The following is a 115,343-nucleotide window of genomic DNA, read 5'->3' on the forward strand; positions in this document are numbered from 1 at the left end:
GGCATGCAAATAATTAAATTCAATAATAAATTTCCCAAGAGTAAAATACGAATAAATTTTTTTATCTTTTACTGCGTTAGGTTGGAAAATTCTTTGCATACCTTGGCTATAGCCTACCACACCTATAACCCAATCATTTAATACTGTTTTTACATCCATAACCTACTATCTCCATCATCATTAAATAATGATGATATTCTATCAATTCTTGCTATTTTGCAACAATTTCGTGGGGGTACATCAGATTGCGAGGAGCTACTTTAGTAGCGACGAAGCAATCCAAGAAAGTTGGTAGAAATGGATTGCTTCGTCGGCTCACGCCTCCTTGCAATGACGGTGTAATGTTAATCGGGTTAGCTATATATTTACCTTTATTGCCGCTTGCTTATATTTTTTTTTAAATCTTTACCAATTTCTCTCCAACATTCGGCAACTTCTGGATTGTTGTTAAGTAGCCTTTTGTCTGTCAGCAGCATACCATAAAGAACTTCAACATTTTCTGGATGTAAGTAATCCAGTCCTGCCTTTATTATTAAACCTCCTAGCATGATCTTTTTTCTGGTATCTTGTTTACGTTTTAAATAATTAGCATTTTGGTTGCTATTTTGGCTGTTAATTTGGTTGTTACTCGGCTCTGTACAAATAAGTGTGTAAATTTTTCAAAGGTTATATAAAAATATAATATAACAAAAGGAGAAATTATAATGCGTCACAAACAAAATGAAGCAATGAATCAAGCAATAGATTTATTAATAAATAATGATACAGTATAATGGTTCCAATATTTTGGACAGAAAAATAAGAAAAATGAGATAGAATTCTTTAGCAAACAAGGAGAGCTAGAGATGAAAAAACAAGTAAGGCAATATAGTGCTGAGGAGAAAGCCAAAATTGTCATAGAAGCAATTAAGGGAGAGCTAACAATAGCCCAGATAACCAGTAAGTATGGTGTTCATGCAACACAGATAAGTAACTGGAAAAAACAAGGTCTTGAGTTGTTAGTACAAGGTTTTAAGAATAAAACACAGAGTGCTGATCCAAATCAGCAGGGGTTAATCAAGAATCTATATGAGCAAATTGGTCAGTTAAGCGTTGAGTGTGACTGGCTCAAAAAAAAATCTGCATTGTTTGGAATTAAAGGTTAGGTGTAATATGATAGAGCCTAATCATAATAAGTTAACAATTGTACAACAGTGTAAGTTATTGGATATTAGCAGGTCAACCTATTACTATCAACCTACTGGTATTAGTGAACAAGATATCAAGATTATGGCAATAATTGATGAGACCTATACTATGCATCCATATTATGGTATGCGGCGGATGGCTAAATATTTACAAGCCCAAGGTTTTTCGGTAGGTCGTAAAGCTGTTAGACGTTACTACAAGATAATGGGTCTTGAAGCTGTTTATCCTAAAATAAATTTAAGCAAGAGGAATCAAGTGCATAAAATATATCCTTATTTACTAAAAGGATTAGAAATAGTATTGCCAAACCAGGTTTGGAGTGCAGATATAACGTATATAAGACTGAGCCAAGGGTTCGTATATTTAGTAGCTATTATTGACTGGTATAGTCGTTATATTCTAAGTTGGCGAATCTCCATTAGTTTGGAAAGTGAATTTTGTGTAACAGCCCTTGAAGACGCTATAGAAAAATATGGTATGCCAAAAATATTTAATACTGATCAAGGAGTACAATTTACCTCGGAGAATTTTATTAGTATGCTAAAGCTACATAATATCTTGATTAGTATGGATGGTAAGGGACGAGCCTTAGATAATATTTTTATTGAACGTTTTTGGCGATCATTAAAACAGGAAAAAATTTATCGGATTATTTTAACAACAGTAAAGGAGGCAAGGCTCTGTACAAATAAGTGTGTAAATTTTTCAAAGGTTATATAAAAATATAATATAACAAAAGGAGAAATTATAATGCGTCACAAACAAAATGAAGCAATGAATCAAGCAATAGATTTATTAATAAATAATGATACAGATATATCAACTTTATTTAAAGAGGATGGTTTATTAAAACAATTAACCAAAAGGCTTGTAGAGAAGGCATTGCAGTCAGAGATGAATAATCACTTAGGATATGATAAATATTGTCATACTGATAGCAATAATGTTCGTAATGGTAGTAAAGTAAAGAATCTAGTAACAAATAATGGAGTTGTAGAGATTGAGGTTCCAAGGGATAGAAGTAGTACATTTGAACCTGCATTAATTCCGAAGCGTCAAAGACGTATTGAAGGATTTGATGATAAAATAATATCGTTATACGCTAAAGGAATGAGCTTATCTGATATTAAGATTCAAATGCAAGAATTGTATGGAGCTGACGTTAGCGAAAGTTTGATAAGTCAAATTACTGATGATGTAATTGAGGATGTCAAGATATGGCAAAGCCGACCATTGGATCGAGTATATGCTATAGTATTTTTTGACTGTTTAGTAGTAAAAGTACGTCAAGATAAACGAATTATCAATAAGTCTGTATATGTAGCATTAGGTATTGATTTATCTGGAAGGAAGGATATTTTAGGATTGTGGAACAGTGAAAATGAAGGAGCTAAATTTTGGCTTGGTAATTTTACTGAGATGAAGAACAGAGGTATGCAAGACATGCTTATTGCTTGCAGTGATAATTTAACCGGTATGTCTGAGGCAATAGAAGCAGTTTTTCCGAAAACCGAACATCAATTATGTATTGTACATCAGATTAGAAATAGTTTAAAATATGTATCATATAAAGACCGAAAAGAATTAGCGGCTGATTTAAAGCCTATATATACTGCTAGCACAGAGGAAGAAGCACATCTTGCTTTAGAATCTTTTGAAGCTAAATGGAGTAAACAGTATCCACAAATTGCTAAATCTTGGTATGTTCATTGGGAAAATTTAATGGTTTTTCTAGAATACCCTGAGGCGATAAGGAAAGTAATATACACAACTAATAGTATAGAATCTGTCAATAGCCAATTACGTAAGGTTACTAAGAATAAAAGGGTTTTTCCAAATGATAATGCCGTTTTTAAGACCTTATATTTGGCAATTGATTATATGACCAAGAAATGGGTTATGCCGATTCCGAACTGGAACGCAGCTATGGCTCACTTTTTGATAAAATTTGAAGGTAGAATTTAAGCCCTATGAAAAATTTACACACTTAATTAGAAAGGCTCCAATTGTTTTCAATTTTATTGAAAAATTTCTGTTTTAGTAAAATTTTTACATGAGCTTATTGTTAACGATTTTTTTTAATCGTTTAGCAAGTTTTTTAATGATAATTTTTTTATGTAGAGTTAGGCATGATGTGTAAATGATTGGCAATACATCGTAAATTCAAACCTATAGCAGAGATTATTGGATTGATCACATCTCCTATCATACCCTTCAAGAAGTTTCTGCCCATCCTGCCATATTGTTTCAAATGCCCTATTATTGGTTCTATAGCACTGCGTCTCCTGATCATACACTTGTCTTCTTTCAATAACTTTTTCCGAGTTTTTGGGGTATATACCTTACTCTTCTCTTTAACTTGGACTTTGGACAAAATAATTTAGCCTATATTTAGCAACTTATAATTTATCTATTATATAAAATAATTACCTAAAATTGCAAAAATATTAACTATAGATTAATAATAATCTTAAAAAGTTAACTTATAATACTAGTTTTTTATAAAACTTTCTATTTTGTGAAAAAACAGGGGTTTTTGTCCAAAGTCCAATTTAACATTGCTGCCAGTATAACCAAGATCAACAAACGATTTTTTTATCTTTATTCCAGTTACATTTTCTACCGCTTCAAAACTCTGCTGCAATGTATGACCATCATAAGGATTATTATGAAACGATTTTGCTGACAGTACAAAATTTCTAAGACCACTGACTACTACCGCAACTTTATTGCCAAACTCATATGGCTTGTTTCGTTTTCCCTTCACTATACACTCTACCTCAGGGGCATGAAAACTATACAATATTTTATTCTGTTCTTTGTATTGCTTTTTCTCTTCTCTTTTTAAAACAGATTGGCTATGTATTTGTTTTACTTTTTTCAATACTTCTTGATCTCTGATAGATAAGTTTAATTTCTGATTTTTTATCTCACGCTCACATATTCTAACCAAACGACCAAGTAACGTTTTTAAATGCTTCATTATTTTCCAACGCTTCTTGGCTTTGCTATGCTCTTTATACTTCCAGAGCTTTATTATATCTCGCTTATAGGTTCTAGCGTAGGTTTCGTTTAAACTTATACCCAAACTTTGGCAAAGCTTCACAATACTAAGCCTAGCTTTATCCATTAAATAAACATCATGTGGGTGCTTGATATTCTTAATTTGTACCGTTGTATCAGCAATTATCAATTCCAAATCTTTTTTTTTAATTGTGTTAGTTCTTATTCCAACTCTTATCAACTCTGCTAATATCTCGTTATATCCAGATTCACCTAATAAATTACGAAATCTTCTTATGCTAGTTTCAGACATCGCTATATCTGTTTCTATATATTCCCACCCACAGAAATATTGCTAATATATGTTTTCTTTTAGTTCTTCCTCTGCTAATGAATCTGAAAAATTATACATTGCTTGTAGCATCGTTACACCAAGCATCACTCTATGACATTTTCTATTTCTACCAAATCTCTTAATAGAAACATTTTTTGATAACCATTCTTCTAGACCAGACCAATTTATTAATTCTCTTAATTTATATAGCTTATTATTTGAGTTTAATTCTTCTTTTAATTTATAACCAAAAAGTTTTCCTTGTTTTTGTGATTTGATAATATTTTCTATTGGCATATTGACTGAAATCCATAAGGTTTATTAGCATATTTTAACATTTTCTTATGGATTTCTTTATTATTTTCTGCCATTAAAACCTATTATACCAATTGCAATAATTAACGCAGTGGTGTAAAATGGGTTTTTAACTGATAAAGGTACTCAAATGGCTAGGTTAATATTACCACAAGGTTTTCATGGTCATGATTTTATAAAAATGATGAAACATGAGCCGCATGGTCGAAATCGTATACGTTTATTGGCGATGTATCACCTTCAATTAGGCAAATCTTTAAAAGCCATATCTGAAATAGTGAAGTCACACTGGAAAACTGTGCAATCATGGCTCAGAAGATTTAGGAATCATGGTTTTGAAGGATTATTTGAATCACAAAGAAGCGGCGCCCCTAGGAAGATTAACACTATACAAGAGTCTGCTCTTTTTGATAAAATCAATACGCTCAGTGAAAGTAAAACTGGTGGGTATATAACTGGAAAGGAGCTACATATCATGTTACTTGAGGAATATGGTGCTAAATGCGCTTTAAAAACAGTCTACAATACTATGCACCGCCTTGGTTTTAGCTGGATTACTTCTCGTTCAATGCATCCAAAGTCAAATCAAGAGACTCAAAATACATATAAAAAAACTTCCCAGACATGTTAACAAAATTATTACCAAAAAATATCGATAGATGTAAAGTTGATATATGGTCTCAGGATGAAACTCGAGTTGGGCAACAAGGTAGCTTAACTCGTATATGGGCTAAGCGTGGCACTAGACCCCGTAAAGTTCGGCAACAGCAATTCATTTCAACATATATTTATGGAGCTGCTTGCCATGATACAGGAGAAGCTTTTGCATTAATTTTACCATATGCAAACACACAGGCAATGAATAAATTCTTAGAAGAGCTTTCTCGCAGTATTCAAGGCAACCGACATATAGCTTTACTAACGGATAATGCAGGTTGGCACACAGCCAAAAAACTAACTGTGCCAAGCAATATCACTTTGATACCGCTTCCGCCCTATGCACCGGAACTTAATGCAATGGAACAAGTTTGGGAATGGATCAAAAATCATTTCTTGTCTAACCAATGTTATGGTGTATATGAAGATATCGTCACTATGGCTTGTTACGCTTGGAATCAATTTGCTCATAATGTAGATTTAGTAAAATCAATTATGTATAGAGACTGGATAAACACACCGTGTTAATTATTGCAATTGGTATGAAATAGTGAAGTCACACTGGAAAACTGTGCAATCATGGCTCAGAAGATTTAGGAATCATGGTTTTGAAGGATTATTTGAATCACAAAGAAGCGGCGCCCCTAGGAAGATTAACACTATACAAGAGTCTGCTCTTTTTGATAAAATCAATACGCTCAGTGAAAGTAAAACTGGTGGGTATATAACTGGAAAGGAGCTACATATCATGTTACTTGAGGAATATGGTGCTAAATGCGCTTTAAAAACAGTCTACAATACTATGCACCGCCTTGGTTTTAGCTGGATTACTTCTCGTTCAATGCATCCAAAGTCAAATCAAGAGACTCAAAATACATATAAAAAAACTTCCCAGACATGTTAACAAAATTATTACCAAAAAATATCGATAGATGTAAAGTTGATATATGGTCTCAGGATGAAACTCGAGTTGGGCAACAAGGTAGCTTAACTCGTATATGGGCTAAGCGTGGCACTAGACCCCGTAAAGTTCGGCAACAGCAATTCATTTCAACATATATTTATGGAGCTGCTTGCCATGATACAGGAGAAGCTTTTGCATTAATTTTACCATATGCAAATACACAGGCAATGAATAAATTCTTAGAAGACCTTTCTCGCAGTATTCAAGGCAACCGACATATAGCTTTACTAACGGATAATGCAGGTTGGCACACAGCCAAAAAACTAACTGTGCCAAGCAATATCACTTTGATACCGCTTCCGCCCTATGCACCGGAACTTAATGCAATGGAACAAGTTTGGGAATGGATCAAAAATCATTTCTTGTCTAACCAATGTTATGGTGTATATGAAGATATCGTCACTATGGCTTGTTACGCTTGGAATCAATTTGCTCATAATGTAGATTTAGTAAAATCAATTATGTATAGAGACTGGATAAACACACCGTGTTAATTATTGCAATTGGTATAACAGTTGCGGAGAGATTATGAGTTTTTCTTTAACTCCAGGAAATGTTGATGATAGAGCAGTGGTGGAAAATTTAGTAGATAAATTACAAGGCTGGCTTTTTGGTGATCGTGGGTATATCAGTAAAAAACTCACTCAATCCCTTGCTAATCAAGGTTTAGAACTAATAACAAAAATTAAAAGTAATATGAAAGAAAGAATAATAGATCCTATTAAAAAGCGGTTTTTAAATAAAAGGTATATTATTGAAACCATTAACGATCAACTAAAAAACCTTTGTCATATAGACCATACAAGGCACAGATCTGTTATGAATTTTCAAACTAACGTATTAGCTGGACTGCTTGCCTATGTTTTTAAGCCTAATAAAATTTCTGTAGCTTTTGGAAAATTAAACAATCTCAACCTTCCTCTTACATCAAACTGAGGTTATAATAGTAATAATCTCTGAGAGTCCTATACTGCAAACTACTTTACGCTTACGGTTAGGATTTGGTAATATATATTTATTTTGCTCCGTATCAAAATGCTTGCAAAAATCATCAATTAAGCAGAAAATCTCCGTAAGAGGGATCATAATATATTCTCCAATTTTGTTGTTATTATTCGAGAACTTTATAATCCCTCCCTCCCTTCTTACTTTTCAAATATTCTTTCTAACAAACTGGTTTGAAAGAAGGTTTTATTTTTACCATAGCTCACCACCAACAGTTTGTTTATGTTATTACATAATGCTTAGCATTTTGTTTGGTGCTTACGTCAAACTCAGGTTAAATATAAAGCTGATAGCTGGAGTCGTCATCGTAAGATAGTTGGTAAAGCAGAAGTAACTAGCCTTGGTGAGAATCCAAGATATATAGTAACTAATTTAGCAGGTAAGCCAGAAGATTTATATGATAAAAATTACTGTGCACGTGGAGATATGGAAAATCGTATAAAAGAGCAACAGTTAGAGCTATTTGCCGATCGCACTTCATGCCATAAATGGTGGGCTAATCAACTCAGACTAATTTTGTCAAGCCTTGCCTATACATTAGTAGAATATATACATGATAAGTTTTTACAAGGTACTGAATTAGCTAAAGCCTTGGTAGGAACGGTGCGTTTAAAATTGTTCAAAATTGGAGCAGTAATTATTAGAAATACTAGGAGCATTAAATTCTTGTTGTCTTCATCTTATCCTTACCAACATATATGGGATAGTGTTATGAAAAAATTAGCTATAGAATAAGCTAATATGGTACTGTCCCCGGTACAATAAAAAATGGGGGTAAGGAGGGATTCTATCTTAAATCAGGAAGAATTGCATATCTAGACATAATTTAAGTGAAAATTAACATATCCATGACCACTTATAAGCGATATTGCCATTTTATTGTCCCAAAATTTGGTTAAAACCTCCGGCTTCAGCCGGAAAAGACTTCAGTCCTTGTTCTAAAATATTTCAATTTACTAATGTTATCATATATATTATTCTCTGAATAGAGAATAATATATATGACTGATTATAGTAAGTCTAGCCACACCGTATTTTACCACCGCTTCCATATCGTTTGGATTACTAAGTATCGATACAAAGTACTCACAGGTAACCTCAGGATTAGAATTAGAGAAATTATTGCTCAGGTAGCAGAATATCTTGGTATCAAAATCATCAATGGAATATTATCTGCCGATCATGTCCATATTATGGCTGAAATTCCACCTCATATATCCATTAGTCAGTTTGTTAAAGCAGCTAAAGGACGTTCATCATATAAAATTCAGCAAGAATTTCCTGAAATTAGAAAAACTTACTGGGGACGCCACTTTTGGGCTAGGGGCTTCTTTAGCTCAACCAGTGGTAATGTCACTGATGATATAATCAATAACTACATTAACAATCATTCAGATGCACATCAGCCTAATAATGTAATGAATATCTCTTTAGAGTAAATCCGTGACTTCTAGTCGCAACTTCAACCTACCAGCTTCAGCTGGTTAGTTATTGAGTTTTATAAATACCACCTTCATGCAATATCCAGGTTAGTTAGAGATAATTTAAAGTATAGTGGGCAAGAAATCAAGACAAAAGAAAATAATTTTTTCTAAAATTTCTTTAGTATAAGTTCAATGAATTAGTTGCCATAGATACCCTTAAATTATATTTATTAGGTAATAAAACTCCTAGGCTCTGTGAACAAAATTTAAATTACTAGATTTCGACTCTTTTTAGCTGCAAATTATAGGATTTTTTTGAAATAGAACTAACTATTCCGGCAAAAATCTTATTAATTTTCGCTTAAAAATACTCAAAATCTAAACAATTAAAATTTTGTTCACAGAGCCTAGGAGTCTGGCTGCAATAACTAAAGTAATTTTATATTTGGCTCTTTTTGACTGCAAATAAACATGATTTTTTTGAAATAGGTACACTATTTCTGCAAAAATCATATATATTCTCACCGAAAAATAGCTCAAAATATAATTAATTAGTTATCGTAGGCAGACTTCTAACACAAAATTCTCCTGAATTGACTATATATTCTTAATTTTTTTAGCTTTTGTCCAAAGTCCGAAAGTTATTCAATAACTTTATTCAATTGTACATCATGCAAATTACGACAAACATTCTCAATTGCCTGCTCATAATCAATAAGTTCTGCTATAGTCCAATTAAACTGGTCGAAAATATTATATGCATTATTGATCTGACTATTAATACCAACTGTATTAAGTCCTGCATTAGATAATAACTTTCTTATTAATTCTGTTTCCTGTGTTTTTTTATATTCATCATGGTTTGCTGTACCAAATTCTGCGATATTATGCATCTCTCTGGTTCGTATTTGTATTTCTATGTTACGTTCATAAATATCAACTACAGCTATAACATGCAAAGAACGATAGCCATTATTCTTAGGATTATCAATATAGTTTTTAGACTTCTTGATATTAACAGAATAGAGATTGTAAATAATAGCCAATACTTTATAACAATCTTCTTTTTTATCAACTATAATTCTAAAAGCAATTATATCAGTTAATTCTTTCAAAGTAATAGTTTTTCTTAATATCTTTTTTAAAACAGAACAAGGATCTTTTAATCTGTAATGTATTTCAGCTACTATATCATTTTTATACAGTTTAGTACTAATATCACCTATGATATTACGTAAGTTGTTAGTATTTGTATCTTGCATAATTATACTTTACTATAAATGGCAGTGAACTTGTTTAAAATACTTTTGTTTTACAATAGACTTCCTACATAAGTTAATTTAGTCTGTGATTTTGTTGTCAAAATTCACCTCTGCTCCTTACATACGTTTGTGTACGTGCAGGTAGCAGGTTTCATTTTTCTTAAAAATCCTGATGACTTCTTTGACTTATGCAGGAAGTCTAATAATTTAAGTTGTAGCTTAACTAATATTTAACCTGAAAGAATATATTAAAACTTATATTAAAATTATTTTAATATATTAAGTATTGTAAAATATTTCAATTGTTAAAAAGTATTAAGTATTATATGTAAGTAAAAAATACATGGATATAATTCACGTCAGTTCGGGATAAGATATAGATGAAATAGTAATAGATAAAAGGATTGTCAAAAAGGAGTGCCTGCAGTATTTATATTTTTAAACAAAAAAACAAACTACAGGCATGAAAAAAGATATCACAGAATTATATAGTTTTATAGATGATTTTTGTAAAATTTATTTGGAGTATGAACAGAGAAAGTTATTACCATCAAATAAGCAAAGAAATCGCTGTTGTAGCATGAGTCTAAGTGAAATGTTAACAATAATAATTATGTTTCATACATCCTATGCTAAGAATTTTAAATTTTTCTATAAAAGTTATATAGAGTGCATGCATAAGGATGATTTTCCCAAAGCCTTGAGTTATAATAGATTTGTTGAATTAATGGCACGATTATTCATACCGCTAAATATGTTGATTCATTTGTTGTTTGGTGAGGAAACAGGTATTTATTTTATTGACTCTACAACGATTAAAGCTTGTCACAATAAAAGGCGTTATAGCAATAAAGTTTTTAAAGGATTAGCCAAACATAGTAAATCCTCTATGGGGTATTTTTATGGTTTTAAATTACATGTAATAATCAATAATAAAGGGGAGTTTATGGCATTAAAAGTGACCAAAGGCAATGTAGATGATAGGGTTCCAGTACCGGAGTTAACAAAAAGATTAACTGGAATTATAGCAGCTGATAAAGGTTATATTAAGCAAAATTTGTTCTTAAATTTATATGAAAGAGGCTTAAAAATGATTCATGGAATTAAGAAGAATATGGAAAATAAATTAATGGATTTGAAAGAAAAAATCTTACTTCGAAAGCGTAACTTAATTGAAACAGTTTTTGATTATCTAAAAAATAAAATGAACCTTGAACATACTAGACATAGATCACCAATAAATGCCTTTGTCCATATATTATCTACTCTTGTTGCTTACTCATTAAAGAAAAATAAACCTTCAACAAAATTTGATTTTAATCTACATGTTCACAATATCCTTATCCCGAATTGACGTAATTCAGAAAATTAGCGATTATGTTTTGTATTTAAAATACAATTCTCTAATCTTTAGTAAATGATCTTTTAAGATTTATAGGATGATAGTAGTTTAAATAAATTATATATATTATGGAAAATAAAAATATCTTGTACCCACAAGAGATTTATGAGAAACATTTGTTAATAATTAACAATATCAGATTTACATCAAGAGAAATAGATGTAATAGCATGCATTGTACATGGGAAAAATGCAAAAGGAATAGCTAGTTTTTTATCAAATGAGGATAAACAGATCGAGACGAGAAATATTAAGGTGGTCCCCTTTGTCTAGACAAAAATTTAGATAAATAGAGATATAATTCACAAAAATTAAATTGTTGTTTTTATACAATATTTTTTTCAAAATATACACATTCTGGAGTTTTATAATCCAAAGCTTGATGCATCCTTTGTCTATTATAAAAGTCCATATATTCGTTAATTGCTGTCTTTGCCTCCTTTACTGTTGTTAAAATAATCCGATAAATTTTTTCCTGTTTTAATGATCGCCAAAAACGTTCAATAAAAATATTATCTAAGGCTCGTCCCTTACCATCCATACTAATCAAGATATTATGTAGCTTTAGCATACTAATAAAATTCTCCGAGGTAAATTGTACTCCTTGATCAGTATTAAATATTTTTGGCATACCATATTTTTCTATAGCGTCTTCAAGGGCTGTTACACAAAATTCACTTTCCAAACTAATGGAGATTCGCCAACTTAGAATATAACGACTATACCAGTCAATAATAGCTACTAAATATACGAACCCTTGGCTCAGTCTTATATACGTTATATCTGCACTCCAAACCTGGTTTGGCAATACTATTTCTAATCCTTTTAGTAAATAAGGATATATTTTATGCACTTGATTCCTCTTGCTTAAATTTATTTTAGGATAAACAGCTTCAAGACCCATTATCTTGTAGTAACGTCTAACAGCTTTACGACCTACCGAAAAACCTTGGGCTTGTAAATATTTAGCCATCCGCCGCATACCATAATATGGATGCATAGTATAGGTCTCATCAATTATTGCCATAATCTTGATATCTTGTTCACTAATACCAGTAGGTTGATAGTAATAGGTTGACCTGCTAATATCCAATAACTTACACTGTTGTACAATTGTTAACTTATTATGATTAGGCTCTATCATATTACACCTAACCTTTAATTCCAAACAATGCAGATTTTTTTTTGAGCCAGTCACACTCAACGCTTAACTAAGGTGGTCCCCTTTGTCTAGACAAAAATTTAGATAAATAGAGATATAATTCACAAAAATTAAATTGTTGTTTTTATACAATATTTTTTTCAAAATATACACATTCTGGAGTTTTATAATCCAAAGCTTGATGCATCCTTTGTCTATTATAAAAGTCCATATATTCGTTAATTGCTGTCTTTGCCTCCTTTACTGTTGTTAAAATAATCCGATAAATTTTTTCCTGTTTTAATGATCGCCAAAAACGTTCAATAAAAATATTATCTAAGGCTCGTCCCTTACCATCCATACTAATCAAGATATTATGTAGCTTTAGCATACTAATAAAATTCTCCGAGGTAAATTGTACTCCTTGATCAGTATTAAATATTTTTGGCATACCATATTTTTCTATAGCGTCTTCAAGGGCTGTTACACAAAATTCACTTTCCAAACTAATGGAGATTCGCCAACTTAGAATATAACGACTATACCAGTCAATAATAGCTACTAAATATACGAACCCTTGGCTCAGTCTTATATACGTTATATCTGCACTCCAAACCTGGTTTGGCAATACTATTTCTAATCCTTTTAGTAAATAAGGATATATTTTATGCGCTTGATTCCTCTTGCTTAAATTTATTTTAGGATAAACAGCTTCAAGACCCATTATCTTGTAGTAACGTCTAACAGCTTTACGACCTACCGAAAAACCTTGGGCTTGTAAATATTTAGCCATCCGCCGCATACCATAATATGGATGCATAGTATAGGTCTCATCAATTATTGCCATAATCTTGATATCTTGTTCACTAATACCAGTAGGTTGATAGTAATAGGTTGACCTGCTAATATCCAATAACTTACACTGTTGTACAATTGTTAACTTATTATGATTAGGCTCTATCATATTACACCTAACCTTTAATTCCAAACAATGCAGATTTTTTTTTGAGCCAGTCACACTCAACGCTTAACTGACCAATTTGCTCATATAGATTCTTGATTAACCCCTGCTGATTTGGATCAGCACTCTGTGTTTTATTCTTAAAACCTTGTACTAACAACTCAAGACCTTGTTTTTTCCAGTTACTTATCTGTGTTGCATGAACACCATACTTACTGGTTATCTGGGCTATTGTTAGCTCTCCCTTAATTGCTTCTATGACAATTTTGGCTTTCTCCTCAGCACTATATTGCCTTACTTGTTTTTTCATCTCTAGCTCTCCTTGTTTGCTAAAGAATTCTATCTCATTTTTCTTATTTTTCTGTCCAAAATATTGGAACCATTATACCATATTTTTAAGATATAAGATTAAGAAAATAAAGTAGAAAAGTCGTCTATTAGCGAGCCACCGTAGGTGGCGTGGCAATCCATTTCTAATCACTTTTGTGGATTGCTTCGTCGACCTTACGGTCTCCTCGCAATGACGGTTTCTCAATTATTGTTTTCTTAAACTAACGCTTATGAGTTACGACGTCACCAACTTCTCATCAATTGACTATATAAGTGATGTTCTTGTGGTGATCAAACTTTAACTGGCATAATCACGAAAATGTCTTTAGGATTCTGAAGCGTTTTCAATAACATTGGCGATGATGCATCCAAAAAATATAGGTCAACTTGGTTTGCTTTAGTAGCATTTAACACAGAATTGAGGGCTTCGGTAAGATATTTAGGATTAAAACCTATAGACAAAGATTCTTCATGATCAAAAACACATAAATTATTTTCATCTAGTGAATGTGGTATAGTCTCTTTGGCTGCTCCCCTTGCTTCCCCAGAAGCCGTAATTTCAAGTAAATCTTTTGATAAAGTTAATTTTATTGCTTGAAATTTATCTATAGTTATTGTTGCTACTCTATCTATAACATCAGCTAGCAATTTGGTATTAATAGTAAGCTTATAGTTGTTTTCTACTGGAATAAAGCCTTGGTAATCTGGAAAGGTTCCATCAATTAGTTTTGATACCATCATAATATCATTGCAAACAAATTTAACCCTATTCACACTTAGAAAAATTTCTACCTCTAACTGAATATTTTTAGGATCTTTTAATATTTTGACAATTTCTTCGAGAGTTTTTTTAGATAAAATAACGCCAAATTCGCTAACCTCATCGGTCATTTCCACTACTGACACTGATAATCTATGACCATCAGTGCTAGCCATACAACATTCTTCATCTTTTACGTAAAAATAAACACCATTAAGATTATAGCGAGTTTCATCAAGAGATACCGAAAACAAAGTACCCTCAATCATCTTAACAAAATCACGACAAGGTATTTTAAAAGTAGCTTCAACATTAATATTATCTAATGTGGGGAATTGGTCAGCAGGTAAAGTTAGAAGATTAAAAGCACAATTCTTTCCTACAATTTCAAGCTGCTCTGTTTCATTTGACACATTGAGTACTATATCTTTATCAGGTATCTTTTTTACTATATCATTTAATGTTTTAGTAGATACTGTTATTGCCCCCTCACTTATTACTTGAGCAGCTATTTTCTGGCTTAAATATATTTCCATATTAGTAGCCATTAACTCTAGTTTACCATCCTTCGATGATAATTTAATATGACTAAGTTCGGTAACTACATTACGTTTCTCTACTACATAATTAGCAAAAGTCAGAGCATGAGTTAGAGTTTTGGTCTCAACTATAATCTTTAATTCGTTGTTGTCCATATCTTTAATTGCCTCTTAACAAATCATTTATAGATACTTTACTCCTAGTTCCAGCATCTACCTGCTTAACGATTACGGCACAATATAAACTTGGTTTTCCTGAATCAGCAGGCAAGCTACCAGGTACTACAACTGAATAAGCTGGAACTTTACCATAAATTATTTTGCCACTTTCTCTATCTACTATCTTCGTAGAAGCACCAATAAATACTCCCATACTAATTACGCTTCCCTCTTCTACTAAAACTCCTTCTGCTATTTCTGATCTTGCACCTATAAAACAATTATCTTCGATTATTACCGGATTATTTTGGATTGGTTCTAACACACCACCAATACCTGTTCCACCGGAAATATGACAATTCTTGCCTATTTGGGCACATGAGCCTATAGTAGCCCAGGTATCAACCATTGTTCCCTCTCCTATATATGCCCCTATATTAATAAAAGAAGGCATAACAACAACCTTTTTAGCTAAATATACCCCCGTTCGGATAATTGCTCCGGGAACTATACGACAGCCATCTGTTTGAAATAATTCTGTACTATAATCTGTAGAAAATTTGGGGGCAATTTTATCATACCACCTCATGCAATCTCCAGAGTAAATTTGTGGATCAGTTACCATCATATGTAATAAAATAGCTTTTTTTACCCAATGATTAACTTGCCAATCAGTCCCTTCTTTCTTACAAACCCTGATTACTCCTTGATTCAAACCATCAATAATATCCTGCAATATTTGTTTGGCATAATTAGTTTTTTCTGAATTTTGGGTTAATTTGTCGCGTATTTGCCAAAATTCTTCTATAGTATTAATATGTTTTTGCATAACATCCTTGCTAAATTATAAAAAAAATCATAATTTACTTTATCTTTAAGTCAATCTAATATACTAAAATAATTTGAGTATCTAAATTAGAGTACGTAAATGAGTATTTCTTGCCCAAGTTGTAACACTAACTTTATAGTTTCGAAAGAACAAATAGGTATGACCGGTAGGAAGGTCAAATGTTCACAATGTAACCATATCTGGTATCAACAAGCAGCGCTTGATGAACAACAACCATCAATTATATCAAATCATCATACAGCAAAAAATGCTAGCACTAATGAAAATAATAAAATATTTTTGACCAAAGGTGCCAATTTACCAGCTTTATTACCACCAAAAACTCCCCAACATTCAAATATTTTACCTATATTATTGTTTAGCGTAATTATTCTTTTATTATTATTGTTATTTCAAGAAAAACTTAACATACCAGCTCTGTATAAAGAAAATGATAATATCCTAACTATAGGAAACATCCATGTTGAACAAAATAAAGAAATAGGACAAATTAAAGTTTCCTACCAGATAACCAATAACTCCGACCATGATGTGACCATACCATTAATTAGAGTTAGACTGTTAGATAAAAAATATGTAACGGTAAAATCTTATATAATGCATCACAAAAATATCAAACTCCTACCTAAACAACATATTGATATCGCTACGAATCTTGATGTAGTACCTCGTTCCAGTGAGTTATTAAATATTATGCTTGGTAATGGTTTGGATCTTATATTACATTAGACTTCTTTCGAAAGAGAATTTATAATGACCTAAAAATTAGCACAATGACCTAAGGTAGTTGCCTTAAGTTGTGCATTTTAAAATAATTATACAACTTAAAACTAAAAAAATGAATAAGCAAATTATATACCCCAAACTAGTTCCCAGGCTTTTTGCTTCTTGTCTAGATTCATTTTTGTTGTCAATTTTTACAACACCAATCACTGCCTTTATTTTATCTAGACTATCTTTATTTTTTTTCCAAGCTAGTATAGCAGACATACTAATAATGGGTAGCAGGAAGCCAGAATTACTCCAAAACGTGACTGCTAGTGGTGTTTTTACATTATTTATTTTAATGCTTATAATTAACTTTGCTCTAGTATCAACATATTTTATTGGTTTTTGGATTTATTGCGGGGCCACACCTGGAAAACTTATTATGCATATGAAAATAGTAGATGCGATAACTCTTGAAAAACCTAGTAAATGCCAATTAATTAAAAGATTTTGTGGATATGTATTAGTGCTAGTTGGTATTTGGTTTATACTATTTTCTAAACAACGCCAAGCTTTACATGATAAAATCGCTGGAACTGTAGTTATTAAGAGTTAAAAAAACACTATAACTAATTACTCACCTTACGCATGGCATTTAAAAGCCATAGAGAAAATAGTCTGGCGTCATGCGAGGAGACCGTAAAGGTCGACGAAGCAATTGTAAGTGATCAAAAATAGACCTCTTGCATAACCTAAAGATAATTGAGGAATTTTTAGGAAAAACGAAGTCGAGTACCTCAGTGTACTAAGATGTACGTGAGGAACGGAGGCGAGTTTTGACAACAAAATTACCAATTAGATTAGGTTATGCAAGAGGTCTAATGGATTGCTTCGCCCATTACATGATCTCACAATGACGATTGTGATGCATATACGTCATTGCAAGCGAAAAAATGTGTTGTTTACTTAATTTTAATAAGTTGTTTTAACAACTTTTAAAGTAGTGAAGGTATGCTTATGAATAAATTAAATGAAATAGATCAGTTGGTTTATCTTCTCTCTAAACTACCTGGTCTTGGTCAAAGATCAGCAAGGCGTATAGTCTTGCATCTTTTACAAGAAAAAGATGTTAGGCTAAAAAGTCTAATTTCAGTTCTTTGTTGTGTAGATAGTAATGTTGTCAAATGTAATATTTGTGGTAACATAGATTCTCATAATATTTGCAGAGTATGTTCATCTGATGATCGCAACGAATCTATCATAGCAATTGTTGAGACAGTTACAGAATTATGGGCAATAGAGCGTAGTGGTATTTTTAAAGGGCATTATCATGTACTAGGGCATAATTTATCAACTTCTAATGGTCACAATCCCAAAGCACTAAGACTACCGGAATTATTAGCTAGATGCCAGGATAAGAACATTAATGAAATAATTATTGCAACTAATTCTACTTTAGAAGGTCAAACTACCGCTTATTTCATTACTGAATATTTCAAAAATTCTACCATCAAAATATCAAGACTAGCTAGTGGCATTCCAATAGGCGGAGAACTGGACTATTTGGATGAAGGAACCCTATCTGCTGCAATAACATTAAGACAGCCTTTTGAATAATTTATTAAAAGTTATTTATTTTATCAAAATATTAGATATTATACATAAAGTGTTGGTTATATAATTTGATAACTTCTATTAATGAATTATTCAAGGTTACTATAATGAATTGTTTAACCTTTCCTTAGTTATTTTATATTTCCCTCACTATACTACTTTGATCTTAAGAATTGAATTCCATTTTGAATGGTGAGTACATATTAAGCACTAATAAGATTAGTGAGCATGTAAATTCATGATAAAATGAAAAAGTAATTCTTAAAAACAAAGCAATATATCATTTTTTTAGGTAAAATAATCATATGCTCCAACTTCTTTGGGCTATTTTAGTTATATTTTTGATTCCTGTATTTTTTTATATTTGCAGGTATGCGATGTTTTCATGGTTCGATTTAAGAAGCAATTCAAAGACTAAAATATTAGCATTAGAACAGAAATTATCAGAACAAGATAATATTTTAAATCATGTTACTCATGAAATAAGGAGTTCAATACATGGCGGAAGTAGTATATCTCAATTTTTATATGAAAATTGGGATAAAATGGATGAGCAAGAGCATATAAAATATGTTGGTATAATAGCTAAGAATAATCAGAATATTATAAAATTAATTAATGATCTACTAGACCTATCTAAGTTTAGTACTGGGAGGATGAATTTTAATTTTGTTGCTATGGATTTATTATCTTCTATAAAAAATATTGTGCAACAACTTACAGAATTAAATATATTTAACGATAAAGTCAATATTATTCTTATTAATAATAAGATTACGAAAGCAATGATTAGTGGGGATGAAATTAGGATTAATCAATTATTAAATAATTTATTTAATAATGCACTCAAATATACTAAAGAAGGGTTAATTGTGGCAATAATTAATTTAAAAAATTATGAGAATAAGCCTTATTGGTCCTTTAGCTTAATCGATACAGGTATAGGAATCCCAGACTCAGAGCTTGAAAATATTTTTGAAATATTTACTCGTAGCTCACGAACTAATGATAATTCTATTATTGGTACTGGCATTGGTTTATCTATTTGCCGGGAAATTATATTAGCTCATAATGGCTATATTTATGCCGAAAATAACCGTAGAAAAGGAACAAGGGTAGAATTCATGATTCCTGTATATGATGAAAAAGAGACATAAAATGTTGGCAAAGTGTAATATTATAAAAGTATTTACTATACTTTTTGTTGATGATGAACCAATCTGCCATGACGCGATAAATTTAGTGCTACGTCATGAACAGAAATATAGAATTATCAATGCTTATACCGGGCAAGAAGGCATTGATTTATTTAAAATACATACTAACAAAATAGACCTAATATTTCTTGATATTTCTCTTCCTGATATGACAGGTTGTGAAGTGCATAAACAGATAAGAAGTGATAAAAATCTTGCTCATATTCCTATAATTTTCCAAAGTGGTTTGTCTAGCAATCATCAGGAAATACAAGGATTTTTACAAGAGCAAGCAACCTACATAATCCGCAAACCATATAAAAATCAAGAATTGCTTAAAACTATAAGGCAGTTCTATAAAGCTCCATAGAGTTATAGTCGATAATCAAGTTTTTTGCAGAGCTTATAAATAGTAGGTTGTTTGAAGGAAATTTGAATATATCCGAGTCACAACATTTATCTTTAAACGCAAAATTTGTCATATATGGACGAGTGAATTTGTCAACAAAGAAAATAAAAAAATAGAGCCACAAGAGTCTGTCCTATAGTTTGTGTAAGTTGCAAAGAAAGCAGTAAGAGATTACTGTAAAAAAAGTAACTTAAGCAAGCAAGGAGGAATTATGGCTAAAAAATTAGATACAGATAAAGATACATTAAACATCAGTAATCAGCTAGTAGAAGAATTATTATCAAAAGCAGATCCATCGGAGTTATTTGGTCGAGATGGTTTATTTCAACAGCTAAAGAAGCAAATAGTTGAGAAAATATTAGCAAGTGAGTTGGATCATGAATTAGGATATTCAAAACATAGCAAGATGCCAAAAGTAGATAATAATCGTCGTAATGGTAGCTATGAGAAGACAGTAATTGATGGGGATGGTCGTAAGCTGACAGTAGAAGTACCAAGAGATCGGGAAGGAGAGTATAATCCTCTAAGGTGGTCCCCTTTGTCTAGACAAAAATTTAGATAAATAGAGATATAATTCACAAAAATTAAATTGTTGTTTTTATACAATATTTTTTTCAAAATATACACATTCTGGAGTTTTATAATCCAAAGCTTGATGCATCCTTTGTCTATTATAAAAGTCCATATATTCGTTAATTGCTGTCTTTGCCTCCTTTACTGTTGTTAAAATAATCCGATAAATTTTTTCCTGTTTTAATGATCGCCAAAAACGTTCAATAAAAATATTATCTAAGGCTCGTCCCTTACCATCCATACTAATCAAGATATTATGTAGCTTTAGCATACTAATAAAATTCTCCGAGGTAAATTGTACTCCTTGATCAGTATTAAATATTTTTGGCATACCATATTTTTCTATAGCGTCTTCAAGGGCTGTTACACAAAATTCACTTTCCAAACTAATGGAGATTCGCCAACTTAGAATATAACGACTATACCAGTCAATAATAGCTACTAAATATACGAACCCTTGGCTCAGTCTTATATACGTTATATCTGCACTCCAAACCTGGTTTGGCAATACTATTTCTAATCCTTTTAGTAAATAAGGATATATTTTATGCGCTTGATTCCTCTTGCTTAAATTTATTTTAGGATAAACAGCTTCAAGACCCATTATCTTGTAGTAACGTCTAACAGCTTTACGACCTACCGAAAAACCTTGGGCTTGTAAATATTTAGCCATCCGCCGCATACCATAATATGGATGCATAGTATAGGTCTCATCAATTATTGCCATAATCTTGATATCTTGTTCACTAATACCAGTAGGTTGATAGTAATAGGTTGACCTGCTAATATCCAATAACTTACACTGTTGTACAATTGTTAACTTATTATGATTAGGCTCTATCATATTACACCTAACCTTTAATTCCAAACAATGCAGATTTTTTTTTGAGCCAGTCACACTCAACGCTTAACTGACCAATTTGCTCATATAGATTCTTGATTAACCCCTGCTGATTTGGATCAGCACTCTGTGTTTTATTCTTAAAACCTTGTACTAACAACTCAAGACCTTGTTTTTTCCAGTTACTGATCTGTGTTGCATGAACACCATACTTACTGGTTATCTGGGCTATTGTTAGCTCTCCCTTAATTGCTTCTATGACAATTTTGGCTTTCTCCTCAGCACTATATTGCCTTACTTGTTTTTTCATCTCTAGCTCTCCTTGTTTGCTAAAGAATTCTATCTCATTTTTCTTATTTTTCTGTCCAAAATATTGGAACCATTATATTATAGGTGTGGTAGGCTATAGCCAAGGTATGCAAAGAATTTTCCAACCTAACACAGTAAAAGATAAAAAGATTTATTCGTATTTTACCCTTGGGAAATTTATTATTGAATTTAATTATTTGCATGCCATAAAACCATTGGTAGAACCCCTGGCATCTATTATAAAGACGGAGCTTTGTCGTGCTTAATTTCGTGGGGATACATCAGATTGCGAGGAGGCGTTAGCCTACGAAGCAATCCAATAACTGTGGATTGCCGCGACCACTATGTGGTCTCGCAATGACAGATAACGTCATTGTGAAGAGGCGTAAGCTGACGAAGCAATCCATAAATTATATTCAATTCAGGAGAATTTGGGGCTAGGAGCAACGACGTTACCAACTTCTCATCAATTGATTAGACCTCTTGCATAACCTAAAGATAATTGAGGAATTTTTAGGAAAAACGAAGTCGAGTACCGCAGCGTACTAAGATGTACGTGAGGAACGGAGACGAGTTTTGACAACAAAATTACCAATTAGATTAGGTTATGCAAGAGGTCTACTATATATAAATCAATTTAAACAACTACTATATGCAAGATATTCCCACTAATATTGAACAGCTTTCTGAATTAGAGGCAAAAGATTTATTAAAACAACTAGCAAATAAGATAGAAGAATATAATAAAGCCTATCACCAAGATGATGCTCCCCTGATTTCTGATGCTGAGTATGATCAATTATTTAATTTAAATCTTGAACTTGAAAAAAAATTTCCTCATCTAATACTAGAAAATAGCCCAACTAAACAAATTGGTAGTTCTGTAGCAGAGAAATTTTCGAAAGTAACACATATCAACCCGATGTTTTCGCTTAGTAATGCCTTTGATAGTGAAGATGTATCAGAGTTTATCAATAGAATAAAGAATTTTCTACGACTTGATAGTTTTCCGCCTATTTTTTGTGAACCTAAAATAGATGGTTTGTCTTTTTCTGCTACCTATGAGAATGGGATACTTACCAGAGCTGCAACAAGGGGTGATGGCTTGATTGGGGAAGATATAACGGAAAATATCAAGACTATCAAGAATTTTCCTCAATCAATAGACTTCTTGTATAAGTCAGAGATACTGGCGGCTCCAGCAATTTTGGAAGTAAGAGGAGAGGTCTATATTAATAAACAGGATTTTCTATTATTAAATCAAGCTCAAGAATTATCCAAAAAAGATAAATTTGCTAACCCGCGTAACGCGGCTGCTGGGTCATTAAGACAGTTAGATTCAAACGTTACAGCAACTAGACCCCTACAATATTTTGTCTATGCTGTGGGGAGTAGCAGTAGCAAAATAGCTGATGGTCAGGATGCTTTACTAGATAAGTTAAAAGAGTTAGGGTTTATCGTCAATAATATAGGAAAATTAGCCTATTCTGAAGATGAGATGAAATCTTTCTATGAATATTTGAATTCATCTAGAGAAGAATTACCTTATGAAATTGATGGTGTTGTATATAAGCTAAATGATTTTGCTTTGCAACAAAGAATGGGCTTTATTGCAAGAAGTCCAAGATTTGCTATTGCTCATAAATTTCCAGCGATTATTGGTCAAACTAAACTAATTAACATTACTCTACAAGTAGGTAGAACCGGTGTATTAACCCCAGTTGCTGAGTTAGAGCCGCTTTCTATTGGTGGAGTTAGGGTATCACGAGCTACCTTACATAATTATCAAGAAATTATCAGAAAAGACATACAGATCAATGATTATGTATTTTTGCAGAGGGCAGGTGATGTCATACCGCAAATTACTGCTGTAGATGTTACTCGTCGTTCTAGTGAATCGTCAAAAATCGATATGCCGAAGCTTTGCCCATCTTGTGGCTCTCAGTTACATTATAATCAAGAAACTATAATTATTCGTTGCGATAATGGTTTAAATTGTCCTGCTCAAAATTATGAACGAATTTGCCATTTTACATCTAAAAATGCTTTAGATATAAATGGTTTGGGGAAAAAGCAAATAGAATTTTTGCTGGAAAAATCTTTAATAGAAAATCCTGTGGATATTTTTTATTTACAAAATAATAATGAAAAAAACTTAGTCAAGCTTGAAAATATGGTAGGATGGGGGCGAAAATCTGTAAAAAACCTATTTGCCAATATTGACAAAGCCAAAACCGTTTCCCTAAATAGATTCATTTATTCCCTAGGAATCAGGCATATTGGTGAACAAACCGCCAAATTACTTGCTCGAGAATTTCAGAATTATAATAATTTCATAGCAGCTATGGAATCTTTGTTGAAAGGTGATCAGCAAATTTACCAAAGGTTAAATGATCTGGAAGGAATAGGAGATAAGATTCTACTAGACATTATCGACTTTTTTGATATTAAAGAAAATTTACAAATTATTCAGCAACTGAGTAAAATTCTAAATATTCAAGATCATAATCAACAAGCAACTAAAACTGCATTATCTGGCAAAATTGTGGTATTTACTGGTTCCTTACTAACTCTCTCAAGAGCAGAAGCCAAATCTCAGGCAGAAAAATTAGGAGCTAAAGTAGCCAGTAGCGTTTCGTCTACCACTGATTTAGTAGTGGCAGGTAGCGATGCTGGTAGTAAACTCAAGAAAGCTAAAGAGCTGGGGATTAAAATTATTGATGAAGATGAGTGGCAAAAGTTAGTACTCCTGACTTCGGAAAATAGTTAAAGATAAGTGTATAGAAAAAGCAGGAGAAAAAAGGTTTTGTTAATTAGAGGGCGTTTGTTGTGCCTCCATATATTTTTATTATTGACATACAATATTTTAGTAGATATACTAACCAACAATTAGTTTTAAATATGCTACTGATATGTTCGTTAGAGTCAAAAAATCTGCTACCCGTAATGTTAACGCTGTTCAACTAGTAGAAGGGATACGCGATCCCATAACTAATAAAGTAAAACAACGGGTTGTTCGACATATTGGTAGTGCATCAGACCAAGAAGAAATAACTAAACTAATAGAGCTTGCTGAATTCATTAAGGTTGAAATCGCTAGTAGCACTCAACCTAATCTTATCCCAGACAAGGATATAGTATCGATGGCAATGTCAGCTAGACAGCGGTACGAGAAAGAACAAATACAACCACAACCTATTGATGATATCAGCAATTTACGTAGTCAAGGAAGCACTATCATCGGCATTCATGAGGTGTATGGAAAAATTTATGACCAACTTGGTTTTAATAGAATCTTACCTAATCCTGCCAGGGAAGTGTCATACCAATTGCAATAATTAACGCAGTGGTGTAAAATGGGTTTTTAACTGATAAAGGTACTCAAATGGCTAGGTTAATATTACCACAAGGTTTTCATGGTCATGATTTTATAAAAATGATGAAACATGAGCCGCATGGTCGAAATCGTATACGTTTATTGGCGATGTATCACCTTCAATTAGGCAAATCTTTAAAAGCCATATCTGAAATAGTGAAGTCACACTGGAAAACTGTGCAATCATGGCTCAGAAGATTTAGGAATCATGGTTTTGAAGGATTATTTGAATCACAAAGAAGCGGCGCCCCTAGGAAGATTAACACTATACAAGAGTCTGCTCTTTTTGATAAAATCAATACGCTCAGTGAAAGTAAAACTGGTGGGTATATAACTGGAAAGGAGCTACATATCATGTTACTTGAGGAATATGGTGCTAAATGCGCTTTAAAAACAGTCTACAATACTATGCACCGCCTTGGTTTTAGCTGGATTACTTCTCGTTCAATGCATCCAAAGTCAAATCAAGAGACTCAAAATACATATAAAAAAACTTCCCAGACATGTTAACAAAATTATTACCAAAAAATATCGATAGATGTAAAGTTGATATATGGTCTCAGGATGAAACTCGAGTTGGGCAACAAGGTAGCTTAACTCGTATATGGGCTAAGCGTGGCACTAGACCCCGTAAAGTTCGGCAACAGCAATTCATTTCAACATATATTTATGGAGCTGCTTGCCATGATACAGGAGAAGCTTTTGCATTAATTTTACCATATGCAAACACACAGGCAATGAATAAATTCTTAGAAGAGCTTTCTCGCAGTATTCAAGGCAACCGACATATAGCTTTACTAACGGATAATGCAGGTTGGCACACAGCCAAAAAACTAACTGTGCCAAGCAATATCACTTTGATACCGCTTCCGCCCTATGCACCGGAACTTAATGCAATGGAACAAGTTTGGGAATGGATCAAAAATCATTTCTTGTCTAACCAATGTTATGGTGTATATGAAGATATCGTCACTATGGCTTGTTACGCTTGGAATCAATTTGCTCATAATGTAGATTTAGTAAAATCAATTATGTATAGAGACTGGATAAACACACCGTGTTAATTATTGCAATTGGTATCAAGCATAAACATAATACGCAATGTTGTTTTAGCTCGTATTGCTAACCCAACTAGTAAGCGTGAAACAGTCAATTTATTGGTCAATAATTATGGAGTAGATTTAAAGCTTGATTCGGTATACAAAACTATGGATAAAATAGATGATAAGGTGGTTGAGAAAATCGAGCAGTGTGCTTTACTTAGCACTCAAAAGTTGTTTAAAGAAAAAATCGATGTACTATTTTATGATGCAACAACTCTTTATTTTGAATCATTTACTGAAGATGAGTTGAAGAGTAAGGGGTTTAGTAAAGATCATAAATTCAATGAAGTACAGGTAATGCTGAGCATTTTTGTTACTAATAATGGTATTCCAATCGGTTATGAGATATTTCCTGGGGCGACCTATGAAGGTCATACTTTATTGAAAGCTTTAGATAGCTTGAAAGGCAGGTTTGCTATTGATAAAGTAGTGTTTGTAGCAGACAGCGGTATGTTGAATAATGAAAATTTAGCTCTATTAGAACAGGCTGGCTATCAATATATAGTAGGTGCTAAAATTAAGAATATGACTAAGGATATTACAGCTAAAATCTTAAATAATGATGATTATCAGCCATTAACCGTTGATGCAGAAGAATATAAGGGAAAAATAATTGAACTAGCTGAAAAGGGTCGCAAACTGATTATGAGCTATAGTAGCAAAAGGGCTTATAAAGATGCTCAAGATAGAGAGCAAGCATTGAAGAAATTAATGAAAAAAATGAACAAAAGTAAAGGAGTTAAGTCGTTAATTTCTGCTAGTGGTTATAAAAAATATTTAATAATTAATAATAACCTGAGTTTGACGTAAGCACCAAACAAAATGCTAAGCATTATGTAATAACATAAACAAACTGTTGGTGGTGAGCTATGGTAAAAATAAAACCTTCTTTCAAACTAGTGTGTTAGGAGAAAGAATATTTGAAAAGTAAGAAGGGAGGGATTATAAAGTTCTCGAATAATAACAACAAAATTGGAGAATATATTATGATCCCTCTTACGGAGATTTTCTGCTTAATTGATGATTTTTGCAAGCATTTTGATACGGAGCAAAATAAATATATATTACCAAATCCTAACCGTAAGCGTAAAGTAGTTTGCAGTATAGGACTCTCAGAGATTATTACTATTATAGTAATGTTTCACTTGAGTCACTACCGTACCTTTAAAGATTTTTATTTATGCTGCCTATGTCAAAGTTATAGAAAGGAATTTCCAAAACTTGTGAGCTATAGTCGTTTTGTTCAGTTAATGCCAATGAGCTTCATGCCCATGGTATTACTGCTAAAAAGCCTATCAGGAAAACAAACTGGTCAATATTATATCGACTCTACTAAACTTCCTGCTTGCCATAATTTAAGAATTAATAGACATAAAGTATTCAAAGACATAGCAAAAAGAGGTAAGACTTCCACTGGGTGGTTCTTTGGTTGTAAGCTACATATTGTCATTAACAGTTGCGGAGAGATTATGAGTTTTTCTTTAACTCCAGGAAATGTTGATGATAGAGCAGTGGTAGAAAATTTAGTAGATAAATTACAAGGCTGGCTTTTTGGTGATCGTGGGTATATCAGTAAAAAACTCACTCAATCCCTTGCTAATCAAGGTTTAGAACTAATAACAAAAATTAAAAGTAATATGAAAGAAAGAATAATAGATCCTATTAAAAAGCGGTTTTTAAATAAAAGGTATATTATTGAAACCATTAACGATCAACTAAAAAACCTTTGTCATATAGACCATACAAGGCACAGATCTGTTATGAATATTTGAGTCTGTCCTATAGTTTGTGTAAGTTGCAAAGAAAGCAGTAAGAGATTACTGTAAAAAAAGTAACTTAAGCAAGCAAGGAGGAATTATGGCTAAAAAATTAGATACAGATAAAGATACATTAAACATCAGTAATCAGCTAGTAGAAGAATTATTATCAAAAGCAGATCCATCGGAGTTATTTGGTCGAGATGGTTTATTTCAACAGCTAAAGAAGCAAATAGTTGAGAAAATATTAGCAAGTGAGTTGGATCATGAATTAGGATATTCAAAACATAGCAAGATGGCAAAAGTAGATAATAATCGTCGTAATGGTAGCTATGAGAAGACAGTAATTGATGGGGATGGTCGTAAGCTGACAGTAGAAGTACCAAGAGATCGGGAAGGAGAGTATAATCCTCAATTAATACCAAAAGGGCTGAGGAGATTTAATGGATTTGATGAGAAAGTGATATCCCTTTATGGTCGCGGTATGACAGTCAGCGAGATCCGAGGGCATTTAGAAGAAATATATCAAACTGATGTATCTGGTGACTTGATATCCACCATAACAGATGGGGTAATAGAAGAAGTAACTAGGTGGCAAAATCGTTGTTTAGATAGGGTGTATCCAATATTATACTTGGACTGTATCTATGTAAAATCTAGAGACAATCACATAGTAATAAATAAAGCAGTATATTTAGCACTTGCTGTAAATATAGAAGGGAAAAAGGAGTTACTTGGCATTTGGATAGGCAAAAATGAAGGTACGTCAATTCGGGATAAGGATATTGTGAACATGTAGATTAAAATCAAATTTTGTTGAAGGTTTATTTTTCTTTAATGAGTAAGCAACAAGAGTAGATAATATATGGACAAAGGCATTTATTGGTGATCTATGTCTAGTATGTTCAAGGTTCATTTTATTTTTTAGATAATCAAAAACTGTTTCAATTAAGTTACGCTTTCGAAGTAAGATTTTTTCTTTCAAATCCATTAATTTATTTTCCATATTCTTCTTAATTCCATGAATCATTTTTAAGCCTCTTTCATATAAATTTAAGAACAAATTTTGCTTAATATAACCTTTATCAGCTGCTATAATTCCAGTTAATCTTTTTGTTAACTCCGGTACTGGAACCCTATCATCTACATTGCCTTTGGTCACTTTTAATGCCATAAACTCCCCTTTATTATTGATTATTACATGTAATTTAAAACCATAAAAATACCCCATAGAGGATTTACTATGTTTGGCTAATCCTTTAAAAACTTTATTGCTATAACGCCTTTTATTGTGACAAGCTTTAATCGTTGTAGAGTCAATAAAATAAATACCTGTTTCCTCACCAAACAACAAATGAATCAACATATTTAGCGGTATGAATAATCGTGCCATTAATTCAACAAATCTATTATAACTCAAGGCTTTGGGAAAATCATCCTTATGCATGCACTCTATATAACTTTTATAGAAAAATTTAAAATTCTTAGCATAGGATGTATGAAACATAATTATTATTGTTAACATTTCACTTAGACTCATGCTACAACAGCGATTTCTTTGCTTATTTGATGGTAATAACTTTCTCTGTTCATACTCCAAATAAATTTTACAAAAATCATCTATAAAACTATATAATTCTGTGATATCTTTTTTCATGCCTGTAGTTTGTTTTTTTGTTTAAAAATATAAATACTGCAGGCACTCCTTTTTGACAATCCTTTTATCTATTACTATTTCATCTATATCTTATCCCGAACTGACGTAAGTAGTTACTGAGTTAAAGAATCGAGGAATTGAACAAATTTATGTTGCTTGTGTGGATGGTTTAAAGGGCTTTCCAGAAGCTATAAGCAGTGTATTCCCGAGTACTATAGTACAATTATGTATTGTACATATGGTTCGCAATTCAGTAAAGTATGTGTCATATAAAGATTTAAAAGAGGTCACATCAGATCTAAAACAAATTTATACAGCTAATAATGACGAAATGGCACGTTTAAAACTTCAGCAATTTGGTGTAAAATGGGATAAAAAATATCCGGTAATTTCTGATATTTGGCAACGTAATTGGTCTGGGATAATACCGTTTTTTGCCTTTCCTGAAGAGAACAGAAAGGTAATTTATACTACTAACACTATAGAATCTGTAAATCGTCAAATTAGAAAAATTATCAAAAATAAGGGGGTGTTTCCAGATGATAAGTCAATTCAAAAAATAATATTTTTATCCCTACAAAATGCAGCCAAAAAATGGACCATGCCTATTAAAGATTGGTCTTTAGCTTTAAATCAATTTGAAATACTTTGTGGAGATTTTAAATATGATTTATTGGAAAATAAAAAATGAACTTACACAAATTAAATGATTGACTCGAATTTTCAAACTAACGTATTAGCTGGACTGCTTGCCTATGTTTTTAAGCCTAATAAAATTTCTGTAGCTTTTGGAAAATTAAACAATCTCAACCTTCCTCTTACATCAAACTGAGGTTATTATAAAGACGGAGCTTTGTCGTGCTTAATTTCGTGGGGATACATCAGATTGCGAGGAGACCTTAGGTCGACGAAGCAATCCAGAAAAGTGATTAAAAATGGATTGCCACGCCACCTACGGTGGCTCGCTAATAGACGACTTTTCTACTTTATTTTCTTAAGCTGACGCCTATGAGTTCCATCGCTCCTGCTATAGTCAATTAAGGAAAGATTGGTGACATCCTTTTTGTTGAAACAAATGGCTAATTAGCTATATTAAAATTTAAGTTGAATATAAGCTATTAACAATATAATATGGAGATGTTGAAATTAGATAAGATACAATGATTACTATTACTTTTCCAGATGGAACGCAAAAGCAATTTACAAAAAATATTACGGGGTTGGAGATAGCTAGTCAAATCTCTACTTCTCTAGCAAAAGATGCTTTGGTTATTGAGGTAAATAATGAGCTAAAGGACTTAAGCTGGTCGATAGAATTTGATTGTAATTTAAGAATTTTAACCTATAAAGATTCTAAATGCTTAGAGGTAATACGTCATGATGCTGCTCATATAACAGCGGAGGCAGTTAAAGAATTATTTCCCAATATCCAGGTAACTATAGGGCCCGCTATTGAAAATGACTTTTTTTATGATTTTGCTAAGGAGCAACCTTTTTCATCGGAAGATTTACTGAAGATAGAAGCAAAAATGCATGAGATTGTTAAAAGAAATGAGAAAATCACTAGAGAAGTATGGAATCGTGATCAAGCTATAGAATTCTTTAAATCAATTGGTGAACATTATAAAGCTGAGATAATCTCGGGAATTCCGGCAAATGAGGATATTACCTTATACCGGCAAGGCAATTTTGTTGATCTGTGCCGTGGTCCGCATGCTCCATCAACTGGCTTCATTAAACATTTTAAATTAATGAAAGTGGCAGGAGCATATTGGCGAGGTGATAGTAAAAATCCTATGCTACAAAGAATCTATGGTACAGCTTGGGCAACAAAAGAGCAGTTGGACAATTATCTGTATATGCTTGAAGAAGCAGAGAAACGTGATCATAGAAAATTAGGGCGGGAACTTGATTTGTTCCATTTTCAGGAAGAAGCTCAAGGTATGGTATTTTGGCATGATAAGGGTTGGAGCATATACCGCATTATCGAACAATATATCAGAAATAAAATCAGAAAAATGGGGTATATTGAGGTAAAAACTCCGGTACTTGTTGATAAAAGCTTGTGGGAATCTTCTGGTCACTGGGAAAAATTTAGAGAAGATATGTTTGCTCTAAATCTTGCTGATGATAAAACGCTGGCTATGAAACCAATGAATTGTCCATGTCATGTGCAGATTTTTAAGCAAGGTATCAAAAGTTATCGAGATTTACCATTGCGTATGTCTGAATTTGGTTTGTGTCATAGAAACGAGGCATCTGGAGCACTGCATGGTTTGATGAGAGTAAAGGCTTTTAGGCAAGATGATGCCCATATTTTCTGTACCGAAGAGCAAATTAACAGCGAGACAGTAAAATTTTGTAGTCTCTTAACCGAGATTTATAAAGATTTTGGTTTTTCGGATATAAAAATTAAATTTTCAGATCGTCCTAAGGTGCGGGCTGGCAGTGATGAAGTTTGGGATAAAGCCGAAAATGCTCTAAAGAATGCCGTAAAAGAAGCCGGTTATTCTTACATATTAAACCCTGGTGATGGGGCATTTTATGGGCCAAAACTAGATTTTTGTCTTAAAGATTCAATAGGTAGAGAATGGCAATGCGGTACTCTACAAGTTGATTTTGTCTTACCGGAACGTCTTGATGCTCACTATATTGCAGCAAACGGTGAGAGAAAGAGACCAGTAATGTTGCATAGGGCTGTGATTGGTTCTTTTGAACGATTCATTGGCATATTAATTGAAGAATATGCCGGACGATTCCCTCTATGGTTAGCTCCTGTACAAGTAGCTATTGCTACTATAACTAGTGATTTAAATGATTATGCACTTGAGATGCATAAATTATTGGTTAGTGAAGGGGTAAGGTCAGATATTGATATTTCGCCTGAAAAGATTAATTATAAAATACGTTGTTTTTCTAATGATAAAGTGCCTATAATAGCTGTTGTTGGTAAACAGGAAATAGCAAATAATACTGTGACTATAAGACAACTCGGATCTGATCAACAAGAAATTATTTCTTTAGAAAATCTAGTAAAGCTTGTGAAAGATCAGAATACCCGCTATTTAACGTAAGTGGTATTTTGAATATAGCTAAATGTCATTGCGAGTCCACTAGCACTCCTTCATTGCGAGGAGCTGCAAAGCGGCGATGAAGCAATCCATAAAGGTATAGTCAATTCAGGGGAATTTGGTGCTAGGAACGATGGAGCGACGCCTATAAGTAATAGGCGAGCGACGAGTGACGACGTAACCAACTTCCCATCAATTGACTATAATTAGAAAGGATTGCTTCGTCGGCTCACGCCTTCTCGCAATGACGGTTGTGCTTGTAGTTTGTCATTGCGAGCGAACATATGTGAGCGAAGCAATCCATTTTTGTGTCACCCCTGCTCGACTTAGTGTCACCCCTGCTTTGGTGTGGGGTCTAGAGATTCCGCACCGAAGCGGGAATGATAATAGTGGGTGGGAATGACAAAAAACTGTGATAATACAATTTTATTTTAACAATAATTATGGAGAAGTTTTATTTCTGGAGTTAAGAGCAGTAATTTTCCGAAGGCTAATAGGGAAATTAGGGCTAGTCAAGTTCGTTTAGTCGGTGAAAATGGTGAGATGCTTGGCATCGTCAGTATTAGGGAAGCTTTGGAGTATGCCGAAAAGGCTGCTTTAGATTTAGTAGAAATTTCACCAAATGCTGAGCCTCCTGTCTGTAAGATATTGAATTTTAGTAAGTTTAAATATGATAGTAAAAAACGTATCCAAGATTCCAGGAAAAAACAAAGAATTATTGTTCTTAAAGAGATGAAGTTTAAGCCAAACATTAGTCAGGGTGATTTTGATGTGAAGCTTCGTAAAATCAAAGATTTTTTGAAGGAAGGTGACAAAGTAAAAATCTCCTTATGGTTCAAAGGTAGAGAGATTATCCATAACGATATTGGTATGAAGTTATTTGACCGTATATTGTTAGAACTAGAAGGTTTGGCTAAGATTGATTCTGCTCCTAAAATGGAGGGCAAACAGATAATTATGTTAGTCAGTCCTAATACCATAAAAATACCAACGAACTAATTAGAACTAATATTATGCCAATTAAGATTCTCATGCCTGCTCTATCCCCAACTATGACTGAAGGGAATGTTAGCAAATGGCTAAAAAAAGAAGGAGATAAGGTTGTTCCAGGGGATGTTATAGCAGAAATAGAGACAGATAAAGCTAATATGGAAGTGGAATCTGTAGATGAAGGGGTTCTTGCTAAAATAATTGTACCACAAGGTACAGAGAATGTAGCGGTCAACTCACTTATTGCTGTATTACTTGAAGAAGGTGAAGATATAAGCTTATTGGATAATTTTATATCAAATATTGATAATGCTGCTAAATCATCTGAAAAGCCGGCAATAGTTGTAGAGGAAAGTAAATCAGTTAATTTAACTCCGGAAAATAAAACAATAAAAGATACTGCTAGAGTATATGCCTCGCCTTTGGCTAGAAGATTAGCAGCTATTGATAATATTGATTTGTCAAATATTCAAGGTAGTGGACCACATGGCAGAATAATTAAAAAAGATGTATTATCCTACTTAGTGCAACCAACAAATAGTGGTAAGATTAGGGCGGTGAACAGAAATAACCAGGAGTACAGGGCTGTCCCCAATAACAATATTCGTAAAATCATCGCTAAACGTTTGCTTGAATCTAAACAAACCATCCCACATTTCTATCTATCAATAGAATGTAATATGGATAAGTTGCTTGATATTAGAGAAGATATCAATAAATCGCTGATAGAAGAGAGTAATATTAAAATTTCTGTCAATGATTTTGTTATTTTAGCAGTAGCCAAAGCTCTAAAAATTGTACCGGAAGCAAATGCCAGTTGGGATGAATCTGCTATTCGATATTATAACAACGTCGATGTATCAGTTGCTGTAGCAATCGATAACGGTCTTATAACACCTATCGTCAGAAATGCCGATCAAAAAGATTTGGTGACATTATCCCGCGAATTACAAACTCTTATAAAAAAAGCCCGGGATAATAAATTAACTCCTGAAGAATTTCAAGGGGGCGGGTTTTCCGTCTCTAACCTAGGTATGTACGGTGTTAAGAGCTTTAATGCTATAATAAATCCACCACAAAGCTGTATCCTAGCAATAGGAGCAAGCTCAAAACGTCCAATAGTTGACAATGATCAGATAAAAGTTGCTACTATGATGGATGTTAGCCTTTCTTCTGATCACAGAGTTGTTGATGGTGCTGTTGGAGCCAAATTTTTAGCTTCATTCAAAAAATTTATAGAAAGCCCTGCATTGATGCTTATATAATTTCTGATTTGCATCTTATCTTCATCACAACTTAAAACTTAAATCATAGAATAAATTATGAGCTTTTCTGATAATCTAGTAAAAATCTTAAACAAATATGAAGAAATATCAAAAAAATTAAGCACTGGTATAGTCGGAGAAGAATTTATCAAAGCATCGAAGGAATATGCTGGGCTAGAGCCAATTGTTCAAACAATTAATGAATATAATAATTCTACATCCGAGTTACGCGATATCAAAGAAATGGCACAAGAGCCAAATTTAGACCATGATACGCAGTCGATGATATATGATGAAATACATCGTTTAGAAGCTCTGATGCCTAAACTAGAAAGGGCGGTAAAACTTTCTTTGTTACCAAAAGATGAATCTGATACAAAAAATGCTATTATTGAGGTAAGAGCTGGTAGCGGTGGAGAAGAAGCGGCATTATTTGCAGCAACTTTATTTAATATGTATCACAGATACGCCGAATTAAAGAGCTGGCGTTTTGAAATATTATCAATCTCAGATACTGGTATTGGCGGATATAAAGAAGCATCAGCCCTAATTCAAGGACGCGATGTATTCTCTAAACTTAAATTCGAATCAGGCGTCCACCGAGTACAGAGGGTTCCTGAAACTGAGTCAAGTGGTAGGATCCATACTTCGGCAGCTACCGTTGCTGTCTTGCCTGAAGCAGAAGATGTAGACGTTAAGATCGATGACAAAGATTTACGAATTGACACATATCGAGCATCGGGAGCAGGTGGACAACATGTCAATACCACAGAATCAGCGGTAAGAATTACCCATTTACCAACTGGTATTGTCGTTGCCTTACAAGATGAAAAATCACAGCATAAAAATAAAGCTAAGGCTATGAAAATTCTTCGTTCTAGGGTATATGAAGCAGAACGATATAAAAAAGATATGGAGAGAGCCGAAGTACGCAAAGGTCAAGTTGGTTCTGGTGATAGATCGGAAAGAATTCGTACCTATAACTTTCCGCAAGGTAGAGTATCTGATCATAGAATTAACCTAACTCTCTACAAAATAGAAGATGTCGTAAAAAACGGGCAGTTAGATGAATTTATTGAAGCTTTAATATCGGCTGATGAGGCAAAAAAACTTTCAGAAGTTTAACGTTATTAAGAGGAGGCATTTTAGTGACAATGAAGTAATCTTAAATTGTCGTTCTTAGCAACGTTGTCCTGACTTCGGAAAATAGTTAAAGATAAGTGTATAGAAAAAGCAGGAGAAAAAGGGTTTTGTTAATTAGAGGGCGTTTGTTGTGCCTCTATATATTTTTATTATTAACATATAATATTTTAGTAGATATACTAACCAACAATTAGTTTTAAATATGCTACCGATATGTTTTAGTAAACACGATATTAAGATTAGACCAATTTATCATTGGAGTCCTAGGCTCTGTGAACAAAATTTAAATTACTAGATTTCGACTCTTTTTAGCCTGAATATTGCATGAAAGAATAGAGACAAAACCCTTGTAATACTATATAATATCAGTGTTAAAAGAAGATTACATAGAGGGTTTTGCCATGACAAATTGTACAGGATTAATTTACCAATCGAAAGTAAAAAATCGTCAAATAGAAATAAATTTCACAGGAGGTAATATTAGTAGCGATGGAGGTGTATTATTGCTAAGAGAAGCAGATAAAAGACTTGGTCTAACTAATGAACTGGCTAAGATTTTTCCTGATAAGCGAGATTCTGATAAAATTACTCATACTATTTTAACAATGCTCAAACAGCGTATTTATGGTATTGCTCTTGGTTATGAAGATTTAAATGATCACGATAATTTAAGAAAATGTCCAGCTTTGCAAACAAGTATAGACACACTGGACGATATGGCTAGTAGCTCTACTTTATGCCGTTTAGAAAATAAAGCAGATCGTGGATTTGCTCTTAAAGCTCATAAGGTGATGATTGACAAGTTTGTCGAATCTCATAAAACCGTGCCGAAACAATTAATACTTGATTTTGATGCCACTGATGATGAAATTTATGGCAATCAAGAGGGGAAGTTTTATCATGGATATTATCGTCATAATTGCTTTCTACCTTTATATGTTTTTTGTGGAAAAAAGCTGTTAGTAAGCAATCTTCGCAGCTCAAAGCTAGAACAAGCAAAGCATAGCTGGGCAATATTATCTCTATTAGTCAAGCGTTTTTGTCAATCGTGGCCTGAAGTAGAGATTATTTTTCGTGGTGATGGTGGATTTTGTCGTCATCAGATGCTGGATTGGTGTGATGAAAATAATGTAAAATATATAGTCGGAATAGCCCAAAATACTAGACTCAACAAGCTGCTTGAGCCATTGATGCAACAATCTAACGAAGCCTTCACAATTAGCAAAGAGAAGCAACGCTTTTTTAGTGAATTTAAATATAAAGCTGATAGCTGGAGTCGTCATCGTAAGATAGTTGGTAAATCAGAAGTAACTAGCCTTGGTGAGAATCCAAGATATATAGTAACTAACCTCAGTTTGATGTAAGAGGAAGGTTGAGATTGTTTAATTTTCCAAAAGCTACAGAAATTTTATTAGGCTTAAAAACATAGGCAAGCAGTCCAGCTAAATACGTTAGTTTGAAAATTCATAACGAGTCTGTCCTATAGTTTGTGTAAGTTGCAAAGAAAGCAGTAAGAGATTACTGTAAAAAAAGTAACTTAAGCAAGCAAGGAGGAATTATGGCTAAAAAATTAGATACAGATAAAGATACATTAAACATCAGTAATCAGCTAGTAGAAGAATTATTATCAAAAGCAGATCCATCGGAGTTATTTGGTCGAGATGGTTTATTTCAACAGCTAAAGAAGCAAATAGTTGAGAAAATATTAGCAAGTGAGTTGGATCATGAATTAGGATATTCAAAACATAGCAAGATGGCAAAAGTAGATAATAATCGTCGTAATGGTAGCTATGAGAAGACAGTAATTGATGGGGATGGTCGTAAGCTGACAGTAGAAGTACCAAGAGATCGGGAAGGAGAGTATAATCCTCAATTAATACCAAAAGGGCTGAGGAGATTTAATGGATTTGATGAGAAAGTGATATCCCTTTATGGTCGCGGTATGACAGTCAGCGAGATCCGAGGGCATTTAGAAGAAATATATCAAACTGATGTATCTGGTGACTTGATATCCACCATAACAGATGGGGTAATAGAAGAAGTAACTAGGTGGCAAAATCGTTGTTTAGATAGGGTGTATCCAATATTATACTTGGACTGTATCTATGTAAAATCTAGAGACAATCACATAGTAATAAATAAAGCAGTATATTTAGCACTTGCTGTAAATGGACTAGTGTTAAGAACAAGCTCTTTTGCCGCCACTTAGAATTAAATTGGAAAATCTTTAATCCTTTTTTCATACTCAGATTGGCAATCTCCGAGTGATAATTTTGAATACATCTCCAATGATTGACGACTCTCATGTCCTGAATATGGCTGAATTAATGCGTCATCTACGCCTTTTTTCTTCATCCAAGTAAAAAGAAAATGTCTTAATGTATGAGGAGATATTGAATGCTCAATACCCGCTTCTTTTGTATAGTTCATTAATATTTTTCTAATGCCTCGATCAGAATATGCCATCTTCAAACTTGATTCAAATAAATATTTTGAATCATTTCTTTTCATATTTTCTAGATGAACAGCTAATATTTCCTTAAAACTATCAGGAAACGGAACTATTCTGTCCTTCTTTCCCTTACCTTGCACAACTTTTATCTGACAATTATCTAAATCTATGTCAGATATTTTTATATTTACTAACTCAGAAACTCTCACCCCGGTATAAAGCAATGTTTTAATCATTACTATATGCTTCATATTTCTAGATTTCCATACCGTGTTGTAATATTTATTTATTTCCTCTTCCGTAGGCACATACGGCAACTTCCTTTCCTTACCACTCTTTACTTCTACATCAAGATTTTTTCTTATATGCCTGAATAATTCTCTTAAGTAATTATAATCAGGCTTTTCTTTTTTCAGATGTTTGCAAAAATATTTAGCTTTTTCTCTAACTGGCGTACGTTCTAATATCATAATAAGCAATTAAATAGTTATCCCGATTAACAAGCGTTTATTAAAATCTAACGGAAAAAGACCATAAGGATTTATATGACCTGAGAATAACGGTGTTAATGCTCTATAGTCTTCAGGCATAAACCTGTTCTGCCAATGTGGCTGTGATAATATTTGTTGAATAATCAAGGTATTGATATAAACCATACATACCTGCAACAGATGTAAACATAATACCGATAATTCCTGATCTTCAATATTGTTCGTTGCAATGTGACCTAGTTTACCGTAAAAAATAAAATCCATTACATTATTAAGGCGTTCAACAATATTTAGTCCTTCATTAACTTCAATACGTAATTCTTCCGAGGATAAATATTTACACAAAAATATGGTTTTATTGGCTTTGCCTAGTTCTACCAGTGCCTTATATACCGGATGAGCGTAATTATTATTACTAAATCTTTTGATTAATACGGATGGTGTAACTATTCCTAGTTTTAGGGCAACCATATGTTTGACAGTCTCATCGTAATTATCTTCTAATAACTCCCAATTTATACTTCCCTTTAGGATCTCTGAAATATTTTTATATTTATTTCTATCTCTAGAATCAACGTAATACAATTTTTGCTTATTGATTGCCTTTAGTCTCGGGCATAAGGAGAAATCTAGTAAATAACTCACGGCAAAACCTATTACACTTTGTCCATGGGTATCGACAAATACACGATTCATGTCCATGTCCGTATCATGGTCAATAATGCCTTTTATCATGCTACCTACCTCTGATGAGGTGCAATCCTTTAACTGCGAGTAAATACATAATGATTTCTTGTCAACATGCCAATAAATCATTACTCCTTTCTTACCATAACGAAAATGCCATTCGCTCATTAGATTTTGATCCCAAGCAAACAGATGAGTTGAGTCACAGGTCACTGTTGTAGTAGCCTCTCCCCAAACATCAGGATTTCGTGTTTTTAAAACGTTATTAACCATTGTACGAATAGCATTTCTAATGTTTGTAGCATTAATATGGCGTTTTTTTACATAACGTAAATCACTATAATTAACATTATCATTAGCAATGCTGATTCTTTTTAATCCGGTGTTGCTACCAATGCCAAATATACATAGTAATAGTCTTCTTTGTAGATCAGAACTATTGATATTGCTGCTTTTACCAACAGTTTCAAGTTCCTTAGTAAAATTGATTCTTAGATCGCACTCTTTTAAAATATCAATTAAGTGTATACTTGACCACTTATTATTGATTTCTTGCTGTAACTTAATAATATTATCAGGTTCATCCTGTGAGTCTAAGGGAGTAAGCTTTATATTGTTACCAACTTTACTTTGTTGGATCTTTACAAACTGATTATTAGGAATATTTGCATTTAATGCATCTAAGCTGTTAGTAAGTGAAGTCTTTAATTTTTCTACGAACTCCTCGAATTTTAGCGGTAACCCAAGTAACTCATAATATGATTCTCGTTTCTCAATAAAGTCCTTCGGTAAGTCCTTATTCGGATCTCTATAACGGTAACTTTTATTAACCCAAATAGCTTTAAAACCAAGAAGTTCTTTAATCTGTTCTAATATGGCTAGTTCATAATTATATTTATTTATTCGCAATTGACCTTTTTCTATTTTAAAGATCATGCTATACCAGTTCTGTGGGATAGCTCTATTGATTGGTGGGATATTAATATAGTAAGCTAAATCTGATTCATTCCAGTATTGGTTGATAAAACGAATTGCCTTTAAGATAGGTTGATAATCAATATGATCTTCAGAAATTTGTAATATTCTTATTATCGCAAGTAGACTACCTCTATTGCCATAAGCATAGGTGGTATGCATTTTTTCTCGCACCTGAGCCTGATACCACTTACTACCACGATGTTGTAGATCTTCAATTACTTCTTCCAGCTTCTCCTGAGGCACTACCGGATAAACTTTGTCCTCAATAATGCTTTTAGGATTTTTTGCATTTAGTATAGCCAACTTTTCTAGAATATCAAACTTTCCGTCAACACGCTTAACTTCCTGAAGAATATGACGGTCTACATGCTTCTCTGCTCCGGCTCGCATCTTTTTAATTAGTTTAATCATGGTATCTATTAAGGCATCCAACAATAGCTCCAGTCTTACACTACAGAATATTGCCATGGTGGCATATTTTATAGTCGGGGCAAAATCTAGAATATTGCTAGGTGCAAAAACCATCACACGTTCATAATATTTTAATAATAATTTTCTGTCTACTGACTCTATTATGCAGTCAGATAATTTGATTTGACCTAGTAAATTGATTTTATTTATGGCACATTGAATATTCTTAATTTTAGCTCCAGAGATATCTTTTTTAAGTTCTGATAATTCTATAATGTTATTATCCTCATCACTATTTTTACTAAGAATGCGATCTATTAAAAGAAGATTTCCTTGACTTAAATTATCAAATATTTTTCTAAAAAATTGTTGTTCAAATTTTTGTTTAGCTAACGAAATGTAATTTTCTAATTGTTTGGTATTAACAATTTCTATTCTATCTTTGATGAAATATGTACGTATTTGTTCAAGTAGCACTGAATCTGAGAAATGACGCGGTATCAAGTCATCTACAAGATAATTCATTATTAATGTAATATCCTTGGCATTTGCTACACGATATCCTAAATACTGTCTGATATCCTGACGATACCTTTCTCCAGTACGTGTATCCCAGTCAAATGTAATAATTTGTGTTGGATCAATATCTAAATGTTTGGCAACCTGTAACAATAATTGCATCGAAACTGTGTTAGCTTTATTAGAGGGAAATTGTATGTATTTTTTGAAATACACTAACATTATTGCAAAAGTTAACTGATTTGATTGACCTTTCTTTTTCTTGCATAAATTTAAATCCTCTAATGATAAATTATATTGCATTTTTATCTGTTCCTAGAAATCACAGTGTCGGTATTGATTTACTCGATTTTATTCATATTACAATTATTTTGCAATATATTTTTTGCTCTAACAATAAAAAAGTGTAAACATTATTTTTTTAGGAACTGTAAGTGGCGGCAAAAGAGCTTGTTCTTAACACTGGTCCTTATAAAGCCAATTACTCCCTAGAAGTGGGAGTTTGTTATAGAACCGCTCAAAGCGGGTTAATATTACTTATTTTGACCTGTAAAACAGGTTAAGTTGATCAGCTCTTTTATCCTCAGATTCTTGGTTTTGAACGTATTTACGTACTACCTCTTCATTCGCTCCTACGGTACTCACAAAATATCCTCTTGCCCAAAATTTATGACCAACAAAATTTTGCTGTTTATTTGCTATATTTTGTGCTACCCATATAGAACTTTTACCTTTAATAAAACCCACAAATGTACAGTGGTTTAAACTATTATAGTTTGGCATATACATTATCCTTCTTGATTCTGCTTTGAGCGGCAAAATCATTTAGGGATATCTTTAGTATATGTCAAACACTATGATTCCACCGCTGAAAGCGGTGGCTTAGCATTTGGGATAGTTAATTATGTATTTTTATTATCTCTAAAATTATCTTGTGGGTAAAGCTAAGTCTTTACAAGATGCTTACGCTTCTATAAAGATACAAAGTGTCTATCAAGGTAAAGCCAATCTTTTTATATATATGACTAATTCTATCTGCTGAGTATAGATAAATAGTTTTTATACCAATATCGTGTGCTAAGCTAATTGTCTTTAATATAATAGTTTTCCCAAAACCTTGTGTTCTAAATTGTTTCCTTACTGAAACAAAAGACATAATGGCATTATTATCGTAAATGCTTAACATAGAAGTAGCCACGGGAATATTTTGCCAATATAGTAACAAAAACCTATAGTTTTGTAATTTTGACAATGCTTTTACAAATAAAAATATTGCTTTATGTTCTTTATCAATTGCACTTGCAAGCACTTTAGACCACAAATGTATGTTTTGAGTAACAATGATCATTATATTATAACACTCTATTTGTTTTAAATTATGCATTTCAAATTTCATTGCTAAAATATTACCTTCTGGTTGTAAATAATTAGAGTTAATGTCATGTGTATTGTATAAAAAGAATGGTATATCTTGATAAAATGTTATTATTTTTTGTAACATAGTTTCAGAATGCACGTTCCAACATAAGTTGCATCTATGTAAATTATAAGGAGATTTTAGGGCTACTAAATCTTTATCATAGATAGCTTGCCAACCGTATGATTTTATTTTATTCCAATCGTTTAAGTGATATAATTTTATTATTGCCATGCATTTACATTACAATGTATTTTTATTGTCAGGACTTCCTCAAAAACCTAAAGATTTACTTTAGATAGGATATTTCATTAGACTTCCTGCATAAGTCAATCTAGTTGGTGATTCTGTCATCGAAACTTGCCTCCGCTCCTCACATACGTCTTTGTACTCTGCGGTGCTTGGCTTCGTTTCTTCTAAAAACCCCTCAACTATTTTTGACTTATGCAGGAAGTCTATTATATGAATAACTTAGCAACAAGCAACAGAGTTTCAAAATAGATATAGATGTTTTAATTCTCTTTCAGCTTCAGCTTGATCCATTACGTTCAGTTGATTATGACGTATTTGCTATTCGAAACATTATGACTATTATGTCTTAATTTTATAATTTACGTTCTAAATAATAGGCGTATCCCTGTTATACAACTGTCCATTAGGGAGTCAGCTGTCTAGATTGTCGCTACCGGTTAAAACTGTTCTAAATACCCAATAAGATCAAGGTTTTTATAAATTTATATAATTGTTATATTTTGCATCATATCACTGAAAATAGTACTTTTGCTTAAGTCCTTATTGTATTAATATATCATTAATACAATAAAAATTAGTTTTATGCAGGATATTAATAATTATCAATCAAAACTTGACCCTTGTTGCTACTCGGATAGATTGTTAAGTAAAATCTCGTTATTAAATGTAAAAGCAAATAATACACTAGATATTGTTAAAATAACACAAGCTATCTACTATGCTAAAAAATATCATGGTGTGCAAAAAAGAAAATCAGGAGAACCGTATTACTCTCATCCAATTGAAGTCGCGTACATGATGTTAGACTGGTCACTAAATTCGGAATTAATAATAGCTGCGTTATTACACGATATTGTAGAAGACACTGAATTTTCTTTAGAAAAAATTACCTTTCTCTTTAATCACAATATTTCTCAACTAGTAAGTAAGGTTACAAAACTCAATGATTCAATTAATACATATCAGTTAACAGAAGAGGAAATAGTATTGAAGCTTATCTGTGGTAAACAATCTAAAGAAGCAATTCTTATTAAGTTAATAGATAGATTACATAACTTGCGTACAATACGACACATGCCACAAATAAAGCAAAAAAAGAAAGCTAGTGAAACGCTCAGAATCTATGTTCCCCTTGCTAAGTATTTAGGTATAGCAGAAATAGAGTATGAATTAACAGATATTGCTGTTAGTATAATGGTTCCAATATTTTGGACAGAAAAATAAGAAAAATGAGATAGAATTCTTTAGCAAACAAGGAGAGCTAGAGATGAAAAAACAAGTAAGGCAATATAGTGCTGAGGAGAAAGCCAAAATTGTCATAGAAGCAATTAAGGGAGAGCTAACAATAGCCCAGATAACCAGTAAGTATGGTGTTCATGCAACACAGATAAGTAACTGGAAAAAACAAGGTCTTGAGTTGTTAGTACAAGGTTTTAAGAATAAAACACAGAGTGCTGATCCAAATCAGCAGGGGTTAATCAAGAATCTATATGAGCAAATTGGTCAGTTAAGCGTTGAGTGTGACTGGCTCAAAAAAAAATCTGCATTGTTTGGAATTAAAGGTTAGGTGTAATATGATAGAGCCTAATCATAATAAGTTAACAATTGTACAACAGTGTAAGTTATTGGATATTAGCAGGTCAACCTATTACTATCAACCTACTGGTATTAGTGAACAAGATATCAAGATTATGGCAATAATTGATGAGACCTATACTATGCATCCATATTATGGTATGCGGCGGATGGCTAAATATTTACAAGCCCAAGGTTTTTCGGTAGGTCGTAAAGCTGTTAGACGTTACTACAAGATAATGGGTCTTGAAGCTGTTTATCCTAAAATAAATTTAAGCAAGAGGAATCAAGTGCATAAAATATATCCTTATTTACTAAAAGGATTAGAAATAGTATTGCCAAACCAGGTTTGGAGTGCAGATATAACGTATATAAGACTGAGCCAAGGGTTCGTATATTTAGTAGCTATTATTGACTGGTATAGTCGTTATATTCTAAGTTGGCGAATCTCCATTAGTTTGGAAAGTGAATTTTGTGTAACAGCCCATAGTACCCTACAATTTTTGTAAAGATGGTATTAGGATAGAAAAAAGTTTTTGTTTGGGAGGTATTAATAATGTGGATATTAGCTGCGTTATGGCTGTTGTAGATTGATAAAAAGCATTTTTGATATGATCAAAGCCATAGGTAAATAATGAAAACAATTGTCTTTCAATGGTTTTGTACCGTTTTATTCGGATGGGATTTAAGGCATTTTGTATTATTCCATTTTTGACTATTAAAGCTGAAGCAATAGCAGTTATCACTAATAATTTTTCAAGAGTCAATCATTTAATTTGTGTGTGCGTCAAGATAAGGTGCATTAATCTTACGGGTGAAAGTCCTGTTATGGAAGGAGTAGCTAGCTCCACCATATAGCGAGTCTTGTGCTGCTGAAGGTAACGACAGTAGTAAAGCGTAGACAGCGAAACATCCGAGCCGAAACCAAATGGTGAACGTGATAGCCCTGAAATGATATTGGTAGTGGAAGTCGATGTGCTACACAACGCAGTAGACAAGAGAAAACTAGAGGTCAAACTAGCGAAAATCCGAAAGTTTTCAACCATCGGGGTCTCAGGCGTCAGCGAGTTTGTAGAGATTAATGACACAACTTGAGAAGTCCTTATAACTCTTACTGAGTTAAGTAAGTATTCAAAGTACAAGTGCCGAAACATAAGGCTTTGGAGATGGTGTTAAGGATGGCTGAGTCAGTTGTAGTAGTGATGAAGCTTCGTAATGGGAGTGGAGCGAAGGGCTGACAGAAAGGTAAGAACGTAAGAGGGAAACAATGACCGTACACAGCATAGACGGAAATACATGGTCAACGAAACTTGAGCGTATAAAGTTGCTATCATCACAAAATCAAGACATAAAGTTTAATAATCTTGGACATATTATTGATTTAAAGATGTTAGAAGAACAATATAAGGAACTTGATAGCAAGAAAGCTGTAGGAATAGATGGTATAACCAAAGCGGTTTATGGTAAGAAGTTGGAAGCAAATTTGCTCTCGCTCCTTACTAAAATTCGCAAGGGGCAATATCAAGCTAAACCTGCACGAATTACATTGATTCCAAAAGAAGATGGAGGCAAAAGACCTTTGGTAATATCATGCTTTGAAGACAAGATAATCGAGTCGGCAGTAAGCAAGATATTAAACTCAGTGTTCGAGCCAATATTCTTAAAATGTTCTTACGGGTTTCGACCTAAATTAAACGCCCATGATGCACTTAAGGAGTTGAATAGACTTACGTATAACTTCAATAAAGGAGCTGTAGTTGAAATTGATATAACTAAGTGCTTCAATTCAATCAAACATTCTGAGTTGATGGGATTCCTAAGAAAGAGAATATCTGACAAAAGATTCCTAAGACTAGTTATGAAACTGATGGAAACACCAATTATAGAAAACGGCATTACAGTTACTAACAAGGAAGGATGCCGCCAAGGGTCTAAAACATCACCAATTTTGGCAAATGTCTTCCTACATTATGTTATTGACTGTTGGTTTGCTAAAATCAGCAAGGAAAACATAAGAGGGCAAACTGGAATGGTGAGGTATTGTGACGATATGGTGTTCGTCTTTGAGAATGAAGAAGACGCGAGGAAGTTTTATGAGGTTTTGCCCAAAAGATTAAACAAGTATGGCTTGAACATCAATGAAGCTAAATCGCAGATGATTCAGTCCGGTAGATACCATGCTGAGGACTTAGCTAAGCAAGGTAAGAAGATCAAGAGTTATAATTTTCTTGGCTTTACTTGCTATTGGGGTAAATCAAGGTTTGGTAACATATGGAGATTAAAATATACCACAAGGAAAGATCGATTTACCGAGAAGCTTAAAGGGCTAAGAGAATATCTACGAAGTCACCTTAATGAGAGGGGCAAAGAACAGATATTATTGCAAGTCATTAGAGCTACAAAGGGGTGGATCAATTATCATGGTATATCAGATAATCAAAGACGAGTAAGTTCATTTATTCACCAAACTAGGCGAGCAATATATGGGTGGTTTAATAGAATGGGTGGGAAGCGTAAGATGAATTGGCAAAGATTAGCTGAAATACTCAAAAGGGTCGACTTTCCAAATAAGTGGAAGACCATTTCAATGTTCTAAAACCAACAAAAAAAAATAGGGTACAAGCCTATCTTACCTTTCGGGAGCCGGATGCGGTAGCTCTGCATGTCCGGTTCTGAGGAGGGGCTTAACCAAGCAATTGGTTAGGTCTACTCACAAAGTTCATTTTTTATTTTCCAATAAATCATATTTAAAATCTCCACAAAGTATTTCAAATTGATTTAAAGCTAAAGACCAATCTTTAATAGGCATGGTCCATTTTTTGGCTGCATTTTGTAGGGATAAAAATATTATTTTTTGAATTGACTTATCATCTGGAAACACCCCCTTATTTTTGATAATTTTTCTAATTTGACGATTTACAGATTCTATAGTGTTAGTAGTATAAATTACCTTTCTGTTCTCTTCAGGAAAGGCAAAAAACGGTATTATCCCAGACCAATTACGTTGCCAAATATCAGAAATTACCGGATATTTTTTATCGGACCAGTGTTAAGGTAGCTGCGATGAGCCGCCACATTTAATGCAAAGTTCTAACTTTTTAAGTTCCTAAAAGAATATTGTTGACACTTTTTGATATTTATATTAAAAGATATAGCTCATAATATTTAATTATAGGTAGTATTGTTCGTAAATAGTACCGACATTAGGTATTCTAGGAATATACAAAATAATATATGTCAAATTTACTATCATTAGAAGATTTTAATCTATGCAACACAAAAACTGGTAAAATCAATCAACTAGCTTTTGGAGTAATGTTAATTTATTTTCGGTCTCACATTAAATTCCCTGCAGCAGAAGAAAAACCAATATACGTCAATTCGGGATAAGGATATTTGTGAACATGTAGATTAAAATCAAATTTTGTTGAAGGTTTATTTTTCTTTAATGAGTAAGCAACAAGAGTAGATAATATATGGACAAAGGCATTTATTGGTGATCTATGTCTAGTATGTTCAAGGTTCATTTTATTTTTTAGATAATCAAAAACTGTTTCAATTAAGTTACGCTTTCGAAGTAAGATTTTTTCTTTCAAATCCATTAATTTATTTTCCATATTCTTCTTAATTCCATGAATCATTTTTAAGCCTCTTTCATATAAATTTAAGAACAAATTTTGCTTAATATAACCTTTATCAGCTGCTATAATTCCAGTTAATCTTTTTGTTAACTCCGGTACTGGAACCCTATCATCTACATTGCCTTTGGTCACTTTTAATGCCATAAACTCCCCTTTATTATTGATTATTACATGTAATTTAAAACCATAAAAATACCCCATAGAGGATTTACTATGTTTGGCTAATCCTTTAAAAACTTTATTGCTATAACGCCTTTTATTGTGACAAGCTTTAATCGTTGTAGAGTCAATAAAATAAATACCTGTTTCCTCACCAAACAACAAATGAATCAACATATTTAGCGGTATGAATAATCGTGCCATTAATTCAACAAATCTATTATAACTCAAGGCTTTGGGAAAATCATCCTTATGCATGCACTCTATATAACTTTTATAGAAAAATTTAAAATTCTTAGCATAGGATGTATGAAACATAATTATTATTGTTAACATTTCACTTAGACTCATGCTACAACAGCGATTTCTTTGCTTATTTGATGGTAATAACTTTCTCTGTTCATACTCCAAATAAATTTTACAAAAATCATCTATAAAACTATATAATTCTGTGATATCTTTTTTCATGCCTGTAGTTTGTTTTTTTGTTTAAAAATATAAATACTGCAGGCACTCCTTTTTGACAATCCTTTTATCTATTACTATTTCATCTATATCTTATCCCGAACTGACGTAATATCATTAAAATTAATATCAGCCATTGCTTCAGAGTTGGATATTGAAGAGTCTATTCTTTCAAAATTTAATTGGAGCGGTAGAACAGCCGAAAGATATCATCAGGATATTAGAAAATATTTGGGATATCGCCAAGCAAATAATAATGATGTTTTAATATTTACAGAATATCTAACAAATAATATTCTACCTCATTATCCATCTAATGAATTATTAATGGAGCAGACTAGGTTATTTTTTGACCAAAATAAAATTGTACTATTCAAGAAAAAACAGTTGGATCGTTATGTTGCTTCAGCAAAGCATCAATTTGAACAAAAATTTTTTGAAAAGATATTTAAAAGTTTAAGTCAAGATAACTGTTATTTGATTGAGCAAATCCTTGAACAAAGCGAACAGTCAAAGAATGGTATTATAGAATTATCAGAGTTAAAAAATGATATACCTGGGGTTAGGCTAAAAAATGTTAATTTTGCTTTGGATAAGATCGCTTTATTAAAACAAATTACTTTGCCCAAATCGATTGTAGATTTAGTAGATAGAAAATTACTGCTGAAATATTATGATCGTATCATGGATTTATCGCCTAGTAATATTTTAGAGTTTAGCCCTGTGGCAAAATATGCGACTATGGCAATATTCTGTTATATAAGATTGCAGCTAATATTAGATAGTTTAGCTGATACATTAATTAAGCTTATAAAACGTATGCGTTCTAGTTCTGAAAAATACGTAGATAACTATATTGTAAAGGAGGTTAAGCGTGTTGATGGAAAATTTGATATTCTAGAGAAATTAGCATCTTTATCAATTAACAATCCTAAAAGTACAATTGAAGATAAGATTTACCCTGAAGTTTCTAAAGAAAAACTAGAAGCAATAATTACTGATTTACAGCAACGCGGTAAATGGTATCAACAACAGGTACAAAATAAGATTCATTCAAAGTATGCGTATGGAAGTAGAACCACACTACTACCAATACTACAAACTTTTCAGTTAAAAGAAGATCACTCTAGTTATCAACCGATTTTAAAAGCTGTTGAATTTATTAATAATACCAATTGCAATAATTAACGCAGTGGTGTAAAATGGGTTTTTAACTGATAAAGGTACTCAAATGGCTAGGTTAATATTACCACAAGGTTTTCATGGTCATGATTTTATAAAAATGATGAAACATGAGCCGCATGGTCGAAATCGTATACGTTTATTGGCGATGTATCACCTTCAATTAGGCAAATCTTTAAAAGCCATATCTGAAATAGTGAAGTCACACTGGAAAACTGTGCAATCATGGCTCAGAAGATTTAGGAATCATGGTTTTGAAGGATTATTTGAATCACAAAGAAGCGGCGCCCCTAGGAAGATTAACACTATACAAGAGTCTGCTCTTTTTGATAAAATCAATACGCTCAGTGAAAGTAAAACTGGTGGGTATATAACTGGAAAGGAGCTACATATCATGTTACTTGAGGAATATGGTGCTAAATGCGCTTTAAAAACAGTCTACAATACTATGCACCGCCTTGGTTTTAGCTGGATTACTTCTCGTTCAATGCATCCAAAGTCAAATCAAGAGACTCAAAATACATATAAAAAAACTTCCCAGACATGTTAACAAAATTATTACCAAAAAATATCGATAGATGTAAAGTTGATATATGGTCTCAGGATGAAACTCGAGTTGGGCAACAAGGTAGCTTAACTCGTATATGGGCTAAGCGTGGCACTAGACCCCGTAAAGTTCGGCAACAGCAATTCATTTCAACATATATTTATGGAGCTGCTTGCCATGATACAGGAGAAGCTTTTGCATTAATTTTAGTGCGCCACGAAGTGTAGATAAACTAGTTGTTGAAAGAACAGTCTTAGAAGTGTTGACCTAGCACACTAAGTATCGAGCCTTGGGCAGAAATTGGCAACAATTATGCTAAGCGTAGGCAGAGATATTACAGGCCGTAGTGATTGAGCCACGTTAAAAATGTTATATGAGATCGCAGACTTTGTTAAGATAAAGGAATGCAACATTATCTATATCGTAAATTAGGCAGATATAGGTTTAGGTTTCCGGGGTCGGAGAGCATGGCATGTAATAAAAGTTTATCTATGAACGTGGGATATCCTATATTCTCTTCCATTTTTTTTGAAGTATCAGCCGACAAGAGTAAAACCCAAGGGAGCTGAGAGGGGATATAGGAAGTCGGATGGATCATAGTAGTGTTGAAGCAGAGGAAAGTTTGTGGAGCGAAGGATCCTGGGTAAAATCGATCTTTTTAGGGAAATGTTATGATAACAACAGAATATCAAATAAATACAGAAACGAAACTAAAAAGAATAGCATGGTTATCCTCACAGGATAAGGGCAAGAGATTTAACAATCTCATGCATTTATTTAATGAAGAAGCACTTACCAAATGTTACCAAGAGCTTGATGTAAATAGAGCGGTGGGAACAGATGGTATGGACAAATCGAGCTATAGCTTAAACCTTACAGAAAATATCAGAGAATTGGTTAAGAAACTAAAGAACATGGTATATAAACCAGGGAATATACTAGAGGTAAAGATACCAAAGGAAGGAAGCCCGGGTAAGTATAGGACTTTAGGGATTAGCAATTTTGAAGATAAGCTTTGCCAAAAGATGATGAAGAAGGTACTTGAAAATATCTATGAGCCATTATTCCTTAAGTGTTCCTACGGTTTCAGGGCAGGGATTGGATGTCATGATGCAGTAAGGGAGCTTTCTAAACATCTTTATGAAAATGAGGTTGAGAGCATAATAGACTTAGACTTAGCGAACTTTTTTTGGTACATTGGATAGGAAGATATTGATCGAAATATTACGGGAGAAGGTTCAGGATGAGAGGCTAATTAGGTATTTAATCCGTATGTTTAAGGCGGGAGTATTATCTGATGGAGAGTTAACTATCCTAGAAGAAGGGGTAATTGCAGGAAGTATTGTAAGCCCCATACTTGCGAATATATTTGCTCACTATGTACTAGATGAATGGATTAAAAAAGTAGTAACCCAGCATTGCAGTGGTACGGTAGAATTATTTCGCTACTGTGACGATGCAGTGATATGCTGTAGATATGAAGAGGATGCAAAGAAGATTAAAGTAGTTCTTGTGAAACGACTTGAAAAGTACAAACTTAAACTTAATGAAGAAAAGACCAAATTGGTCAGATTTTCAAAGAACCAGTTGTCTCGAGGCATAAAACAGGAGTCCTTTGATTTTCTAGGATTTACCTTTTATCTGGGAAAGTCTAGGAATGGTAGAATAATACCTAAGTTAAAGAGCAGTGGAAAAAGGATAAGCACCAAGTTAAAGAAAGTTAATGATTGGTGTAAAGGCATTAGAAACAAATACAAACTACCTATCATATGGACAATCTTTTGCAGTAAGCTTAGAGGACATATCCAATATTATGGAGTGTCGCACAATTGCGATGCCGTAAATGGTTTCATATGGAAGGCGGTTAAAATAATGTTCAAATGGCTAAATAGACGCAGTCAGAAGAAATCATTTAACTGGGAACAATTTAGACTTTTTATTACACGCCATCCTTTGCCAAAGGTAAAAGTATATCATGTCATGTTTCAGTGAGCATACCGTGTAAATGATGATATCTTGAGCCCATTGCCTTAATAGGGCACGATGCGGTTCTAACGAGGGGCGTAATAGGTGACTATTACGTCTACTCCCCCCATATGCAAACACACAGGCAATGAATAAATTCTTAGAAGAGCTTTCTCGCAGTATTCAAGGCAACCGACATATAGCTTTACTAACGGATAATGCAGGTTGGCACACAGCCAAAAAACTAACTGTGCCAAGCAATATCACTTTGATACCGCTTCCGCCCTATGCACCGGAACTTAATGCAATGGAACAAGTTTGGGAATGGATCAAAAATCATTTCTTGTCTAACCAATGTTATGGTGTATATGAAGATATCGTCACTATGGCTTGTTACGCTTGGAATCAATTTGCTCATAATGTAGATTTAGTAAAATCAATTATGTATAGAGACTGGATAAACACACCGTGTTAATTATTGCAATTGGTATAAGTACTGGAATGAATCAGACTCAGAGTATTATGAAACGGAGCCGCCTATTGAAGGTATAATACCTACAAATTGGCATCCAATGGTTGTTCAAGTAGATAAAGATGTGATTAAAGTTAATAAATATAACTATGAGCTTGCCGTTTTAGAAGAATTGAAGCGTTTTTTAAACTTCAAAGCAATATGGATTAAAAGAAGTTATCGATATAGAAATCCTGAAGAAGATATACCAAAAGATTTTGAACAAAAAAAGCAACAATATTATCAAGAACTTGGTCTACCTTTAGATGATAAGGAGTTTATTACAAAGTTACAAAATACCTTAGAAAGGGGTTTAGAAAATCTAAATAGCAAAATACCTAATAATAATCTTGTTAAAATCAAGACAAGTACTGTTGGGAAGAATATTACTATTACCCCATCAGAAGCACAAAAAGATCCAAATAACATCATTGCACTACAAAAGGAAATTACAGGTAGGTGGTCAAGTATAAACCTTATTGATATTTTAAAAGAAACTGATCTACTTACCAATTTTACACATCAAATGGAAACTATTGCTAAAAGTAGTAGTATTGAACCGTCAGGCCTTAGAAAAAGACTTCTATTGTGTTTATATGGTATAGGTAGCAATACAGGATTGAAGAGAATAAGTATTGCCAATGGTGATGTTAATTACAGCGATTTACGTTATATTAAGAAGAGGTATATTAATGCTACAAATGTTAGAAACTCTATTCGTCTAATTATTAACAATATTCTCAAAATACGTAATCCAGATATTTGGGGAGAAGCAACAACATCAGTAGCATGCGATTCAACAAAGATAAGTAGTTGGGATCAAAATCTTATTAATGAGTGGCATCACCGTTATCAAAGTCGAGGAGTAATGATTTATTGGCATGTTGATAAGAAATCATTATGTATTTATTCACAATTAAAAAGTTGTTCATCTTCAGAAGTAGGATCAATGATTAAAGGTATAATTGATCATGATACAGAGATGAACATGAACAGAGTATTTAAGGTGGTCCCCTTTGTCTAGACAAAGGGGACCACCTTAGTGACTGGCTCAAAAAAAAATCTGCATTGTTTGGAATTAAAGGTTAGGTGTAATATGATAGAGCCTAATCATAATAAGTTAACAATTGTACAACAGTGTAAGTTATTGGATATTAGCAGGTCAACCTATTACTATCAACCTACTGGTATTAGTGAACAAGATATCAAGATTATGGCAATAATTGATGAGACCTATACTATGCATCCATATTATGGTATGCGGCGGATGGCTAAATATTTACAAGCCCAAGGTTTTTCGGTAGGTCGTAAAGCTGTTAGACGTTACTACAAGATAATGGGTCTTGAAGCTGTTTATCCTAAAATAAATTTAAGCAAGAGGAATCAAGTGCATAAAATATATCCTTATTTACTAAAAGGATTAGAAATAGTATTGCCAAACCAGGTTTGGAGTGCAGATATAACGTATATAAGACTGAGCCAAGGGTTCGTATATTTAGTAGCTATTATTGACTGGTATAGTCGTTATATTCTAAGTTGGCGAATCTCCATTAGTTTGGAAAGTGAATTTTGTGTAACAGCCCTTGAAGACGCTATAGAAAAATATGGTATGCCAAAAATATTTAATACTGATCAAGGAGTACAATTTACCTCGGAGAATTTTATTATACCAATTGCAATAATTAACGCAGTGGTGTAAAATGGGTTTTTAACTGATAAAGGTACTCAAATGGCTAGGTTAATATTACCACAAGGTTTTCATGGTCATGATTTTATAAAAATGATGAAACATGAGCCGCATGGTCGAAATCGTATACGTTTATTGGCGATGTATCACCTTCAATTAGGCAAATCTTTAAAAGCCATATCTGAAATAGTGAAGTCACACTGGAAAACTGTGCAATCATGGCTCAGAAGATTTAGGAATCATGGTTTTGAAGGATTATTTGAATCACAAAGAAGCGGCGCCCCTAGGAAGATTAACACTATACAAGAGTCTGCTCTTTTTGATAAAATCAATACGCTCAGTGAAAGTAAAACTGGTGGGTATATAACTGGAAAGGAGCTACATATCATGTTACTTGAGGAATATGGTGCTAAATGCGCTTTAAAAACAGTCTACAATACTATGCACCGCCTTGGTTTTAGCTGGATTACTTCTCGTTCAATGCATCCAAAGTCAAATCAAGAGACTCAAAATACATATAAAAAAACTTCCCAGACATGTTAACAAAATTATTACCAAAAAATATCGATAGATGTAAAGTTGATATATGGTCTCAGGATGAAACTCGAGTTGGGCAACAAGGTAGCTTAACTCGTATATGGGCTAAGCGTGGCACTAGACCCCGTAAAGTTCGGCAACAGCAATTCATTTCAACATATATTTATGGAGCTGCTTGCCATGATACAGGAGAAGCTTTTGCATTAATTTTACCATATGCAAACACACAGGCAATGAATAAATTCTTAGAAGAGCTTTCTCGCAGTATTCAAGGCAACCGACATATAGCTTTACTAACGGATAATGCAGGTTGGCACACAGCCAAAAAACTAACTGTGCCAAGCAATATCACTTTGATACCGCTTCCGCCCTATGCACCGGAACTTAATGCAATGGAACAAGTTTGGGAATGGATCAAAAATCATTTCTTGTCTAACCAATGTTATGGTGTATATGAAGATATCGTCACTATGGCTTGTTACGCTTGGAATCAATTTGCTCATAATGTAGATTTAGTAAAATCAATTATGTATAGAGACTGGATAAACACACCGTGTTAATTATTGCAATTGGTATTAGTATGCTAAAGCTACATAATATCTTGATTAGTATGGATGGTAAGGGACGAGCCTTAGATAATATTTTTATTGAACGTTTTTGGCGATCATTAAAACAGGAAAAAATTTATCGGATTATTTTAACAACAGTAAAGGAGGCAAAGACAGCAATTAACGAATATATGGACTTTTATAATAGACAAAGGATGCATCAAGCTTTGGATTATAAAACTCCAGAATGTGTATATTTTGAAAAAAATATTGTATAAAAACAACAATTTAATTTTTGTGAATTATATTTCTATTTATCTAAATTTTTGTCTAGACAAAGGGGACCACCTTAAGTGTGAGAGATAAATATTATACTTTTGCTAAGCTTGGAGAATTAGTAAAAGCTAAGCAAAGAGCTAAAACGCCGGAGCAAGCGTTTAAAGCCTTAGAACACGAGCAGAAATATCTAGCTAGTTTACACGTTAATTGTAAGGAACATGGGCATGATTATAAGGAGTATAATTATAATGGCAGTAGTCTGTTAAAATCTATAAACCATGCTTATCGTAATGAGAGAAACAATGTATTTGAACAGTTGAATAAATTAGGATCATATATTGATAGAACTGCAATGCAACCTAGACAGATAACTAATACAATTAAGCATTCTACACATAGTGCTAGTGCGTTACAAAGTTTAACGCATCAATATCATAGCCATGTAATTGATAGGCTAAAGCAGCATTTAAATGATATTCACTCAGGCAAAGAGATGATAATAGACGGGAAATCATTTACATGTCAGTTAAAGTTACTAGATTATGCATTAAAGGTGCATGAGAATAATGAGTTTTTTCCTCGAGAACATATACAGCAAGGGAGAGATAAATTTGCTGCCCAGCAAAGAGTAATATCAAAGGAGTTCGAAGGTCCTTCTCTGTAGTATAGAGTTGTTTACTAGAAGTAGTGTATTTACAGGATGTAGGTTTAGTGATGCAAGTTACTTTTGGATATCTATTTGATGTGTACTAACTGATAAGTTAGTACACAATAGAAAAAGTACTAAAGATACTGTTAAGGGCGTAAAATTTGGAGCTAAACGTAGGGTTGATAGAAAGCAATTATTACAATATTATGATCAAGGTATTTGCGGCACGGTTTTAGCTAAAAAAATGAGTATCAGTCGTGCTGCTGTATATAAGATACTTAAAGAAAAGCGATCAAATGTTGGTGCAGTAATAAATTAACAAGCTAAGTTAGTAAAATGACAAAAAAACTTAAGCATGACAAGCTGTTTAAGCGGATCATGAGCAATGAAATAGCTGCCAAAGAATTCTTAGAGTATTATTTACCAAGTGATTTTAAAGAAAAGTTAGATTTATCAAAGATCACTACGTCAGTTCGGGATAAGATATAGATGAAATAGTAATAGATAAAAGGATTGTCAAAAAGGAGTGCCTGCAGTATTTATATTTTTAAACAAAAAAACAAACTACAGGCATGAAAAAAGATATCACAGAATTATATAGTTTTATAGATGATTTTTGTAAAATTTATTTGGAGTATGAACAGAGAAAGTTATTACCATCAAATAAGCAAAGAAATCGCTGTTGTAGCATGAGTCTAAGTGAAATGTTAACAATAATAATTATGTTTCATACATCCTATGCTAAGAATTTTAAATTTTTCTATAAAAGTTATATAGAGTGCATGCATAAGGATGATTTTCCCAAAGCCTTGAGTTATAATAGATTTGTTGAATTAATGGCACGATTATTCATACCGCTAAATATGTTGATTCATTTGTTGTTTGGTGAGGAAACAGGTATTTATTTTATTGACTCTACAACGATTAAAGCTTGTCACAATAAAAGGCGTTATAGCAATAAAGTTTTTAAAGGATTAGCCAAACATAGTAAATCCTCTATGGGGTATTTTTATGGTTTTAAATTACATGTAATAATCAATAATAAAGGGGAGTTTATGGCATTAAAAGTGACCAAAGGCAATGTAGATGATAGGGTTCCAGTACCGGAGTTAACAAAAAGATTAACTGGAATTATAGCAGCTGATAAAGGTTATATTAAGCAAAATTTGTTCTTAAATTTATATGAAAGAGGCTTAAAAATGATTCATGGAATTAAGAAGAATATGGAAAATAAATTAATGGATTTGAAAGAAAAAATCTTACTTCGAAAGCGTAACTTAATTGAAACAGTTTTTGATTATCTAAAAAATAAAATGAACCTTGAACATACTAGACATAGATCACCAATAAATGCCTTTGTCCATATATTATCTACTCTTGTTGCTTACTCATTAAAGAAAAATAAACCTTCAACAAAATTTGATTTTAATCTACATGTTCACAATATCCTTATCCCGAATTGACGTATCACTATAGAAAAGGAAAGTTATATTGAAGAAACGTTGCAAGAGAAATTTAGTGATATAGTGTACTCTGTTAAAACTAAAAGTGACGATAGTGCCTTCATCTACATTTTGTTAGACCATCAATCAACAGTAGATTATTGGATGGCACTGCGTTTATGGAGATATGCCCTACTACTGTGTGAACGACATAAGAAGAATAAAGATAAGCTACCATTAATCTACAGCATGATAATGTATAATGGCAGAGAAGTGTATAATGCTCCAATGAATTTATGGGAATTATTTGTTGATCCAGTACAAGCTAAAGAATTAATGGTGTCAGATTATCACTTAGTAGATTTACAGAGCATGTCGAATGATGAGATAGTACAGAAAAAACATTTAGGGATGATGGAATATGTGATGAAGCACATTCATCAGCGTGATATGGTTGCATTATGGGAAAAGTTTTTACAAACATTTTCCCTAGAGATTTTAGTAGATAAGGAAAAAGGGTATATTTACATAAAATCGTTTTTATGGTACACTGACGCAAAGCTTTCTGAGGAGAGGCAAGCAGAATTAGAGCAAGTACTAGCCAAATATTTATCAGAAGAAGAAAAAGGTAATATCATGAGAACTATCGCACAGAAATATATCGAAGAAGGTGAGTTTAGAGGCATCCAAATAGGTAAAGCTGAGGGTAAAGCTGAGGGTAAAGCTGAGTTGGTAAAGCTGCTGTTAAAGAATGGCAATTCTGTGGAGTCAATTGCTAAGATGACAGGTATGTCTATTAATAAAATTAATGAATTGCTGAAAATGCAATAATAAATGATTGACTCATGGTTTGAAAAATTTCTTGCGTTATTTTAAGTGAAGTATTTGAGATAGGCTTTGTTCGGAAGGGTAGGAAATAATAATTTCAAGAATTTATTTTTTGAATTATAATTGTAAGGATCTAATATTTAGAAGCTGGAAAAATGCCACATAAAGAAAGAGTTAAACTAGGTGTAGTAAGAAAAAGAGAAAAGCCAAAATATAAAGTTATAAACTGGACTCAATATAACCAAAGTTTAAGAAAGAGAGGAATGATTAGTCTTTATTTTCCTAAGGGAGATATAAAATCTCTCTTTATCAATGAGATGCCATACATTAAAGGAGAATCTGGAAGGCTACCTACATATCTCACACCATATGTTCAGTTTATTTATACCTTATATCGCTTATTTGTCTGGGGACAAAGGCAAATAACTGGTTATCTTGAGGATCTTTGGAAAAGCAAAAATCTTGATATAGCAGTTCCGAGTTTTGGTCATTTGTGTGATTTATTTGCTAATGTACCAATAAAGGTGAAGCAATTTTGTAATAAATTATGCCAAAGAATTAACAATGGAGAATCAATAGATTTAATAGTTGATAGTACCGGTCTTAGTTTTGGTAAAGCCAGTCATTGGTATGAAACAAAATATAATAAGCCATGCAACAATAAGCCCTGGAAGAAAATGCACATTGCAATTGATCCTGAGATGAATGTGCATGCGATTGAAATTACAGATTATGAGAGTTCGGATATTGAAGGTTTGGATCAACTAATACCTGAGGGACTAGAGATTAAGAAGCTAATTGCTGATGGTGGGTATTATAGTATTGCTGGTACTCAACGCCTAAACGACCAAGGCATTACACCAGTGATTCCACCACCGAAGCATGCTGTGGTTCATGACCAGAATGCTACAGCATGGCATGATAAAATAGTGCAATATATTAAAGATAAAGGCAGTGTTTATGCATTTCATAAAAAATAAATATGGTTATGGCAAAAGAGCGTTGGTTGAATCCCAAATTTCTCGTATTAAAAGGTGTATTGGTTCATCATTACTAACTCAAAACACAGACTCACAAAAATTAGAAGGAGTAACTATAGCAAATATTATCAATCAGTGGAATTCATTTGGTAGCTGTGTTTCTGTGAAAATGGGATAATTATGTCTAAATTAAGAAAAATTGTACCCTTCCGAACAAAGCCATTTGGAATTGCTGTTTCCGATCAGTTTTAACCAAAAAGGTGACTATAAATAACATCAAAATAAGGAAAATCAAATGACTAAAAGAAAGTTTTTAAAATTAGATAATATAGAGCAAGATAATGTATCCTTACAAAGTAAAAGCAAAAAGATTGAATATAATAAGAATAACATTGAAACAATACTTTCTGTATCTACAAATAAGAATGTGGAGGTATTTTTAAGTTATGTAGATGGACAAGGTATACAACATAGTTCTGCAAGAGATGAATTAATTAAGCAAATAAAGCTTCATGTCTCAGAACAAAATAAAAATATACAACATTATCTAGTGGTAAACTTTAATGATGAAAAGTTGGTTGATATGGCATATCTAACATATTCATATAAAAGTTTAGATTTAAAATTAGATATAATACCTATAGTTAACCATGACCAAGTACGCAATGGAGAGTTTCATTATATATATAATGACCTTGAAGACTTTGATGTAAATCTTCCTGGATCCAAAAGATATAATGAATTAGGTATAACAACTGCACGTCTTGAACAAGTTATAGAGTATACAAAGTTGAGAATAAAAAAATATCGAGAAATAGATTCAGAAAATTTTGAACAGTATAAATCAGATATTGATGCTATCAGATTAATGGAATCAAGTGTTTATACAGAAGCCCATAAAGAAATTTTAGATAATTGTTCTAAAATTATTAACGATATCGGGATGATGGTTAATCTAAAAGAGTTAAAAATATTTAAGTCGGAGGATATAAAACATAAAAAAAATACCTCTAATACTTATATCGAAGATTATAATGATCAGGATACTATTAAATTAACAGGAGAAACAGAGTGAAGTCAAAAACAGAAGAACAGCTTTTAAGAGAGATAAACAATAAGGCAAAACTGTTAACACAACAAATGGATGTCAAGATACATGATAATGGTATTTTAGTAATTGAGTCTATAACATTAAACAGAAGCGGCAATGGTGGAAAACAATATAATCATATTATACCTGTAGCAGAGTTTCTCACTTCCATGAAATTAAATCTACAGCGACAAAACGACATATATAAAGTTTTTGATAATTTATCTCATATCTATCGTTTAGATGAAGTAGATTTTGACAAATGTCAGGCACTAAAACAATATTATGATAGGATGTTTGCAAAAATAGAACTGAGTAATAGTCAATTATACGAAGGTGCTTTAAAAAATACTTTAAAAGATTATGTGATACCATTTATTTATAGCAGTTGGAATGAGAGAGATGCTGCTGTTTTTAAGCAAGACAAAGGAGCATCGCAACATGGAGCAGAGGGTGGTAAAGTTAAAGCACTTACACACCAATTCAGTTCATTATATTATAATAAAAAAAAATTATCAAATTTTGATGATTTTACATCAGCCATAATGAGCTTTATAGAAAAATTTAATCAAAATATTGATTTACCGGATGATCTCAGCCCAAAAGTTCTTCCAAAAATAATTATGGAAATAAGATGTGAACTAAATATGGCAATTAACCTTATTGAAAGCTCTAAACACAATATTTTTTTGTGCATGGAGGAAGATATAAAAGTGCTAAAGCAAGAAGTATTGGAGTGGCATAAGACGCTGCTAGAAAAAGATAAATTTGGTAAAGATTTTATTAATGATAATCTTAAAATTAAAGACAAACAGCAATTTCTTGATGAATGGGAAAAATATCTACAAAATCCACAAAATTTTCCACAACTCCCCAGTACTGATGAGTATCAGACTCTTTCAGAGTCTGATACTCATCCAATCTTAGAAAATTCACCTGCAAGAAATCACGTAAAAAAGATAGAATATAATTCTAAGACTATTGAGCAAATACTAGCTACTAGTACAAGAACTAAAATAGAAGTACTGTTAGGTACAACTGCCATTGAACAACGTCATAGTCAAAATCACAGATCTGTAACAGATGAACTTATTAGCAAAATAAAACAATACCTTATTGCACATGATAACAATAGAGTAGAACAACGTTATCTAATTATTAATTCTAGCAAGCTGTTATCAACTGATATGGCATATATAGCACATTTGTACTTTAATGGTAAAGATTGGAAATTAGATATTATTTCACTTGTGAATCATAATCAAGTACACAATGTAGAATTGAGTTATATATATGATAATCTTGCAGAATGTGATGTAAATCTTCCTGGATCCAAAATATATAACAATTTATGCATGACAAGTGCACGTTTTGAGCAAGTTATAGAGTATGCAAAATTAAGAATAAAAAAGTATCCAGAATTAAATTCAGAAAATTGTGAACAGTATAAATCAGAGTATAATCATATTGCAAATATGCAGTTGGAAACTTATACAGAACAACACTATCAAGAAAGTCGAGAAGATATAACAAGCTTATTGTTGAGTCCATCACATTTTACAGATAATACTGATCCAGATTCTGTTGCTAATCCTAATGATATGTCAGTAAGTTCTCATGCTATGGTTACGAGATCAAAATCACGTACAGGAGTAAATATACAAAATGTAGCTGGGACAAGTGGAATAGGTAATCAAGGATCCATTAAGGGAAAAGGAGATAGTGTGAGCTCTTCTGAAAAGGATAAGTCACCTATACCTAAGAAAAAAGCAAGATTTGATGTTGATGCTGATCAAGTAAATGGCAATTTAAAATTCGCTCATGAATTTCTACAAGTATCAGATAAGGCAGGTTTAAAAGTATCTGCAAAAAGTTGTGCTACTAGCTCTTCTAGAAAGCGTAAAACACGTGCTGTATGTCAAGAAGAAGATTTAGAGTTATTATATGATCCCTTAGAAGAGCATATACAAGAATCTATAAAAATAAACTCACGATCCTATATAAATTTAGCATATCTTTTTTCTATGCAACATCGAGATAACATGCCTGAAAATATCAAATTAGATAATGTTATTAGTTACGCAAAAAATATTGGTGACATAATTAATGAAGGAGAGGTGAATCGTAGTACAAGAGAACAAGAATTGCTAAAGACCTACTATCAAGAAGCACAAACATTTTTTAGTAAGTATTCTAAAGATAACTTATTTGATTTAGTAATTACAAAAAATAATCCTAGTCTTTTAGCAGATTCTGTTTATTTATTTACTAACGGTCAACAAACATTATTAGTATCAAGTCATAATAATTATTATCAATTATATAGTCAAGATTATAACTATCAGTTACTTTTTCAAACACAAGAGGATTTAAATTTTTTAGATATAAAAAATTTAGCTACAAAATTTTTCCAATGGCTTAGTGGTGGTAATACGGAATATAAAATATTTACTTTATCTAAAAATTTACCTCAAGATGTTATAACTCATTTAACACAAGCTCCGTTCTGGACACCCGATAATGTTGTTTCTGATTTGGTATTACTTAATAAAGAACATGCTGGATCAATTGAATCTATACCTTCAGAGGTAGTAAGAGAATTATTTTTTCTACATAACAAAGCCCTAGACATTAAATTACTAAATCAAGATTTTTTCCAATTAAATAAAGAGGGTATTACTTTTAGAGCAGATATCTTACATAAAGTGTTACCTTCACTAACGGCACAACAAATACAAGCATTAGGTGATGTTATTAAGAAGTATGATCTTTCTTTGGACACACAATGTCTTGATTTAATACCAGAGAGTAACAAAAATCTTTTACAAAATTATAATCACAAAATATTAAACCAATTAAAATCATCAGAAGTATTAAATCTTGATACGATTACTCAGTTGTCATGGGAGACATTGAACCATGAATTTGAAACTGGTAGTTTTGAAGGTATAAATTATAAGGACATCCTTCCTAAGGAAAGAAGAGAGAAGTCTTTAAAGTATTTTAAAGACTTACATGCTAACGCTCATAGTAAGTTTCATGCATTACAGGGTGCAGTAACACAAGGAGTATTTTTATTACCAGATATTATTCGTTCATTTAATACTGGGGATCCTGAAGGTTTAATAAAAACTACAGAGATGATAGCTGGAGACATGTTTTTAGATAAGACTTTGTTTCGTAAATTACCAATTAAAGGTCTTATATTTAAAGTAGTTACATTATATTCAATAGGAGAATTGCATAACAAATTAAATAGTTTACCACCTGATTCAGAAGAAGCTACCATTATAAAACATCAATTAGGAGAGCAATATTTTTCTGTTGGGTTGATGTTGGCTGAAATGTATGGATTTGAGATTGGTCCCTTATGGATAGGATTAATGGCTGAACAACTGATGTATGGAGCAATAGCATTGCGTAATCAATACCACTTACCTGATACATCATTATGGGAAGCATTTCTAATAAATTTAGGATTTTTTCAAGATGAATTGCCTATAATATTTGAAGAGAGACATTTGCTTGAAATACAATTGAAATTTTTAGATAGGCTTAATCTTCCATCTGCTTGGATTATATTATGTTTGCCTGATGTACAGGATATAAGATGGATAACAGTTCAAGATATACCAGAACAAGTACAAAATTATATCAAGAATAATGTAGATTCAGTTTGTTCCGCAAAAAGGACTGATAAAGGAGCGATAGGGGTGGCATCTTGGGAAGAACCTAAACGAACATGTGAATACTATGGATTTAGAAAAGAAGAATTTAGCTTTAGTAGTGGTAAACCTGATAGCTGGCAGCAAAAAATTTTTGACGTTAACCCTAAAAATAGAGATATTAAGTTTGTACCTACCAAAATTTATCAAGAACACAATGTGTTTCAAAATATTCAGTATCCTACTAGTGGTCAAAGGATTTACAAAGGGTATCATAGAATTGCTTCGCAAACCCTTGAAGACACTGATGATCCTGATGGTTTAGTCCAAGTTGCTAAGATAGAAGGGGGAATGTCAGCAATATACTACAATCTTACTACATGGGCAAAATGTTTAAGTGATGATGAATATGTTGGACCATGTAGTACTAGGCAATCAGTGTGGCTCAACGGTCCATATCGTCATAACATGATTATGTTATTTGATCCTAAGGTACACAGTGGTAATACTAATATATATTTCCATCCTGACGGATTAAATCATCTTGATACAAACTACTTTTCACACGTAAATAATGAATATCTTGCAAAAAACGAATATGACAAATGTACAACAGACCTTAATGATTACTGTTTTGAACATTTAAAACCCAATATTCCTTATACTTACTCATTACTGATCGTATTATATAATCTTGTCTACCCAAATTCAGTAAATTTTATACGTACGACAAATAACACACAACTGAGAATAAATAATCATAATACTACCATCAATACTAATTATATTATTGATGCCAATGCATTACAACAAGTAGGACCATTTAAAATATATGACCATACACATAATATTTCTATCACTTTAAGTAATCTTAGACAAGATTTAGCATTAGGGCAACAAAAGTTGAGTAGTAAAAATTTAGGTACAAGTGGCTATGGTATATATTTTAATTCTGAGAAAAAATTGATAATTCCTGGGTATAAAGACTCTATTGCTATATTGATAATTCAACCAATGGGGTGGTATATTGATGAATTAATTTTATCTGTTAAATATTGTAATATTATTAATGCTATTGGCAGAGATTATAGCAACCCGGGTAAAATAATTTTAGAAAAAATTGCTGCACATGATCATTCTTTTGACATTCAGTTAATAAATGACATGCATATTATAGACCAAAACAGTAAGATGGAGTTGAGTATAATAGGTTGTAGAGCTGAGAAAGCCCCGATAAAATATTCTAAATTGCTTAATAATCACTTTATAATTGAATCTTGTGACGCTTTACAACCATTTAATCTTGACGGACCATTGATAGGTTTATCTAGAATTCAAAATATAATGGGAAATGTATCATATGTATCATTTTTAAAATATAGATGTAAATATACACTTAAGTTTTTTGGTAATAATACGATTACTATAACAGGAATATTAGATAAGCAACCTGGTAATTTAGAACTAGTTATTCATAATGGAAAACTCTATGAATATATATTATCTGTTTTACCTAATCACAATGAGCTTTTTATAATAGAGCATGTGCATTATGATCAAAAAATTATATTAGCACAGTCTGAATTGGATTTAACTGAGATCATTGAACATAAAAGTCATGATATTCCAACATTCAGAAATCAAAGCTATATTGCTAAGTATTTAAAAAATGGAATTACGTTAATCTTTTACTCTCATGGTAATATAATCAAGCATCATTTTCTTACTAAGACTCCTAGTATTAATAATATAACATACTCCATAAAAGATGGTAATGTATTATGTGCTAAAATAGAAAATAAACACACTATAATGAATAAAGATTTTATATGGTATAAAAGTACCATGGCTGATAATAAAAAGTGTCTTGAATTTTCTACAGATATACAAAATGTATCTATAGTTAATGGTACATTAAATATTAATGGAGTTAATATTGTTGATATACCAAAAAAAATGGGAATTGTTACCCCTGATAATATTATTATGCCAATATCATTTTTTACTAATCTTGTAAAAATCAATATTATTCCTCAGACTCAAGATCAATTAGAAGAGCTATTAAGTAATAGTACTAATCCACGCCTTCGTCGTTCTCTAAAAGAAGATGGGAAATATTCAGAAGAAGCAGTATATCTAACTATAGATGAACAACAAATTAATATAAATGATGAATTAGCAAATAGTCATACACATGATACACCAAGATCAAGTGCATCTATATTAGAACCAAGTTTTTCATTTAATAATGGATTATGGAGTTGGGTTTGGAATAAATTATCTAATTTAAGTTTTAAATTATTACCAGAAGCAGATACTGCTACTCTTGACAAGAGTAAATCCTTTAATGATATTTATAAACTAATAAAACAATTGAATAATCATCCATCTGATAATCAAATCAAGAAACAAAATCATGCAACTGAAGCAAAAAATAATAATATAGATAACAGTAAGTTATCTTTGTCAGATTATCTTTTAATAGATGATCCTGGGCATGACCAAGGAAATTTACAAACTGTAATAAATTCTATAGATATACCTAGTAATCTGTCATTATTAACATTATTAATAGGACAATTTTTTGATACCAATAAGGCTTTATCTAGTAATCCTTACATATCTCCTGAACAAGAAAAAAATAGATATATAAATGAATTAAGCAAAACAGTAAAAAGTGCAATATCAGAAATGGAGACAAAATATGGTAAAAGACATATAACTCATGAGGAATTAGAAGATATTTTACCAAGTTTAAATATATTATTTAATGGTCAAGAAGAGTTAAATTATAACAATAATTCTACATCTGTTCTTGGCAGAACAACTGAAATATGTAATCATGTATATGATTTTTGGATGTGAGACAAATTAATATAACAGGCTTTGTTCGGAAGGGTAGGAAATAATAATTTCAAGAATTTATTTTTTGAATTATAATTGTAAGGATCTAATATTTAGAAGCTGGAAAAATGCCACATAAAGAAAGAGTTAAACTAGGTGTAGTAAGAAAAAGAGAAAAGCCAAAATATAAAGTTATAAACTGGACTCAATATAACCAAAGTTTAAGAAAGAGAGGAATGATTAGTCTTTATTTTCCTAAGGGAGATATAAAATCTCTCTTTATCAATGAGATGCCATACATTAAAGGAGAATCTGGAAGGCTACCTACATATCTCACACCATATGTTCAGTTTATTTATACCTTATATCGCTTATTTGTCTGGGGACAAAGGCAAATAACTGGTTATCTTGAGGATCTTTGGAAAAGCAAAAATCTTGATATAGCAGTTCCGAGTTTTGGTCATTTGTGTGATTTATTTGCTAATGTACCAATAAAGGTGAAGCAATTTTGTAATAAATTATGCCAAAGAATTAACAATGGAGAATCAATAGATTTAATAGTTGATAGTACCGGTCTTAGTTTTGGTAAAGCCAGTCATTGGTATGAAACAAAATATAATAAGCCATGCAACAATAAGCCCTGGAAGAAAATGCACATTGCAATTGATCCTGAGATGAATGTGCATGCGATTGAAATTACAGATTATGAGAGTTCGGATATTGAAGGTTTGGATCAACTAATACCTGAGGGACTAGAGATTAAGAAGCTAATTGCTGATGGTGGGTATTATAGTATTGCTGGTACTCAACGCCTAATCATATTGGACTTTGGACAAAATAATTTAGCCTATATTTAGCAACTTATAATTTATCTATTATATAAAATAATTACCTAAAATTGTAAAAATATTAACTATAGATTAATAATAATCTTAAAAAGTTAACTTATAATACTAGTTTTTTATAAAACTTTCTATTTTGTGAAAAAACAGGGGTTTTTGTCCAAAGTCCAAATCATAGAACAGCCAAAACAAATGGTAACAGTATGATTAGTAACATTGAACGTACCCCTGTTCGTCAAAAAGCTAAGCAACTAGCTAAATCCTTAAGGTCAGAATATCCTAATTATGATTATTTACGTGAGCTTTTTCGGCACTTGCGGAAAGAATTAAATGTTGAGGTGAACCATAAAGACAAGAAATTACCATATGTACCAACAGAAAAGGAAATAGATAAATATTATAAAGTAGTCTGGCAATCTCGTAATATGAAGCATGTAGGCGGAGTGTTAGGGAACGTGCGATGAAGTGCCACTTTCATTTTAGACAGGAAATCTCTTGATAACATTGTCATAGAGTCTGTCCTATAGTTTGTGTAAGTTGCAAAGAAAGCAGTAAGAGATTACTGTAAAAAAAGTAACTTAAGCAAGCAAGGAGGAATTATGGCTAAAAAATTAGATACAGATAAAGATACATTAAACATCAGTAATCAGCTAGTAGAAGAATTATTATCAAAAGCAGATCCATCGGAGTTATTTGGTCGAGATGGTTTATTTCAACAGCTAAAGAAGCAAATAGTTGAGAAAATATTAGCAAGTGAGTTGGATCATGAATTAGGATATTCAAAACATAGCAAGATGGCAAAAGTAGATAATAATCGTCGTAATGGTAGCTATGAGAAGACAGTAATTGATGGGGATGGTCGTAAGCTGACAGTAGAAGTACCAAGAGATCGGGAAGGAGAGTATAATCCTCAATTAATACCAAAAGGGCTGAGGAGATTTAATGGATTTGATGAGAAAGTGATATCCCTTTATGGTCGCGGTATGACAGTCAGCGAGATCCGAGGGCATTTAGAAGAAATATATCAAACTGATGTATCTGGTGACTTGATATCCACCATAACAGATGGGGTGATAGAAGAAGGGAAGTGTAATATAGTGAATTATTAAGCAGCATTTAGTACCGCAGTTTTCCATTTGCTAGACCAATCATTACTATGGATTATAGATCTTAATTGCAAAATAGGATTTAACCCCTCTCTAGACCATCTCATGTGTTGCTGCCCTTTACATCTTTGATTGATTAAACTCTCAACAGTTGATTCAGCAAGATTACTAGTAAAGATCAGCCCTTGATCCTTCCTTGTTGAGTAATCCACAATTTTATCTTTATTATTATCAACATATTGGGATAATTTTTTAATCCTATCATGATGCTGTTCTTCTTTTGTCAGTGCTAATATTTCTTTAAATCTTATCATCGCCTTCTCCACATCTCCTCTCCATAAATGCCACTTGATATGCATCAGATCTTCTTTTAGCCTTTTTGGTAACGATATATTCTCAAATTTCATACCCAAATGAAACCAATCTAAAATATAAGTTATTTTAGCACACAAAGGCTCTAGTGCCTTTGCTATATTCCAGCAATTTGCCGCCCCATCACATAGTGCGGTAATATGTGTTTTTGGGCTTAAGCCTTGTTTCAATGCTGCAATAATAGTAGAACTTATAATTTGTTTTTGACGATCATCCTTAATTGACGCTGCACAATTCTTACTTATAATATAATTCCTGGTATCTTGACTATTTGATTTTATAGATTCTGGTTTGTAAACTACAGCCACCATAGCCTCCATACTACGTTGATCCTCTGTTGTCTTTATATGTCCTCCATCTACATTTAATATTAGTTCAACAGCATCTTCAGTAATGAGCATTTCCTTCTCATCAGCATTGATATCTTCAATAGCATTGCCAACTGATTCTGTAACTTGTTTAATACGATTATGATTATTAATTTGCCGATCTTTACCAGAAAATAATTCAAATAATTTCTCTCCTTCTCTAAAACTATGTGTAGCACCTAGTGTAGCTTGTATTTTTTTTAAATCACCAGAAATTACTCCCTGCAATAACGTGCGGACGGTAGAGTGCGTTTCATATCCGCAATTATGGCATTTAAATCTCTGTATTACAATGTTATGATCAGTGAAAACATCGTGAAAAGTAGATTTATTTACACCAGTCTTATGCATTTTAATTTTACACTTAGGGCAAGTAACTTTTGTTAGTTTATGGATTAATTGAATCTTTTCCTGCAAAACTATATCCTGTACTCCTTGAATTAAAGCAATTTGATTATCCAAACCTATGGAAAAATCTAGACAATTACTTGGTTCGTTAAGCTCGCCATTAAGTACTTCTACTCTTGAAATTGTTGTAGTGGGTTGCTTATGATCATACGATTCATATATTATTCTATATCTTCTTGTTGTCATCCTATTACTCATAGTTGCTAATAATGACATTATTGTATCGCCTTTTTATAACAATGTCAACTCACTATATTGCACTTCCATGATAAATACTAATCGGGATACTATAAAAGTATTTATGCAATTTCTCTAGTAATCCATCCTCCACCAAGAACTCGAGCATTATCATATATAACACAAGCCTGACCAGGAGTTACAGCTTTCTCTGCAGACATTAACTTTACCCTAATTTCTGTACTACTTATCCTACTAATCTTGGCAAAGGTAGCAGGACGAGTCGAACGAATCTTAACTTGTACCTCAACTTCCTCTTGGACAACTATTTCTTTACCAAGCCAGTTAACATTCTTAATAGTAAATTCGGTAGAATCTAATGCCGAATCTGGACCAACATAGACAATTTTTGTATTAGGGTCAATTCTTACTACATAAAGTGGCTCATGAAAAGCTATTCCAAGTCCACGACGTTGACCTATAGTATAGTTGATGATACCATTATGTGTCCCAAGTTCAAAGCCGTCTACATGGATTATTTTACCTTTTTCATTAACATCGGTTCGAATATTACTAATTATCTTCCTATAATCACCATCTGGTACAAAACAAATATCTTGGCTATCGGGCTTATCTGCAACGCCTAAGTTAAATCTAGTAGCAATATTTCTTGTTTGCTCTTTGCTTAATTCTCCCAAAGGAAAAGATAGATAATTTAGTTGCTCTAAAGTAGTTGCAAACAAAAAATAACTTTGGTCTTTGGCAATATCAATACCAGTATGTAATTCTGCTCCATCTATACCTTCGACTTTCCGAACATAATGACCGGTAGCAAGACAGTCAGCTCCTAAATCTTTTGCTACTTTTAGTAAGTCCTTAAATTTAACTGACTGGTTACATTGTACACATGGCGAAGGTGTTTCACCTCTAATATAACTATCGGCAAAGTTATAAATTACTGATTCTTTAAATTTAGACTCGTAATCCAGTACATAATGCGGAATATTTAGCATATCCGCCACCATTTTTGCGTCATAAATGTCTTGCCCAGCACAACAAGCATTCTTTTTCTTGGTGGCTATGCCGTGATCGTATAATTGTAGTGTTATACCAATGACTTTATGTCCTTGTTCACAAAGCATAGCAGCCACTACTGAGCTATCAACCCCACCAGACATTGCAACTACTATTGTAGATGGATTACTTATTCTATTATTCATTGCATTTATAGTAAATTTATGTTATAGTAAATACATCTTGCAAACTCGATAAACGAAGCAATACATTATAATAACTTTATAGTTAAATTACAATAGGATTTGTAATTTATCCCGATTTTTAATCATCCATTATTTTTAATATCAAAAATTACTCCTATATTAACCTAAATTAGTGCCGAATAAACACCCATCGTGCTATCTATTAGCGAAGAGGCGTAAGCCTCGGAAACAATCCATTTTAATCGGATTTATAACGTTGCCAATTCAAGTTAATTCACTATATCCATAAAATAACCTGAGTTTGACTGGAAGTGTAATATAGTGAGTTGACATTGTTATAAAAAGGCGATACAATAATGTCATTATTAGCAACTATGAGTAATAGGATGACAACAAGAAGATATAGAATAATATATGAATCGTATGATCATAAGCAACCCACTACAACAATTTCAAGAGTAGAAGTACTTAATGGCGAGCTTAACGAACCAAGTAATTGTCTAGATTTTTCCATAGGTTTGGATAATCAAATTGCTTTAATTCAAGGAGTACAGGATATAGTTTTGCAGGAAAAGATTCAATTAATCCATAAACTAACAAAAGTTACTTGCCCTAAGTGTAAAATTAAAATGCATAAGACTGGTGTAAATAAATCTACTTTTCACGATGTTTTCACTGATCATAACATTGTAATACAGAGATTTAAATGCCATAATTGCGGATATGAAACGCACTCTACCGTCCGCACGTTATTGCAGGGAGTAATTTCTGGTGATTTAAAAAAAATACAAGCTACACTAGGTGCTACACATAGTTTTAGAGAAGGAGAGAAATTATTTGAATTATTTTCTGGTAAAGATCGGCAAATTAATAATCATAATCGTATTAAACAAGTTACAGAATCAGTTGGCAATGCTATTGAAGATATCAATGCTGATGAGAAGGAAATGCTCATTACTGAAGATGCTGTTGAACTAATATTAAATGTAGATGGAGGACATATAAAGACAACAGAGGATCAACGTAGTATGGAGGCTATGGTGGCTGTAGTTTACAAACCAGAATCTATAAAATCAAATAGTCAAGATACCAGGAATTATATTATAAGTAAGAATTGTGCAGCGTCAATTAAGGATGATCGTCAAAAACAAATTATAAGTTCTACTATTATTGCAGCATTGAAACAAGGCTTAAGCCCAAAAACACATATTACCGCACTATGTGATGGGGCGGCAAATTGCTGGAATATAGCAAAGGCACTAGAGCCTTTGTGTGCTAAAATAACTTATATTTTAGATTGGTTTCATTTGGGTATGAAATTTGAGAATATATCGTTACCAAAAAGGCTAAAAGAAGATCTGATGCATATCAAGTGGCATTTATGGAGAGGAGATGTGGAGAAGGCGATGATAAGATTTAAAGAAATATTAGCACTGACAAAAGAAGAACAGCATCATGATAGGATTAAAAAATTATCCCAATATGTTGATAATAATAAAGATAAAATTGTGGATTACTCAACAAGGAAGGATCAAGGGCTGATCTTTACTAGTAATCTTGCTGAATCAACTGTTGAGAGTTTAATCAATCAAAGATGTAAAGGGCAGCAACACATGAGATGGTCTAGAGAGGGGTTAAATCCTATTTTGCAATTAAGATCTATAATCCATAGTAATGATTGGTCTAGCAAATGGAAAACTGCGGTACTAAATGCTGCTTAATAATTCACTATATTACACTTCCAATATATAACCGCTTCCTTTGTGGCTCTATTTTTTTATTTTCTTTGTTGACAAATTCACTCGTCCATATATGACATAGTAGGCGGAAAGGACAAGAGTATTTTCTATTATTAAAATTGGAGAGATTAATGAGTTTTTTAACAAGAAAAAGTTTTGAATCAATAAAAGAGCTAGGGAAGACTAGTGGTCTCGCTAAAACCTTAGGAGCATTTGATTTAATATTATTAGGTCTTGGGGCTATAATAGGTACGGGTGTATTTGTAATAACCGGTCTAGTTGCGGCTAAATATTCTGGTCCTGCAGTTATGCTATCATATGCTATTGCTGGCGGAACATGTATTTTTGTTGCTCTTGCCTATACAGAGCTTGCTACCATGTTACCGACTTCTGGCAGTATTTATACTTACTCTTATATAGCATTTGGTGAGGTATTTGCTTGGTTAATGGGTAGTGTTATCATATTAGAACTTGGTTTTGCTGCTGGAACTGTTGCAGCTTCTTGGTCTGGATATGTTCAGGCAATATTGTCAGCTGGTGGAATAGGTTTGCCTAAAATTTTAACTACCGTGCCTAGCAATGGTGGAATAATCAATTTACCAGCTTTTCTTATTGTAGTGTTTGTCTCGTTTATTTTGTACTTAGGAACGAAAGATAGTAAAAAACTAAATGCCATTTTAGTATTTATAAAAATGGCAGCTATATTTGCTTTTATTGTGTTTGCCACACCGTATTTTGATGCAACAAATTGGCAAAACTTTTTACCTTTTGGTGCTAATAATATGTTAGTTGGGGCATCTATCCTATTTTTTGCTATGACCGGTTTTGGGACAATAGCTGCTACAGCTGAAGAATGCAAAAATCCTAACCGAGATTTAATGATTGGTATTATTGGATCCTTAGTAATTGCAACGATAGTATATGTTATAATAGCTGGACTAGTAACTGGTATAGCCCCTTTTGATCAACTTAATAATGACCAACCACTTGCCTATTCTCTTAGCTTAAACAATAGTAATGTTGGTTCTGCCATTGTTGCTACTGGAGCAGTATGTGGTATGACTACGGTACTAATGATGAATATTTACGCTACATCCCGTATTTTTTATGTAATTGCTCGAGATGGGTTATTGCCAAAAAGTTTTGCAAAACTTCATACAAAATATGATAGTCCTTATATTACTATCTTAATATTTTCTGGACTTGCTGCACTATTAGGGGGATTTTGTCCAACTGAAATTCTTGTTCAGTTATCATCTATGGGATCGTTAATAGATTATACAGTGGTTGCTATAATAGTCATATTGTTTAGAATAAAAATGCCAAATGCTCCAAGACCATTTAAGTGTCCTGCTGCATGTATCATTATACCATTTGTTTTAATAGCTTGCTTATATTTACTATCTATACAAATGTTTGATAGTAACTTTAATTTGATGATTGCAGGGCAATTATTAATATATTGGTTTGCACTAATGTTTGTTCTGTATATTCTTAGATTGTTCTTTATGAAACGACAAGTTTAATTTGTATGAGTAATGCACTACAACCATTACGTGGTACTAAAGACCTACTGCCTGCGGATTATATAATTCACGATTATATAATTAACACAGCAAAACATATTGGTGAACTTTATGGTTATCAAGCCATGAGTACGCCGATAATTGAATATACTAAAGTTTTTGACCGTACACTTGGAGAGACTTCTGATGTAATAAGCAAGGAAATGTACAATTTCCTTGATAAGAGTGATAATAATATTTCTCTTAGACCTGAGTTTACAGCCGGTATTATTAGGGCTTTTATCTCTAATAACCTGCAACAAACATTACCTATTAAGTTCTTTTCAAGCGGTCCAGTATTTCGTTATGACCGACCACAGGCTGGTAGACAAAGGCAATTTCATCAAATAAACTTTGAGTATATTGGTGGAGAAGAAGGCTCGAGTAACGATGCTGAAACAGTTAGGCTTGCCTTAGATATTCTTCAGGCTTTAGAAATAGATAAAGATACAACTTTAGAAATAAACTCAATTGGTTGTGCTGCAACTCGTACCATCTACCAACAAAAGCTGGTAGAGTATTTCAATGATTATAAGTCAGAATTATCAGAAGATAGCCAAAAGCGACTCGTCAAAAATCCGATGCGGATCTTAGATTCAAAAGATGAAAATGATAGAAAAATAGTTGCGAATAGCCCGTTAATGTCTCAATACTATAATAGTGATACTGCAAAATATTTTGACGATGTACTAAAATACTTAGATTTACTGAATGTAAAATATATCATTAACCCAAGGCTAGTAAGGGGGCTTGATTATTATTGCCATACAACTTTTGAGTTTACTACTAGCAAACTTGGCAGTCAGTCGACAATTCTTGCTGGTGGAAGATATGATGGGTTGAGCAAAATTATGGGCGGGTCAGAGACAAAAGCCATTGGCTTTGCTGCTGGAATCGAAAGGCTTGCTTTAATGAGAGAATACAACATACCTAAAGCCAGACCAGTATTTATCTTTCCTATTAGTGACAATAATTTAGAATATTGTTTAATCTTAGCCAATCAATTCCGCCAAAAAAATATTTCTGTTACCTTAGACGCCAAAGGCAAAATAGCCAAGAGAATGATCCGGGCTAATCTACAGAAAGCTAAATATGTTATTTTTGTTGGTGATGATGAACAAATGAGTAATAGCTTTAAATTAAAAGATCTTGATAAAGAACAAGAATATTTATTACAATTTGAGCAAATTGTAGAATTACTTTAGTTATAGTTAATTCAGGAGAATTTGGTGCTAGGAACGATGGAGCGAGGAAGTGTAATATAGTGAATTATTAAGCAGCATTTAGTACCGCAGTTTTCCATTTGCTAGACCAATCATTACTATGGATTATAGATCTTAATTGCAAAATAGGATTTAACCCCTCTCTAGACCATCTCATGTGTTGCTGCCCTTTACATCTTTGATTGATTAAACTCTCAACAGTTGATTCAGCAAGATTACTAGTAAAGATCAGCCCTTGATCCTTCCTTGTTGAGTAATCCACAATTTTATCTTTATTATTATCAACATATTGGGATAATTTTTTAATCCTATCATGATGCTGTTCTTCTTTTGTCAGTGCTAATATTTCTTTAAATCTTATCATCGCCTTCTCCACATCTCCTCTCCATAAATGCCACTTGATATGCATCAGATCTTCTTTTAGCCTTTTTGGTAACGATATATTCTCAAATTTCATACCCAAATGAAACCAATCTAAAATATACAGCGATTCCAAATATGTCATAGAAGGAAGGTAAGTAAAAGGATATGGAATAAGTTTTTCGTAGAGGAATAGTTAAAAAAGTAGTCAAAGTTGGATAAATTATCTAAGATAATATCAATATAATATTGGTATCAAGTTATGCATTCAAAGAAACATTTAAGTTTTAGTGCAATCAGAAGTATGATTGCAGATAGATTTGCTGGTATAGAAGATAGAAGGGGTGTAAATAGTAGTAATAGTATAGCAGATATTATGTTATCTGGTTTGGCGTGTATGTATTTTCAATCAGTATCTTTGCTAGAATTTCAAAGGCGTATGGAAAGGAAGGAACAACGTAATAATCTGCGTAGCATGTTTACAGTACAATCGCTTCCTAGCGATCAGGGGATGAGGAACGTAATAGACCAAGTAGATAGTGACGTAACGTTTAGACCTATTTTCAAAGAATTATTTAGTAAATTACAACGAGGGAAGCATCTAGAACAATATCAAATATTTCCTGGTAAATACTTATTAAATGTTGATGGTACACAATATTACAGCTCTGATAAAGTGAGTTGTAAACGTTGCCTAATTAGAGGGCATAAAAATAACCAATATCATTGTCATCAAGTATTACAAGGGGCTATTGTAAAATTTGGGTTACGACAAGTAATACCAGTAATGCCTGAGGAAATTCGTGTACAAGATGGTGATGAGAAAGAGGATTGTGAGACGAATGCTTTCAAGAGATTTTTGACAAGATTTAGAAAGGATCATGATAAATTAGGGATAATAATCAATGCTGATGCCTTATATGCAACAACTCCAGTGATAGAAACAATTCGTGATCATAAAGCTAATTATATTTTTAAAGTAAAACCCAATAATCATAAGACATTAATGGATAATGTTCAATCTGTAGATAAATCAAAGATAGAGACATTGAGCCTTAGAAGGAACAAATTGATAATTGAATGGGTTAATGATGTTGAATTATTTACTAGCACTAAGGTAAGAACAAATTATATAGCGGCATGGGAGCTAGTGCCGCAGAAAGATGGTAGTAACAAAAGTCAGTATTATGGTAAATGGATTACTGATCTAGAAATCACCTCAGATAATGCTAAAACAATAATAGACGGAGCAAGAGCACGTTGGAAAATAGAGAACGAATGCTTTAATAGCTTAAAGAATCATGGTTATAATATAGAACATAATTACGGTCATGGTTCTGAGAATCTATGTTATAATTTCTACAATTTTACTTTGTTAGCATTTACTATTCATCAAATACACCAATTAGTTGATAAATTATTTCAAGAAATGAGGGAGCAATTTGGTAGATTAGGATCGTTATGGGAACGAATAAGAAGTTTAGTAGACCTTTTTTTCTTTGAATCAATGGAAATGTTATGGGAGATATTAGCTGGCAAACGAGATTACAGAGTCCCGCCAATATAGATTCGACCTATCAAAAGCTTTTTCTAGAGCAATAGACTTATTTATTGCTAACCGTTGGTTTTTACCAAATTGATTACAATAACGTGAATTATGATAAGTTTGTATAAAAATATTTATAGAATTCAAGAAAATACATACAAATCTTTAACAGAAAAATAGATTATTCGTCTTAAAGTTGAGTGGATCGCAATGCTAAAATTTCCCTATGTATCCATAATGTCATATTTGGAATTGCTGCTATTTACACCCCTTCTATCTTCTATACCAGCAAATCTATCTGCAATCATACTTCTGATTGCACTAAAACTTAAATGTTTCTTTGAATGCATAACTTGATACCAATATTATATTGATATTATCTTAGATAATTTATCCAACTTTGACTACTTTTTTAACTATTCCTCTACGAAAAACTTATTCCATATCCTTTTACTTACCTTCCTTCTATGACATATTTGGAATCGCTGCTATCCTGGTTATTTTATCCCATAAAAAACGGATCGGTCTAATTTTTTTGGTCTAAATTTATGGAGCATTATAGTCTAATTCTATATTACAATGAAGTAAGAATAGGGAAATATCGACTATAAGCATAGAAATGAGGGTTCTGGAAATTCTTCTTTTGATAAACTAATTCATTGCCATCTAGATCAACAACATTTCCACCATTAGCTTTAATTAGTGCATGACCTGCTGCGATATCCCATTCCATAGTTGTCCCAAATTTGGGGTAAATATCGACTTTCCCTTCTGCTATTAAACATAATTTAATTGAGCTTGGTATGCTAACTATTTCGGTAATTAAATGTTTTTCTAAAAATTTCTTAATCTTTGAATTGGAGCAGTGTGAGCTAACAACAGCACTATAATGATTTCTAGGTAAGGCATCAAAACTTACTTCCACGTCATTTTGTTCAACTCGCAAAATATTATTAACATCTGTATAATGTAATTTCTGTATGGATGGTTGATAGATAAAGCCAATAACAGGCATACCATTTTTTATCAAGGCAATATTTACTGTATATGTATCCTCACCTTTGACATAACTTTTTGTCCCATCAATCGGATCAATCAACCAAAATTGCTCTTTATTTAAAGCAACTGGCTCTCTCTCTTCACAAATTACAGGAATATTTGGTGTTAACTTTGTTAAACCATTATATATAAAATCACTAATTTCTTTATCAGCATTTGTTACAGGTGAATTATCATCTTTATAACAAACTATTAGCCCTAAATCTCTTGTCATTAGAGCAATTCTTCCAGCATCGGTAATTAAACTTTTTAACGACCTAATTAAATTAACCATCATTTGTTATTTTTTATCAATTGCTTAGCATCATCATCTTCTAACCATTTTCCTGTTTTTAATAATACTTCTTGTTGCAACTTCACTATATTATCCTGTGGAGTACCCTTTAATTCTGTAACAGCTAAATATTCTATTCCATAATAATCTAGGTCAACTATCTTTAGAAAATTATCTATATCATTTAATTCACTTTTTTTATTCTCAAAAATTATAATGTTATCAGGTAAAATATTTGTGATACGCATAAACTCATATAGTGCCTGAGTTTTATTTAAAAAATCAGTAAATATTATGCCTTTATAAAAAATTGGTGACCTTTTATCATTCTCATCAAATTTTAATATTTCTTTATTATTAACTTTATCAGTAAATTTAATACCAAGTCTACTTAGTTGCTTATACTGCCATTCCTCATAATTTTCAATCCTTCTACATGCTGGGTTAATTTTAGTAAAGCCAAAAACCAAAGCCCCGGAACTCTTTAGCTTATCAATAAATTTCGACCAATTAGCTTCTACCAACATAACTTGTCTTTGTAGTAGCAACTTAGCAATTACTTCATCTATATTGGAACGATACTTTTTTAAAGCAGCAAGCTCCTCGGTAAACCCTGCATAAGGATTAGCATAACGAAACATATTAGACTTAGGTGTAATTATTGTATCATCAATATTGATTAGCACTAAGCTAGATCCATTAATTTTTTCAAATAAATTTTTTACCGTAACAGAATCTATAGAATAAGTGGGAATGATTATTGCATAACTCGTATATGGTAGCATAACAAGAATTAATAATAATTTTGACTTATGCAGGAGGTCTAACAATTTTAATAAAAGGTTATTTTTTATTGTCATATGGATTTATGTTTTTCTGATTCTTAATTTTAACATTGCTTCTTTTTGTAGCATTTATCTTATTAATCAACTCACTAAATAATTTTACAAAATCACGAGAGTTAAATATTGATTCTTTTGTATCAGATAATCGATAATTATAACCAATAAACATCACATTATCGTCATAATTTTTGAGTTGACTTTCCATCGAAATTAACTCACTAGAATTTTCATCAATCATTATTAGAACTTTTGGCATGAACTTCACTTCTATTAAAAAGTTTAATATTAACCGAAATGAAGGACTATTATTGCTGCTCAATATACCTTGATAAAATGTCTGATAAGTATTATCAAAAGGCTCCATATTATTAAAAATAAGATAATTATGTTGAGGGAAACTATTAGATAAGTCAATATCAAATTTCTTTAAATAATCAGCCTTCCATATTTCTAATTTCTTTATATTGTTAAAGTTACCAGTTAAACTACGGTCACTAACAATTACTGGACTTCCTTTATCCATTATACCTTTTATAAATTTAGGTAAATTGCTATCTAATAACTCATTTTTATACTCTGTAAACAATATTGTATCAATATAAACTACCTTTGATGCTTTAACTGATTTAAATAATTCAGATAGTTTAGATAATTCATTTTTATTCAGTTGGTTAATTGGTGGAAAGAATGATTTGAATATAACTTTGTCTCTTCCTAAAACCAGTAGGATATCCTCCGGGGGATAATTATTGCATAATTCTTGATATTCATTATTTATTTGCTCTAAACTATTAGTCTTAACAATCTTGCCATTTGCTATTAAGGGTAATAGTAGTAGTATGGAAGCAATATATTTATTGCATAATTTGATACTTTTCAAAGCAGAAGTGTATAGTTTTAATTTAGTTTCTTTAGTTAACATGGTATTTGCTCTTATTTTTAGTCATTGCAAAAGTAGAGTTTCAAAAGAGGTATATTATCTTGCCATTATGAATTCAATAGACCTCTTGCATAACCTAAAGATAATTGAGGAATTTTTAGGAAAAACGAAGTCGAGTACCGCAGCGTACTAAGATGTACGTGAGGAACGGAGACGAGTTTTGACAACAAAATTACCAATTAGATTAGGTTATGCAAGAGGTCTAATATCAAGGTCAACTTTTTGCCATATCATCACAAGTAAGTATAGGATAATTTTTAAACATTGCTAAAGCAATACAACCCCTATCGCCTAAGGATAAACCATACTATTTTGTTTTTTTAATTATTTTTGCCGTTATTAATGCCTGTTCTTCACAAAAATCTATAATTTTAATACCAGAAAGTTTGATCAGATTTTTACAATCGTCTTCTGTTAAATTTTGCACTTCAATACAATATTTATACTTTAGATTATGGCATGTTTCAAATTCTGTCTTTCGTGTAACATTTAATATAATATGTCATTTAAATAAATTACACAATAAACTTATAGATCATTGCCACGACCTACTTGCGTTGTCTCGCTAATAGCGGAAAAGCTATCTAAACCCGCTCCACCTTCTAACTTTCAACAGTTGTGGCGTCGCTCCATCGTTCCCAATGGCATTCGGTTAAGAAAATCCAGTTTGGAGGTCATGAGTTATTGTGCTTAGTTCCTAAAAATGGGTACTATTATTGCTTGCCTTATTAAAAAATATGATAAAACATGTAGTTGGACTTTGGACAAAATAATTTAGCCTATATTTAGCAACTTATAATCTATATGAGATATAAAGTAATTTACTTGAGATTGCAAAAATATTAACTATAGATTGATAAACTTTTTAAAAAGTTAGCTAAAAATACTAGTTTTTTATAAAACTTACTATTTTGTAAAAAAATAGGGTATTTTGTCCAAAGTCCAAATGTAGGAATTCGCTTCTCTAATAACCTAAAATTAATAAGGTTAGTTCTTAATTTAAGAGGGATAACAGCTTAACCGAATGCCATTGCCATCGTTCCTAGCCCCAAATTATCCTGAATTGACTATATACCTAGGCTCTGTGAACAAAATTTAAATTACTAGATTTCGACTCTTTTTAGCTGCAAATTATAAGATTTTTTTGAAATAGAACTAACTATTCCGGCAAAAATCTTATTAATTTTCGCTTAAAAATACTCAAAATCTAAACAATTAAAATTTTGTTCACAGAACCTAGCAATGACGGTTAGTATATTCATTTAGAGATTTCTTGATGTTATTAAGTATGGTAAGTTCATTTTTCCTCCTAGTAAATATATAATATATTATTTTGCCTATAGTGGTGCGTTTTTTAACTTGCATAACCAACTCCTGCTGAACAATTTCTTGAATTGTCGTTAAATTACCATTCTTTAGAAATCGCGATAAGAGCTGAAGCTGTTCAACACTAAAAGTTGTTAGCAATATTCTAATGATTACTGTAACATAACCTGAAGGAGTTGTTATATTAGTCCTCCTGACATATTTCTTAAAATTTAAACTAAATGTTTTATTTGAATATTTATCACTAAAAATTTCTACAAAATTTATTTCGCGTAATTGGTTTATTACTATTACCCTTTCTTGTTCAATTATCCTCAACATTTTGACTGAAGTAACATAGTTATTTATCTTATAGTCAGCTGCGATTTTACAGGTTATTATCTGTTGTATAAACTCTACATAGTTTAGATCTTTTTTTAACAATGAACTAATATTGCTAAATAGTAGCTGATACCTAGTTTTTAAGGCATTTTTAGTAAAACTATCTAAAGAAATATATCGTTTAATAATTTTAGCTTCAAGTTTTGAAGAAAATTTAGATTCAATAGAAGAAATCATTAAAGAAATAGTATGACCACTTTGAATATTTTGAGTTAACCCTTTTCTAATATAAGATAGTATATAATTAAGATCAGGGTCTACGGTTATATTGAGTATCCTGATAGCATTTATATGCTTTATAATATTAATTAAAATTTCATGCATAAAGGTATTTCGCTGGAGTAAAAATCTTTCTACTATATTAAATTCCGAATTTTCTATCTGATGTATCATAGTATTATAATTTTCAAATAATTCTAAAAGCTCATATCCTAAATTATTCAATTTATTGAAATTTTTTCTAAACTTTGATTCCTCATGTATTTTTATCAAAATATGGTTTATAATCTTAGATTTAACACATAAATCTTTTATCCTGTTATATAAGCAAATTAACTTAGCATTAGTTAATTCTATTAATACGTTGTGATCATTTATCAGGAAATTAACAATTCTTTCAAAAATATATTTATAATCTACTGAGTTCTCTGCTTGCAGTATTAATAATATATTGGCATGGAATAGCAATAGGACAGAGTCTTTCTTTAGATCAATAGTAGAATCAATTTGCCATAATTCTTTAATAAGCAATAATTGATCTAAAAGTAGATTTTGTTGTTCTGTTAATAAATTATAGTCAATTGATGAGAAATTGGTGACGTTGTCACTAGTTACTCGCCTATTAGATATAGGAATCGCTTCATCGTTCCTAGCACCTATCTCTAAATTTACAATAATTGCAGTCGCCTGTAGATTATTTATAACATCTTGATTCTTAATATCTTCAGTTATCAGTAGGCAACAATGTCGTACGAAATTTTCCGCTAAATCCATTACTGTTTTTAGTGCTTGATTATCTTTTGCCCGATGTGAGTTAGAAGAGTTTTCTAAATAATCCAATAATTGCTTAAGAGAAGTAGAAAAATTTGTTATCTCTTCTGTTTGATATTTTTGTTGCTTTAACAGCTCAATAGAAAGTGTTCCGTATTTTTCCAAAATGGAATGCAAGTTCTTTTGGCTATTCGAACTAAGATAATCAAGCAAATCACTATTTTGTTGCAGGATTTTTATAATACTAAAAGTATACAAAGACCTTTTTAAAGTATTAGGATACTTACAAGACACGATATACTCAGAGCTTAAAGAGACGAAGCAGTTTTTTAATCTTTTTTCATACATAACTAATAACCTATTGTATCACTCACCTTACGCATAACCCATGGCAATTTGAAAATTGCAAGATATCTATTAGCGAGACCACGTAGTATCCGTATTAAGTCGGGACATCAAATGCAGGGATAACACAAAACCTGGTTGCTTTGTCGACCTACCAACAATTATAAATTCAAAAATATTAGTTTTAAAACAAAATAATATTACAACTTTAGAGCTAACTATAATGTTAATTACTAATTGTTTAGAGACTTAATTACTCTAAATTTACACCTAGCAATTATAGCTATATTACAGCAATTTATATTTTGAATTTATAATTGCTATCGACCTACGGTCTTTCTTGCAATGACGTCTTGTACTTTTCTGCAATTTTTAATTACCATGGGTTATGCGTAAGGTGAGTATATAATCTAATATCGCGATCCTAAAATATGTTTGAGAAACACTGAATTATCAATACCCGCCATTAAACTTTTAATAAATTCAATGTTAATGGTTTTATTCTTATTTAAAGGTAGTAAGAATGAAATATTTTGTAATCTACCTTTGGTTAATCCTAGATTATAACTATACTCTTGCACTGCTAATCTTATAGAGGTAGTCAGAAATAATGCCACATCAGGATCAAGTATTTTATTTGGTAATTTCTCTTCTTTTATTTTTAAAATCCAGATATTTTGACCGGAGCAAAAATCATGATGTTGGTAGAAGGTTGAACCAGTACTACCATCTAAGGCTATTGTTATAGTATTTCCATTATTTATCAAACCATTCGTAGGAATAACATAGTCAGAAACTCCGTTATTTACGCCTTTTCTACCGATAAAAGGAATCGCTTTTGGATTAAAAAGGTTAGATAATTCAATGTTTATTTTATCAATTTGTTTTGTTGGCAAAATATCAAAATATGTTATCAGTGATTCTTTAGATAAGTGATTGATAATATCTATAGAATCACCATATTTGTGCTGCGTATTATAATAATCTCTTGGCAAGAATTTAAAATATCTATTTTGCACTAAATATGCAAAATAATTATTTACTGTATTTTGTATATCGTTGATTTTTATTAAACAGTTGAATTCTTTATGTAACGTATAAACCCACTGATCTTTTGCTGTAATAATTTTTTTAAATGAAAATTTTGTTTCAGATTTTTGCTTGTATGCATCTAAGAAATTCTGGTAATTTTGTTCTGCTATGTATTTAGGAGTTCTCATTTTTTGATTTTTAATTAGTTCATAACCATCATTAAATTCAGCAAACCATGTTTCACCCATGTGTTGTGAGTGTGTTTCAAAAACCAAAATAATAGTTTCCGTACCTTTAGGATAAAACAATTGACAGGGCATTTTTATAGAGGCTAAAAGCTTATGCTTGGTAAGAATTCTTTCTTTAATTGATATTAATCCAGAGTGTTTTTTGGTTCTGCTTGATACAGCATTAACAGGGATAATTGCCACTCCGATAGAGTTAGGTAGTAAAACATCTAACATTAATTCTACAAATGAGATTTCAGAATATATCTCGTCCGAATAAGGCGGATTAATAAAGCCAACATTACATTCTTTCTCTAATAATGTATCCTTGATAGCAAAACAATCATCACAATATAGATTAGATCTCCCATCTTTATTAATAAACATATTTAATGCAACTATAGTGTAGATGCTAGTGTCTTTCTCTACTCCGATAATACTTTCTTTCCTGAACTTTTCTTTTTCTGAAAATGAATATTTATCATTCAACGATATTTTTTTCCAAGCAGCAGTCAGAAATCCACCAGTTCCAACACATGGATCTAAAATTTTTGAATTAATATTAATATCTGCTAGCTCACAAAATAATTTGGTTACATGGGATGGAGTTAGAACTATCCCTAGGTCAGAACCACCAGAAGTTGAATAAGACAAGAACACATTAAAAAACAATGCTATTAAATCTAGCTCACTTTTCTTATAATACTCAAATAAAATATTATCGACATTTCTCACTAACTCTAATAAAGTGCCATTTGGGAATTGTTGCCTTGCAGCTTCCTTATCGTTAATCCCTAAATTTTCCAATAAACGTCAGTTCGGGATAAGATATAGATGAAATAGTAATAGATAAAAGGATTGTCAAAAAGGAGTGCCTGCAGTATTTATATTTTTAAACAAAAAAACAAACTACAGGCATGAAAAAAGATATCACAGAATTATATAGTTTTATAGATGATTTTTGTAAAATTTATTTGGAGTATGAACAGAGAAAGTTATTACCATCAAATAAGCAAAGAAATCGCTGTTGTAGCATGAGTCTAAGTGAAATGTTAACAATAATAATTATGTTTCATACATCCTATGCTAAGAATTTTAAATTTTTCTATAAAAGTTATATAGAGTGCATGCATAAGGATGATTTTCCCAAAGCCTTGAGTTATAATAGATTTGTTGAATTAATGGCACGATTATTCATACCGCTAAATATGTTGATTCATTTGTTGTTTGGTGAGGAAACAGGTATTTATTTTATTGACTCTACAACGATTAAAGCTTGTCACAATAAAAGGCGTTATAGCAATAAAGTTTTTAAAGGATTAGCCAAACATAGTAAATCCTCTATGGGGTATTTTTATGGTTTTAAATTACATGTAATAATCAATAATAAAGGGGAGTTTATGGCATTAAAAGTGACCAAAGGCAATGTAGATGATAGGGTTCCAGTACCGGAGTTAACAAAAAGATTAACTGGAATTATAGCAGCTGATAAAGGTTATATTAAGCAAAATTTGTTCTTAAATTTATATGAAAGAGGCTTAAAAATGATTCATGGAATTAAGAAGAATATGGAAAATAAATTAATGGATTTGAAAGAAAAAATCTTACTTCGAAAGCGTAACTTAATTGAAACAGTTTTTGATTATCTAAAAAATAAAATGAACCTTGAACATACTAGACATAGATCACCAATAAATGCCTTTGTCCATATATTATCTACTCTTGTTGCTTACTCATTAAAGAAAAATAAACCTTCAACAAAATTTGATTTTAATCTACATGTTCACAATATCCTTATCCCGAATTGACGTAATGTGACTTTTTTCAATATCAAAACCACCGCTTTTTAGGTGCAAAAATAGTCGTTCAACTTTGCTATTAGGCTAAGAAAAAGCGAGAAAGTCAAGCATTTCAACGGTGGCAAGATAAAGTTGAATAAATGTTTTGCCGATATGCAAATAGGTAACACTAAAACTATAGAAAGCAAAATTTACAATGGTATGGCAATTAAAATAACTTGTTTGCAATTAGAAAGAGAGCAACTATTTATTGCTAGTAATGTCCTTATTGGTGAATGTGCTTTGCTAGCATATAAGCAAAGGTGGAGCATTGAGCGATCTTTTCTGTCTCTCAAATCATCTGGATTTAATATTGAAGATACCCACATTACAGATCAAAAAAAGCTAGAAAAACTATTTGCAATAGTATCTTTATCCTTAGCTATTTGCGTGCTTGCTGGTGACATTAAGAACAAAATTTATCCTATAAAGATCAAAAAACATGGTCGTAAATTATACTCATTATTTACTTATGGATTTGATTGGATAAAAGATTATTTTTATAACTCGTTAAGTGATACCCCTGCTATGTTGTTTTCATTACTACGAAAACACATTATGATTGCTTTTCAACTTCAACAATAACTGTGGGGTACTATGACGTTTGCTATATAACCTCACTATTTCCGCTCCCTTATATTCATCAGAACTTAAGTTAGTTACCAATATCCAAGGTTCTTTTGCAGCTTTGTTATATGAACCATTTGCTGTTTTACTGCTAGTACGATTCCTGCTAACCTTCTGCACTCGACCCTTAGGGACTTTGCAAGTTGTAACCATTCTGCAGGAATATTTATGAGCTTTGGTTAGCAGAATCGTACCACATTCCATCGTTTTTGAACCAATTGATGGCATGAAATTTTCAACTGATATCCAATCCTCATTCTTAGCTAATTTTAAATCTTTTCCTTGTCGTACCCGACACACCCAACTCCACCCTTGTTTTTCTATTTCCTTAAACCATTCAATATGAAAGCCAGCGTCCATAATCACAATAACCCTTTTTCCATCAGGTATTATACTCTTTAATTTATTTAAAAATTCTACCGTTCTGCCCTTTAATTCACCTTCTTCAAACACATCTTGATACAAAGGTAAACTCATCCCTCTTGTACAAAATTGAGCACTTAGCATTTGTACCATGCGATCATCTTTAAGATAACATAAATCAATCACAACACTGTCATCATTAGAATGCTTGATAAACTCAAATATGAAATATGATAAAGCACTATAGAGATTATCAACCTCGTTATATAAATGTTTGTTACCTATACATCTATCAACTTTTTTTATTTTATGTTTTACTTTACTATCACCACTCAAGTTCCTGCCAATTGCACTCAAAGACAAATTCTGACTATATCGCAAGCCTTCTGCAACATCAAGTAACGCATTTAAACGATTGTTATGTATAAAAGGACAATGTTCTTTTATTACTTCATTTAATACTGTTTTTACATCCATAACCTACTATCTCCATCATCATTAAATAATGAAGATATTCTATCAATTCTTGCTATTTTGCAACAATTTCGTGGGGATACATCAGATTGCGAGGAGACATAAGCCAACGAAGCAATCCCAAAAGCAATCCAAATGGATTGCCACGACCACTATGTGGTCTCGCAATGACAGATAACGTTATTGCGAAGAGTGCGGAAATCGCACGACGAAGCAATCCATATAGTCTTGATGTATCTATACTAATTCTTATGGATTGCTTTAATGCTACTAAAGTATCTCTGAGCCATGACTCTTAGCAGTCAGCTTTTTTACTCGTCAGAGGAAATAAATAAAAAAGATAATTGCATGGACAAATTCACCAACTTCTCATCAATTGACTATACTCAGTAATTATTGACGAATATGTCTTAAATTGCTAATTTTTGTAACATCTAGATTGCTACTAGACCTTATAGGGTTAATATCTATGCCCCCACGTCTTGTATATCTGGCATAAACAGTTAATTCATCGGGAATACAAAACTTACTAATATCACAAAAAATACGCTCAATACATTGTTCATGAAACTCATTATGATTACGAAATGACACCAAATATTTTAATAAAGAACTATGGTCAATTTTTTTGCCTCGATAGCTAATTTGTACTGATGCCCAATCTGGTTGATTAGTCACTAAACAATTTGATTTGAGCAAATTAGAATATAGTACCTCATCGACGATCTTCGTATTATCTTCCAATAATTTTGGCAAATTTTGACTAATTTCAAAATTAGTAATTGTCACATCTAATTTATCAAGATTTATACCTGAAAAAGATTGCAGCCTAGTACCATCATATGACTCTAAATCTTTTAAAAACACTATTACATCTGACCCAAATATTAGACCTAAATCCCTGGTAATTAACTCTATTACTTGCTCTGAACTGCTAAGCTTAGTATTACTAAAAGAATTTAAGTAAAGCTTTAGTGACTTTGATTCTATAATATTAGGTGAATCGCTACTCACCATAAATTCCAATATCCGTATCTCAGGTTTACCAGTTTGGTTTAGCCAAGAGACCTCATAACAATTCCAAATATCAAAGCCATAAAAAGGTAAATCACCTATTATCTGTAATTGCTCTCTAGCAAATTTACGACTAATTGGTTGTAATAAACTATTATCGTACACATCTATATATGAATTTTGTTTGCCGAGTATAGTTTCCAAATCCATTTTATTTTATCCAGTAAGTCATGTAGTTCGGATGCTCCACACCATTTAATAAATATTTAAAACCCATAGCAATCCTTAATATAAACCACACTAATAAGCATATATACAATATAGGACCAATTAGTATTATAGTGGTCATTATAGATATCATCATACCAACGAATCCTATCCAAAAAGTCCGCCATATAAAAATATAATGGCTAGATAAATATTTATTTTTAATATCCTTATTAATATAGGAAAAAACTGCACCAATAATAGGTAATAACGGAGCAACTATTCCACGCAAAAATAATATATAAATTACCACCAGATTAGTTCTTCCGGCTGCTATATATTTTCTAACTTCCTTATCCATTTTCATCTCTTTAAAATTAGTATATCTACCGTCATTGCAAGGAAGAGCGTAGGTTGACAAAGCAATTGTAAGTTGTCATTCTTAACAACGGCAGGAATCCCTGCAGGTATGACACAAAACAGCATTGCTTTATCACCCCCTCGCTAATAGCAGAGTAATGCTAATAGGGTTGCCTATAACTATACAACTAGTATATAATCATATGAATTTCAAGCCATTATTTTAAATTTTTATAATGGCTTGATGATTGTTCTAACTAAAATATAAGCAGCTTCATTACTCTGAGATGCTTATATTAACTGATAATTAACTAAAAGACGAGACTCTAGTCGTAATTATACCTAAATTATAACATATTTATTATAATATTTGATAGATAATAAATCTACCTATAATTTTGTTTTAAATAATGATTTTTTACTATTTACTGAGTTTTGTTGCGATTGCTTTCTAAAGTTAGATTTGCTCTTATGTAGTTCTATAATTTCCTTGGTTACCTTTACTATAAAAGCTGGTTCAATCTCACCTTCCATACAAGTTGCTTTAAAAGATTCGCTACCACCAAAAATCCATGATTTTGCTTCTAGTTCAAGCTTTTTTGCAACACGTAATTCTGATATATTGGTTGCATCAATAATTGCCTGGGTAATAATAGCTTTACGTAAGATGACATCAGGTGAATTAGTGTATGACTTAAGGCGTTCAAATGGGGAAGGGAATTTAATAACATTAGATATATTTATTTTGTTTACCATAAATTTATTACCATATATTGATTTCAATTAGGTTCTGCATGCAGAACCTAAGAAGTATAATGATTTTTATGGTTGTACTAATAGTTTCGAGATAAAAATTTGTAAATATTTTAAATTATCTTAATATTTATAGATATTATGTGGTTAACTCACCTTATAATCGATAATCAAGTTTTTTTGCAGATTTGAATAAAATATAGGATAATGGTTGTCATCCCTGCGTAAGCAGGGGTCTTAGATCATAGTACCCTACAATTTTTATTCTATAAGTATTAAGCAGCATAAAAACGTCATTGCGAGCTGATGTATCCCCACGAAATTAAGCACGACAAAGCTCCGTCTTTATAATAGATGCCAGGGGTTCTACCAATGGTTTTATGGCATGCAAATAATTAAATTCAATAATAAATTTCCCAAGGGTAAAATACGAATAAATCTTTTTATCTTTTACTGTGTTAGGTTGGAAAATTCTTTGCATACCTTGGCTATAGCCTACCACACCTATAACCCAATATGCCATAATAACAATGGCAGATAGTAACATTAAAACTCCCCATCTATTCACATCTAAAGTTCGAATATATCTTCCAGCAAGACCAAATTGATGACTTTTTATCACTCGAAACGTCTCCTCTATTTGCATACGTTTGCTATATAACCTCACTATTTCCGCTCCCTTATATTCATCAGAACTTAAGTTAGTTACCAATATCCAAGGTTCTTTTGCAGCTTTGTTATATGAACCATTTGCTGTTTTACTGCTAGTACGATTCCTGCTAACCTTCTGCACTCGACCCTTAGGGACTTTGCAAGTTGTAACCATTCTGCAGGAATATTTATGAGCTTTGGTTAGCAGAATCGTACCACATTCCATCGTTTTTGAACCAATTGATGGCATGAAATTTTCAACTGATATCCAATCCTCATTCTTAGCTAATTTTAAATCTTTTCCTTGTCGTACCCGACACACCCAACTCCACCCTTGTTTTTCTATTTCCTTAAACCATTCAATATGAAAGCCAGCGTCCATAATCACAATAACCCTTTTTCCATCAGGTATTATACTCTTTAATTTATTTAAAAATTCTACCGTTCTGCCCTTTAATTCACCTTCTTCAAACACATCTTGATACAAAGGTAAACTCATCCCTCTTGTACAAAATTGAGCACTTAGCATTTGTACCATGCGATCATCTTTAAGATAACATAAATCAATCACAACACTGTCATCATTAGAATGCTTGATAAACTCAAATATGAAATATGATAAAGCACTATAGAGATTATCAACCTCGTTATATAAATGTTTGTTACCTATACATCTATCAACTTTTTTTATTTTATGTTTTATTTTACTATCACCACTCAAGTTCCTGCCAATTGCACTCAAAGACAAATTCTGACTATATCGCAAGCCTTCTGCAACATCAAGTAACGCATTTAAACGATTATTATGTATAAAAGGACAATGTTCTTTTATTACTTCATTTAATACTGTTTTTACATCCATAACTATACTAATTCTCATGGATTGCTTCGTCGCTACTAAAGTAGTTCCTCGCAATGACGCTTATCGGTCAGCTTTTTTACTCATCATAAGGAAATAAATAAAAAATTGTAGGGTACTATGCTATTTTACCATCTGGTAATAGAGTAACAAAAGAATAATAGCCAGAATTATCAATATCTAATTGTTTACTAACCCATTGCACCATTCTTTTTTGGTAGATATATTTTACCTCATAATTAGGGATAGATAGTTCGTAAATATCTTGTTCTGACATCTTGGCTGCAGGATTTAGATAACCACTAAATAATAATAAGCTAAATAGCCCTTCTGGTTGTCTGATATCAGCAAAATTTATATGTTTAGTAATAGAAGAAGTAATAGTTTTACCTGCAACTAAAGCCTGAATATCTGTTTGCATCTCATCTGAGAGCAATACATGATCAATCCAATCAGTCCCGCCACTATCAATCCAATAATGATCCAGCTTGCCTTTACTTGCCAAACATTGCATAATCGACCATGGATTATAAATGACTTCTCCACCAAAATTATAGCCATTATACCAATTTTTAATTTCTTCTGGCTTTGTAGTGGTTGGTACTTTAGTTAATAATTCATCAACTTCTGCTTGAGTAAATCCGTAACTGCTAGAAAATCTTTCATCTAGTAAACTACATTCAGTTAAATTATTCAAATCTGAAAACAAATTAGCCTTAGCAACACGCAATATGCCGGTAATAACACCTTTTTGTAATGAATCATTGGTTTTAAGACTATTGCCAAATATTGCATGAAATAGAGATAGTACTTCCTCAAACTCTTCTGCCTTACTGCCAAATTTCATATATGCACTATTAATTGGCGTATCATATTCGTCAATTAGTATATAGACCTTTTGATTAAAATGTTTAAAAAGTAAGTCACTTAAAAATTTTAAACTATTTTTAATGTCATCTTCTATGAACTTGCCTGTAAAATATCTTTGTAATATTTCCTTTTGTGCATCAATCAATAATTTTTCATCTTGTTTTATATAACGCTCTAAATAACGATGCTTGGCAAATAAATTAATTATTTGACTTTTAATTCCCACCTCAATTTCTTCATAATTACTTCCTCTAACGCCCTTAAAACTTATAATAATAACTGGGAATTGACCTTGGTAATCAAGCATAATCTCTGAGTACTTTGCTATTTGTAAAGGTTGTAGTAATCTTTTTTTACCACTAGTTAATCCTAAATCTACCTCTCCACCAGCAAATAGTTTATAGTTCACTCTTTGTTCTTGTGGTATAGGATTGCCATGTTGATCTACCTCTATCTCAAAAAATCTCCGCACCATATCCATATTTAAGCTCTTCCCCCACCGCCTTGGGAGGGTGATTAAGGTGACTTTACCACTATCTTCTAACAACTCCTTGATCATTAGACTCTTATCAACAAATATGTCGCTATTAAGCAACAAATCGTAGAAATCATCGGTACCAACAAATATTCTTGGTTGATAATTAATATTATTTTTATTTTTTTCTTCTATCATTGTTTTCACGTATTCCTTCCAACTCTAATATCCATTATACTACTATAACCTCAGTTTGATGTAAGAGGAAGGTTGAGATTGTTTAATTTTCCAAAAGCTACAGAAATTTTATTAGGCTTAAAAACATAGGCAAGCAGTCCAGCTAATACGTTAGTTTGAAAATTCATAACAGATCTGTGCCTTGTATGGTCTATATGACAAAGGTTTTTTAGTTGATCGTTAATGGTTTCAATAATATACCTTTTATTTAAAAACCGCTTTTTAATAGGATCTATTATTCTTTCTTTCATATTACTTTTAATTTTTGTTATTAGTTCTAAACCTTGATTAGCAAGGGATTGAGTGAGTTTTTTACTGATATACCCACGATCACCAAAAAGCCAGCCTTGTAATTTATCTACTAAATTTTCCACCACTGCTCTATCATCAACATTTCCTGGAGTTAAAGAAAAACTCATAATCTCTCCGCAACTGTTAATGACAATATGTAGCTTACAACCAAAGAACCACCCAGTGGAAGTCTTACCTCTTTTTGCTATGTCTTTGAATACTTTATGTCTATTAATTCTTAAATTATGGCAAGCAGGAAGTTTAGTAGAGTCGATATAATATTGACCAGTTTGTTTTCCTGATAGGCTTTTTAGCAGTAACACCATGGGCATGAAGCTCATTGGCATTAACTGAACAAAACGACTATAGCTCACAAGTTTTGGAAATTCCTTTCTATAACTTTGACATAGGCAGCATAAATAAAAATCTTTAAAGGTACGGTAGTGACTCAAGTGAAACATTACTATAATAGTAATAATCTCTGAGAGTCCTATACTGCAAACTACTTTACGCTTACGGTTAGGATTTGGTAATATATATTTATTTTGCTCCGTATCAAAATGCTTGCAAAAATCATCAATTAAGCAGAAAATCTCCGTAAGAGGGATCATAATATATTCTCCAATTTTGTTGTTATTATTCGAGAACTTTATAATCCCTCCCTTCTTACTTTTCAAATATTCTTTCTAACAAACTGGTTTGAAAGAAGGTTTTATTTTTACCATAGCTCACCACCAACAGTTTGTTTATGTTATTACATAATGCTTAGCATTTTGTTTGGTGCTTACGTCAAACTCAGGTTACTATACTACTTTTTTATTCTCCACTAATAGCTAATTAGCAAAATTTTTATAATTTTTTGTTTTTTTATAGTGAATTAACCTGAATTAACACCCAGTACGATATAATTATGCAGCCTTAGAAAATGTTATAATTTCAGTGCCGTTGGCAGTTATAGTCAATTCAGGAGAATTTGGGGCTAGGAGCGATGGAGCGACGCTTATAAGAATAGGCGAGCGACGAGCGACAACGTCCCCAACTTCTCATCAATTGACTATAGCAATATCTGGCAAATGATCGCTACTACTTGCGTAAACATTTTTCATGATTTTTCTAAGATTTTCGATATCTTGTAACTTGTTAAATTTGACAGCAATTTTTATACAAGCGGCAATCCAAAAAATGCTCAGAAACGGATTGCTTCGGAGGCTTACGCATCTTCGCAATGACAAAAATTTACTCTTTTGCTCTTCTTATCCTACTCTATTTTTATTATTAATTCAATCTACAACTATAGTACTAGTGGAGTACTATATGGGGCAAATCAATATGAATGGCATACAAAAAATAAAACAGCTATACTCCGTAATGTAAACACTGATAGTACAGTATTTTGTGATAAAATAGAATAATATAACTGAGTTTATAGCTGTATAATCAATTGATGAGAAGTTGGGGACGTCGTCGCTCAATGTTCGCCTATTACTTATAGGCGTCGCTCCATCGCTCCTAGCCCCAAATTCTCCTGAATTGACTATATACTGATATCAGGCTGCAACTTGATTTTTCTTTTATAATCTTTTTCAAAACGTCTTACCATCAAATATGCTAATATCACAAAGAAAATAAGATATATCATGGGGAATAATTTAAAGTTTAGATATCTCATTAATACTAGACATACATAATTTGCACTGCCAGACATCAACATTGACCCCATAGTATGCCCAAGACTTATTGCCCGGTAGCGATCATTAACAGCGAAAGCTTTGACCATAGTACCATGGGCAAGAGCGTTGAAAGGGGCAACAAAACAAGCAAGCATTAAACAAGAGCCTAAAGCCAGATTAACCATTTGATAGTTAACAGAAATAATAAATAATAGACTAGCTACAAGAGTAGCAAATAGACTGATCTTAAACACTATCATTTGATTAAATCGATCAGCAAATAAGCCAGAAATAGGCATAGCAATTGCAAAACACACAGTTATCAGAACTGAAAAAACACTCATAATAAAACTAGTTTGTGGTAGAATCATAGGCAAATATTGTTTCATAAAGATAATGGGTAGTTGATAGGTCACACCAAATCCACCAGCAAGAAATACTACCATCAAAATAATCCGCCACTGTTTGTTAACTAAAGCAGCTAGGCTTTGAACCCTTATTCCATTTGCTTGATTTTTCTTAAATTCCGGTGTTTCATCTAATTTACGACGGAAATATAGAGTAATTAAAGCTAAAGGTAAACTAATTAAGAAAGGAATACGCCAACCCCAATCTGGAAAAATATGGGAACTAAAAAAATTGGTTGCCCCAATTCCTAGTAATAAGCCTAAAACTCCAGTACAACGAGTTATCGCCGAAGCGGTATATCGATATTTCTCTCCTAAATGTTCGATAACGTAAATAGCTGCTCCGTCATATTCTCCAGCTACAAAAATACCTTGCATAATGCGGCACAAAACCAAAATTACCGTACTCCAAACCCCAATAGACGAGTAGTCTGGCAAACATCCTATAATCATAGTAGGTATCACAATTCCTATTATAGTAATAGTTAACGCCGTCTTACGCCCATAAATATCCCCTATACGTCCAAAAATTAGCGAACCAATAGGTTTTGAGAGATATGCCATCGCATAAACAGCAAAAGCATTTATTAGACTAGTTATATAATCAGTATTTGGAAAGAATTTTGTTGCAATAATTCCAGCAGAAAAACCGTATAAACTATAGTCGTAATATTCAACGATTGTTCCTAGGAATGCTCCGATAATTTTATTTTTTGTTTTTTCTTTCACTTTTCATCTTATTTAAGCTCCTTCAGCTAGTAGTTTATTTTTCACTGAAGGTGATAAGTTAATATTAAGCTCCTTTAAAGCTTTTTCATCAATATAATCAGGAGCATTAATCAATAAATCTTCCGCCTGTTGATTTAGTGGAAAAGCTATCACCTCTCTAATATTGGTTGAATCGGTTAATAACATAACAATCCTATCTATGCCAGGGGCTATTCCACCATGTGGCGGAGCACCAAATTTAAATGCTCTGATCATTCCACCAAATCTTTTATCAACAATTTCTGGAGGATATCCAGAAATCTCAAAAGCTTTATACATTATTTCCGGTTTATGATTTCTAATTGCTCCACTAGATAATTCAATACCATTACAAACAATATCATATTGATATGCTTTAATGGCAAGTAGATCATCTACTGTTTTAGCTGATTCTAATATCTCCATACCACCTTGGGGCATAGAAAATGGATTATGGCTAAAATCTATTTTTTTAGTTTGCTCATTTAATTCATAAAATGGAAAATCTATTATCCAACAAAACTCAAAACAATCTTTTTTAAGTAAAGCTAAATCCTCGCCTAATTTAGTTCGAATCTTACCAGCAAGTTTAGAGGCTTTATCAACTTTATCACTAGTAAAGAAGACAGTATCACCATTTTGTAGATTTGCTAAAGACTTTAAATTTAATAATTGTTCCTCTGTTAAAAATTTAACAATAGGCCCTTTAACTTGTCCATCTTCTAGAAACTGGATGTAACCAAGCCCACTTGCCCCCTCGGAAATTGCAAATTCTGCCATTTTATCAAAGAAGCTTCTAGGTAAAGTAGAAGTTTTAGGAGCTGGTACCGCTCTTACAACAGAGCCATTTTTTATATTTTCTTTAAAAATAGCAAAATTAGATTCTCTAAATAATTCGGTAACATCGGCAATGATTAGCGGATTTCTAAGGTCTGGCTTATCAGTACCATATTTTAACATTGCTTCTTCATATGGAATTTGGACAAAAGGGGTATTTGATACTGTCTTATCAGAAAATTTGCTAAATATTTCATACATCACCGGTTCAATAGTATTAAATATATCTTCCTGCGTAACAAAAGACATTTCTATATCCAATTGATAAAATTCACCTGGCGACCTATCAGCTCTTGCATCCTCATCTCTAAAACAAGGAGCTATCTGAAAATAACGATCAAATCCTGATACCATAAGCAATTGTTTGAATTGCTGAGGAGCTTGCGGTAAAGCATAAAATTTCCCAGGGTGTAATCGGCTGGGTACTAAGAAATCCCTAGCCCCTTCTGGTGAACTGGCAGTTAAGATTGGTGTTTGAAATTCAGTAAAACCACCCTGCGTCATAATCTGACGTAGATGAGCAATAATTTGCGATCTTAGCATAATGTTATTATGCAACTTTTCACGCCTAAGATCTAGGAAACGATATTTTAACCTAGTTTCTTCGGGAGAAATTTGTTCAGAATTCACCAATAATGGTAAAGCTTCGGCATTAGACTCAATTATAAACTCACTTACCAATATTTCAATTTTACCGGTCGTTAATGAGTCATTTATTGTGTCATCAAGCCTTGCTACCACTTCACCGACAATAGTTATGACCGATTCGTACCTTAACCGACTAGCAGCATCCATTAAACTTGGGTCTTGATCAGTAAATACTAATTGGCTGATACCAAAATGATCCCTAAGATCAATAAATACCAAATTACCATGATCTCTTCTTCTATGTACCCAGCCAGATAATTTTACTCTTTTTCCGACATCACTCAATCGCAATTCATTACAATTATGCGTTCTATATTTATGCATTTTATTCAACATATTTATTTTGTTTATATACTCAAGCGATCTGAGTATATAGATATATAAAATATATCCATATTAGGCAATAGGCTTTTTATTAAATTCCATCCTTCATATATAACCTGAGTTTGACGTAAGCACCAAACAAAATGCTAAGCATTATGTAATAACATAAACAAACTGTTGGTGGTGAGCTATGGTAAAAATAAAACCTTCTTTCAAACTAGTGTGTTAGGAGAAAGAATATTTGAAAAGTAAGAAGGGAGGGATTATAAAGTTCTCGAATAATAACAACAAAATTGGAGAATATATTATGATCCCTCTTACGGAGATTTTCTGCTTAATTGATGATTTTTGCAAGCATTTTGATACGGAGCAAAATAAATATATATTACCAAATCCTAACCGTAAGCGTAAAGTAGTTTGCAGTATAGGACTCTCAGAGATTATTACTATTATAGTAATGTTTCACTTGAGTCACTACCGTACCTTTAAAGATTTTTATTTATGCTGCCTATGTCAAAGTTATAGAAAGGAATTTCCAAAACTTGTGAGCTATAGTCGTTTTGTTCAGTTAATGCCAATGAGCTTCATGCCCATGGTATTACTGCTAAAAAGCCTATCAGGAAAACAAACTGGTCAATATTATATCGACTCTACTAAACTTCCTGCTTGCCCTAATTTAAGAATTAATAGACATAAAGTATTCAAAGACATAGCAAAAAGAGGTAAGACTTCCACTGGGTGGTTCTTTGGTTGTAAGCTACATATTGTCATTAACAGTTGCGGAGAGATTATGAGTTTTTCTTTAACTCCAGGAAATGTTGATGATAGAGCAGTGGTAGAAAATTTAGTAGATAAATTACAAGGCTGGCTTTTTGGTGATCGTGGGTATATCAGTAAAAAACTCACTCAATCCCTTGCTAATCAAGCTTTAGAACTAATAACAAAAATTAAAAGTAATATGAAAGAAAGAATAATAGATCCTATTAAAAAGCGGTTTTTAAATAAAAGGTATATTATTGAAACCATTAACGATCAACTAAAAAACCTTTGTCATATAGACCATACAAGGCACAGATCTGTTATGAATTTTCAAACTAACGTATTAGCTGGACTGCTTGCCTATGTTTTTAAGCCTAATAAAATTTCTGTAGCTTTTGGAAAATTAAACAATCTCAACCTTCCTCTTACATCAAACTGAGGTTAATAATAATATATCATAAAAATCAACTACACTAATACTTGAAATCAAGTTTTTTTGCAAATTTGACTCAATAACTAACCAGCTGAAGCTGGTAGGTTGAAGTTGCGACTAGAAGTCACGGATTTACTCTAAAGAGATATTCATTACATTATTAGGCTGATGTGCATCTGAATGATTGTTAATGTAGTTATTGATTATATCATCAGTGACATTACCACTGGTTGAGCTAAAGAAGCCCCTAGCCCAAAAGTGGCGTCCCCAGTAAGTTTTTCTAATTTCAGGAAATTCTTGCTGAATTTTATATGATGAACGTCCTTTAGCTGCTTTAACAAACTGACTAATGGATATATGAGGTGGAATTTCAGCCATAATATGGACATGATCGGCAGATAATATTCCATTGATGATTTTGATACCAAGATATTCTGCTACCTGAGCAATAATTTCTCTAATTCTAATCCTGAGGTTACCTGTGAGTACTTTGTATCGATACTTAGTAATCCAAACGATATGGAAGCGGTGGTAAAATACGGTGTGGCTAGACTTACTATAATCAGTCATATATATTATTCTCTATTCAGAGAATAATATATATGATAACATTAGTAAATTGAAATATTTTAGAACAAGGACTGAAGTCTTTTCCGGCTGAAGCCGGAGGTTTTAACCAAATTTTGGGACAATAAAATATAGGACAATGGTTGTCATCCCTGCAAAAGAGATGTCATACCTGCGTAGACAGGTATCTAGCACAACTGTTGAAAGTTAGAAAAGGAAGCAGTTTTAGACCAGGTAGTTTAAAAGTCGTATATGGTAAACGTCATTGCGAGAAAGACCTTAGGTCGACGAAGCAATCCGCAAAAGTAACCAAAAATGGATTGCCACGACCTACTTGCGTGGTCTCGCTAATAGCGGAAAAGCTATCTAAAACCCGCTTTACCTTATATAGTCAATTGATGAGAAGTTGGTGACGTCGTCGCTCAATGCTCGCCTATTACTTATAGGCGTCGCTCCATCGTTCCTAGGCTCTGTGAACAAAATCTAAACAATTAAAATTTTGTTCACAGAGCCTAGCACCAAATTCCCCTAAATTGATATAATAAGGTTAGTTCTATAAGATAATTTAACATTAGACTGATAATAAACAATAAATATTTTTAGTAAAATAATATTTGTTAATAAACTACTTGAAAAATATACACTTGCTGTAATTTTGCTGTATAGTTATCTTTTATCTTTTATTTAATGTAGGATATGTCAGATAATCAACAAAAATCAATAGCAGAATTAGAATACGGGGCTGACTCCATCAAAGTTTTAAAAGGTCTTGAGGCAGTTAAGAAAAGACCTGGTATGTATATTGGTGATACTGACGATGGTTCAGGATTACATCATATGATTTACGAGGTGGTTGATAATGCCATCGATGAAGCCTTAGCTGGTCACTGTGATCTAATTAGAGTAATCCTAAATGCCAACGGCTCTGTAACAGTGCGTGATAATGGACGTGGGATACCTGTTGATATCCACGAAGAAGAAGGTATATCAGCAGCTGAGGTTATTATGACCCAATTGCATGCTGGAGGTAAATTTGACCAAAACTCTTATAAAATATCTGGTGGGTTGCATGGTGTTGGTGTATCTGTGGTAAATGCCCTATCAGAGTGGTTAGAACTTAGAATTTGGCGAGATAATAAGGAATATTTTATAAAATTTAGAGATGGAGCTACTGAAACATCACTCACACTAAAAGGGGAGTCAGTAGAAAAAAGCGGTACAGAGATTACTTTTTTCCCATCTATTACTACTTTTAGCATGATAGAGTTTAATTTTGCTACTGTAGAGCATAGACTTAGAGAACTAGCATTTTTAAATTCTGGTGTTAGGATATTATTAAAGGATCACCGTTTTGCTGAACAGCAAGAAGTAGAATTTTGCTTTACTGGTGGTGTAGAAGCTTATGTCAAATATATAGATAAAGCTAAAACTTCATTACATAAATGTATATCACTCAATACTAATAATCAGGCAACAGGGGTTACTTTTGAATTGGCAATGAATTGGAATGATTCATATCATGAAAATATTTTATGTTTTACTAATAATATAAGACAACGTGATGGCGGTACGCATCTTATTGCCTTTAAAGCAGCTCTTACCAGAGTTATCACAACTTATACCGAGAATATTGGACTCAATAAAAAAAGTAAAGTAAACTTCACAGGGGATGATACTAGAGAAGGATTGTCATGTATTTTATCAGTAAAAGTACCTGACCCCAAATTTTCATCACAAACTAAAGATAAATTAGTTAGTTCTGAAGTCCGTCCTATCGTAGAAAATGCTGTATATACTAAGGTTTTAGAATGGTTTGAAGAGCATCCTAGTGACGCAAAAATAATTATTAATAAAATTATTGAAGCGGCAACTGCTAGAGAAGCAGCCAAAAGAGCAAGGGAATTAACTCGTCGAAAATCAGCCCTTGAAATTTCAAACTTGCCTGGAAAACTTGCTGATTGTCAAGAAAAAGACCCGGCTCTTTCGGAGTTATTTATTGTTGAAGGAGATTCGGCTGGTGGTACAGCAAAGCAGGGTAGAGACAGAAAGTTCCAAGCAATTTTACCATTACGAGGTAAAATCCTGAATGTTGAAAGAGCTAGATTTGATAAAATGTTAAATTCTGAGCAAGTAGGAACGTTAATAACAGCTCTTGGGACAGCTATTGGTAATGAAGATTTTTCTTTAGATAAACTAAGATATCATAAAATAATTATTATGACTGATGCTGATGTTGATGGTTCGCACATCAGAACTTTATTGCTTACTTTCTTCTACCGGCATATGCGGCAATTAATTGATAAAGGATATTTATATATAGCTCAGCCGCCTTTATATAAGGTAAAAAAAGGCAATAACAATTTTTATTTGAAAAATGAACAAGCTTTGCAAGATTATTTAGTAAAAAATACTATTAGTGATGCAACAATTATGTTGTATGATGGACGAAAGATCAGTGGTTCTGATCTTGAGGAGATAATCAAGAAAGCTATCCGGTTCGTTACATTACTTGATCAAGTTGGCAAAAAATTTAATCGGCAAATTGCAGAATGTTTAGCTATCAAAGACTTGTTAGGTAATCAAATATTTGCGGCAGATAAGACAAATGAAATAAACCAGGCTTTGAATATTTTAAATCTTGATGATATATCACCTGATAAAACAGATTGGCAATTTGTAGTTAGCACCAATAAAATAGAATTTTTCCGCTTTGTTCGAGGACAAAAAGAAAGTAAAATTTTATCAAAAGAACAGCTTGAATCTTTTGAGTTTACTCAGCTAGCCAAATCATTTACTCCGCTTGCAGATTTATTTATTGAGCCAACAAAGTTATTAATTAAAAACCAGGAATATATTATTACACTGCCTAGTATGCTGCTGAATTATATATTGGAAAGCGGAAAAAAAGGTATAGCTATTCAGCGTTTCAAAGGTCTTGGAGAAATGAATTCTGATCAGTTAGGAGAGACAACATTAGACCCTGAAAGAAGAACTTTACTGCAAGTTAAAGTACATGAACAAGATAGTGCTGAAGTAATTTTTTCAACATTAATGGGAGATATTGTTGAACCTAGAAGACAATTTATTCAAGCAAATGCCTTGAATGTAATTAATTTAGATGTTTAAAATTTAAATCTTCTTCTGAATTGGCTCACTATTGTAGTTTAAATTAATGGTGCAACAATTTAAAAACCCTGCATGCGATGTAATTTATTTTCTGTAATCTACTAGCTAGGCTAGCTTGTTTGTGTTATTATTTACTTAATAAAGTTTATAATATATTGCTAATATGACAGTAGAATTTTTTGATAATATTTCAACCAAAGAAACTAATATTGTTAAAGATAACAATAAACCGCCGAGAATGAGGATAGGTACCGATAATTTTGAGACGTTATTGCTAAATAGTGATGTATTTGTTGATAAAAGCCTAATGATCAAAGAGTTACTGGAAGATAGTGGTGAAGTCATCCTGATCACCAGACCAAGGCGTTGGGGTAAGAGCTTGAATATGAACATGCTCCAGAAATTTTTTGAGATAGAGGTGGATGAGAGAGGTATGCCTTTACCTGAAGAGGATAGAGTAAATAACAAGCTATTTATCGGGGGTGAGGTAGATTTAGGACTGGTAACAGGTAGAAAGAAGTTACTTAAGAAATTGAAAATAGCTCAGCACACAGATGTAATATCTGAGCATCAAGGTCAATTTCCGGTGATTTTACTAAATCTTAAAGATGTAAAAGGCAGTAGTTATCAGGAAATAGAACTAGGTATTAAGGATCAGGTGATAGAATTATTTGCAAATCATCATTACTTAAATCATCATGTAACAGAAGATACAGGACTATTAAATAATGCCCAAAAAGAAAAACTAAGGAGATATTTTGATGGGAAACTTGAGAAGAACGATTTAAAAGATAGTTTACGGGTTTTGAGTGAAGTACTGTACAAACATTTTGGTCAAAAAGTTTACATATTGATCGATGAATACGATACGCCGATCAATAGTTCGTATATTAAATTTGGTAACAAGCCAGAAGAGTTTGAACAGGTACTTGAAATGTTTCGCGGAATGTTTGGCAGTAGTTTAAAAACTAATCCTTATTTAGAGAAAGGGGTAATAACCGGCATATTACGAGTTGCTAAAGCTAATTTATTTTCGGATTTGAATAATGTTAGTGAGTATAGCTTGCTTGATGAAAAATATTCTAAGTTCTATGGTTTTACTCAAGCAGAAGTTGATGAGTTATTAACTCAATGATAGGTAAGCCACTAGTTTGACTAGTGAGACCATCAAGGCTTGGCCTTTAGATTTAGTATAAAATAAAAAGTTATCATATATAACTTCTTTGGCTTGACGGTCAAAGGAGAAAATATATGACAACATACGAAAGTTTAAATCATTCTAAATGGGATTGCAAATATCATATTGTGTTTATTCCAAAGTGTCGTAAAAAAGAATTGTACGGGAAGGTTAGAAAATATCTTGGGAACGTATTCCATGAGTTAGCTTTTCAACGTGGGAGCAAGATCATAGAGGGGCATATGGTACAAGATCATGTGCATATGCTCATCAAGATTCCTCCTAAATATTCTGTAGCTGAAGTAATAGGCTATATCAAGGGGAAAAGTGCTATAGCCGTTGCTAGGCAGTTTGGTGGACGAAAACGTAATTTTAATGGAGAAAAGTTGTGGGCTAGAGGTTATGCGGTCTCAACTGTAGGATTTGAAGAGAATCAGATCAAACACTACATTAAGAATCAAGAGCAACTTGATAGTTTAGGCTCTGACGAATCAGGAGAATTTTAATTAACAATGGCAGCCCTTTGGGCTGCTCATAACCGTCAAGCCCCTCGCTTTGCGAGGGCGTTCTGACTAAAGTGCCAACAGCAACTAATCCTGAACAAATTAAAGCTTGGTATAATGGTTATAATTTTGGTGGGGAGATCATCTATAATCCATGGTCGATTATGCAATGTTTGGCTCATAAAGGCAAGCTTGACCATTATTGGCTTGATAGTGGGGGGACGGGTCTTGTTGATAAAGCATTATTGTCAGATGGAATGCAGGAAGATTTACAGAGCTTAGCTGCCGGAAAGGCTATTATCTCACCGATTGTCAAACAAATTAGTTTTGCTGATATCAACAAACCAGTAGGATTATTTAGCTTGTTGTTATTTAGCGGTTATTTAAACCCTGTTGCTAAAAAACCAGAAGAAGATATTTACGAATTGTCGGTACCAAATAAAGAGGTACGATATATATATAATGCCAGAATGCTCCAATGGGTAACTGATCAGTTACAAATCGATCACTCTCGATATTATTCTTTTGCTACTTTGCTGCCGGCAGGTAAAATAGAACAATTTAAAGAAAGATTGCAAGAATTATTACTCAATGCTACTAGTTTTTACCAAACTGGCGAGAAAAAAGCCGAGCTATTTTATAGTGGTTTTATGCTAGGTTTGATTAATACTTTAGCTTCCGACTACATAATAGACAGCGAAAGAGAGACTGGTAGCAGTAGGGCTGATATTATGTTGATACCTAGAGCTGGAAAGCAAGACAATGCCATTATTATTGAATATAAAATATGCAAGTCTGCTGATATTTTAGAATCTGTTGCCAAAGAAGGGCTAGATCAAATAGCAAAAAAACAATATGAGGCTAAAATAAAAGAATACTCCCATGTTCAGAAAATCATCAAAATTGCTATAGCGTTTCGCGGTAAGGAAGTGGCACTAGAATATCAAATAGCTCAGGTCTCTTAGGCACAACTGTTGAAAGTTAGAAAATTACAACTAAAGATTGTATGAACATAAATATGTCCTCAAGCCATCATTGCGAGGAGCAGCTAAAAGCGGCGACGCGGCAATCCAAGAAAAAGTGAATAGAAAGGATTGCTTCGTCGGTCTGGCGACCTCCTCGCAATGACGGTTTTTCAATTATTGTTTTCTTAAACTGACGCTTATGTGTTCCATCGCTCCTATAGTTAATTCAGGAGAAGTTGATGCTAGGAGCGATGGAGCGACGCCTATAAGTAATCATAGTACCCTACAATTTTTGTAAAGATGGTATTAGGATAGAAAAAAGTTTTTGTTTGGGAGGTATTAATAATGTGGATATTAGCTGCGTTATGGCTGTTGTAGATTGATAAAAAGCATTTTTGATATGATCAAAGCCATAGGTAAATAATGAAAACAATTGTCTTTCAATGGTTTTGTACCGTTTTATTCGGATGGGATTTAAGGCATTTTGTATTATTCCATTTTTGACTATTAAAGCTGAAGCAATAGCAGTTATCACTAATAATTTTTCAAATCTATCCAATTTTACAATGTGACTTTTTTCAATATCAAAACCACCGCTTTTTAGGTGCAAAAATAGTCGTTCAACACTCCAACGAAATTTATATGTATAATGGTTCCAATATTTTGGACAGAAAAATGAGATAGAATTCTTTAGCAAACAAGGAGAGCTAGAGATGAAAAAACAAGTAAGGCAATATAGTGCTGAGGAGAAAGCCAAAATTGTCATAGAAGCAATTAAGGGAGAGCTAACAATAGCCCAGATAACCAGTAAGTATGGTGTTCATGCAACACAGATCAGTAACTGGAAAAAACAAGGTCTTGAGTTGTTAGTACAAGGTTTTAAGAATAAAACACAGAGTGCTGATCCAAATCAGCAGGGGTTAATCAAGAATCTATATGAGCAAATTGGTCAGTTAAGCGTTGAGTGTGACTGGCTCAAAAAAAAATCTGCATTGTTTGGAATTAAAGGTTAGGTGTAATATGATAGAGCCTAATCATAATAAGTTAACAATTGTACAACAGTGTAAGTTATTGGATATTAGCAGGTCAACCTATTACTATCAACCTACTGGTATTAGTGAACAAGATATCAAGATTATGGCAATAATTGATGAGACCTATACTATGCATCCATATTATGGTATGCGGCGGATGGCTAAATATTTACAAGCCCAAGGTTTTTTGGTAGGTCGTAAAGCTGTTAGACGTTACTACAAGATAATGGGTCTTGAAGCTGTTTATCCTAAAATAAATTTAAGCAAGAGGAATCAAGCGCATAAAATATATCCTTATTTACTAAAAGGATTAGAAATAGTATTGCCAAACCAGGTTTGGAGTGCAGATATAACGTATATAAGACTGAGCCAAGGGTTCGTATATTTAGTAGCTATTATTGACTGGTATAGTCGTTATATTCTAAGTTGGCGAATCTCCATTAGTTTGGAAAGTGAATTTTGTGTAACAGCCCTTGAAGACGCTATAGAAAAATATGGTATGCCAAAAATATTTAATACTGATCAAGGAGTACAATTTACCTCGGAGAATTTTATTAGTATGCTAAAGCTACATAATATCTTGATTAGTATGGATGGTAAGGGACGAGCCTTAGATAATATTTTTATTGAACGTTTTTGGCGATCATTAAAACAGGAAAAAATTTATCGGATTATTTTAACAACAGTAAAGGAGGCAAAGACAGCAATTAACGAATATATGGACTTTTATAATAGACAAAGGATGCATCAAGCTTTGGATTATAAAACTCCAGAATGTGTATATTTTGAAAAAAATATTGTATAAAAACAACAATTTAATTTTTGTGAATTATATCTCTATTTATCTAAATTTTTGTCTAGACAAAGGGGACCACCTTAATTTATTCACAAATTCACTAAAACTATAATTCTTTTCCTGTATTTCAGGTATTTTAATTGCTTCTTGTGTCATATTCTAGAAAATTAAAGTTTTATTAATATTCATCCTTATAGACTCCCCACAATATTTTCTTAGGTAGCCACCCAGTATAATTTTTACAACGTACTTGGCAATGATCTTTTTTGCATTTATTAAGTAAGCAACGAACTTGATTACTTACTTTTGCAATAATTTTATTTTGATCATCAGGCACTTTAGTAAGTGCTGCCAACTCTGGGCTTACCACAATTACCGATCTTTTACCGGATAATATGCTGGAATGCACCCATCCCCCTTCTCCTTTTATGTCCTGAATTTGCCTCCATTGTTCATACTCTGTAATAATTTCTACAGGTTCCCCTTTTTTGATAAACACCCATTCTATAGGGGCTCTTATCGTAGGACCAACTCTAGCATTTACCTCATTAGCCTTTATCGAGGCAAATCTAGGTACAGGTAACCTTTGATCATCGGCATTTGTTAGCAAAGGTATAGTGGCTAAAATAAGCCCAATCCAAATATATAGCCCCATATATAGTTTTTGTTGTAATAGTAGCAGTAATTTGATCGCCATGAGTAACACACCTAGTATTTCTCTGAGTCATTTTCTTCCAATTCGTGCAATGCATCATCTCGTTTAGCTATTACATAATTACCTGATCTAAATTGCCCTTTGATACGATTTATTTCATATTCACTCAAACCAATAAACTTTAAAATTGTTCCACCGAGTTGCAAACCAGTTTCGTAATTTCCTGGGATAATTGTGGTTGCCCCAGCATCATAAAATTCTCTAGCATTTTGTAGATTTTTTAATCTTACAATAACCTCAAGATCTGGAAAATTACTTGAGATCGTTCGAAGAGATTTTTTGATAGTAACCTTATTATTCATTGTAAGCACTAGAGCTAAAATCCTTTCTGCTCCGACGGCTTTTAGCGTATCAATTTGTGATACATCTCCCCTAAAAACTGGAAATCCATTAGCTGTTTCTTCTTTGACAATCTCGTCATTAACATCTAATGCTATATAGTTGATTCCTTCAGCTTCTAGCACCAATGCCACCATCTTACCAACACTACCAAAACCAGCAATTATTATATGGTTTGTTAAATCTCTTGCCCCCAGTTCTATAATTTGTATTGGAGTTTTGCCAAGCTGCTTATCAAGTTTTTCAGCAAGTTTCCTACCTAAAATTGCTAGTAATGGAGTTAATGCCATGGTACATGTCACCACTAATAAAAGCACATTGGCAGTACTCTCTTCAATAACCCCAGTTTCTTTACCAAGACCAAACAAGATAAAAGCAAACTCCCCACCTTGTGATAATAATAAACCGGCATGCAATGCCACTCCCCGATTGAAACCAAATAAGATACAAAAGGCGGTAATAATTAATGTTTTTACCATGATCAAGGCAACAGTGCAAGTTAGGATAGTTGATATTTGAGCGTATATTTCTTGTGCGTCAATATTCATACCAACGCTCATAAAGAATAGTCCTAACAATAAGCTTTTGAAAGGATATATACTTTCTTCCGCTTGCAATCGAAAATCTGTTTCTGCAACCAAAACCCCCGCAACAAAAGCTCCTAAAGCAAGTGATAGACCAAAATATTCTGTTGCCCAAGCAGCTGACAAAACTACCAATAAAGTCATGGAAATTGGCAGCTCGTTTATATCACCATTTTCTGATGAAATGAACCCAAACAAAGGTCTTAGAAATACCCTCCCTGCAACAAATATAGCAAATAGAGCTATAATAGCCTTAAGCAAAGCTATCCCTAGAGCTGATACTAAAGAAACTTTACTATCGCTAGCAAATAGCGGTACAAGACCTAGCAGTGGTACAACTGCTAGGTCTTGTAATAACAAAATAGCTAGGGATATACGACCCAATTGAGTCGCCTGGCTACGGCTTTCTTCAATAACTTGCATGACAAGTGCCGTCGAGGATAAAGCAAGACCACCCCCAATAATAATTGCAGCACCACTATTACCGCTAATTAGAGCAACAGCAGCAGCAATTATTATAGCGGTTGTTAATACTTGCAGTGAGCCAAGACCAAATACATACCTCCTCATTATCTTTAATCTTTCAAAAGATAATTCCAAACCTATAGCAAAAAGCAAAAAAACTACTCCGAATTCTCCTAATAATTTTGTCTGATCATAGGTTACAATCCTGAATCCATTATCACCAATTACCGCTCCGGCAATTAAATACCCCAAAACAGGACTGAGATTAAGACGTTTCAGTATTGCTACAACAAATACAGCAGTTCCTATTAAAATTATAATATTGATAAGAATATGTTCTTCCATTTATACCTTTTCTTCAGAAGTTATTTATATATAGTCAATTGATGAGAAGTTGGGGACGTTGTCGCTCAATGCTTGCCTATTACTTATAGGCATTGCTCCATCGTTCCTATCCCAATTTCTCCTGAATTGACTATACATTATTTTTTAACTACACTAAGTAGTTTTCAGTAAAAAATCTAATATTTTAAATTTATTTTTTCCCCACATCTCTTCTAATTTAAAATGCTCTCTAGTTTCTGGGTAAAAAATATTCACTAATATATCTCCAACGTCTATTAACACCCATTCAGATTTTCCAAGCCCTTCAATATTAGTACTGATATTAGCTTGATTCTTTAACTCTAAAGCTAAATATTCAGCAATTGCCCCTACATTTTTAGTTGAACGTCCGCTTGCAAGAATAATATATTCAGCTAAGGTGGTTTTTTGCTTTATATCTATTACAACTATATCTTCTGCTTTTTTTTCTTCTAAACATTTAACGACAAACTCTTTTAATAGTTCAATATTTTTTATCATAATTACCCTTTTGTTTTTTTCGAATCTAAGATGATGGCTTTTTTGTAAAGAATTAATTATTGCAGGCTATAAATTTTTGCTATATTCTGCATAAAAAGTTTTAAAAAATGGCAATATCTATTACAGAACTTGAACAGATTATACGTTATAGTTTTCCAAATGCCAAAATAAAAATCATTGATCTAGCTGGGGATCAGGATCATTATTCCTTAGAAATACAAGATGATGCTTTTTGGGGAATCAGTCTCATTAATCAGCACAAGATGGTAAAAAAAGCTTTAGCAGAAATATTGGATAATAATAAATTACATGCTATCACTATCAAAACTATCAATTCTCCATTAAATAATTAGTTATCGTAAGTAACCTCCTAGGCTCTGTGAACAAAATTTAAAATTCGGTAGCACTTCCCAAGCTTTTATAATATAATGCAGCTAATGATAAATGTATATAGCTAACTCGACTAGCATTACGTCATACCATAGTAAGACGTTGTTGCGAGAAGCATCCTAACTAATAGCGGGGTAATAGACCTATTACATAACCTAAAGATAATTGAGGAATTTTTAGGAAAAACGAAGTCGAGTACCGCGGCGGACGACAATGTACGTAAGGAACGGAGACGAGTTTTGACAACAAAATTACCAATTAGATTAGGTTAGGCAAGAGGTCTAATGCTGATCTGGTTAACTATAGCAATAAATTAAGCATTCGTAGCTCAGCTGGATAGAGCGTTGCCCTCCGAAGGCAGAGGTCGTTGGTTCGAATCCAATCGAGTGCACCATTCTATACTGCACCCATTTGTCTAGACCAAATTTTTATAAATGATCCGTTTTTTTAATTTTTTTATCTATAAAATACAGATATCTTTTTTTACATTTTATAATACACTTCAGCTGGTATTTTATACTGTAAACTTTGATGTCGTCTTTGGTAATTATACCAAATAACAAAATCTTTTATTACTATTTCTAATTCCCTAATACTACTTGGCTTATAGTAATATATCGCTTCTTGTTTCAAGGTTCTCCAAAGCCTCTCAACATATATAGTTAATTCAGGGGAATTTGGTGCTAGGAGCGATGGAGCGACGCCTATAAGTAATAGGCGAGCGACGAGTGACGACGTCACCAACTTCTCATCAATTGACTATATATTATCAAAGCATCTACCCTTATGATCCATACTAATTTTTATATCTCTAGAACTTAACTCTTTAATAAAATCATTACTAGTAAACTGCACCCCTTGATCGCTATTAAAAATCTCAGGATTGTGCTTTGTTAATGCCTCTCTAACCTGAATATTGCATGAAAGAATAGAGACAAAACCCTTGTAATACTATATAATATCAGTGTTAAAAGAAGATTACATAGAGGGTTTTGCCATGACAAATTGTACAGGATTAATTTACCAATCGAAAGTAAAAAATCGTCAAATAGAAATAAATTTCACAGGAGGTAATATTAGTAGCGATGGAGGTGTATTATTGCTAAGAGAAGCAGATAAAAGACTTGGTCTAACTAATGAACTGGCTAAGATTTTTCCTGATAAGCGAGATTCTGATAAAATTACTCATACTATTTTAACAATGCTCAAACAGCGTATTTATGGTATTGCTCTTGGTTATGAAGATTTAAATGATCACGATAATTTAACCTGAGTTTGACGTAAGCACCAAACAAAATGCTAAGCATTATGTAATAACATAAACAAACTGTTGGTGGTGAGCTATGGTAAAAATAAAACCTTCTTTCAAACCAGTTTGTTAGAAAGAATATTTGAAAAGTAAGAAGGGAGGGATTATAAAGTTCTCGAATAATAACAACAAAATTGGAGAATATATTATGATCCCTCTTACGGAGATTTTCTGCTTAATTGATGATTTTTGCAAGCATTTTGATACGGAGCAAAATAAATATATATTACCAAATCCTAACCGTAAGCGTAAAGTAGTTTGCAGTATAGGACTCTCAGAGATTATTACTATTATAACCTCAGTTTGATGTAAGAGGAAGGTTGAGATTGTTTAATTTTCCAAAAGCTACAGAAATTTTATTAGGCTTAAAAACATAGGCAAGCAGTCCAGCTAATACGTTAGTTTGAAAATTCATAACAGATCTATGCCTTGTATGGTCTATATGACAAAGGTTTTTTAGTTGATCGTTAATGGTTTCAATAATATACCTTTTATTTAAAAACCGCTTTTTAATAGGATCTATTATTCTTTCTTTCATATTACTTTTAATTTTTGTTATTAGTTCTAAACCTTGATTAGCAAGGGATTGAGTGAGTTTTTTACTGATATACCCACGATCACCAAAAAGCCAGCCTTGTAATTTATCTACTAAATTTTCTACCACTGCTCTATCATCAACATTTCCTGGAGTTAAAGAAAAACTCATAATCTCTCCGCAACTGTTAATGACAATATGTAGCTTACAACCAAAGAACCACCCAGTGGAAGTCTTACCTCTTTTTGCTATGTCTTTGAATACTTTATGTCTATTAATTCTTAAATTATGGCAAGCAGGAAGTTTAGTAGAGTCGATATACGTCAATTCGGGATAAGGATATTGTGAACATGTAGATTAAAATCAAATTTTGTTGAAGGTTTATTTTTCTTTAATGAGTAAGCAACAAGAGTAGATAATATATGGACAAAGGCATTTATTGGTGATCTATGTCTAGTATGTTCAAGGTTCATTTTATTTTTTAGATAATCAAAAACTGTTTCAATTAAGTTACGCTTTCGAAGTAAGATTTTTTCTTTCAAATCCATTAATTTATTTTCCATATTCTTCTTAATTCCATGAATCATTTTTAAGCCTCTTTCATATAAATTTAAGAACAAATTTTGCTTAATATAACCTTTATCAGCTGCTATAATTCCAGTTAATCTTTTTGTTAACT

General features: G+C 32.4%; 108 protein-coding genes, 1 tRNA gene and 12 pseudogenes (2 of these 121 cut by a window edge). 72 read left to right on the forward strand and 49 right to left on the reverse strand.

Going from position 1 to position 115,343, the window contains the following annotated elements:
• Together NBW66_RS01245 and NBW66_RS14835 are read right to left on the reverse strand one after the other, a co-directional pair.
• Positions 1-159 carry the 5' portion of a hypothetical protein gene (locus tag NBW66_RS01245; protein WP_250311506.1) on the reverse strand. 60 nt of this gene lie to the left of the window's left edge, so the window shows 159 of its 219 coding nt (coding positions 1-159); it begins with the start codon at positions 157-159; its stop codon lies off the left edge, out of view.
• 212 nt (positions 160-371) lie between these two features.
• A complete protein-coding gene (locus NBW66_RS14835) occupies positions 372-548 on the reverse strand; it encodes a conjugal transfer protein TraD (protein WP_250311507.1) in 177 nt (58 codons plus the stop codon).
• A 297-nt stretch (positions 549-845) separates the two neighbouring features.
• Between NBW66_RS14835 and NBW66_RS01255 the strand changes: the two genes are divergently transcribed.
• Genes NBW66_RS01255 through NBW66_RS01265 form a run of 3 tightly spaced genes read left to right on the forward strand, consistent with a single transcriptional unit; the run spans position 846 to position 3,153 of the window.
• A complete protein-coding gene (locus tag NBW66_RS01255; RefSeq protein WP_094649795.1) occupies positions 846-1,145 on the forward strand; it encodes a transposase in 300 nt (99 codons plus the stop codon).
• 7 nt (positions 1,146-1,152) lie between these two features.
• Positions 1,153-1,908, forward strand: coding sequence for an IS3 family transposase (locus NBW66_RS01260; RefSeq protein ID WP_250311508.1), 756 nt, complete (start codon positions 1,153-1,155; stop codon positions 1,906-1,908).
• Between the two features lie 30 nt (positions 1,909-1,938).
• Positions 1,939-3,153 (forward strand): IS256 family transposase, encoded by a 1,215-nt coding sequence (locus NBW66_RS01265; RefSeq protein ID WP_250310568.1) that lies wholly within the window; start codon positions 1,939-1,941, stop codon positions 3,151-3,153.
• Positions 3,154-3,679: 526 nt separating this feature from the next.
• Here the strand turns inward: NBW66_RS01265 and NBW66_RS01270 are convergent.
• The gene (locus tag NBW66_RS01270; protein WP_250311509.1) at positions 3,680-4,504 is read right to left on the reverse strand and encodes a hypothetical protein; all 825 of its coding nucleotides are present in this window, start codon (positions 4,502-4,504) and stop codon (positions 3,680-3,682) included.
• 42 nt (positions 4,505-4,546) lie between these two features.
• Positions 4,547-4,822, reverse strand: coding sequence for a transposase (locus NBW66_RS01275; RefSeq protein WP_250311510.1), 276 nt, complete (start codon positions 4,820-4,822; stop codon positions 4,547-4,549).
• Between the two features lie 148 nt (positions 4,823-4,970).
• Here NBW66_RS01275 and NBW66_RS01280 point away from each other — a divergent pair, with 148 nt between their 5' ends.
• The 5 genes and pseudogenes from NBW66_RS01280 to NBW66_RS01300 form a co-directional block, all read left to right on the forward strand.
• Entirely contained in the window at positions 4,971-5,471 is a 501-nt protein-coding gene (locus NBW66_RS01280; RefSeq protein WP_250310542.1) for a helix-turn-helix domain-containing protein, read from the forward strand.
• Complete coding sequence (locus NBW66_RS01285) at positions 5,465-6,025, forward strand: IS630 family transposase (RefSeq protein ID WP_250310543.1); 561 nt, start codon at positions 5,465-5,467, stop codon at positions 6,023-6,025. The genes NBW66_RS01280 and NBW66_RS01285 overlap by 7 nt, the downstream gene beginning before the upstream one ends.
• 22 nt (positions 6,026-6,047) lie before the next feature.
• A complete protein-coding gene (locus NBW66_RS01290; protein ID WP_250311511.1) occupies positions 6,048-6,401 on the forward strand; it encodes a helix-turn-helix domain-containing protein in 354 nt (117 codons plus the stop codon).
• On the forward strand, positions 6,395-6,955 hold the full coding sequence (locus NBW66_RS01295; RefSeq protein ID WP_250311512.1) for an IS630 family transposase: 561 nt from the start codon (positions 6,395-6,397) through the stop codon (positions 6,953-6,955). Before NBW66_RS01290 ends, NBW66_RS01295 begins: the two co-directional genes overlap by 7 nt.
• Before the next feature lie 16 nt (positions 6,956-6,971).
• Positions 6,972-7,397: pseudogene (locus tag NBW66_RS01300) on the forward strand (IS982 family transposase); the annotation flags it as partial.
• 3 nt (positions 7,398-7,400) lie between these two features.
• On the opposite strand, the pseudogene NBW66_RS01305 reads toward NBW66_RS01300, so the two are convergent.
• Positions 7,401-7,547: pseudogene (locus tag NBW66_RS01305) on the reverse strand (IS982 family transposase); the annotation flags it as partial.
• 198 nt (positions 7,548-7,745) lie between these two features.
• Here NBW66_RS01305 and NBW66_RS01310 point away from each other — a divergent pair.
• Together NBW66_RS01310 and tnpA (NBW66_RS01315) are read left to right on the forward strand one after the other, a co-directional pair.
• Positions 7,746-8,201, forward strand: a pseudogene (locus NBW66_RS01310) (transposase); the annotation flags it as partial.
• A 266-nt stretch (positions 8,202-8,467) separates the two neighbouring features.
• On the forward strand, positions 8,468-8,905 hold the full coding sequence (gene tnpA / locus NBW66_RS01315) for an IS200/IS605 family transposase (RefSeq protein WP_250310592.1): 438 nt from the start codon (positions 8,468-8,470) through the stop codon (positions 8,903-8,905).
• A gap of 626 nt (positions 8,906-9,531) precedes the next feature.
• Here tnpA (NBW66_RS01315) and NBW66_RS01320 read toward each other — a convergent pair.
• A complete protein-coding gene (locus tag NBW66_RS01320; protein WP_250311514.1) occupies positions 9,532-10,152 on the reverse strand; it encodes a bifunctional (p)ppGpp synthetase/guanosine-3',5'-bis(diphosphate) 3'-pyrophosphohydrolase in 621 nt (206 codons plus the stop codon).
• Between the two features lie 463 nt (positions 10,153-10,615).
• Between NBW66_RS01320 and NBW66_RS01325 the strand changes: the two genes are divergently transcribed.
• Complete coding sequence (locus NBW66_RS01325; protein WP_250310582.1) at positions 10,616-11,506, forward strand: IS982 family transposase; 891 nt, start codon at positions 10,616-10,618, stop codon at positions 11,504-11,506.
• Between the two features lie 372 nt (positions 11,507-11,878).
• On the opposite strand, the gene NBW66_RS01330 is transcribed toward NBW66_RS01325, so the two are convergent.
• The 5 genes from NBW66_RS01330 to dapD form a co-directional block, all read right to left on the reverse strand.
• Positions 11,879-12,751 (reverse strand): IS3 family transposase, encoded by an 873-nt coding sequence (locus tag NBW66_RS01330; protein ID WP_284346707.1) that lies wholly within the window; start codon positions 12,749-12,751, stop codon positions 11,879-11,881.
• A gap of 88 nt (positions 12,752-12,839) precedes the next feature.
• Positions 12,840-13,658 (reverse strand): IS3 family transposase, encoded by an 819-nt coding sequence (locus tag NBW66_RS01335; protein ID WP_250310664.1) that lies wholly within the window; start codon positions 13,656-13,658, stop codon positions 12,840-12,842.
• A 7-nt stretch (positions 13,659-13,665) separates the two neighbouring features.
• Positions 13,666-13,965, reverse strand: a complete 300-nt coding sequence (locus NBW66_RS01340; protein WP_094649795.1) for a transposase — start codon at positions 13,963-13,965, stop codon at positions 13,666-13,668.
• A gap of 311 nt (positions 13,966-14,276) precedes the next feature.
• Positions 14,277-15,440 (reverse strand): DNA polymerase III subunit beta, encoded by a 1,164-nt coding sequence (gene dnaN / locus NBW66_RS01345; protein ID WP_250311515.1) that lies wholly within the window; start codon positions 15,438-15,440, stop codon positions 14,277-14,279.
• 4 nt (positions 15,441-15,444) lie between these two features.
• Entirely contained in the window at positions 15,445-16,272 is an 828-nt protein-coding gene (gene dapD, locus NBW66_RS01350) for a 2,3,4,5-tetrahydropyridine-2,6-dicarboxylate N-succinyltransferase (RefSeq protein ID WP_250311516.1), read from the reverse strand.
• Between the two features lie 99 nt (positions 16,273-16,371).
• Here dapD and NBW66_RS01355 point away from each other — a divergent pair, with 99 nt between their 5' ends.
• The 6 genes from NBW66_RS01355 to NBW66_RS01380 all read left to right on the forward strand — a co-directional run bounded on the left by NBW66_RS01355 (position 16,372) and on the right by NBW66_RS01380 (position 20,782).
• Positions 16,372-17,022 (forward strand): MJ0042-type zinc finger domain-containing protein, encoded by a 651-nt coding sequence (locus tag NBW66_RS01355; protein WP_250311517.1) that lies wholly within the window; start codon positions 16,372-16,374, stop codon positions 17,020-17,022.
• 70 nt (positions 17,023-17,092) lie between these two features.
• The gene (locus tag NBW66_RS01360; protein ID WP_250311518.1) at positions 17,093-17,617 is read left to right on the forward strand and encodes an RDD family protein; all 525 of its coding nucleotides are present in this window, start codon (positions 17,093-17,095) and stop codon (positions 17,615-17,617) included.
• Positions 17,618-18,018: 401 nt separating this feature from the next.
• The gene (gene recR / locus NBW66_RS01365; RefSeq protein ID WP_250311519.1) at positions 18,019-18,618 is read left to right on the forward strand and encodes a recombination mediator RecR; all 600 of its coding nucleotides are present in this window, start codon (positions 18,019-18,021) and stop codon (positions 18,616-18,618) included.
• A gap of 374 nt (positions 18,619-18,992) precedes the next feature.
• The gene (locus NBW66_RS01370; RefSeq protein ID WP_250311520.1) at positions 18,993-19,772 is read left to right on the forward strand and encodes a sensor histidine kinase; all 780 of its coding nucleotides are present in this window, start codon (positions 18,993-18,995) and stop codon (positions 19,770-19,772) included.
• A 1-nt stretch (position 19,773) separates the two neighbouring features.
• Entirely contained in the window at positions 19,774-20,181 is a 408-nt protein-coding gene (locus NBW66_RS01375) for a response regulator (RefSeq protein ID WP_250311521.1), read from the forward strand.
• Between the two features lie 250 nt (positions 20,182-20,431).
• Entirely contained in the window at positions 20,432-20,782 is a 351-nt protein-coding gene (locus NBW66_RS01380; protein WP_250311522.1) for a transposase, read from the forward strand.
• 36 nt (positions 20,783-20,818) lie between these two features.
• Here the strand turns inward: NBW66_RS01380 and NBW66_RS01385 are convergent, their stop codons facing one another.
• Together NBW66_RS01385 and NBW66_RS01390 are read right to left on the reverse strand one after the other, a co-directional pair.
• The gene (locus tag NBW66_RS01385) at positions 20,819-21,637 is read right to left on the reverse strand and encodes an IS3 family transposase (protein WP_250310664.1); all 819 of its coding nucleotides are present in this window, start codon (positions 21,635-21,637) and stop codon (positions 20,819-20,821) included.
• Between the two features lie 7 nt (positions 21,638-21,644).
• Positions 21,645-21,944, reverse strand: coding sequence for a transposase (locus tag NBW66_RS01390; RefSeq protein ID WP_094649795.1), 300 nt, complete (start codon positions 21,942-21,944; stop codon positions 21,645-21,647).
• Positions 21,945-22,029: 85 nt separating this feature from the next.
• Here NBW66_RS01390 and NBW66_RS01395 point away from each other — a divergent pair, with 85 nt between their 5' ends.
• The 3 genes from NBW66_RS01395 to NBW66_RS01430 all read left to right on the forward strand — a co-directional run bounded on the left by NBW66_RS01395 (position 22,030) and on the right by NBW66_RS01430 (position 28,978).
• Positions 22,030-22,209 (forward strand): hypothetical protein, encoded by a 180-nt coding sequence (locus NBW66_RS01395; protein ID WP_250311069.1) that lies wholly within the window; start codon positions 22,030-22,032, stop codon positions 22,207-22,209.
• 386 nt (positions 22,210-22,595) lie between these two features.
• Entirely contained in the window at positions 22,596-24,713 is a 2,118-nt protein-coding gene (ligA, locus tag NBW66_RS01400; RefSeq protein WP_250311523.1) for an NAD-dependent DNA ligase LigA, read from the forward strand.
• Between the two features lie 3,566 nt (positions 24,714-28,279).
• Positions 28,280-28,978: an IS256 family transposase gene (locus NBW66_RS01430; RefSeq protein ID WP_250311527.1), complete on the forward strand. Its 699-nt coding sequence runs from the start codon at positions 28,280-28,282 to the stop codon at positions 28,976-28,978.
• Here NBW66_RS01430 and NBW66_RS01435 read toward each other — a convergent pair.
• Positions 28,946-29,836 (reverse strand): IS982 family transposase, encoded by an 891-nt coding sequence (locus NBW66_RS01435; protein ID WP_250310582.1) that lies wholly within the window; start codon positions 29,834-29,836, stop codon positions 28,946-28,948. The genes NBW66_RS01430 and NBW66_RS01435 overlap by 33 nt on opposite strands.
• Before the next feature lie 109 nt (positions 29,837-29,945).
• Here NBW66_RS01435 and NBW66_RS01440 point away from each other — a divergent pair.
• The 7 genes and pseudogenes from NBW66_RS01440 to NBW66_RS01470 form a co-directional block, all read left to right on the forward strand.
• Positions 29,946-30,527, forward strand: a pseudogene (locus tag NBW66_RS01440) (IS256 family transposase); the annotation flags it as partial.
• Between the two features lie 27 nt (positions 30,528-30,554).
• Positions 30,555-30,668 (forward strand): annotated as a pseudogene (locus NBW66_RS14370) (IS982 family transposase); the annotation flags it as partial.
• Positions 30,669-30,996: 328 nt separating this feature from the next.
• Entirely contained in the window at positions 30,997-32,910 is a 1,914-nt protein-coding gene (gene thrS / locus NBW66_RS01445) for a threonine--tRNA ligase (RefSeq protein WP_250311528.1), read from the forward strand.
• Positions 32,911-33,363: 453 nt separating this feature from the next.
• Positions 33,364-33,906 (forward strand): translation initiation factor IF-3, encoded by a 543-nt coding sequence (infC, locus tag NBW66_RS01455; protein ID WP_284346790.1) that lies wholly within the window; start codon positions 33,364-33,366, stop codon positions 33,904-33,906.
• Positions 33,907-33,920: 14 nt separating this feature from the next.
• Positions 33,921-35,162, forward strand: coding sequence for a pyruvate dehydrogenase complex dihydrolipoamide acetyltransferase (locus NBW66_RS01460; RefSeq protein ID WP_250311530.1), 1,242 nt, complete (start codon positions 33,921-33,923; stop codon positions 35,160-35,162).
• Between the two features lie 57 nt (positions 35,163-35,219).
• Entirely contained in the window at positions 35,220-36,287 is a 1,068-nt protein-coding gene (prfA, locus tag NBW66_RS01465; RefSeq protein WP_250311531.1) for a peptide chain release factor 1, read from the forward strand.
• Between the two features lie 386 nt (positions 36,288-36,673).
• Positions 36,674-37,669, forward strand: coding sequence for an IS1380 family transposase (locus NBW66_RS01470; RefSeq protein WP_250311532.1), 996 nt, complete (start codon positions 36,674-36,676; stop codon positions 37,667-37,669).
• Here the strand turns inward: NBW66_RS01470 and NBW66_RS15180 are convergent.
• Positions 37,656-37,782, reverse strand: a pseudogene (locus NBW66_RS15180) (IS982 family transposase); the annotation flags it as partial. The gene NBW66_RS01470 and the pseudogene NBW66_RS15180 sit on opposite strands and share 14 nt — an antisense overlap.
• Before the next feature lie 81 nt (positions 37,783-37,863).
• Here NBW66_RS15180 and NBW66_RS01475 point away from each other — a divergent pair.
• Entirely contained in the window at positions 37,864-38,514 is a 651-nt protein-coding gene (locus NBW66_RS01475; RefSeq protein WP_250311533.1) for a transposase, read from the forward strand.
• Between the two features lie 2 nt (positions 38,515-38,516).
• Here NBW66_RS01475 and NBW66_RS01480 read toward each other — a convergent pair whose 3' ends face one another.
• The 4 genes from NBW66_RS01480 to NBW66_RS01495 form a co-directional block, all read right to left on the reverse strand.
• On the reverse strand, positions 38,517-39,227 hold the full coding sequence (locus tag NBW66_RS01480) for a tyrosine-type recombinase/integrase (RefSeq protein WP_250310731.1): 711 nt from the start codon (positions 39,225-39,227) through the stop codon (positions 38,517-38,519).
• Between the two features lie 9 nt (positions 39,228-39,236).
• On the reverse strand, positions 39,237-42,146 hold the full coding sequence (locus tag NBW66_RS01485) for a Tn3 family transposase (RefSeq protein WP_250311455.1): 2,910 nt from the start codon (positions 42,144-42,146) through the stop codon (positions 39,237-39,239).
• Between the two features lie 234 nt (positions 42,147-42,380).
• A complete protein-coding gene (locus tag NBW66_RS01490) occupies positions 42,381-42,668 on the reverse strand; it encodes a transposase (protein ID WP_250311534.1) in 288 nt (95 codons plus the stop codon).
• A 127-nt stretch (positions 42,669-42,795) separates the two neighbouring features.
• Positions 42,796-43,494: a GNAT family N-acetyltransferase gene (locus NBW66_RS01495; RefSeq protein WP_250311535.1), complete on the reverse strand. Its 699-nt coding sequence runs from the start codon at positions 43,492-43,494 to the stop codon at positions 42,796-42,798.
• A 600-nt stretch (positions 43,495-44,094) separates the two neighbouring features.
• Here NBW66_RS01495 and NBW66_RS01500 point away from each other — a divergent pair.
• From NBW66_RS01500 to NBW66_RS01510, 3 genes are read left to right on the forward strand one after another with little or no spacing between them, the layout of a single operon-like run.
• Entirely contained in the window at positions 44,095-44,736 is a 642-nt protein-coding gene (locus tag NBW66_RS01500; RefSeq protein ID WP_250311536.1) for an HD domain-containing protein, read from the forward strand.
• Positions 44,737-44,779: 43 nt separating this feature from the next.
• Positions 44,780-45,079 carry a transposase gene (locus tag NBW66_RS01505; RefSeq protein WP_094649795.1) on the forward strand — a complete coding sequence of 100 codons (300 nt, stop codon included), beginning with the start codon at positions 44,780-44,782 and terminating at the stop codon, positions 45,077-45,079.
• Positions 45,080-45,086: 7 nt separating this feature from the next.
• Positions 45,087-45,596: an IS3 family transposase gene (locus NBW66_RS01510; protein ID WP_250311537.1), complete on the forward strand. Its 510-nt coding sequence runs from the start codon at positions 45,087-45,089 to the stop codon at positions 45,594-45,596.
• Here the strand turns inward: NBW66_RS01510 and NBW66_RS01515 are convergent.
• Positions 45,582-45,854 (reverse strand): hypothetical protein, encoded by a 273-nt coding sequence (locus NBW66_RS01515; RefSeq protein ID WP_250311538.1) that lies wholly within the window; start codon positions 45,852-45,854, stop codon positions 45,582-45,584. The two genes, NBW66_RS01510 and NBW66_RS01515, sit on opposite strands and share 15 nt — an antisense overlap.
• A gap of 500 nt (positions 45,855-46,354) precedes the next feature.
• Between NBW66_RS01515 and NBW66_RS01520 the strand changes: the two genes are divergently transcribed.
• The gene (locus NBW66_RS01520; RefSeq protein ID WP_250310618.1) at positions 46,355-47,683 is read left to right on the forward strand and encodes a reverse transcriptase domain-containing protein; all 1,329 of its coding nucleotides are present in this window, start codon (positions 46,355-46,357) and stop codon (positions 47,681-47,683) included.
• Positions 47,684-47,806: 123 nt separating this feature from the next.
• Here NBW66_RS01520 and NBW66_RS01525 read toward each other — a convergent pair.
• Positions 47,807-48,121 (reverse strand): annotated as a pseudogene (locus NBW66_RS01525) (transposase); the annotation flags it as partial.
• Between the two features lie 301 nt (positions 48,122-48,422).
• Positions 48,423-49,355: an IS982 family transposase gene (locus NBW66_RS01530; protein WP_250311539.1), complete on the reverse strand. Its 933-nt coding sequence runs from the start codon at positions 49,353-49,355 to the stop codon at positions 48,423-48,425.
• A gap of 87 nt (positions 49,356-49,442) precedes the next feature.
• On the opposite strand from NBW66_RS01530, the gene NBW66_RS01535 reads away from it, so the two are divergent.
• The 22 genes and pseudogenes from NBW66_RS01535 to NBW66_RS01640 all read left to right on the forward strand — a co-directional run bounded on the left by NBW66_RS01535 (position 49,443) and on the right by NBW66_RS01640 (position 70,057).
• Positions 49,443-50,540 carry a DUF4158 domain-containing protein gene (locus NBW66_RS01535; protein ID WP_284346791.1) on the forward strand — a complete coding sequence of 366 codons (1,098 nt, stop codon included), beginning with the start codon at positions 49,443-49,445 and terminating at the stop codon, positions 50,538-50,540.
• Positions 50,541-50,583: 43 nt separating this feature from the next.
• Complete coding sequence (locus tag NBW66_RS01540) at positions 50,584-51,084, forward strand: helix-turn-helix domain-containing protein (protein WP_250310542.1); 501 nt, start codon at positions 50,584-50,586, stop codon at positions 51,082-51,084.
• A complete protein-coding gene (locus NBW66_RS01545) occupies positions 51,078-51,308 on the forward strand; it encodes a hypothetical protein (RefSeq protein ID WP_250310561.1) in 231 nt (76 codons plus the stop codon). Before NBW66_RS01540 ends, NBW66_RS01545 begins: the two co-directional genes overlap by 7 nt.
• Before the next feature lie 444 nt (positions 51,309-51,752).
• On the forward strand, positions 51,753-52,286 hold the full coding sequence (locus tag NBW66_RS01550; RefSeq protein ID WP_250310562.1) for a reverse transcriptase domain-containing protein: 534 nt from the start codon (positions 51,753-51,755) through the stop codon (positions 52,284-52,286).
• Entirely contained in the window at positions 52,279-53,073 is a 795-nt protein-coding gene (locus NBW66_RS01555; protein ID WP_250310563.1) for a reverse transcriptase domain-containing protein, read from the forward strand. The genes NBW66_RS01550 and NBW66_RS01555 overlap by 8 nt, the downstream gene beginning before the upstream one ends.
• A 115-nt stretch (positions 53,074-53,188) precedes the next feature.
• Positions 53,189-53,521, forward strand: a pseudogene (locus tag NBW66_RS01560) (transposase); the annotation flags it as partial.
• A gap of 97 nt (positions 53,522-53,618) precedes the next feature.
• Positions 53,619-54,581: a Tn3 family transposase gene (locus NBW66_RS01565; protein ID WP_250311541.1), complete on the forward strand. Its 963-nt coding sequence runs from the start codon at positions 53,619-53,621 to the stop codon at positions 54,579-54,581.
• Between the two features lie 18 nt (positions 54,582-54,599).
• Entirely contained in the window at positions 54,600-55,256 is a 657-nt protein-coding gene (locus NBW66_RS01570; protein WP_284346709.1) for an IS3 family transposase, read from the forward strand.
• A 30-nt stretch (positions 55,257-55,286) separates the two neighbouring features.
• The gene (locus NBW66_RS01575) at positions 55,287-55,787 is read left to right on the forward strand and encodes a helix-turn-helix domain-containing protein (RefSeq protein ID WP_250310542.1); all 501 of its coding nucleotides are present in this window, start codon (positions 55,287-55,289) and stop codon (positions 55,785-55,787) included.
• Positions 55,781-56,341, forward strand: coding sequence for an IS630 family transposase (locus tag NBW66_RS01580; RefSeq protein WP_250310543.1), 561 nt, complete (start codon positions 55,781-55,783; stop codon positions 56,339-56,341). Before NBW66_RS01575 ends, NBW66_RS01580 begins: the two co-directional genes overlap by 7 nt.
• On the forward strand, positions 56,335-56,607 hold the full coding sequence (locus NBW66_RS01585; protein ID WP_250311543.1) for an integrase core domain-containing protein: 273 nt from the start codon (positions 56,335-56,337) through the stop codon (positions 56,605-56,607). Before NBW66_RS01580 ends, NBW66_RS01585 begins: the two co-directional genes overlap by 7 nt.
• A 77-nt stretch (positions 56,608-56,684) precedes the next feature.
• Entirely contained in the window at positions 56,685-57,272 is a 588-nt protein-coding gene (locus tag NBW66_RS01590; RefSeq protein WP_250311544.1) for a hypothetical protein, read from the forward strand.
• 321 nt (positions 57,273-57,593) lie between these two features.
• Positions 57,594-57,746 (forward strand): Rpn family recombination-promoting nuclease/putative transposase, encoded by a 153-nt coding sequence (locus tag NBW66_RS01595; protein WP_348539285.1) that lies wholly within the window; start codon positions 57,594-57,596, stop codon positions 57,744-57,746.
• An 83-nt stretch (positions 57,747-57,829) separates the two neighbouring features.
• Positions 57,830-58,720: an IS982 family transposase gene (locus NBW66_RS01600; RefSeq protein WP_250310582.1), complete on the forward strand. Its 891-nt coding sequence runs from the start codon at positions 57,830-57,832 to the stop codon at positions 58,718-58,720.
• A 9-nt stretch (positions 58,721-58,729) separates the two neighbouring features.
• A complete protein-coding gene (locus tag NBW66_RS01605) occupies positions 58,730-59,530 on the forward strand; it encodes an Rpn family recombination-promoting nuclease/putative transposase (RefSeq protein ID WP_348539301.1) in 801 nt (266 codons plus the stop codon).
• 152 nt (positions 59,531-59,682) lie between these two features.
• Entirely contained in the window at positions 59,683-60,507 is an 825-nt protein-coding gene (locus NBW66_RS01610; protein ID WP_250311545.1) for a transposase, read from the forward strand.
• Entirely contained in the window at positions 60,488-60,685 is a 198-nt protein-coding gene (locus NBW66_RS01615) for a hypothetical protein (RefSeq protein ID WP_250311546.1), read from the forward strand. The genes NBW66_RS01610 and NBW66_RS01615 overlap by 20 nt, the downstream gene beginning before the upstream one ends.
• Before the next feature lie 117 nt (positions 60,686-60,802).
• The gene (locus NBW66_RS01620; RefSeq protein ID WP_250311547.1) at positions 60,803-61,582 is read left to right on the forward strand and encodes a hypothetical protein; all 780 of its coding nucleotides are present in this window, start codon (positions 60,803-60,805) and stop codon (positions 61,580-61,582) included.
• A complete protein-coding gene (locus NBW66_RS01625) occupies positions 61,579-68,127 on the forward strand; it encodes a hypothetical protein (protein ID WP_250311548.1) in 6,549 nt (2,182 codons plus the stop codon). Before NBW66_RS01620 ends, NBW66_RS01625 begins: the two co-directional genes overlap by 4 nt.
• Before the next feature lie 107 nt (positions 68,128-68,234).
• Positions 68,235-68,963, forward strand: a complete 729-nt coding sequence (locus NBW66_RS01630) for a transposase (RefSeq protein WP_250311549.1) — start codon at positions 68,235-68,237, stop codon at positions 68,961-68,963.
• A gap of 188 nt (positions 68,964-69,151) precedes the next feature.
• Positions 69,152-69,412, forward strand: a complete 261-nt coding sequence (locus NBW66_RS01635; RefSeq protein ID WP_250311550.1) for a hypothetical protein — start codon at positions 69,152-69,154, stop codon at positions 69,410-69,412.
• 135 nt (positions 69,413-69,547) lie between these two features.
• Complete coding sequence (locus NBW66_RS01640; protein WP_250311551.1) at positions 69,548-70,057, forward strand: transposase; 510 nt, start codon at positions 69,548-69,550, stop codon at positions 70,055-70,057.
• On the opposite strand, the gene NBW66_RS01645 is transcribed toward NBW66_RS01640, so the two are convergent.
• Together NBW66_RS01645 and mnmA are read right to left on the reverse strand one after the other, a co-directional pair.
• Entirely contained in the window at positions 70,054-71,418 is a 1,365-nt protein-coding gene (locus tag NBW66_RS01645) for a UPF0236 family transposase-like protein (RefSeq protein WP_250311117.1), read from the reverse strand. The genes NBW66_RS01640 and NBW66_RS01645 overlap by 4 nt on opposite strands.
• Before the next feature lie 83 nt (positions 71,419-71,501).
• Complete coding sequence (mnmA, locus tag NBW66_RS01650) at positions 71,502-72,599, reverse strand: tRNA 2-thiouridine(34) synthase MnmA (protein WP_250311552.1); 1,098 nt, start codon at positions 72,597-72,599, stop codon at positions 71,502-71,504.
• A gap of 356 nt (positions 72,600-72,955) precedes the next feature.
• Here mnmA and NBW66_RS01655 point away from each other — a divergent pair, with 356 nt between their 5' ends.
• The 3 genes from NBW66_RS01655 (at position 72,956) to hisS (ending at position 77,108) form a co-directional block, all read left to right on the forward strand.
• Positions 72,956-74,320 carry a UPF0236 family transposase-like protein gene (locus tag NBW66_RS01655; protein ID WP_250311117.1) on the forward strand — a complete coding sequence of 455 codons (1,365 nt, stop codon included), beginning with the start codon at positions 72,956-72,958 and terminating at the stop codon, positions 74,318-74,320.
• A 149-nt stretch (positions 74,321-74,469) separates the two neighbouring features.
• Positions 74,470-75,864: an amino acid permease gene (locus NBW66_RS01660; protein ID WP_250311553.1), complete on the forward strand. Its 1,395-nt coding sequence runs from the start codon at positions 74,470-74,472 to the stop codon at positions 75,862-75,864.
• A gap of 5 nt (positions 75,865-75,869) precedes the next feature.
• On the forward strand, positions 75,870-77,108 hold the full coding sequence (hisS, locus tag NBW66_RS01665; RefSeq protein ID WP_250311554.1) for a histidine--tRNA ligase: 1,239 nt from the start codon (positions 75,870-75,872) through the stop codon (positions 77,106-77,108).
• Between the two features lie 67 nt (positions 77,109-77,175).
• On the opposite strand, the gene NBW66_RS01670 is transcribed toward hisS, so the two are convergent.
• Positions 77,176-77,631 (reverse strand): UPF0236 family transposase-like protein, encoded by a 456-nt coding sequence (locus NBW66_RS01670; protein WP_250311555.1) that lies wholly within the window; start codon positions 77,629-77,631, stop codon positions 77,176-77,178.
• A 117-nt stretch (positions 77,632-77,748) separates the two neighbouring features.
• Here NBW66_RS01670 and NBW66_RS01675 point away from each other — a divergent pair, with 117 nt between their 5' ends.
• The gene (locus NBW66_RS01675; protein WP_250311217.1) at positions 77,749-79,053 is read left to right on the forward strand and encodes a transposase; all 1,305 of its coding nucleotides are present in this window, start codon (positions 77,749-77,751) and stop codon (positions 79,051-79,053) included.
• A 203-nt stretch (positions 79,054-79,256) separates the two neighbouring features.
• On the opposite strand, the gene NBW66_RS14380 is transcribed toward NBW66_RS01675, so the two are convergent.
• The 6 genes from NBW66_RS14380 to NBW66_RS01700 form a co-directional block, all read right to left on the reverse strand.
• The gene (locus NBW66_RS14380; protein WP_284346710.1) at positions 79,257-79,382 is read right to left on the reverse strand and encodes a hypothetical protein; all 126 of its coding nucleotides are present in this window, start codon (positions 79,380-79,382) and stop codon (positions 79,257-79,259) included.
• Between the two features lie 224 nt (positions 79,383-79,606).
• Positions 79,607-80,368: a 3'(2'),5'-bisphosphate nucleotidase CysQ family protein gene (locus tag NBW66_RS01680; protein ID WP_250311556.1), complete on the reverse strand. Its 762-nt coding sequence runs from the start codon at positions 80,366-80,368 to the stop codon at positions 79,607-79,609.
• Complete coding sequence (locus NBW66_RS01685) at positions 80,365-81,150, reverse strand: DUF2608 domain-containing protein (protein WP_250311557.1); 786 nt, start codon at positions 81,148-81,150, stop codon at positions 80,365-80,367. Before NBW66_RS01685 ends, NBW66_RS01680 begins: the two co-directional genes overlap by 4 nt.
• A gap of 58 nt (positions 81,151-81,208) precedes the next feature.
• Positions 81,209-82,132 (reverse strand): DUF2608 domain-containing protein, encoded by a 924-nt coding sequence (locus NBW66_RS01690; protein ID WP_250311558.1) that lies wholly within the window; start codon positions 82,130-82,132, stop codon positions 81,209-81,211.
• A gap of 1,254 nt (positions 82,133-83,386) precedes the next feature.
• Positions 83,387-85,012, reverse strand: a complete 1,626-nt coding sequence (locus NBW66_RS01695) for a hypothetical protein (protein ID WP_250311559.1) — start codon at positions 85,010-85,012, stop codon at positions 83,387-83,389.
• 590 nt (positions 85,013-85,602) lie between these two features.
• Complete coding sequence (locus NBW66_RS01700) at positions 85,603-87,258, reverse strand: N-6 DNA methylase (protein WP_250311560.1); 1,656 nt, start codon at positions 87,256-87,258, stop codon at positions 85,603-85,605.
• 110 nt (positions 87,259-87,368) lie between these two features.
• Here NBW66_RS01700 and NBW66_RS01705 point away from each other — a divergent pair, with 110 nt between their 5' ends.
• Positions 87,369-88,259, forward strand: a complete 891-nt coding sequence (locus NBW66_RS01705; protein ID WP_250310582.1) for an IS982 family transposase — start codon at positions 87,369-87,371, stop codon at positions 88,257-88,259.
• A 123-nt stretch (positions 88,260-88,382) separates the two neighbouring features.
• On the forward strand, positions 88,383-88,874 hold the full coding sequence (locus tag NBW66_RS01710) for a transposase (protein WP_250311561.1): 492 nt from the start codon (positions 88,383-88,385) through the stop codon (positions 88,872-88,874).
• Here the strand turns inward: NBW66_RS01710 and NBW66_RS01715 are convergent.
• The 7 genes from NBW66_RS01715 to NBW66_RS01745 form a co-directional block, all read right to left on the reverse strand.
• Positions 88,833-89,756 carry a transposase gene (locus NBW66_RS01715; RefSeq protein ID WP_250311562.1) on the reverse strand — a complete coding sequence of 308 codons (924 nt, stop codon included), beginning with the start codon at positions 89,754-89,756 and terminating at the stop codon, positions 88,833-88,835. The genes NBW66_RS01710 and NBW66_RS01715 overlap by 42 nt on opposite strands.
• 390 nt (positions 89,757-90,146) lie before the next feature.
• Positions 90,147-90,977 carry an NADPH-dependent 7-cyano-7-deazaguanine reductase QueF gene (queF, locus tag NBW66_RS01720; RefSeq protein WP_250311563.1) on the reverse strand — a complete coding sequence of 277 codons (831 nt, stop codon included), beginning with the start codon at positions 90,975-90,977 and terminating at the stop codon, positions 90,147-90,149.
• Position 90,978: 1 nt separating this feature from the next.
• On the reverse strand, positions 90,979-91,341 hold the full coding sequence (locus tag NBW66_RS01725; protein ID WP_250311564.1) for a DUF4870 family protein: 363 nt from the start codon (positions 91,339-91,341) through the stop codon (positions 90,979-90,981).
• 383 nt (positions 91,342-91,724) lie between these two features.
• Entirely contained in the window at positions 91,725-92,090 is a 366-nt protein-coding gene (locus tag NBW66_RS01730; RefSeq protein WP_250311565.1) for a hypothetical protein, read from the reverse strand.
• A 319-nt stretch (positions 92,091-92,409) separates the two neighbouring features.
• Positions 92,410-93,600: an IS4 family transposase gene (locus NBW66_RS01735; protein WP_250311566.1), complete on the reverse strand. Its 1,191-nt coding sequence runs from the start codon at positions 93,598-93,600 to the stop codon at positions 92,410-92,412.
• Between the two features lie 115 nt (positions 93,601-93,715).
• Positions 93,716-95,140 (reverse strand): AAA family ATPase, encoded by a 1,425-nt coding sequence (locus tag NBW66_RS01740; protein WP_250311567.1) that lies wholly within the window; start codon positions 95,138-95,140, stop codon positions 93,716-93,718.
• Positions 95,141-95,190: 50 nt separating this feature from the next.
• A complete protein-coding gene (locus NBW66_RS01745; RefSeq protein WP_250310807.1) occupies positions 95,191-96,081 on the reverse strand; it encodes an IS982 family transposase in 891 nt (296 codons plus the stop codon).
• A gap of 328 nt (positions 96,082-96,409) precedes the next feature.
• Between NBW66_RS01745 and NBW66_RS01750 the strand changes: the two genes are divergently transcribed.
• A complete protein-coding gene (locus NBW66_RS01750) occupies positions 96,410-96,547 on the forward strand; it encodes a hypothetical protein (RefSeq protein WP_250311568.1) in 138 nt (45 codons plus the stop codon).
• Between the two features lie 457 nt (positions 96,548-97,004).
• Here NBW66_RS01750 and NBW66_RS01755 read toward each other — a convergent pair whose 3' ends face one another.
• Positions 97,005-98,276 carry an MFS transporter gene (locus tag NBW66_RS01755; protein ID WP_250311569.1) on the reverse strand — a complete coding sequence of 424 codons (1,272 nt, stop codon included), beginning with the start codon at positions 98,274-98,276 and terminating at the stop codon, positions 97,005-97,007.
• Between the two features lie 12 nt (positions 98,277-98,288).
• Positions 98,289-100,103 carry an aspartate--tRNA ligase gene (gene aspS, locus NBW66_RS01760; protein WP_250311570.1) on the reverse strand — a complete coding sequence of 605 codons (1,815 nt, stop codon included), beginning with the start codon at positions 100,101-100,103 and terminating at the stop codon, positions 98,289-98,291.
• A gap of 307 nt (positions 100,104-100,410) precedes the next feature.
• Here aspS and NBW66_RS01765 point away from each other — a divergent pair, with 307 nt between their 5' ends.
• On the forward strand, positions 100,411-101,301 hold the full coding sequence (locus NBW66_RS01765) for an IS982 family transposase (RefSeq protein WP_250310756.1): 891 nt from the start codon (positions 100,411-100,413) through the stop codon (positions 101,299-101,301).
• Between the two features lie 126 nt (positions 101,302-101,427).
• On the opposite strand, the gene tnpA (NBW66_RS01770) is transcribed toward NBW66_RS01765, so the two are convergent.
• Positions 101,428-101,865: an IS200/IS605 family transposase gene (gene tnpA / locus NBW66_RS01770; protein ID WP_250310592.1), complete on the reverse strand. Its 438-nt coding sequence runs from the start codon at positions 101,863-101,865 to the stop codon at positions 101,428-101,430.
• A gap of 693 nt (positions 101,866-102,558) precedes the next feature.
• Between tnpA (NBW66_RS01770) and gyrB the strand changes: the two genes are divergently transcribed.
• From gyrB to NBW66_RS01790, 4 genes are all read left to right on the forward strand, one after another.
• Positions 102,559-104,988 carry a DNA topoisomerase (ATP-hydrolyzing) subunit B gene (gene gyrB, locus NBW66_RS01775; protein ID WP_250311571.1) on the forward strand — a complete coding sequence of 810 codons (2,430 nt, stop codon included), beginning with the start codon at positions 102,559-102,561 and terminating at the stop codon, positions 104,986-104,988.
• Between the two features lie 163 nt (positions 104,989-105,151).
• Positions 105,152-106,123 (forward strand): AAA family ATPase, encoded by a 972-nt coding sequence (locus tag NBW66_RS01780; protein ID WP_250311572.1) that lies wholly within the window; start codon positions 105,152-105,154, stop codon positions 106,121-106,123.
• A gap of 116 nt (positions 106,124-106,239) precedes the next feature.
• Positions 106,240-106,671 (forward strand): IS200/IS605 family transposase, encoded by a 432-nt coding sequence (gene tnpA, locus NBW66_RS01785; RefSeq protein ID WP_250310729.1) that lies wholly within the window; start codon positions 106,240-106,242, stop codon positions 106,669-106,671.
• Positions 106,672-106,742: 71 nt separating this feature from the next.
• Positions 106,743-107,633, forward strand: a complete 891-nt coding sequence (locus tag NBW66_RS01790) for a PD-(D/E)XK nuclease domain-containing protein (RefSeq protein ID WP_250311573.1) — start codon at positions 106,743-106,745, stop codon at positions 107,631-107,633.
• A gap of 283 nt (positions 107,634-107,916) precedes the next feature.
• On the opposite strand, the gene NBW66_RS01795 is transcribed toward NBW66_RS01790, so the two are convergent.
• Positions 107,917-108,330, reverse strand: coding sequence for a hypothetical protein (locus tag NBW66_RS01795; protein WP_250311574.1), 414 nt, complete (start codon positions 108,328-108,330; stop codon positions 107,917-107,919).
• A 16-nt stretch (positions 108,331-108,346) separates the two neighbouring features.
• Here NBW66_RS01795 and NBW66_RS01800 point away from each other — a divergent pair, with 16 nt between their 5' ends.
• Both NBW66_RS01800 and NBW66_RS01805 read left to right on the forward strand, forming a co-directional pair.
• Positions 108,347-108,646 (forward strand): transposase, encoded by a 300-nt coding sequence (locus NBW66_RS01800; protein ID WP_094649795.1) that lies wholly within the window; start codon positions 108,347-108,349, stop codon positions 108,644-108,646.
• Between the two features lie 7 nt (positions 108,647-108,653).
• Positions 108,654-109,472 (forward strand): IS3 family transposase, encoded by an 819-nt coding sequence (locus NBW66_RS01805; RefSeq protein WP_250311575.1) that lies wholly within the window; start codon positions 108,654-108,656, stop codon positions 109,470-109,472.
• A gap of 169 nt (positions 109,473-109,641) precedes the next feature.
• Here the strand turns inward: NBW66_RS01805 and NBW66_RS01810 are convergent, their stop codons facing one another.
• From NBW66_RS01810 to rsfS, 3 genes are all read right to left on the reverse strand, one after another.
• Positions 109,642-110,160, reverse strand: a complete 519-nt coding sequence (locus NBW66_RS01810; protein ID WP_250311576.1) for an SH3 domain-containing protein — start codon at positions 110,158-110,160, stop codon at positions 109,642-109,644.
• 11 nt (positions 110,161-110,171) lie between these two features.
• Positions 110,172-111,911: a cation:proton antiporter domain-containing protein gene (locus NBW66_RS01815; RefSeq protein WP_250311577.1), complete on the reverse strand. Its 1,740-nt coding sequence runs from the start codon at positions 111,909-111,911 to the stop codon at positions 110,172-110,174.
• Positions 111,912-112,064: 153 nt separating this feature from the next.
• A complete protein-coding gene (gene rsfS, locus NBW66_RS01820) occupies positions 112,065-112,430 on the reverse strand; it encodes a ribosome silencing factor (protein ID WP_250311578.1) in 366 nt (121 codons plus the stop codon).
• A gap of 107 nt (positions 112,431-112,537) precedes the next feature.
• On the opposite strand from rsfS, the gene NBW66_RS01825 reads away from it, so the two are divergent.
• On the forward strand, positions 112,538-112,783 hold the full coding sequence (locus NBW66_RS01825; protein WP_250311579.1) for a BolA/IbaG family iron-sulfur metabolism protein: 246 nt from the start codon (positions 112,538-112,540) through the stop codon (positions 112,781-112,783).
• 354 nt (positions 112,784-113,137) lie between these two features.
• Positions 113,138-113,214 (forward strand) — tRNA-Arg (locus tag NBW66_RS01830).
• Between the two features lie 89 nt (positions 113,215-113,303).
• Here NBW66_RS01830 and NBW66_RS01835 read toward each other — a convergent pair.
• Positions 113,304-113,480, reverse strand: a pseudogene (locus NBW66_RS01835) (integrase core domain-containing protein); the annotation flags it as partial.
• 105 nt (positions 113,481-113,585) lie between these two features.
• Positions 113,586-113,729, reverse strand: a pseudogene (locus NBW66_RS01845) (IS3-like element ISWpi17 family transposase); the annotation flags it as partial.
• A gap of 55 nt (positions 113,730-113,784) precedes the next feature.
• Here NBW66_RS01845 and NBW66_RS01850 point away from each other — a divergent pair.
• Together NBW66_RS01850 and NBW66_RS01855 are read left to right on the forward strand one after the other, a co-directional pair.
• Complete coding sequence (locus tag NBW66_RS01850) at positions 113,785-114,093, forward strand: transposase (RefSeq protein WP_250311580.1); 309 nt, start codon at positions 113,785-113,787, stop codon at positions 114,091-114,093.
• A 184-nt stretch (positions 114,094-114,277) separates the two neighbouring features.
• Positions 114,278-114,424, forward strand: a pseudogene (locus NBW66_RS01855) (IS982 family transposase); the annotation flags it as partial.
• Positions 114,425-114,427: 3 nt separating this feature from the next.
• Here the strand turns inward: NBW66_RS01855 and NBW66_RS01860 are convergent.
• Together NBW66_RS01860 and NBW66_RS01865 are read right to left on the reverse strand one after the other, a co-directional pair.
• Positions 114,428-114,985 (reverse strand): annotated as a pseudogene (locus tag NBW66_RS01860) (IS982 family transposase); the annotation flags it as partial.
• A 2-nt stretch (positions 114,986-114,987) separates the two neighbouring features.
• Positions 114,988-115,343, reverse strand: the end of a protein-coding gene (locus NBW66_RS01865; RefSeq protein ID WP_250310582.1) for an IS982 family transposase. Its footprint extends 535 nt past the window's final position; only the last 356 of its 891 coding nucleotides appear in the window; the start codon falls outside the window, past its right edge — the gene reads right to left on this strand; it ends in the stop codon at positions 114,988-114,990.

Source organism: Rickettsia endosymbiont of Oedothorax gibbosus (assembly GCF_936269705.1).
Classification (GTDB): domain Bacteria; phylum Pseudomonadota; class Alphaproteobacteria; order Rickettsiales; family Rickettsiaceae; genus Tisiphia.

Bases quoted from the DNA above. Each gene is read 5' to 3' on its own strand.
- recR (WP_250311519.1), top strand. From the start codon at position 18,019: ATGAATAAATTAAATGAAATAGATCAGTTGGTTTATCTTCTCTCTAAA.
- tnpA (WP_250310729.1), top strand. From the start codon at position 106,240: ATGACAACATACGAAAGTTTAAATCATTCTAAATGGGATTGCAAATAT.
- dnaN (WP_250311515.1), bottom strand. From the start codon at position 15,440: ATGGACAACAACGAATTAAAGATTATAGTTGAGACCAAAACTCTAACT.
- queF (WP_250311563.1), bottom strand. From the start codon at position 90,977: ATGGATTTGGAAACTATACTCGGCAAACAAAATTCATATATAGATGTG.
- NBW66_RS01500 (WP_250311536.1), top strand. From the start codon at position 44,095: ATGCAGGATATTAATAATTATCAATCAAAACTTGACCCTTGTTGCTAC.
- prfA (WP_250311531.1), top strand. From the start codon at position 35,220: ATGAGCTTTTCTGATAATCTAGTAAAAATCTTAAACAAATATGAAGAA.
- NBW66_RS01545 (WP_250310561.1), top strand. From the start codon at position 51,078: ATGTTAACAAAATTATTACCAAAAAATATCGATAGATGTAAAGTTGAT.
- NBW66_RS01385 (WP_250310664.1), bottom strand. From the start codon at position 21,637: ATGATAGAGCCTAATCATAATAAGTTAACAATTGTACAACAGTGTAAG.
- NBW66_RS01575 (WP_250310542.1), top strand. From the start codon at position 55,287: ATGGCTAGGTTAATATTACCACAAGGTTTTCATGGTCATGATTTTATA.
- NBW66_RS01370 (WP_250311520.1), top strand. From the start codon at position 18,993: ATGTTTTCATGGTTCGATTTAAGAAGCAATTCAAAGACTAAAATATTA.
- NBW66_RS01690 (WP_250311558.1), bottom strand. From the start codon at position 82,132: ATGTTAACTAAAGAAACTAAATTAAAACTATACACTTCTGCTTTGAAA.
- NBW66_RS01660 (WP_250311553.1), top strand. From the start codon at position 74,470: ATGAGTTTTTTAACAAGAAAAAGTTTTGAATCAATAAAAGAGCTAGGG.
- NBW66_RS01435 (WP_250310582.1), bottom strand. From the start codon at position 29,836: ATGAAAAAAGATATCACAGAATTATATAGTTTTATAGATGATTTTTGT.
- gyrB (WP_250311571.1), top strand. From the start codon at position 102,559: ATGTCAGATAATCAACAAAAATCAATAGCAGAATTAGAATACGGGGCT.
- NBW66_RS01285 (WP_250310543.1), top strand. From the start codon at position 5,465: ATGTTAACAAAATTATTACCAAAAAATATCGATAGATGTAAAGTTGAT.
- NBW66_RS01780 (WP_250311572.1), top strand. From the start codon at position 105,152: ATGACAGTAGAATTTTTTGATAATATTTCAACCAAAGAAACTAATATT.
- NBW66_RS01595 (WP_348539285.1), top strand. From the start codon at position 57,594: ATGACAAAAAAACTTAAGCATGACAAGCTGTTTAAGCGGATCATGAGC.
- tnpA (WP_250310592.1), top strand. From the start codon at position 8,468: ATGACTGATTATAGTAAGTCTAGCCACACCGTATTTTACCACCGCTTC.
- NBW66_RS01635 (WP_250311550.1), top strand. From the start codon at position 69,152: ATGATTAGTAACATTGAACGTACCCCTGTTCGTCAAAAAGCTAAGCAA.
- NBW66_RS01520 (WP_250310618.1), top strand. From the start codon at position 46,355: ATGACCGTACACAGCATAGACGGAAATACATGGTCAACGAAACTTGAG.
- NBW66_RS01490 (WP_250311534.1), bottom strand. From the start codon at position 42,668: ATGATTTTGCCGCTCAAAGCAGAATCAAGAAGGATAATGTATATGCCA.
- NBW66_RS01685 (WP_250311557.1), bottom strand. From the start codon at position 81,150: ATGCTACCATATACGAGTTATGCAATAATCATTCCCACTTATTCTATA.
- NBW66_RS01815 (WP_250311577.1), bottom strand. From the start codon at position 111,911: ATGGAAGAACATATTCTTATCAATATTATAATTTTAATAGGAACTGCT.
- NBW66_RS01540 (WP_250310542.1), top strand. From the start codon at position 50,584: ATGGCTAGGTTAATATTACCACAAGGTTTTCATGGTCATGATTTTATA.
- NBW66_RS14380 (WP_284346710.1), bottom strand. From the start codon at position 79,382: ATGCATTCAAAGAAACATTTAAGTTTTAGTGCAATCAGAAGTATGATT.
- NBW66_RS01275 (WP_250311510.1), bottom strand. From the start codon at position 4,822: ATGCCAATAGAAAATATTATCAAATCACAAAAACAAGGAAAACTTTTT.
- aspS (WP_250311570.1), bottom strand. From the start codon at position 100,103: ATGCATAAATATAGAACGCATAATTGTAATGAATTGCGATTGAGTGAT.
- NBW66_RS01740 (WP_250311567.1), bottom strand. From the start codon at position 95,140: ATGATAGAAGAAAAAAATAAAAATAATATTAATTATCAACCAAGAATA.
- NBW66_RS01620 (WP_250311547.1), top strand. From the start codon at position 60,803: ATGACTAAAAGAAAGTTTTTAAAATTAGATAATATAGAGCAAGATAAT.
- NBW66_RS01550 (WP_250310562.1), top strand. From the start codon at position 51,753: ATGATAACAACAGAATATCAAATAAATACAGAAACGAAACTAAAAAGA.
- NBW66_RS01600 (WP_250310582.1), top strand. From the start codon at position 57,830: ATGAAAAAAGATATCACAGAATTATATAGTTTTATAGATGATTTTTGT.
- NBW66_RS01800 (WP_094649795.1), top strand. From the start codon at position 108,347: ATGAAAAAACAAGTAAGGCAATATAGTGCTGAGGAGAAAGCCAAAATT.
- NBW66_RS01735 (WP_250311566.1), bottom strand. From the start codon at position 93,600: ATGGATGTAAAAACAGTATTAAATGAAGTAATAAAAGAACATTGTCCT.
- rsfS (WP_250311578.1), bottom strand. From the start codon at position 112,430: ATGATAAAAAATATTGAACTATTAAAAGAGTTTGTCGTTAAATGTTTA.
- NBW66_RS01430 (WP_250311527.1), top strand. From the start codon at position 28,280: ATGGCTAAAAAATTAGATACAGATAAAGATACATTAAACATCAGTAAT.
- NBW66_RS01255 (WP_094649795.1), top strand. From the start codon at position 846: ATGAAAAAACAAGTAAGGCAATATAGTGCTGAGGAGAAAGCCAAAATT.
- NBW66_RS01765 (WP_250310756.1), top strand. From the start codon at position 100,411: ATGATCCCTCTTACGGAGATTTTCTGCTTAATTGATGATTTTTGCAAG.
- NBW66_RS01270 (WP_250311509.1), bottom strand. From the start codon at position 4,504: ATGTCTGAAACTAGCATAAGAAGATTTCGTAATTTATTAGGTGAATCT.
- NBW66_RS01260 (WP_250311508.1), top strand. From the start codon at position 1,153: ATGATAGAGCCTAATCATAATAAGTTAACAATTGTACAACAGTGTAAG.
- thrS (WP_250311528.1), top strand. From the start codon at position 30,997: ATGATTACTATTACTTTTCCAGATGGAACGCAAAAGCAATTTACAAAA.
- NBW66_RS01810 (WP_250311576.1), bottom strand. From the start codon at position 110,160: ATGGCGATCAAATTACTGCTACTATTACAACAAAAACTATATATGGGG.
- NBW66_RS01485 (WP_250311455.1), bottom strand. From the start codon at position 42,146: ATGCAATATAATTTATCATTAGAGGATTTAAATTTATGCAAGAAAAAG.
- NBW66_RS01630 (WP_250311549.1), top strand. From the start codon at position 68,235: ATGCCACATAAAGAAAGAGTTAAACTAGGTGTAGTAAGAAAAAGAGAA.
- mnmA (WP_250311552.1), bottom strand. From the start codon at position 72,599: ATGAATAATAGAATAAGTAATCCATCTACAATAGTAGTTGCAATGTCT.
- NBW66_RS01505 (WP_094649795.1), top strand. From the start codon at position 44,780: ATGAAAAAACAAGTAAGGCAATATAGTGCTGAGGAGAAAGCCAAAATT.
- NBW66_RS01340 (WP_094649795.1), bottom strand. From the start codon at position 13,965: ATGAAAAAACAAGTAAGGCAATATAGTGCTGAGGAGAAAGCCAAAATT.
- NBW66_RS01475 (WP_250311533.1), top strand. From the start codon at position 37,864: ATGGCTAAAAAATTAGATACAGATAAAGATACATTAAACATCAGTAAT.
- NBW66_RS01825 (WP_250311579.1), top strand. From the start codon at position 112,538: ATGGCAATATCTATTACAGAACTTGAACAGATTATACGTTATAGTTTT.
- NBW66_RS01390 (WP_094649795.1), bottom strand. From the start codon at position 21,944: ATGAAAAAACAAGTAAGGCAATATAGTGCTGAGGAGAAAGCCAAAATT.
- NBW66_RS01805 (WP_250311575.1), top strand. From the start codon at position 108,654: ATGATAGAGCCTAATCATAATAAGTTAACAATTGTACAACAGTGTAAG.
- NBW66_RS01355 (WP_250311517.1), top strand. From the start codon at position 16,372: ATGAGTATTTCTTGCCCAAGTTGTAACACTAACTTTATAGTTTCGAAA.
- NBW66_RS01380 (WP_250311522.1), top strand. From the start codon at position 20,432: ATGGCTAAAAAATTAGATACAGATAAAGATACATTAAACATCAGTAAT.
- NBW66_RS01335 (WP_250310664.1), bottom strand. From the start codon at position 13,658: ATGATAGAGCCTAATCATAATAAGTTAACAATTGTACAACAGTGTAAG.
- NBW66_RS01745 (WP_250310807.1), bottom strand. From the start codon at position 96,081: ATGATCCCTCTTACGGAGATTTTCTGCTTAATTGATGATTTTTGCAAG.
- NBW66_RS01480 (WP_250310731.1), bottom strand. From the start codon at position 39,227: ATGATATTAGAACGTACGCCAGTTAGAGAAAAAGCTAAATATTTTTGC.
- NBW66_RS01460 (WP_250311530.1), top strand. From the start codon at position 33,921: ATGCCAATTAAGATTCTCATGCCTGCTCTATCCCCAACTATGACTGAA.
- NBW66_RS01645 (WP_250311117.1), bottom strand. From the start codon at position 71,418: ATGTCATTATTAGCAACTATGAGTAATAGGATGACAACAAGAAGATAT.
- NBW66_RS01495 (WP_250311535.1), bottom strand. From the start codon at position 43,494: ATGGCAATAATAAAATTATATCACTTAAACGATTGGAATAAAATAAAA.
- NBW66_RS01320 (WP_250311514.1), bottom strand. From the start codon at position 10,152: ATGCAAGATACAAATACTAACAACTTACGTAATATCATAGGTGATATT.
- NBW66_RS01325 (WP_250310582.1), top strand. From the start codon at position 10,616: ATGAAAAAAGATATCACAGAATTATATAGTTTTATAGATGATTTTTGT.
- NBW66_RS01725 (WP_250311564.1), bottom strand. From the start codon at position 91,341: ATGAAAATGGATAAGGAAGTTAGAAAATATATAGCAGCCGGAAGAACT.
- NBW66_RS01530 (WP_250311539.1), bottom strand. From the start codon at position 49,355: ATGAAAAAAGATATCACAGAATTATATAGTTTTATAGATGATTTTTGT.
- NBW66_RS01615 (WP_250311546.1), top strand. From the start codon at position 60,488: ATGCATTTCATAAAAAATAAATATGGTTATGGCAAAAGAGCGTTGGTT.
- NBW66_RS01675 (WP_250311217.1), top strand. From the start codon at position 77,749: ATGCATTCAAAGAAACATTTAAGTTTTAGTGCAATCAGAAGTATGATT.
- hisS (WP_250311554.1), top strand. From the start codon at position 75,870: ATGAGTAATGCACTACAACCATTACGTGGTACTAAAGACCTACTGCCT.
- NBW66_RS01670 (WP_250311555.1), bottom strand. From the start codon at position 77,631: ATGACATATTTGGAATCGCTGTATATTTTAGATTGGTTTCATTTGGGT.
- tnpA (WP_250310592.1), bottom strand. From the start codon at position 101,865: ATGACTGATTATAGTAAGTCTAGCCACACCGTATTTTACCACCGCTTC.
- NBW66_RS01580 (WP_250310543.1), top strand. From the start codon at position 55,781: ATGTTAACAAAATTATTACCAAAAAATATCGATAGATGTAAAGTTGAT.
- NBW66_RS01265 (WP_250310568.1), top strand. From the start codon at position 1,939: ATGCGTCACAAACAAAATGAAGCAATGAATCAAGCAATAGATTTATTA.
- NBW66_RS01655 (WP_250311117.1), top strand. From the start codon at position 72,956: ATGTCATTATTAGCAACTATGAGTAATAGGATGACAACAAGAAGATAT.
- NBW66_RS01565 (WP_250311541.1), top strand. From the start codon at position 53,619: ATGGTTGTTCAAGTAGATAAAGATGTGATTAAAGTTAATAAATATAAC.
- NBW66_RS14835 (WP_250311507.1), bottom strand. From the start codon at position 548: ATGCTAGGAGGTTTAATAATAAAGGCAGGACTGGATTACTTACATCCA.
- NBW66_RS01680 (WP_250311556.1), bottom strand. From the start codon at position 80,368: ATGATGGTTAATTTAATTAGGTCGTTAAAAAGTTTAATTACCGATGCT.
- NBW66_RS01510 (WP_250311537.1), top strand. From the start codon at position 45,087: ATGATAGAGCCTAATCATAATAAGTTAACAATTGTACAACAGTGTAAG.
- NBW66_RS01730 (WP_250311565.1), bottom strand. From the start codon at position 92,090: ATGGTAAACAAAATAAATATATCTAATGTTATTAAATTCCCTTCCCCA.
- NBW66_RS01715 (WP_250311562.1), bottom strand. From the start codon at position 89,756: ATGGATGTAAAAACAGTATTAAATGAAGTAATAAAAGAACATTGTCCT.
- NBW66_RS01375 (WP_250311521.1), top strand. From the start codon at position 19,774: ATGTTGGCAAAGTGTAATATTATAAAAGTATTTACTATACTTTTTGTT.
- NBW66_RS01640 (WP_250311551.1), top strand. From the start codon at position 69,548: ATGGCTAAAAAATTAGATACAGATAAAGATACATTAAACATCAGTAAT.
- NBW66_RS01295 (WP_250311512.1), top strand. From the start codon at position 6,395: ATGTTAACAAAATTATTACCAAAAAATATCGATAGATGTAAAGTTGAT.
- NBW66_RS01610 (WP_250311545.1), top strand. From the start codon at position 59,683: ATGCCACATAAAGAAAGAGTTAAACTAGGTGTAGTAAGAAAAAGAGAA.
- NBW66_RS01705 (WP_250310582.1), top strand. From the start codon at position 87,369: ATGAAAAAAGATATCACAGAATTATATAGTTTTATAGATGATTTTTGT.
- dapD (WP_250311516.1), bottom strand. From the start codon at position 16,272: ATGCAAAAACATATTAATACTATAGAAGAATTTTGGCAAATACGCGAC.
- NBW66_RS01280 (WP_250310542.1), top strand. From the start codon at position 4,971: ATGGCTAGGTTAATATTACCACAAGGTTTTCATGGTCATGATTTTATA.
- ligA (WP_250311523.1), top strand. From the start codon at position 22,596: ATGCAAGATATTCCCACTAATATTGAACAGCTTTCTGAATTAGAGGCA.